The organism is Paraburkholderia bannensis (assembly GCF_014200455.1).
GTDB lineage: Bacteria > Pseudomonadota > Gammaproteobacteria > Burkholderiales > Burkholderiaceae > Paraburkholderia > Paraburkholderia bannensis_A.
Genome location: NZ_JACHBW010000020.1, coordinates 1 through 115,343, shown reverse-complemented (window position 1 = coordinate 115,343; position 115,343 = coordinate 1). Strand labels below are relative to the sequence as shown.

Sequence of the window (115,343 nt, the reverse complement as noted above, 5' to 3'; positions counted from 1 at the left end):
ATGCGTGAGCGGCAGCGCCGGGATGTTGCCTCGCCCGACGCTGCCGCGGCTCAACGTGGCTCAACGCGCTTCGCGCTGCACCGCCACGCACTTGATCTCCACCAGCAGGCCGGGCCGCGCGAGTTCGGACACGCCGAGCGCCGTCCACGCGCAGGTGCCGCGCGGAAACACCCGGTCTTTCACCTCCCGAAACACCGCCATGTGCTCACTCATCTGCACGTGATACGTCGTCATGTCGACAACGTCATCGAAGCTGCAGCCGGCTTCTTCCAGCACGATGCGCAGGTTCTCCCAGCAGGCGAGGAATTGCGCTTCGGGATCGGCGATCACATCAAGCCCGGGCGTGCGCCCGACCTGTCCCGCGCAATAAACCGTCGCACCCACTTTCACGGCCGGCACATAGCCTGCGCGTTCGACGATGCTCTGCATCTGCTGCGGAACGATGAATTCGCGCTCGGTCATACGTGCTCCTTTTCGATTTGAAGTTCGCGCGAACGTGCGCGCGAACCTGCACGAAACGCCAGCGCGGCGGCGACGCATCCCAGCAGCGCGCAATAGCGATAATCGGCGGCCAGGCTCCGATGATCGACGACCACGCCGCCCACCACTGAACCCAGCGCAATCGCCACTTGCGTCGCCAGCGTGAAGAGCGCGGCGGCGGCTTCGCTCTCGCCGCCCGGCACACGCCGATGCCAGACGTTCAGGCACAGCGGCAGCGCGCCCCATGCGATGCCCCAGATCATCACGCCCGCGAGTACGGTCAGGCGCGCATGGTCCAGCGAAGGCAGAACGGCCAGCGTCACGGCGAGCAGCAGGATATTGCCGAGCATCGCCGCGCCGAGCTTGCGACCCACATAACGCCCGGCCGCGAAATTCGCGACCAGCGCGCAGAAGCCATAGGCAAGCAGCACCCCTGTGCCGGTATCGCCGGAAATGCCTGCCTGAAGCAGCAGCGGCATTAAATAGGTGTACGCGCCGAAGTGCGTGATAAACACCAGCAGCGTGAGCGCGAGACTCAATTGCGCCTCGCGTTGCCGTGCGAAGTCGGCGAAGCCCGCAAGACGCAATCTGGATTGCGCGGGCATCGGCGGAAGCACGACGATCTGTGCGATCAACGCGACACTCGCCAGCACGCCCGCGCCGATGAACGCGCCGCGCCAGCTGAAAAAGCCCGCGAGCAAGGTGCCGAAGGGCAGCCCCACGATCATCGCGAGCGCCGCACCGCCGAAGATCGTCCCCGCTGCGTGATGCACATGTTCCGGAGCGACGAGTCGTCCGGCCACGGCCAGACCCAGCGACCAGAACGCGCCGAGACTCGCGCCAACCATCGCGCGGCTCACCAGCAGCAGCGCGAAACTGTTTGCAAAGGCCGCGAGCAGGCACGCCGCAAGCAACATCACGCAGAGGCCGATCAAGACACGCCGCCGGTCGATGCGTCCAGCGGCCATCATCACGCCGGGCGCGGCCACCGCCGCGAACAGTGCGGGCGAGGTCATCATCAACCCGGCCTGGCCGTCCGAAATGTTGAAGGTGTGCGCCACCTCGGGCAGCACGCCCACAGGCAGGAATTCGGTGGTGACGCTGGCGAATGAGCCCAGTGCGAGCGACCAGACGGCCGCCCAATGTTCTTTATTGCAAGTGTTCGATTGCTTCGCGCGCGAAGCCTGCGCGCATTCGATATCCGACATCAGGAGTGATCAGCTAAAGGCTGCGGCAGGCATGCAAATGCTAAGCGCCGCAAGGGCGCGCCCACTGAGGAAACGGGAAAAGCTGCCTGTGTGCCGCGAGGGACAGATTTGAAAAAACCTCAAGCCTCGATTGTACAGCCAGCTTTCATCCGGGTTTCGATGGAGGGCAGGCAGGACAGGCGGGAGCGCTCAAGCTGCGAGCCACGCCTCGCCTTGCTGCTTCATCCATCGCGATGATCCATTTTCCAGACTGATCGATCAATCGCAGATCGCAGCGGGCGATCTGGATGCGCGTCTCATGCACGAGGTCAAGGGCGCGTGTGACGGCACCGCGCACGATATGCGCACGCCGCTCGCGCGGCTGCGAGCGCATCTCGCGCGCGTGCTACTGGAACGTCTTGAGGGCGAGCACGCACATCTGGTCGACCAGGCCACGCGTGGCGTCAACGATGTGTTGGTCGCTTCTCCGCCATGCTGCGTATTTCGGATATCGAAGCAATGCGGCGGTGCGCGGGATTTGGCGATGTCGCGCTCGACAAGCTGTGCGCGGAAGTCGCCGATCTCTATCAACCGCTGGCCGCCGAAAAGCACATCGATCTCACGCTGCAACTGGAGCGCGTAGTAAGCATGGTGAAAGTTGCGCGAAAGGAAATTGTGCGCCCATATATATGACCCTAAAGCGAACGAGGATTATTGCCGTTATTGAAGGCATCGCAACGACTATCCGGCGTTCGCCGGCCCCCGCAGCATGCGCAATTTAACGGTTCGGGCCAGCCTGCTGGCGGTCCTCGTGGTTTTCTCGACGATGATTTTGCTGGGCGGCCTCGTCGGCATCGTTGCGCTTCATAGCGCCAATAGCAACACCCAGGGGCTGCGCGAGATGGCGCGCCAGACCATCCTGGTCAACGACGCGTACAAGGACACCGCACGCACGCGCTCGGCGCTGATGCGCGCCTACACCGCGCTGAAGGAACGCAACGACACGGCCGGGCGCGATTCCGCGCTCAAGAGCGCGCAGCGCACGCTCGATCTCTCCGCGAGCGAGACGCAGTCGTTCGAGAAGGCCGCGCCGTTCGACGGCATGGATACGGGGCTCAAGGCACAACTCGTCGATTCGTCGGGGCAACTGGCGGCGAATCTCGCGCGGGCGCGAGACGCGCTCGCAAACGGCGATACCTCGGCCTACGCCACGCTCAACGACAGCGCGATCACCACCTCGGGTCAGGTCTATTCGGCGAACGTCGAGAAGTTCCAGCAGCTTGCCAACCAGCTTTCCGAAGCGGCGCTTGCCAGCGGCAATACGCAATATCAGTGGATCGTCGGCATGGTGGTGCTGGGCGTGAGCCTCGCGCTCGCACTGATCGTGGCGACCCATTTCGCGCTGCGCCGCGTGGTGTCCGCGCCGCTCGCACAGGCCGCCGACGTGCTCGATCGCATCGCCTCGAACGATCTCACCGTGCGCGTGCCGCCCGCGAGCGGCAATGAAATCGGCCTGCTGTTCGCGGCCATGCATCGCATGCAGTCGGGCCTCACACAAACGGTCTCGGGCGTGCGCGACAGCTGCGAGGCGATTCACACGGCCGCGCGCGAAATCGCCGCCGGCAATCTCGATCTGTCGAGCCGCACCGAGGAGCAATCGGCGTCGCTCGAAGAGACCGCGGCGAGCATGGAGCAACTTACGTCCACGGTGCGCCAGAATGCCGAGCACGCACGCGAGGCCAGCACGCTCGCAGGCGGCGCAGCCGATCTCGCGCAGCAGGGCGGCGATGTCGTGAGTCGCGCCGTGCGCACGATGGCCGACATCAGCGCCAGCTCGAAGAAGATCGCGGAAATCACGGGCATGATCGACAGCATCGCGTTCCAGACCAATATTCTCGCGCTCAACGCGGCGGTGGAATCAGCGCGCGCGGGCGAGCAGGGCCGCGGCTTTGCCGTAGTGGCGGGCGAAGTGCGGACGCTCGCGCAGCGTAGCGCGGGTGCGGCGCGCGAGATCAAGGATCTGATCGGGCAGTCGATCGAGCACGTAGCAAGCGGCAACGCGCTCGTCACGCAGGCGGGCAATACGATGGGTGAGATCGTGGGCGCGGTGCGTAATGTCGCGACGCTGATGGGCGAAATCACCACGGCCACGGCCGAGCAAAGCGATGGCATCGAGCAGGTCGGCCATGCGGTGAGCCAGATGGATCAGGTCACGCAGCAGAACGCTGCGTTGGTCGAAGAGGCGGCGGCCGCTGCCAGTGCGCTGGAAGCGCAGTCGCAGCGCATGCGCGAGGCGGTGTCGGTGTTCCGTCTCGCGCATGCATAAGCGCTTTAAAGCCGCTTTGAAGTCCTGCTGAATTTCACTGCGGAATCACGAAGAGCATGGCCGCGAACACGGCATAGAGCCAGCCCACGTGCGTGAGCTGGCGGCTCTTGACCTGCGGCGCGCGGAACGACCACTGCAGGAACAGGATCGCGATCATCGTCATGACGGCGGCGAGGATCGAAGGCGACGCCAGATGCCACGGCGTGAAGAACAGGCCGAAGGCGGTGGGAATGGTCGCCTGGATCATCATCGCGCCGCTGATGTTCGCCAGCGCCAGACGCTCCTTGCCCTGACGCACCCAGATGATCGCGTTCATGATTTCGGGCAGCTCGGTGGCGATCGGGCTGAAGAGCAGCGCGCTCAACTGCGCGCTCAGGCCAAGCCACGGTCCCACGGCGCTGATCTGCTGCACGAACAGGTGCGAAGCGAAGAAGATCACCACCAGCGCGCCGAGCGTCTGCGCAAGAATCCACACCATCGCGGGATTCGCATCGTGCGGGCGCAGCTTGAGCGGTTCCAGATCCTCGCCTTCCACGGCCTGGCCGTCACCGTCGTCGCTCAATTCCTTCCAGCAATAGAACCCATAGGCCGCGAGAAACGCGATGCCGAGCAGAGGCTTGAAGTGGAACACCACCAGGCCCAGGCCGATCTTCGCGACGAAGATCGCGAGGAACCACAACTGGTCGCGGCGCAGGCGGCGCGTATCGGCGTCGACGGTGCCGGCGCGTGCGCGGCCCGCGCGGGCCGCGGTCGCGAGCAGGGCGACGCCCACCACCGCATAAGCGACGGTGCTCAGCGCAAGCGGGCCGCCAATCGCCGCGCCGATGCCGATTTCCTTGTGCGCGGCATCGCCGCCGAATGCAACCGCCACGAGCGTGACGACGCTTTCAGGCAAGGCCGTACCAAAGGCGGCGAGAATCGTGCCGGTGGCGGTCTGCGTGATATTGAGTTTCTGCCCGAGCCATTCGACGCCATTGACGAAGGTCTCGCAGGACAGATAGATGATGCCGGCAGCGGCAATGAGCAGGGCGAACGTCCAGATCATGACGCACGCTCCACTGAGTGGAAGCGGGAATTGAGGGACATTGTTTTAGTGACATTCCACGGGCCGGACGGATGGACCAATGACGCAATCCCCCCGCCCAGCCCGGGTGTAAGGGATGACGTCATAGGTCTCGTCAGGCCGAAGAACGGCTGCCGGCGCCATGGCAAAACTGCCAATTATGTTGACGACGGCGCCCCGCACATTGCGCGCAAGGCAGACTACTCCCCTAAGACCCGCGCATTATAGCGTAGGAAAACGGCGCTGCCGAATTTTTGCGGCCCACCGCGCCTGCCCGCTCCCGCATGGCGCACGCGTCCCATGAAAAACGCGTATGCGCCGTGTGCGGCGGCATGCGCGTCGAACATGGCGCGCCAATCTGCGCGCGCCGCGTCGTGCCTCGTATCTGAAGCGTGTGAAGCGCGATTTTTCTTCCGATCAATCAGAAGTGGTGGCGAACGCCGATCATCGCCATCGCCTGCTTGTTCGTGGTGGCGTCGTTGCCGAAGTCGCCGAACGAGGCCGTGGCGTTCACGAGCGCGCCCGTATCGGCGTCGATCGTGCGGCCCGAAGCCTTCTGGTAGCCCGCTAGCACGTAAATGTCGGTGCGCTTCGAGAGGAAGTAGTCGCCGCCCAGCGTGAACTGGTTGTAGCTGGCGTTCACACCGTTGCCGCTACCCTTGGTGTAGTTGTAGCCGAAGCCCAGCAACGTCATCGGCGTGACCTGGTAGTTCAGGAAGAACTGTCCCGTGTTGAACTTCGTGTCGCTGTTCGAACCGTACGCGCTGGTGTAGTTGGCGTAGTCGACGTTGCTGTAGCTCAAGCCCGCCTGGAAGGGACCGTAGTTGTAGTTGCCCACGGCGCGGATGATCTGCAGCGAGTTGGCCGACACGAAGCCGCCCGAGATCGCCGACGAATCGACGTTGACGCTGGTGTTCGGATTCAGGCCGTCGAACGAGGCATTCGTGCCGCTGTTGCTGTTGGCCTTGAAGTAGCCCGCGCCGAAGCCGAACGGACCGTGGTTGTACGCCGCCGCGATGGCCCACGTCTGGCCCGCGCCCATGCTGCCTGCTTCGCCGCCGAACGCGTACATTGCGCTGACCTGCAGGCCGGCCCAGTTCGGGCTCGTGTACTTCACCGAATTGTTGGTGCGGTAGCTGTTGTCGTAGTTGTCGATGTCGCCCGGCGTGGCGAAGGCGGAGCCGAAGTTGACGTCGTCGGTCATCGGCTGGAGCAGATCGATCAGCGGATCGTACTGACGACCCAGCGTCACCGTGCCGCCCGTGGTCGAGCTCAGGCCCACCATCGCGGTACGGCCGAACATGCGGCTGCCCTGGCCTTGCTTGCCGTTATCGATGTTGAAACCGCTTTCGAGCTTGAAGATCGCCGACAGGCCGCTGCCGAGATCTTCCGTGCCCTTCAAGCCCCACAGGTTGGGCGAGACATTGCCCGACATCATCTGGAACGTGTTGCCTGAACCGTTCTTGCCTGCCTGATTGCCGAAGAAAGCAACCGAGGTGTCCAGCGCGCCATAGAGCGTGACGCTGCTTTGTGCATGAGCGACGGATGCGAACGAAGCCAGTGTGGCCGCGAGAGCGAGAGCGTTTTTTTTCATTGATGGAGATTCATTAAAAAGTTGCGTGAGAGAGCATTCGCTTCATGAAATCGAATCACGGTGACGGAGGCACGCCAGCCGGTTCAGGGGGCGATTATGCGTAACGCTCTTTGTGAACGAATTCAAAAATCTGAAAGACTGAGTTTCAAAATACTCGGTGCGATGTAGCTCCCGTCCAGACAGCGCTGCAAGCGCGTCGCCCGCGAAGGTGTTGTTTTTTTACGGCTATTCGGGGCGCGACTTGGTGCCTCAGTATGTGCATCGCGAAGACGATCAGGACGCCTGAGTGAATCGGAGTTTATCGAAGCGTAGGCCGCGCATGAGTACGCTCTTAAACATTTCTTCACTTTCCTGCAGATATTCGCGCAGGTTCGCGCCTCTATCCTTGCCGCATGAATTGATTGACGGCACCGGCCACGCGGCTGGAAAGGAGCTTGAAGTGAAGAAAAGTTGGAACGGCGCGCTGGTTGTCCTGCTGGTGTCCATGTCGACGCTGGCGCACGCAAGCGGTACGCCGGGCGACCCACATGCCGTGGAAACACCGGCGACGTCGGCGGTAACCGCGCCCGCAAGCGCACCTGCGCCCGCCTGGAATAACGACGGCAACGCGCACATCACGCGTGCCGAGGTCTATCACGAGATGGTGCAGGCGCAGAACGACGGCGAGTTCAAGACGCTCAACAGCACGCTTTACGCGCATCACTGACGCATCGTAGCTGCGTCTTAGAACGCAACCGTCATGCCGGCATGGCCGCGCGACGTGACGGGCATTCGTAGCGCGGCCAATCATCCGGGTTTCGATCACATGAAATCACGCATTGTCATTTACATCGTGCGCGCGGCGCTATGCGCCGTGGCGACGGCGGCCATATCGGGCTGCGCCAACCTGCACCCGCAGCCGAACGGTCCTGGCGACTGCGTCGGCCCGCCGGACTACTGCGTGCCGTTCTTCGGTTCGTGATGTCTGGCGCGGGCCGCGCAGGCGGCTCACCGAGCGACGGCAGGCGGCGCGGACTGTTCGATTGCGTCTTGCTTCGCTGCTTGCCGCACGTGAGTCAAATCGACGATCTCGCCGGATTTGCCGTCAGTCGAGGGCAACGCAGGCACCGTATCGTCCTTCATGAGCCAGTTGTCCGACTTGTACGTCTTCGAGCGCGCCTGCATATAGCCGTAGCGATCGGATGCAATCGCCTGCAACATCGCGCCGTCCTTCACGATCACGGGCCGCAGGAAAACAAGCAGATCTTTTTTCTGGCGGCTTTTCGTTTCGTGCCTGAACAATGCGCCGATGACTGGAATCTTCGAAATCCACGGCGTGCGCGTATTGCCATTCGTATAGCTGTCGCTGATCAGCCCGCCCAGCGCGATGATCTGGCCGTCGTCAGCGAGAATGGTGGTCTGCAACGAGCGTTTGTCGATGGTGAAGCCGCCGGACTGGGTCGAGGTATCGCTCTCGACGCTCGAATCTTCAGAATAGACCTGCATCGTGATGGTGCCGCCTTCGTTGATCTGCGGCTTGACGTTCAGGATGATGCCAACGTCCGTGCGGCTATAGGTATTGAAGGCGTTCGCTGCGCTCGAACTCGACGAACTGGTGGAGTAAGAGCCCGACTCGATCGGCACGTTGCTGCCAACCAGAATGCGCGCTTCGTGATTGTCGAGCGTGACGAGGCTCGGCGTGGATAGCACATTCACATCGGAATTCGTTTGCAGCGCGCGCAATAGCCCCTTGGTGCCGAGAATATTCCCGAATCCGGCGACCACGCCGACGTCCGTAGTAGTTTCGGCGAGCGATTCGAGACCCGAGGTCGTCATCCATTCGATACCGAACTCGCCGTCTTTTTCGGAGTTGACCTCCATGATCAGCGATTCGATATAGACCTGCACCTTGCGCTGATCGAGTCGCGCGATCACGGTGCTGAGATTGCGGAATACGGGTTCCGGCGCGGTGATGATCAGTGAATTCGTCGAGGTGTCCGCGACGATCTCACCTGCACCCTTGTCGTCCTGATCGCCGCCGCCCTGCGCTTGCCCCGAAGCGCTGCTCGCGGAAGAACTTGAGCCGGACGATGTGGCGCTTTTGGTCGACGAGCTATCGGAACCGCTCGGCAAGGGCGGCAGCGAGCCGTTGCTGTTGGGCAAGCCAGACGCGCTTTGCGAACTGGCGCCAAGAACGGCGCTGGCGAGCGAGTCGCTGTTGCCGCTCGATTGCCCCAGAATCCCGCGCAATGTCCGGGCGAGTTCGGTGGCGTCCGCGTTGCGCAAGGTGACGATATGGATATTGCCGGGCGCGCGGGTGGGCGTATCGAGCTTGATGATGAGCGACTGCGCTTCGTCCAGTCGCGCCGCGCTGCTCGAACGCAGAATGATGGCGTTGCTGCGCGTATCCGCGGTGGCGACTACTTTCTGCGTGGGGTCGCTATTGCCGATGCTGTTCAAGTCCAGCACTTTGGCCGCCTGCTGGGCGACGTCGGTTGCATCCGCGAAATTCAGTTGCACGACCGCGATATGCGGTGCGGAGGCGGCTTCCATCCCGGCGATAACCGCCGCGATCCTTTGCACGTTGTCTGCGTAGTCGGTGACGACCAGCGTGTTGTTGCTGGCGTTTGCCGTGACCGTGTTATTGGGCGAAATAAGCTGGCGCAGCACCGGTTGAAGCGTGGCGGCCGATTCGCGATGGAGCTGAAACACCTGCGTGATGATCTGATCGCCCTTTGCGACAGGCTGATTGCCAACGTAGGTGGGCACCCCCTGATTCTTGGCGTCGACTTCAGGCACTACCTTGAGAATGCCGTGATCCTGAAGCAATGAAAACCCGCGCATGCGCAGGGCCGATTGCAAGGTCTTGAGCGCTTCGTCTTCGGGCACGGGCTCGGCGGAAACCAGGTCGATCTGGCCTTTCACGCGCGGGTCCACGATGATGGTTTTGCCCGTCGCTTCGCCAATCGCATGGGCCACGGCGCCGATGTCCGCATGCGCGAAGTTCATCACGACCGAAGCCGCGGCAATGCGTGCATAAGAGGCGAGCAGCGCGCCAACGGCCAGAATGGCGGTCTTTCTGGTCGGGCGCGGGAGCGGAACCGGACCCGGAACCGACGTTCCACGTTGAGATTGATTCATTGTTGCGTTGGCTGTGCGGGACGACATATCTCGCCGAAAGGCGATAGGGGCGCGCGGGTATCGCTGCCGGGAAAACCGGCAGTCAGAGGAATCGCTATGCTTGAGCGCTAGATGGACATGCTGGATTGATCGACTCAATGCGCTGATTTCGCTCAAGCGTCGCAGTCTATTTTTTCAACAAGACGTACAAGTGACGATCAACGAGTCCTGGATTAACAAATCTTGCAAAGCCGGATTCGTTTCGCTTTATCAATCATTGCGGTAGTGCGTCGAGCGGGATAGGAATGGTAATGAAACGCGCGCGGCGAAAGACGTATTGCGCCCGGTCGGCGTCATCCGCCCGCCGGCCGCAGCGCGTGGTTTTTCTGCTTGAGGCCTCCAGTTAATGGCAGTCCGGCGGCGGTCCATCGGGTGGTGGGCCGTACGGATGTTGCGGCGGCACGGACCCGCTCATGGGCGGCGGCGCATGATCTCCAGACGGCGCATGCGAAGGCGGCGGCCCCGGCGGCGGATCGCCGCAAGGCGGGCGAGCAGGCTTGCCCGAAGCGGTATCGGGACCGCCATCGTACTGCTGGGCGAGCGCCCCTGCCGAGGCGCAGCCCAGCAGAACGAGCGCGATAATGGCCTTGAATTTCACGTTTTTCTCCATCGGCTTCCGGCCGGTCCGGTCGTTGTGCGTCTGTGCAATCGCGGCGCATACGCTTGATATCAGTGGTCATGGAAGTATTGCGCAAATATATGAATTTTTTTGGTTTCCAATTATTGTTTCGTTATGCGAATAACAAAATAAAGCCATGCAAGATTTTGAAATAAAAAAGGAAAGGTGCTGAAATGTGCCCAATGTTACGACGTCACATTGCGATTGCATGATTCCGACGCCGGAGAAAAGCGAAGCAATGGCAACACAAAAACATCTACGTCAAAAGAAGGGGATTGTGATGCGTCGTACCGTCTGGACAGCCATAGCACTGGCTGCCACTGCAAACTGGCTAGCCGCTTGCGGCAGCAACACCACTAGCACGGTCAGCGCGCAGGATGCGCTCACCACTGCCACGCCGATCAAGCACCTTGTGGTGATTTACGGCGAAAACGAGTCGTTCGATCATTACTTCGGGACCTATCCGAATGCGGACAATCCGTCCGGCGAGCCTGCCTTCACGGCGGCTTCGGACACGCCGAGCGTCAACGGCCTGACGACCGCGCTGCTCACCGCCAACCCGAATTCCACCAACGCCACCAACCTCTCGATCTCGGGCATCACGGCGGCTTATCTCGAACCGTTCCGGATCGACCGCGCGCAGGCCAACACCGCTTCGCAGAACCATAACTACAGCCCGGAACAAGAGGCTGAAGACAATGGCGCGATGGACGAGTTCGCCTATTACACGGGTAAGGCCACCACCACGGGCTCCGGCGTGTTCGACACGAAGGGCATGGTGATGGGCTATTTCGACGGCAACACCGTCACGGCGATGTGGAATTACGCGCAGCACTTCGCCATGAACGACAACGCCTATACGGGCACGTTCGGTCCGTCCACGCCGGGCGCGCTGGAAGTGATCTCCGGCCAGACCAATGGCGTCACCCTCACGACCGGCACCAGCACCAACAGCACGACCATTTCCAGCGGCACCTCGCCGAGTACCCAGGCGATTGCGGACGGTGCGGACGGCTTCTCGCTGATCGGCGACCTGGACCCCACCAACGACGCGTGCACGATCTCGAACGACAGCACCAGCACCGTCACGGCGGCCATGAGTTCGTCGAACAGGAACATCGGCGATCTGTTGAATTCGGCGGGCATTACGTGGGGCGGCTTCATGGGCGGCTTCAACCTGGCGACGACCAACGCGAACGGCACGACGGGCTGCAAGCGCAGCACCTATTCGTCGGTGCTGAATTCGAGCGTGGTTGACTACGTGCCGCACCACGCATGGTTCCAGTACTACACGACGACGTCGAACCCGGCGCATACGCGTCCGACTTCGACGGCCTACATCGGCTATACCGAGCCGAAGGACAGCACGTCGACGCCGGTTCATCACCAGTACGACATCAACGACTTCTATACGGCGGTGAAGGCGGGCAACTTCCCGTCCGTGAGCTTCCTGAAGGCGCCTGCGGTACAGGATGCCCACCCGGGCAATTCAGACCCGCTCGACGAGCAGTCATTCGTCACCAATGTGGTGAACTTCCTGGAAGAGCAGCCCGACTGGAAGAACACGGCGGTCATCATTGCCTATGACGATTCAGACGGCTGGTACGACCACCAGTACATCACGCCGACGAGCGCCTCGTACTCGACCAACGATTACCTCAACGGCACGAGCACCTGCGGTACGGGCACGGCGCCGATCGGCGTCACCGGCTCGCCTGTCAATGGTCGTTGCGGCCCGGGCACGCGCACGCCGTTCATCGTGATCTCGCCGTGGGCGAAGAGCAATTACGTGGACAGCACGGCCATCACGCAGGCCTCGATTACGCGCTTCATCGAGGATAACTGGCTGGGCGGCACGCGTATCGGCAGCGGCTCGTTCGATGCGTCGGCGGGCAGCATTCTGAACATGTTCAACTTCAGCGGCAGCGGCAATAACTCCGTGTTGTACCTCGATTCGAGCCTCGGGACCAAACTGTCATCGGCGCCAGCCATATCGGTCACCAACTAGCGGCACTGGGGTTCTCGTCTGCTCGATTCGTCTGCTTGATTCGTCTGATCGATGCGTGCTTGCGAGGCCCCCTCCGAACCGAAGTCTTGCCGACGAGCCAGCGTCACGCGCTGGCTCGATTTGTCGTTGGGTTCCGCGCTAATTTCTTGCTGTCGTCACCATGAACTCTCGTTTGAATGCTGTTGCGTCGTCCACGAACACGGACGGTAGGCCTTCCGCCGGGCGGGCACGGTATCGCCTGGTGCTCTGGGGAGCGCTTGCCGCTCTGCTGATATTCGCCGCATGCGGCGCTTATGCCTTTAGCCATCCGGAGCGCATGCCGCAGGCTGTCGGCGAAATGCTCGAAGATCGGTTTGGCGTCAACCCGCATCCGGTGCATTTGATGAAACCGCAGAGCGCGCCGCTGAGTTTGCTGGCGCAGATCGGCAAGCAGATTTTCTACGATCAGTCGCTGTCCGCTTCGGGTAGGCAGTCCTGCGCGTCATGCCATAGCCCGCAGCATTCATACGGTCCGCCGAATGCGCTTTCGGTGCAGTTGGGCGGCGCGCATGGGACGCAACAGGGCTATCGTCCGCCGCCCTCGCTCGCCTATCTTTATCGCCAGGCCAATTTCAGCATTGGCCCCGACGCGCCCGATATGGACGTCGCGCCGCCGAGCCTGACGGATGCCGCACAACAGGCGCAAGGCGTGACACGCGCGCAAAAGAATGCGGGCGTCGCGCCCGCAGCGCCCGCAATGGTGCCGCAAGGTGGCCTGTTCTGGGATGGCCGCGCCGATACCTTGCAGGCGCAAGCCATGGGGCCGCTGTTCAATCCGGTGGAAATGGCCAACACGAGCGAGGCCGAAGTTGCGCATAAGCTTGAGCGCGGCGGCTATCTGGAGAAGCTGCGCAAACTGTTCGGGCCGGCCGTAAAGTCGGGTTCGGCCATGCTGGTGGACGAGGCGATGTCCGCCGTCAGCCGCTATCAGATCGAGGATGCCTCTTTTCACGCGTTCGACAGCAAGTACGATGACTGGCTCGAAGGCAAGGCGCGTTTGAGTCAGGCGGAATTGCGCGGTCTGCGTCTGTTCAATGACCAGGACAAGGCGAACTGCGCGGGCTGCCACTTGAGCCAGCCGGGCCGCGACGGCCTGCCGCCGCTCTTTACCGATACGCAGTACGAAGCCCTGGGTGTGCCGCGCAATACGCAACTGGCGCAGAACAAGGACCCGAGGTTCTACGACATGGGCCTTTGCGGACCGTATCGCCAGGATCTGGCGAGCCAGACGCAATATTGCGGCATGTTCCTTACGCCGACGCTGCGCAATGTCGCGAACCGCCAGGTGTTTTTTCATAACGGCGTCTATCACGACCTCAAGCACGTGATGGACTTCTACAACTTGCGCGATATCGCACCGGAGAGGATCTATCCGCGCGATGCATCCGGCAAGCCGCAAAAGTACAACGATCTACCCGCGAGATACGCCGCGAATATCGATGTGGCCGATGCGCCATTCGACCGCAAGTTCGGCGATAAGCCTGCGATGTCGGAGCAGGATATCGACGACATCATCGCGTTCCTGAAGACCTTGAATGACGGCTACCCTCAGTAAGCACAACTCGCGCGGCTTCACGATGATCGAGGTGCTGGTTGCGCTGGCGATCATCGCCGTTGCGCTGGCGGCGTCGATGCGGGCGCTGGGCAATCTCGCGACGAGCGAAGCGCAATTGCATCAGCGCCTGCTGGCGGGCTGGAGCGCGGACAACGTGCTGGCGCAATTGCGTCTGGCGCATACGTGGCCCGCGCCCGGCGTGACGCAGTTCGATTGTTCGCAAGGCAATCTCGCTCTGCTGTGCACGCAAAGCGTGAGTTCGACGCCCAACCCCTTGTTCAGGCGCGTGCAGATATCGGTCACGACGCCTGGTCACAAGGGCAATCTGGCGCAACTCATGACCATGTTCGACGATGAAATCAACCGTTCGCTATAAACGCTTCATTGAGCGCGGCGGCGTGAGCCGTGCATATGCAGGTTCGCGCGGATTCACCTTGCTGGAACTGCTGGTGGCGGTGGCGATCCTCGCGATGGTGGCGGTGCTGTCGTGGCGCGGCCTGGACGCGATCGCGCGCGGCCGCGATTCGATCTCGCGTTCGATGGCCGATGAGCGCGTCTTTGCTGAACTGTTCGACCAGATGCGCATCGATTCGCGCCTGGCCGTCTCCGACGACGAAACCGGCGGCAGTGCAATTGCCGCGGATTCTTCCGGACTGCAGATCGTGCGTACCTGGCCGGCCGTATCGGGGCAGGCACCGCGTCTCGAAGTCGTGCGCTATCACGTTGCCGATGGCCGCGTGATCCGCTACGCGTCGCCGCCCATCGGCAATTTCAGCCAGCTTCGCCGCATGCTGCGCCAAGGCGAAGATGCCGCGTGGAGTGCGGTGCCGCTCATGGACGGCGTGAGTGCGATCCAGGTGCGCATGTATGTGCCGCAGACAGGCTGGACGACGCAGATGGACGACGTGCGCAGCGCCATTTCCAGCAACGACAACAACCTGACGATCCCGCAGCTTGCCGCCATGCCGCTGCCGCGCGCGGTGACGGGACTGCAGGTGAGCATCAGCGCGCCAACGCTCAGGCGGCCCATCAATCGCGCGTTTCTGGTGGGGGAGTGATGAGGCGTACACGAATCAGGGCACGCGCCACGCGACGCGAGGGCGGCGCGGCGATCATCACCGCGCTGCTGGTGATGGCGCTGTCTGCGATTCTGGTGTCGGGCATCCTCTGGCGCGAACAGGTGCAGGTGCGGCGCGTCGAGAACCAGCGCCTGCTCGGCCAGGCGCAATGGGTCGCGCGCGGCGCGCTCGACTGGACCCGGCTCGTACTGCACTCGGAAGCTGATACCTTGCCTTCGGTCACGTATCTGGGCGGCTTGTGGAGTACGCCGGTCGCACGCACGCGCTTGAGCGATTTTATCGGCGCGATCAGCGATGACAGCACGCAGGTTGGATCGACATGGCTGAGCGGGACAGTCGAGGACGCCCAGTCGCGTTTCAATCTGCGTAGCCTCGTGTCGAATCCCTCGCCTGGCGTGCTGGAGGTGAATGTCACGCAATTGCAGACGTTTCAGCGCTTGCTGCAAGTGGTTGGCGTCGACGGGCAACTGGCGGGCAAGACGGCGCTGTACGTGCGCGCGGGACTGTCGCATTCGGCTACGCGTTTCGAAAACGCAGGGACGTCGAGTATGTCGAGTACGTCGACCACGACAGGGGCGTCGGCGCAGGAAGACGGCGCAAACTCTACGGATAACCCAGGCCTTGAAGAGATCGACGACTCAAACAGCAAGGCGGCCTCGCTGCTGATGACCGATACCGACGCGCTGCTCGACATTCCCGGCTATACGCCGGCGGCGCTCGCGCGATTGCGCCCGTTCATCACGGTGCTGCCGAACGCGACGCCGGTCAACATGAATACCGCAAGCGCGGAGGTGCTCACCGCCATGATTCCGCAGATGACGCTGGCTAAGGCGCAGGCGTTCGTGGCGCGTCGTCAGACAGTTTTCTTCCGCAATATGAGCGACGTCTCGCTGGCGCTTCAGGCAGCGGACGTAGACGGTGTGACGCTGGATTCGTCGCTGTACGACGTCAATACCAGCTATTTCCTGATTCACGGCGGCGTGCAGCACGACCGCGCCGAAGTGGACCGCACCACGCTGGTGTGGCGCGATCCGTTGACTCACGCCACGCGCGTGGTGCGTGTGCAGGATCAGCCATAGCGCGGATCGATCGCGCAAAACGCATCGGACACGCCAAGCATCGCAGGGAGAAAGGCGCGGCAAGCCGCTGAATGCTCGCCGGCACCCGTCAGCACATGGGCGCCATGTCGCTATGCTAACCTTGCGCAGCTTTGTGTTTCGCCATCCCGTATCGAGATCCACGACCAGGAAGAGAGCCCGATGAGAAAGCACGAGAAGTTGCGCATAAAACCACGCCATGCGCTGCGGGGCGCGCTGCGCGCCCTGACCGCCACGATGCTGTTCGCATCCGGCATGCAGGCGGCACAGGTGGCGCAGGCCGCGCCTACCGAAATCCAGTTCTGGCACGCGATGGAATCGGAACTGGGCGAGCGCGTGAATGAGATCGCCCAGCAGTTCAACGCCTCGCAAAGCGAGTACAAGATCGTGCCGGTTTTCAAGGGCACCTATGACCAGACGCTTGCAGCCGGCATTGCTGCTTATCGCAGCGGCGATGCGCCCGCCATCCTTCAGGTGTACGAAGTGGGCACGGCAACCCTGATGCAGGCGAAGAAGGCTGTCGTTCCCGTCTACGACGTGATGAAGAACGCGGGCGTGCCGTTCGACGAAAAAGCCTTCGTGCCGACCATCGCGAGTTTTTACGGCGACGCCAGGACGGGTCATCTTGTCTCGATGCCCTTCAATAGCTCCACGCCGCTGCTTTACTTCAATCGCGATGCCTTCAGGAAGGCCGGCCTGAATCCCGACGCCCCGCCGAAAACCTGGCCCGAAGTCGCCGCCGATGCCGCGAAGCTCAAGGCCGCGGGTCTGGCTTGCGGCTTCACGACGGGCTGGCAGGGCTGGATCCAGATCGAGAATTACAGCGCCTGGCAGGCCGCGCCGATTGCCACGCGCAATAACGGTTTCGATGGCGCGGACGCCGAACTGGAAATCAACAAGCCCGTGCAGGTCGCGCATATCGCCTTCCTCCAGAAGATGGCGAAGGACGGCACGTTCACCTATGTGGGGCGCAAGGACGAGGCGACGGCCAAATTCTATAGCGGCGATTGCGGGATCATGATGGGCTCGTCGGGCGCGTTTGCGAATGTGCAGAAGTACGCAAAATTCCAGTTCGGCACCGGCATGATGCCGTACGACCCGAGCGTGAAGGGTGCGCCGCAGAATGCCATCATCGGCGGGGCGAGCCTGTGGGTGCTGGCGGGCAAGAATCCCGAGGTCTACAAGGGCGTCGCGAAGTTTCTTGCGTATCTGAGTTCGCCCGCCGTGGCCGCGAAATGGCACGAGGATACGGGTTATCTGCCTGTGACGACCGCCGCCTACGATCTCGCGCGCAAGCAGGGCTTCTACGCCGCGCATCCGGGCGCGGATACGGCCACCAGACAGATGCTCAACAAGTCGCCGCTACCGTATACCAAGGGCCTGCGTCTGGGCAACATGCCGCAGATTCGCACGGTGGTGGATGAGGAACTGGAGCAGGTCTGGACGGGCAGCAAGACGCCGCAACAGGCGCTCGATTCGGCCAACTCGCGCGGTAATGAATTGCTGAGGCGCTTCGAGAAGCAGGGCGGCTAGGCACGGCTGCAACACGGCACAAAATCGATCGCGGCGCGATGTCCTTTGGTGGACCTCGCGCCGTTTTTTTATCGGCTGAAAGGCTTGTCTAGAACCACGCGTCCTGCATGTCGAGCGTGGTGCGATCGAGCGAGGTGAGCAGATCGAACTGCGCGGAGGTTTTCGGCAATTCCCACGCGAAAAAGTACCTTGCCGCTGCCAGCTTGCCGCGATAGAAGCCGGCATCGTCGCCCTGTGCGTGCTTGAGCGCCGCGCGTGCAGACAGCGCCTGTTCGAGCCAGATCCACGCCACCACCACATGACCGAACGCTTCCAGGTACACCGAAGCATTCGCGAGCGTCACGTTCGGATCGCCCGCCGCCCACAGCGCGCGCGTGACTGCCTGCAGCCGTTCAAGCGCCGCTTCCAGCGCGCGTGCATGGGCCGCGTCCTGCGCGTCGCCGTTTGAACGTGCGCGGTCGAGCGTCGCCTGCACGCGTTGCGCGAACAGCTTGAGCGCCGCGCCGTCCTTGATCGTCACCTTGCGGCCCAGCAGATCGAGGCCCTGAATGCCGTGCGTGCCTTCATGGATCGGATTGAGCCGATTGTCGCGATAGAACTGTTCGACGTTGTATTCGCGCGTGTAGCCATAGCCGCCGTGTACCTGAATGGCGAGGTCGTTGGCGGCGAGGCACCATTGCGACGGCCAGCTTTTGGCGATCGGCGTGAGCAGATCGAGCAGCAGCGTAAGCGGTTCGCGCGCGGCATCGTCGTCGATGGCGCGGGCTTCGTCCACGAGCTTCGCGCACCAGAGCGTGAGCGCGAGCGCGCCTTCCACATAGCTCTTTTGCGCGAGCAGCATGCGGCGCACGTCGGCATGTTCGACCAGCTTGATCTGCGGCGATGCCGGGTCCTTGCCCGCCGCGCCCATGCCGCGCCCCTGCGGACGATTGCGCGCGTAATCGAGCGCATGCAGATAGCCGGTGTAGCCGAGCATCGTCGCGCCCAGACCCACGCCGATGCGCGCCTCGTTCATCATATGGAACATGTAGGCGAGACCTTTGTGCGGCTCGCCCACCAGATAGCCGATCGCGCCAGCGCGGCCGCCCGGCGCGTACTTCGTGCCTTCGCCGAAATTGAGCAGGCAGTTGGTGGTGCCGCGATACCCCATCTTGTGATTGAGGCCCGCGAGCACCACGTCGTTGTGCTCGCCGCGCGTGCCGTCTTCGTTGACGAGATACTTCGGCACCACGAAGAGCGAGATGCCCTTCACGCCAGGAATCAGCTTGCCGTCCGGGCCCGGAATCTTCGCCAGCACCAGATGCACGATGTTTTCCGACAGCTCGTGCTCGCCGCCCGAAATCCACATCTTGTTGCCGCGCAGACGATACTGCGCGCCCAGCGCCGATTCGCCTTCGAAATCGGCGCGCGTGGCCACATCGGAGAGCGACGAACCCGCCTGCGGCTCCGAAAGACACATCGTGCCGAAGTAGCGCCCTTCCAGTTCGGGCTTCACGAAGGTCTCGATCTGCTTCTCGCTGCCGTGTGCGAGCAGCAGGTTGGCATTGCCGATGGTCAGAAATGGATAGGCGCTCGATCCCACGTTGGCGGCCTTGAACCAGGCAAAGCCGGCTTTCTCGACCACCAGCGGCAGTTGCATGCCGCCGTATTCGTAGTCCTGACCCGCCGCCATCAGCCCGGCTTCGCAGAAGGCCTTTAAGGCGGTCTTGACTTCGGGGATGATGGTGACGGTCTCGCCATCGAAATGCGGTTCGTGCTGATCGTTCTTCTTGTTGTGCGGCGCGAACAGGTCGGTGGCGATCTTCTCGCAGGTGTCCAGCGCGGCGTCGAAGGTCTCGCGCGAATGATCCGCGTAACGCGCGATGCGCGTGAGACGCTCGACGTCGAGCCATTCGTAGAGCAGGAAATTCAGGTCACGGCGGGAGAAGATCAGCGACATGGCAGGCGGTCTCGCGAAGAAGGTGACGAGTGAGAGCGCCAGCCTACACGAAAATAGAACGGTCGTGCTATTGGGATTTTACTGAGCCAGGCGATACGATCGCACCCTGAAACCATCGCGTGCGCCAGGCTGGCGTAGACTGACCGGCGCGTACATCCCGCACTCTCACTTAAAGACCAGGAGTATTTGCATGAGCCAACCCGCGCTGATCGTTATCGACCTGCAGAACGACTACTTCCCCGGCGGCGCGTTCGAACTCTGGAACGCCGACGCCACGCTCGCCGTGGTCGAGCGCGCCATCGGCCGTGCGCAGGCGAAGGGCATCCCGGTGATCCACGTCCAGCACGTCGCCGACGCCGCCAAGGGCAATGCGCCGTTCTTCAATGCGGGCACCGTGGGCGTGGAAACGCATGCGCGCATCCAGGCGGCCGCGCCCGATGCACCCGTGGTCATCAAGCAGTTCGCGGACGCCTTCGAGCGCACCACGCTGCACGACACCTTGCAGGGCCTGGGCGTCGATGAACTGATCCTGTGCGGGATGATGACGCAGAACTGCGTGACGCATACGGCGCTGTCCCGGCGCGCCGACGACTACAAGAAAGTCACCGTGCTCAGCGATGCCTGCACCACGGTCAGCCAGATGATCCACGCGATCGCGCTGAGCGCGCTGGCCACCCGCGTGACGCTCGCTCCGTCTGACGCGGTGATCTGATAGCGCTTCGTCGTGCGGTTATTTCGCTCGTTCGCTCGTTTGTTTGCTCATTTGATCGCTCACTTCGCCAGGTAACGGTCGAAGAACGCCAGCGCCTCGTTAGCCGTTAGCGCATGGACGGCGTCCCGGTCCACGCCCGGGCCGTCCTTGCAGATGCGCGCGAGACGCACGGCGGCGCCTGGCAAACAGACGTCGAGGAACGTGTAGTGCGAAGCGCCTGGCACCATCGTCAGGCTCGCTTGCGGCAGGAAACCCGCGATGCGGCGCACGTTGGTGTCCGGCGGCACGGTGATATCGGCGGTGCCCGCGAGCAGGGCAACGGGAATCGATACGGCTTTGAAGGCGTCGGCGTCGAAAGCTTCGCCCAGCGCGGGTGCAATCGCGAACACGGCCCGCACGCGGGCATCGCGGTACGAATCGCCGGAGCGTGCGAACGAGGCGCGCATTTCAGGCGTGGGCGGCGGGTGCGGCACGCTTGCGCCGCTTGCGCCACTTGCGCCACTCCCATCGCTTGCCGTGCCGGCCAGGCGTTTGGCTTCCGGAGGATGGCAGATCGCATCGGCCTGCGGTGAACGGCAGAACGCCTCCAGCGCATCGACGTCCGTGCGTGCGCCCGCGAGTTCCAGCACCGTATAGCCGCCCAGCGAAAACCCCGCCGCGCCAATGCGCGTCTGATCGATATGCGGCCCAAACTGCGGATCAGCGAGCAGAGCGTCGAGCACATTGCTCAGATCGCTCGCGCGTTCCCACCAAAGCAGAAAGCCCTCGCGCGTGAGCGGTTCGAGTTCGTTATTGCCCGGATGATTGACAGCCGCGACGATGTAGCCGTGCGCGGCGAGGGCGCTGGCGAGCCAGTCCTGGTCGTTGGCGCTGCCGCCCGTGCCGTGCGACAGCAGCACGAGGGCAAAGCGCGTGTGCGCATCACCGGCCAGCGCAGCGTCGCTGGCGACGGGCTGGCCGCGGAATATCGGGTCGCCGGGCCGGCCAATCTCGCGCGGCGTTTCGGGCGTGCCGGGCGCGACGGGATACCAGATCTGGGTGAGCAGTCGCGCGGTGGCCGCGCCGCGCCAGTTGCGCTCGACCGCGGGATGAACGACGCGCGAACTCAGGCCCACGTGCCAGGGCGCGTGATCGCCGGGTTCATCGGCATGGACGCCAGGCAGTAGCCCGGCGAGCAACGCGGCGATGCAGAGCGTGCGCCCCACGCGCCGCAGGAAGCCCGCTAGAGAGAGGGTCGTTCCAGACATAGCAAGAACACGCGCCATGCTCGCACTCCCGGCATCGGATTGATACGGAGCCCGATTCTATTCAAGAAGGCAAAACCGCATACGAAAACAGCACCGGCGCTTGGCGGCTTCTAGCGCGAATCAGCAAAAACCCGCGCAATTTGCCGAAATGTTCGCGTCAAACGTTTGCAAATACTCGAATAAAAAAGGGCTTTATAAAGTTATGCGGCATAGCTGCCGTAAACTGGCAAATGGTCTGCGTGCGCGTCACGCGAGATCTGCCCGTTCCGATTTCCCCGTTTCGACATTGGCTCACGCTTCGGCTCGATAGCGCGGCGCGGCGGCGTTGCGTCGTGACATCGTCGCGCCCTGCGTCCGAAGCCGGCGGGCCGCCCTGAAGGTCGGCTGCAAAAAGTACCGCAGCAAAAGAAGTCGCTAATAAATCCAGGCTTTAAGGAGGCCTTCCCGTGATCAACGTGTTGGGCTGCATCGTCAACAGGCACAATCCGTGGCTCGTTATCGTGGCCGTGCTGATCTGCGGCGCGGGCTCGTGGGTGACGGCGCGCCTCGTGCGGCGTGCGTTCGCCACGCACGGCATGCAGCGCGCGGGCTGGCAGTTCCTCGCGGCCACCACGGCGGCGGTCGCGATCTGGTGCACGCACTTCGTGGCGATGCTCGGCTATGAACCGGGCGTGCCCGTGACTTTCGATCCGGTGTTGACCATCGTTTCGCTGCTTATCGCGCTGGTCGGCAGTTTCCTCGGCATCTTCGTGGCGTGCAGCGGCTGGACGCGCGCCACGCCCGCGATCGGCGGCGCGCTGGTCGGGCTGGCGATCGCGCTGATGCACTACACCGGCATGACGGCCTATCGCGTCGAAGGCATCGTGATGTGGAACCGGCCGTACCTGGTGGTGTCGATCGTGTTCTCGGTGGTGTTCGGCGCACTCGCGTTCGATCAGGCTGCGCGCAAGCCGGGCGCGGCAAATATCGGCGGCAGCGTGATCGGTACGCGCGCCCAGGTGGCCACGGTTGCGGGGCTGCTTGCCACCGCCATCGCCACGCTGCACTTCATCGGCATGTGCGCGTTCGGGATCGAACCGCTCGCCATCGATTCGCATGTCGCCAACCCTGCCGCGCTTGAGGCGCTGGCGCTGGCGGTGGCGGGCATGGCCTTCATCATCGCGGGTGCCGGCCTCGTGAGCTATCTGCTGGACGACAGCGTGCGCGCCGAATCGGTCGAGCATCTGCGCACCATGGCGCTTTCCGACATGCTCACCGGCCTGCCGAACCGGGCGGGCTTCAACGAACGTCTCGACACCGAAGTCGCCCGCACCGCGGCGCACGGCGGCAAGCTGGCGCTGGTGGGCATCGACCTGAACCGCTTCAAGGACATCAACGATCTGCGCGGCCACCACGCGGGCGACGAGGTGCTGCGCATCCTGGCGCTGCGTTTCAAGAGCCTCGTGCGCGAGGACGAATTCGTCGCGCGCGTGGGCGGCGACGAATTCGTGGCGCTGCGCCGCTTCTCGCAACGCGAAACGCTCGACGACTTCCTGAACCGGCTGGAGACGGCGCTGTTCCGCCCGATCCGCTATGACGACTGGGAAGTGAATTCCGGCGCCAGCATGGGCGTCGCGATCTATCCGGACGACGCCACCAGCAAGACCGTGCTGATCAATAACGCCGATCTCGCGATGTATCGCGCGAAGGCGGATCTTACGCGCTCGGTGTGCTTCTACGAACCGAAGATGGACGAGACGGCGCGTGCGCGCCGCTCGCTGGCGGCCGACCTGCGCGACGCGCTTTCGCGCGGACAGTTGAGCGTGCACTACCAGGTGCAGACCTCGATCGCGAGCGGCGAAATCTGCGGCTACGAAGCGCTGCTGCGCTGGGAGCATCCGCGCCAGGGCTTTATTTCACCGGGTGTGTTCATTCCACTGGCCGAAGAAAACGGGCTGATTCTCGCGATCGGCGCCTGGGTGCTGCGCGAAGCCTGCTCGCGCGCCGTCACGTGGCAGCCGCCGTGCAAGGTGGCCGTCAATCTTTCGGCGGTGCAGTTCGCGCACGCGGATCTGCCCTCGCTGGTGGCCGAGGTGCTGGAGCAAACCGGGTTGCCGCCTTCGCGCCTCGAACTCGAACTGACCGAATCGACCATCTTCGCCGACCGCGAGCGCTCGCTCGAAACGCTTCAGCGCATCAAGGCGCTGGGCGTGAGTCTCGCGCTCGACGACTTCGGCACGGGTTATTCGTCGCTCGATACGCTGCGCTCGTTCCCGTTCGACAAGATCAAGCTCGATCAGTCGTTCGTGAGCGAAGCCGAATCGAGCCGCCAGGCAACGGCGATCATTCGCGCGGTGCTGGCGCTGGGCAAGAGTCTGGGGATTCCGGTGCTGGCCGAAGGCATCGAGACGCAGGATCAGTTCGATCTGCTCGCGGGCGAAGGCTGCGATGAGGTGCAGGGCTTTCTGCTGGGCCGCCCGGTGCCGCTCGCGCAACTGGTGGCCAGCGGCAAGCTGAGCCTGTCGGGGTCGCCGGTGTCGGCGGCGGCTGCGGCTGCGTTCGCCGCGGGTGAAGTGGGCTGAGGAGAGGTGAGCGCACGGGGCGTTGCCGCGCTGCTGGCGGCGGCCGGCGCTACGGTCTGGTCGACCAGGCGTGCTCGGGCACGTGCAGACGCATTCAGGCCGTCGCCAGCGCCCACGGGCGCGTTTCCGCGTAGTGCGCGGCGCCGCTCATGCTGCCCAGCGATGTCTCCACGCGGCGCACGAGCGACATCAGACGCGGGGCGATATCGTCGATCAGCTGGTTGCCATTGAGGTTGAACACGGCTATCGAACAGCTGAACACCCAGTACTCGTCGTCGATGGGCGAGGCCAGCGGAATCGCTACCGAGTGAATCTCGCGCTGCATGTCGCCATACGACACCGTGCAGCCGATCTCGCGTAACTGCTGCTGTGCCTGCGCGATGCGTTGCGCGAGCAACTCGCCCTTGGCGCGATCGAGCGCAAGCGTGTTCTGCAGATATTGCTCGCGCGCCGCGGGCGGCACGGCCCACAGATACGCGCGGCCCGCTGCCGTGCGCGACAGCGAGACCCGCGTGCCGATCTCCGCGCGATACACCGAACTACCCGCGCCCTGGATGACCTCCGCGTACGCCAGGTTCATGCGATGGCCCACCGCGAGCTTCACCTGGCCCTGGCAGTAATCGGCCAGCTCCTGCATCATCGGCCGCGCGATCTGGCGCACCGTCATGCGGCCGAGCGCGGGCGCGGCGAGGCTCAGCATCTCCGTGCCCAGCACATACTTCGAAATGCGCTCGGAGTGGCGCAGCAGGCCGAATTCGCAGAGCGTGTTGATCAGGCGCAGGGCGGTGGGCTTGGGCAAGCCGGTGCGCTCCACCAGTTCGCGCGCGGACAGCTCCGACGCCCCCATAGAGAAGCACTGCAGAATCCGGATGCCCCGCGCGAGCGCGCTGACGAGCGTGTTTTCGCTGGATGAATCGGCCGCCTCGTCGGCGCGGGCAGCGCTCTCGCGGTCGCGGGCGAGTGGGTCTTTCATGTCGGATTCCTTCTTCGGGATGAGGACGGTACTAGGGGTTAACACGGTGTACCGGGCAGCAAAGCCGGCATTCTAGCCTTGACCTTTGCGCTAGAACAATTTTTTTAAGACGACAGGCTCATTTTTTCGAAAGCGCGACGCTTTGCCGCTATCCGAACCGTATGCGTTGTGGATGGATTTCGCGAAATCCGGATTTTGGGGATCGAACGACCGCGTAGGAGATTGACGCAGATCATCGCAGTCCTGCATCATCGACGACATGAACCTGCACCACATCGCACGCACGACTACGACTACCACGGCCGCCTCTGGCGGGTCGTGAGGTCGATACGCGAGCACGGTTCGGTCGTTTCATTCGTATCTGCCGCAAGGCCCCGCCGGTAACGGACGGGGCCTTGCCGTTTCTCCTGTCCGCGCCGGCGCCAAAGCGGGCATCACCGTCGTCATGAAAGGAGAAACGCCATGCAAGCCAGCGCTTCAAGCCGCCGCGCGCTGTTGATCGTCGATATGCAGGTTGGGCTGTTCAACGGCAATCCGCCGCCCTACGAGGGTGCGCGCGTGCTCGCCAATATCAACATGCTGATCGCCCGCGCACGCGCAGCGGGTGCGCCGATCTATGCCGCGCGCCACACCGGCCCGGCCGGTTCGCCCATCGCGCCCGATAGTGAATTGACGAAGCTGGTGAGTGGACTCGATGTGGACGACGCGCGCGATACCGTCTTTGTGAAAACGCGGCCCAATTGCTTCATCGGCACGGAACTCCGGCAATGGCTAGCCGAAGACGACGTGGGCGAACTGGCGATCGTGGGCATGAAGACGCAATATTGCGTCGATACGACCTGCCGCGCGGTGTTCGATCTGGGTTTGCGCGCGGTGCTGATCGAGGACGCGCACACCACGGTCGATACGCCCGATCTCCATGCGCGCGAGATCATTGCCCATCACAACCGTACGTTGAATGGGCCGTTTGTGGCGTTGGCGCAAAGCGCAGCGTACGAGTTCTGACACGCAGAGGGCCGGCCACGGTCACGCCCTCGCCGCGACGATCTCTTCGCGGCGCACGAAGCGCGAAGTCGACGAGATCGACTTTCCGATCCGCAACGCCTGGTAGTCCTGCACATGGGCGGATGTGCCGATATGAAGCGACAGGCGCATCGAGCCTCGTGTATTCCTGCAACTTTGTCGACCTGCATCAATAGGCCGGCGCGCTACGCTTGCGCTTGGGACGCTTAACTGGAATTTTTAGCCGTTTTTTCCCATAAAGGTGTACCCATGTTCCGATTCCACAACGTGATCCGCGCTGCCGGCCTGTCTGCATTTGCCGCTATGGCGCTCGCATCGTCCGCGCAGGCCGCCGACGCGCCCGCATCGACACTCCCGGCAGACGCGATCGCCGTCGTCAACGGCGTGACCGTCCCGAAGAGTCAACTCGATGCCGTGGTGCGCGAGGTATCGGCGAAAACCGGCCAGCCCGACTCGCTGCAGATGCGTCAGGCTCTCAAGGAAGAACTGATCGCGCGCGAGGTATTGCGCCAGGCTGCCGTAAAGGCCCACTACGACACGAAGCCGGAAGTGCAGCAGGCGACGAGCGCCGATGCCAGGGTCGGCACGCAAATCCAGTTGTATCTGAAGGACAACCTCCATGCTGACCAGGTGAGCGACGATCAGGTGAAGGCGCGCTACGAGGCGCTCGTCGCGTCGCTCGGCAAGAACGAATTCCAGCCGCGCGTCATCGCGGTGACGGACGAAACGACGGCGAAGCAGGTGCTCGCCAAAGCGAAGTCGGGTCAGGCGTTCGACGCGCTCGCCAGGCAATACAGCGTCGCGCCGACCAAGACCGACGGCGGACTGATGCCGTGGGTCAGCTATCCGGTGCCGGTAGCCGAGGGCAAGACCCAGGGCGTGCCTTTGCCGCTGGCGCAGACCATTGCGCAATTGCCGGTTGGCGGTATCTCGCCGCAACCGGTTCATCTCGGCAACGTCTGGGTGATCGTCAAGCTCGACGCGAAGCGCCCGCCGCAGATCCCGCCGTACGATCAGGCCAAAGAGACGGTGAAGCAGCAGTTACAGGCGATGGCCTTGCAGAAGGCGGCGGCGCAGTTCACCGCGGAGCAGATGAAGAACGCGACGATCCAGCAGTAATGATCGTGCCGGGCCGCCCGTTGCGAGCGGCAATCCGAGCCTCAAGCAGCGCGAGCAAGAAACGACAAAGCCCAGGGCAAGCCCCTGGGCTTTGTCGTCAGTCGATGCCTCGATGGCTCAAAGCCTCAGTGTCGCCACCTCGTCGAGCGCATCGAAAATCCCCACCACGTCGTTATCCACCACGCAGCGCTGATCGCGCGTATGCGTGCCGACCACAACCTCATCCCAGAAGGACTCCGATCCATACTGCAAACGTTGCGCATGCAACCGTCGCGTGAAGAGCTGAAGATCGACCTTCTCAGCGTTGCACATCTTGCTCATCAGCCCATGTGCGCCATTGGCCACCAGCGGAGCCGCCCGGCTTGCGCGCGCCTTGGCGATGGCGCTGGCAATGCGTTGCTCGCCGCTGCGATGCGCCGCGCAGCCTTGTTCGGCGGCCACACGCGTCGCAGCCACATGCCCCGCCATCACGCTCAACTGGCGCTCCAGCGCGAGGAAGGTGCTGCAGGTACGGCTGGCGGGCGCGTGCCCGTTCACATAGGCCGTGCTGATGTCGAGCACGCGCTGCATTGCGCCAGCCATGGTGGCGGCGGTGACGATGGCGCCCAGTTCCGCAATGCCGCGCGCGGGCAGCGGCTGCGCCGTGCGCGTGTCGAAGCGCACCGTGGCGTCGAGGCCGTCGCCGTGCTTTTCCACGCAGGCCGATTTGAGCGCCACGAGCCAGGTGCCGGTGGACGTTTCCACCACCACGGCGTCGGCGACCTGGCCGTAGGGCACGAAGGCCGCCCGCTGCGTGGCGTCGGCGATCGCCAAAGCGATGGGGCCGCGCGGCGCGCTCACGTGGGCGGCCGCGAGCAGATGCCGCGCGATCATGGTGTGCGCGGCGGGCAGCGGCAGCGCGTGCTGGCCGAACGCGAACAACACGCCCGCGGCCTGCGCGAGCGGCAGATCGGCGCCGCCCTGGTTTTGCGGCACGAGCGCGTCGAGCAGGCCGAGCGCTTCGAGCTGCCGCCAGAGTTCGCGTCCGGCGCGGCGGTCCTGGGTCAGTTCCACGCCGCGCACGAATTGCGGGGTGCAAATATCGGCGAGTACGGTTTGCGCCGATGTCGTCAGCATGTCGTCCATGTTGGTATGTCTCTCCCTAGGTGGCGTCATGCGAGCGCTCGATAGTGCGCGTGTTGCGCGGTCGTCATGAGTCGTCCTCCTGATGCATTCCTGAGTCTCTTTATATGGGCGTTTTCTTGCGCGCCGCGCGTAGCGCCGTTTTTAGATCGTTCTGATTCTAGAAGCGCGCACCAGGTGAGGCAACCCGAAAAAAACCCGACAAAACCCCCTCAAATCGATTTACGAGGCGCGCGACGCCTTGATTCAAAAAGGGAAAACGCGCGCAACGCCCCTGTCTTCGGGGTATACGCGAGGGCCAGGCGAGTTCGTCCGGGTTTTGTTCCGCCTGAGGAATGAGTCCATTGCGGAATAAGAAACAGCAAGAAATAAGCACGGGACCTGCGCCTGGATCCGCTCAGGTCGTTGCGTGCGCAAACAGTTTGCTCAACCAGGCGTTCGGGCTGGCCGAACACTTCTCGCGAGCGATAGATCCCCGAATATTTTCCGGTTCGCAAACTGAGACGCATGGTCAAGCACCCCCTGTGAACGCGGTTATTGTCACAGGAAGAAAGGGAGCGGTCATCGGCGCTGAGAAACGTTGCAAGGCGTGCCGATCAATCATTGCGCTGCGGCACGGGTCCGGGGGAATAACGGCCCACGCATGTGCTTCTAATCCGCACGATCCGCCGGACAATCCGGACAGGCACGCTGCGGCAGATAAAAAGCGAGCAAATAATGAGTGCCATACCAAAACCCGATGCTCCACGGTCCGGCGGTCTGTTGCCGGCCCTGCTGGCGGACGCCGAACTCGACCACGTCGAGCGCATGGTGCAGTACATGAGTCGCGCACAGGCGGGCCGCGCGCCGCGCGGCATCGACGGCGAATACTGGAAGAAACGCTTGCGCGCGCTGGAGGCGACTCACGATCTCGTCGCCACGCAGCGCCGCCGCGTCGCCTCGCTGTTCGAGCTGCTGGAGGGAGCGGGTCAGGTGTGCGGATCGACGGCGCCGCGCAGCGCGTTTGCGTCGTAACGTCGATTCGCGTCGCGGGCCTCGCCCGGTCCGGTGACGCGGAACGTGGCCGGATCGGCGCCGGCAATCTCGATCAGCCTCGGGAAGTCGATCAGGTAGACCTTGCGCGCATCGCGCGCGTAGTCGTCGCCCATGAATTCGAGCGACGGCAGATCCACGCGCCGCGCCGAAATCGGGCGGCGCCCTGCGAACAGCTTGTCGCCGGCGCGCAGGAATCCCGCGCGAGGAACCGTCAGTTGGTCGTGCGGCACGTCGACGACGAGCGGCGTGCCGTGATAGAACACCCGCGCTCCATCCCACGCGTAGCTGCCGTGAACGTACAGTCGCGCCGCATGCACGCCTTTCTTCTCCACGCCCAGATAGAAAGCGCGGCTGCCGTCGCATGCCCAACCCTCGTCGAGCACGCCAAACGTGTCGGGCGAAACGCGGCGCAGCGGCGTCGGCGTCTGATAGTGATTGGGCGAGTAGAACACCGTCGCGCCATCGGTGAAATAGTGCGTGCCCAGTTCGCGTAGCGCGGTGATCGGCTGACCGGAAATGCGTTCGAGGCGGGCGTTGTGATCGCTGTAGCGGTGCAGCCAGTGGATGCCGAAGGCGTCGCCGCATGCCGTGCCGCGCGCCTCCCGGCCGGATCCGTAGCGGAAGGTGTGGGTGGCGAAGCTCGCCGGGTCGAGGCCGGCCAGGCGCAGGCCGTCATAGATCACCGCCGGAGCATCCGTGCGTTTGCGCAGGCGATGCCACCAGTAGTCCTGAAGATGCGGGCGCGTCATGAAAAACGCATTCCATTCCTCGATCTGGCGATGTTCGAGCGCGGTCATGCGTTTGCCGTGGTTGATCGGCCCGACCCGGTCCGTGAAGCGCAGCCTGCCATCGAGCGGTCCGCTCACAAAGCTCTCGCGGTCGATTTCCGTGGGCTTGCCGTAGTAATAGACGCGCCGCGCATCGACGGCATAGCCGCCTTCGAAGCCGGCTGCGCTTGCGCCAGCCGAGCCGGCGATGCGCCGACCGTTCATGTAGAGCGATTCCTGATCGACGGCGTAGTACTCGTGCGGGCGCAACTGCGTGAACAGCGTGCCATCGTCGCGTTCGTACCAGCGCTCGAAGTCGAGCGGGCGGAACGCGTGCGGGCTGCGCGTGCGGATCGTGCGGTTGGTGATGAAATACGCCTGGTGCGCGTCGCGCGCATAACGCTCGTTGAGGACCGCGAAAGTGGCGATATCGGCGTCCTCGATGCGGTAGTAATACTCGCGCGCGATGGCCGCACCCTGTTGCGCCTGCACGATCACATGCACGCCGTCGGTGAACCAGCGACCCCGGATGCAGCGGAAATCCTGTGGACGTTCGATGGGCAGCGGCGTGTCCTCTTTGGTCCAGAGCGGCAGATTGCGCCACAGACACACCACGGCGTTGCCGCGGATCACATAGCCGGGATGGTTGGTGGGTCTGGGTGTGTGGTCTCGGTCGTGATTGGCGGGGTTCATCGTGGCCTGCGGGATGGGTACGGGCAGCGCCAGGACAAGCAGCGCCAGCGCAAGCAACGCCGCGGCAGCGCCGCGAGCCTGATTTCGTCTGACTAATCATATCGGCTTCGACGGTTCGAGCCTTCGCAGGCGTGCGCCGTCGCGTCCACTCGCTCAGCGAATCGTCCCAATTTTGATCGGTTCAATCAATCCGATGAGCGAATTGCGCAATTCCCACTGCGCGTTTACACTTCGCCATGATCGTTTCAATCAAGTTAGTGAGCAAACCGATCAAAAACCCCAGAGCGGTCACACCGGTTCACGGCGTGCGCCGGTCGGATCATCATTGAGGAGACTCCCATGGCTCAGATTCCCATCAAGCGCGCGATCGAGCGCGTTCCCGGCGGCATGATGATCGTGCCGCTGCTGGCCGGTTCGCTGATCGCGACCTTCCTGCCCGGCCTGCCGAAGTTCTTCGGCTCGTTCACGAACGCACTCTTTACCGGCGCGTTGCCGATCCTCGCGGTGTTCTACGTCTGCATGGGCGCGAGCATCGACGTGAAGGCGACGCCGTATCTGCTCAAGAAAGGCGGCGCGCTGTTCGCGACCAAGGTGGGCGCGGCCATCGTGGTGGGGATTCTGATGGGCCATCTGATCGGCGAGCAGCCGATCGCTTCCGGCTTGTTCGCGGGCCTTTCCACGCTGGCCGTGGTCGCCGCCATGAACGACACCAACGGCGGCCTCTATATGGCGCTGATGGGCCAGTACGGTCGCTCGGAGGATGTGGGCGCGTACACCATCATGTCGCTGGAGTCGGGCCCGTTCCTCACCATGGTGACGATGGGCGTGGCGGGGCTTTCGGCGTTTCCGTGGCAGACGCTGGTGGGCAGCATCCTGCCGCTGTGCGCGGGCATGCTGCTGGGTAATCTGGACCGCGAGATGCGCGCCTTTCTCGCGCGCGCGGTGCCGGTGATGATTCCGTTTTTCGCACTGGCGCTGGGCGCGGGCCTCGATCTGCACAAGGTCTGGCAGGCGGGTTTGCTGGGGATCGGTCTGGGTATCGCGGTGGTGATCGTCACGGGCATTCCGCTTTATTTCGCCGATCGCGTGACGGGCGGCACGGGCGTTGCCGGTGTGGCGGCAGCCAACACCGCCGGAAATGCGGCGGCTGTGCCGGCGCTGGTCGCTGCGGCCAATCCGGTCTACGAACACGCGGCGCAGAGTGCGACGCTGCTGTTGGCGGCCTGCGTGGTGGTGACGGCGATTGCTTCGCCGGTGCTCACGGCGTGGGTGGCGAAGCGGGCGCAGGCACGCGACGCAAAACGCGATGCGAACCGCGACGCGCAAAGTACGCAAAGCACGCAGCGCACCGCGCAATCCTGCGAAGGCAAGAGGCTCGCCCCATGAAGCTGCTGATCATCGCCGACGATCTTTCGGGCGCTGCCGATTGCGCGATCGGCTTCGCGAACGCGGGCCATCGCACGGTGGTGACGCTCGACGCGTCGGGTGCGCAGGCGGATGCGACGCCACACGACGCCGACGTGATCGCCGCCGACACCGACACGCGCCGCCTCACGCCCGCCGACGCCGCCGGGCGCACTGCGCAGGCGTACGCCGCGCTCGGTCGCGCACGCCGTCTCTACAAGAAGATCGATTCGACGCTGCGCGGCAACTGGGCCGCCGAAGTGTCGGCCTTGCAGGCGCGCGCCGGATTGGCGATCGTCGCGCCCGCGTTTCCGGCTACCGGCCGCACGGTGCGCGAAGGCGCGCTGCTCGTGCATGGCGTGCCGCTCGAACGCACCGACACCTGGCAACTCGAACACGCGGGCCGCAACGCCGATATGGCCGTGATGCTGGCGGGTGCGGGCCTCAAGAGCGAGCGCTTCAACGCGGCGCTGCTGCACAACGAACCGCGTTCGCTCGCGCGCCGTGTCGCGCTGATCGAGGCGGAAGGCCCGGAAGGCGCGCAGGCGCTGATCGTCGATGCAGTGTGCAGCGAAGATCTGCGCGCGCTGGCCCGAGCGACGCTCGAACTCAACAGCGCTTTCTTCTGGGTCGGTTCGGGCGGGCTCGCGCGCGAACTCGCGACGCTCGATGCGCCGCGCGCCGATGTAATTGCCGCGGCTGAAACCGATGACCGAGGCGCGAGCGCGCCTGGCCCGGTTCTCGTGCTGGTGGGCAGCCTTTCCGCGGTGGGCGAGCGTCAATGCGCCGTGCTGCGCCAGCGCGTGGGACTGGCCGAACTCGTCGTGCCGCCCGAAGTGCTGCGCGCCGGTCAGGCTCACGCGCAATGGACGCAATGGAGCGCACAAATCGGCGCGCTGCTCGGCACCCAGCAACAACCTGCCGATCTGCTGCTGCGGATCGGCCGCGACGACGCGTTCGATCCCGCCGAAGGGGCGCAACTTTCGGCGATGCTGGCCGCGCTGGTTGCGCCGCATTTCGCGCGGCTCGGCGGCCTGATCGCGACGGGCGGCGAAACCGCGCGTGCGATGCTCGACGCGGCAGGCATTCGCAGCCTGCGCCTGATCGCCGAAATCGAGGCGGGCGTGGCCGTGGCGCGTCCGCATGCACAAAAGCATTCGCATGACACGCCGCATTGGCCCGCCGTCGTCACCAAGGCGGGCGCGTTCGGCACCGACGACGCGCTCCATGCCGCGTGGCGGCGCCTGCGCAACGTCGATGAAAGTCGTGGCCCGGATCGCCGCGCGGAACACAACCCGAAATAAGCGCGTCCGGCGCGCGAGGTCTCGCAACTCGGGATCAAGGCGCGCGCCGACGCCAGTTCAGCACTTTTGAGGAATCTATGAGCACCTATATCCCCGTCATCGGCATCACGATGGGCGACGCCGCCGGCGTCGGCCCCGAGGTGGTCGCGAAGAGTCTGACGCATGCCAGCGTCTACGCGCAATGCCGCCCCGTGGTGATCGGCGATGCGCGGCGGCTGGAACGCGCCATCGCCATCTGCGGGCTGCAGCTTGCGGTGCGCCGCGTGAACGATCCGTCCGAAGCGCGCTACGAGCAGGGCACCCTCGACGTGATCGACCTGAACCTGATCCCCGACGATCTGCCCTTTGGCCAACTGTCGGCGCTCGCGGGCGACGCGGCCTATCAGTACATCGCGCGCGCGGTCGAACTCGCGCAGGGCAAGCAGATCGACGCCATCTGCACGGCGCCGCTCAACAAGGAAGCGCTGCACGCGGGCGGCCACAAGTACCCGGGCCACACGGAAATGCTCGCGCACCTCACGGGCGTGGACGAAGTCTCGATGATGCTGGTCGCGCCGCAACTGCGCGTGATCCACGTGACGACGCACATCGGCATCATCGACGCGATCCGCAAGATCGAGCCGGGCCTCGTGCAGCGCACGATCGAGCGCGGCAACGCCACGCTGGTGAAGGCGGGGATTGCGAAGCCGCGCATCGGCGTGTGCGGCATCAATCCGCATGCGGGCGAGAACGGCCTGTTCGGCTATGGCGAAGAGGAAGAGAAGATCATTCCGGCGGTCAAGCTGCTGCAGGAGCGCGGCCTCGACGTGACCGGCCCGCTGCCCGCCGACACCTTGTTCTTCCGCGCGGGCCGTGGCGACTTCGACCTCGTAGTGGCGATGTATCACGACCAGGGCCACGGCCCCGTGAAGGTGCTGGGCCTTGAAGCGGGCGTGAACGTGACCGTGGGTCTCGAAGTGATCCGCACCTCGGTCGATCACGGCACGGCGTTCGATATCGCGGGTAAGGGCGTGGTGGACGAAGGCAGCATGCTCGAAGCGCTGCGCCAGGGCGCGGAACTGGCCACCCGCCGCTAAAAGAGGATGGCGCAGGACCGGGCGTGTCATCGTGTAAGATCGCCGGTTCCGCTCAGCCCCATTTTCTGCTCGACCTAAAGTAATGAAAGCGTCCGACCGTCACCGCGCCATCCTCGAACTCGTGCAGACGCGCGAGGCCAACGTCGAACAGTTGACGGAGGCGCTAGGCGTGTCGGAAGCCACCATCCGCCGCGATCTGGCCGTGCTGCACAAGCAGCGCCGCCTCGTGCGCACTTACGGCGGCGCGACCGCGCTGGTCGGCGTGCACGAGCCGGAAGCCTCGCTCGAAGAGCGCAAGGCCGCGCAGCGCGAACAGAAGGAACTGATCGCGCTGGCGGCGGCGGCTCATGTGCGCGACGGCGACACCGTCATGCTCGATGGCGGCACCACCTGCGCGGCGCTCGCGCGCCACCTGCTCACGCGCAGCGATCTCCATGTCGTCACCAACAATCTGCTGGCCGTGACCACGCTCGCCAACGCGCCGGGCATCGAAGTCACGCTGCTGGGCGGCGATCTGCGCAGTTCCAGCATGAGCACGCTCGGGCCGCTTGCCGAACTGCTGCTCTCGCGCGTGAGCGTGGACACCGCATTCCTGGGCGCGGACGGCGTGGTGGCGGAATTCGGCCTGTGCGAGGCGAGCGCGCAGCAGGCGTCGCTCAAGGACTGCATGATCCGGCGCGCGGCGCAGGTGATCGTGCTGGCGGATTCGGACAAGCTCGGCCGCGCGCGCCAGCAGCACTGGACGCCGCTGGAACGCGACTGGCGGCTGATTACGTCGGCGAGCGCGAGCAAGGAGGCGCTGGAGCCGTTCCGCGCATTGCAGCGCGTCGAGGTCGAACTGGCGGGTTAAGGCGTCGCCTCGTCTGGTTCCCCATTCGGGCGCGGCGCTGGCTCTACAAGCGGATGCGCTTTAGCGCGACAATCATGGCTTCCTCACCCGCGCACCGCATCGTGGAGCCGCCATGTACGTCCCCGCCCATTTCGACGAATCCCGCCCCGAAGTCCTGCACGCGCTGATTACGCAGCATCCGTTCGGCACGCTGGTCACGCATGGCGCGAGCGGGCTGGACGCCAATCACCTTCCCTTCGAACTCCTTGCGAATGACGGTGCGCCGGGTGTGCCGGGCATGCCGGGCGCCTTGGGCACGCTGCACGCGCACGTCGCGCGCGCCAATCCGCTCTGGCAGGACGTCAAGGATGGCGACGAAGTGCTCGCTATTTTCCGCGCCGGCGACGCCTACATTTCACCCACCTGGTATCCCGGCAAGCATGAGACGCACCGCCAGGTGCCCACGTGGAACTACGTGGTAGTGCATGCGCATGGCCATATCCGCATTCGCGACGACGATAAATTCGTGCGCGGCGTGGTCGCGCGCCTCACGCGCACGCACGAAGCGGATGAGCCGAAGCCGTGGAAAATGGGCGATGCGCCGCCGGACTATCTCGACACCATGCTCAAAGCCATCGTCGGGCTGGAGATCGAGATCACGCGCCTCGTGGGCAAGCGCAAGTTGGGACAGAACAAGGAAGCGCGCGACATTCGCGGCGCGGGCGAAGCGCTCGTCGCGCGCGGCGAGGACACGATAGGCCGCCAGATGCTCGATCATCTCGCGGGCCTTGAAAACAAGCCCTGAATCGCGCGTGTGGTGCTTAAAGCACCAGCCGCGAATGGCCGATCCCGCCACCCTTTTCCACGCGGATCTGGGTGGCGATGCGCTCCTTCAGCCCCTCGACGTGACTGATCACGCCGATCATCTTGCCGCTCGCGTTGAGCGTATCGAGCGCGTCCAGCGCGATTTCGAGCGTATCGCCGTCGAGCGTGCCAAAGCCTTCGTCGAGGAACAGCGAATCGATCGAGGTCTTGTGGCTCACGAGATCCGATAGCGCGAGCGCCAGCGCAAGGCTCACCAGGAAGCTCTCGCCGCCCGAGAGCGTGCGCGTGTCGCGTGTGGCGTCCGCCTGCCAGCCGTCGACGATCTCCAGTTCCAGTTCGCCCGTCGATTTGCGGCGCAACAGATAGCGCGCGTGCAGGCGATCCAGATGCCGGTTCGCGAGCGCGAGCAGATGGTCGAGCGTAAGGCCTTGGGCGAAGCGGCGGAACTTGTCGCCCTTCGCGGAGCCGATCAGCGAATCGAGCCGTTGCCACAGATCGGCGTCCTGCGATTGCGCTTCGATCTGCTCGAACAATGCGCGCTGGCTGTCGCGCTGCTGCGCGTCGCGCGCGAGCAAGCCGCGCTGGTGTCCCAGACGCTCGCTGAGTGCCGCGTTTTGCTGTTCGAGTGTATCGAGTTGCGTCTCCAGCGCTTCGAGCGTTGTTTCGGCCTGCACAGGCGGTTCCACCGCTTGCAGGTTTGCCAGCTTGTTGCGCGCGCCCTGCAGCAATGCGGCGGCGGTCTGCTTTTCCTGTTCGCGTTGCTGCTTGAGGGTTTGCAGGTGCTTGCGTTGATCGCCTGGCAGCAGGGCTTCGAGGAAGCGCGCTTGATCGGCGAACGGGCTGTGTTCAAGGGCCGCCTGCCACGCCTTCGCGGCTTCGTCGAGCGTCGTGCGTTGTTGTGCGAGCGTGCGTTCGAGATGCGTGAGTTGGCCATCGAGCGCGGCCAGTTGGCGTGTCAAGTGCTCCGCAAGCGTGGCGCTGGCGTCGAAGCTTTCCGGCGAGGCGTCGCCATCTGCGTCGCCGTCATCGTCATAAAATAAGGACGCCGTAAGATTGTCGCGCACGCTGGCGGCCGCCGCGGTTTCCACGCCGATGCTGGCGCAGCGTTCCCGCCAGGTTTGCCACTGCGTGCGCGCGCTTTCGCACAGGCTGCGCTGGCGCACCAGATCTTGCCCGAGCGCCTGCAAACGTTGCTGCGTCTGCTGCCATTGACGCCATTCGGCGCTGCGCGAGGCAAGCCAATCTGAGGTGTCATCGGGAAGCGCGTCGAGCGCGTAGCCGCCGCAACGCAGTGCGTCGAGCAGGCGGGCGGATTCGTCGTCGTGCGCCGCTTGCAGGGCAGCGCGTTCGCGGGCGATCTCCTCGCCGCGTTCCTGCAGGCTTTTGAGCGATTGATCGAGCAATTCGGCGCGGGCGCGTGCGGCGTGCAGCGCGTCGGCGCAACGCGTGTTGGCTTCGCGCGCGCGGGTGAGGGCGGCTTCGGCTTCTTCAACCGAGTCGAGTTGCTGCTTCAACCGTTGCGCTTTCTGGTTGGCGGATTCGCGCGCGGACGCGAGCGCATCGGCGTGTTGCCATGCGTGCGCGTCGAACGATTGCGCCGCAAGCGCCGTGACGAGCGCGTCCCACTCCGCGCGATTCTGCGTGACGCGCGCAACCAGCTTTTCTTGCTGCGAGCGCTGTTGCGCGAGCGTTGCACGCAGCGCCGACAAAGCCTGCTCCGTTGCGCTCAAGCGCTGTGCGCAAGTCTGCAATTCCACGCGTGCTGCCTGCAGCGCTGCCTGCGTCGCGGATTCATCGAGCGCGCGATAAGCCTCGATCGCGGGATGGTCGTGCGAGCCGCACAAAGGACACGCCTCGCCGGGCTGCAACTGTTCGCGATGCTGTGCGAGGCTGCGAATCATCTGCTCCTGTTCGAGCAACTTCTGCTTGTCCTCGACGCGCGCCTGGAACTGCGCGTGCGATAGCTGAAGCGTTTGCGATTCTGCCGCCTTGATGTCGATATCGCTTTGCGTACGCGTCAATGCGCTCGCGAGCGTTTGCTCTTCATCGGCGAGCGCCCGCCTGCGTTCGGCCACCGTTTCCAGTTGCTGCCAGCGCGTGAATGTCACTTGATCCGCGTGCCACGCGTCGCGCAACTGCGCGAGCGTTTGTCCGGCAAGACGCGTCGCTTGCGCTTGTTGGAGGCTTTGCAGCGCGGTATCCGATTCGATCTTCGCGCGCCCGGCGGCAGCCAGCAGCGCGGCGTGCTGCTCGCGCTGCGCACGCTGCTCGTTCTGCTGCCGTTCCAGTTCGCCAAGCTGTTTGAGGCGCGCGCCGAGGTCCGCTGCCATGCGTTTGCGCAGTTCGAACTGCTGACGCCACGCGCCAACGCGCTCGCCAAGCTGCGCGAGATGGCTATTCGACGCGCACCAGGTTTCGACGCTGCGCTGTTGAGCTTCGAGTTTCGCGAGTTGCGTATCGCCGTCACGCACGATGCGCGAGGCGAGCGAAGCCGTCGTGGCGTATTGCGCGCGTTGCGACGCCACGCGCTCAGCGCGTTCACGGCGCAACGCCGTGAGTTCGGCCTCCGACTGACGACAGGCCGCGTCGGCTTGCTGCATGGCGAGATGCGCGGGGCGCAGCGCTTCGGCGGGCTCGCTCGCGGCAAGTCGCGCCAGTTCGGGCGCGGCGGCTTCGAGCGCGGCGTTGGCTGCGGCTTCGCGCGCCAGCGCGGTTTGCGCATCGGCTTGCGCCTGAGCGAGATCGCGCCGCCATTGCCGTTGCGAATGCAACGTTTTGGTCTGCGCGTTGCCCGCGTTCAACTGATCGGTCAGCGCGACGATATCCTGTTCGATGGCGGCGCGTTGCGCGGCATCGAGCAGTTCCATGCCTTCGGCTTTTGCGCGCAATTGTTTGAGTGCATCGCGCGCCTCGCCTGCGCGCTCGAACACACGGCGCGAGATTTCGCCGTAAATTTCCGTGCCGGTCAGCTCTTCGAGCAGTTCCGCGCGATCGTTCGCCGTGGCGTTGAGGAAGGCTGCAAAGCCGCCCTGCGCGAGCAGCATCGAGCGGGTGAAGCGCGGAAAATCCAGGCGCGTGATCTCCGTTACACGGCGCAGCTTCTCGCTGATATGCGTGGTGATGATCGTGCCGTCAGCGCTCGCGAGTTCGACCCTGGGCTGCTGTAACGCGCCATCGACCTTGTCGCGCGCGCGGCGCTGGCTCCAGAACGCGCGAAACACCTCGCCCTTGACCTCGAACACCACTTCGGCCAGACAGTCCGCCGTATGGCGCGTCATGATGTCGTTCGCAGACGCCGACAGCGTCTTCAGCCGTGGCGTCTCGTGATAGAGCGCGAGGCAGATCGCATCGAGCAGCGTCGATTTGCCCGCGCCGGTCGGGCCGGTGATGGCAAACAGACCGTTGTCGGAAAACGGCGGCCTGGTGAAATCGATATGCCACTCGCCCTTGAGCGAGTTGAGATTCTTCAGGCGCAGGCTGCGGATCTTCATGCCTCGCCCTCCACGGTGGACGCGACAATGGACCGGTAGCGCGCGGTGAGCGCGTCGCGCACATCATCGTCGAGTGTTTCGTGGGCGAGACGGCGTGCGAACACATCGAGCGGATCGAGTTCGTCGAGCGTGACGCCCGCATCGGCCGACAACTGCGCCACGTTATTGCCGCGTTCGCGGCGAATGCGCAACACTTCCAAGGGCAGACCTTCGGTGAGCGTCTGGATGCGTGCGGGCAGATCGGCCAGATAGTCGTCTTCGGCCACGGTGACTTCGATCCACACGGGGCGCGCGGCGCTGGCATCCTTTGCGGCGTGCGCGAACGCATAGGGCAGCGTCTTGAGATTGCCCTTGAGGGCAACGAGCGGCTGGAACACCGGCACTGGCAGCGGCGTGACCGATTCGAGGCCCGCTGCGCCCAGTTCGACCAACAGCATTTCCTTTTGCTGCGTGGCTTCGTCGAAGCTAAGCGCAATCGGCGAACCGCTGTAGCGGATATGCGCAAGTCCGCCGACTTTCTGCGGACGATGAATATGACCCAGCGCGATGTAGTCGACCGGCGGAAATGCGCTAGTGGGAAATGCTTCGAGCGCGCCGACATAAATCTCGCGTACCGATTCGCTTGCGCTCGCGCCCACCGTCGTGAGATGGCCGGTGGCGATCAGCGGCACGCCATGGCCGAGTTCGGCTTCGAGCGTCTTGCGCTGCGCATCGGCGGCGGCGAATACCGCTTGATAATAGGCCTGGATCGCAAGTTGCAGGGTTTGCTGCTTCTGCTGCGCGCTTTGGCCGTACTCGCTTTGCATCACGTCGCGCGCGCGAATGAAGGGCACGGCGCAGACCACGCAACCAGGTTTCGCCTGCGCCCCCGACGCACGTAGCGGCAGCACGCGCACCTGCGCCTCGGGCGCGTCGGCGTGCGGCACGACGCGCGCTGAAAGCCGCTCAAGCAAGGCGCTGCTTTCGCGCAGCGTCGCCACTGAATCGTGGTTGCCGCCGAGCAGCAGCAGGGCCACCCCGGCCGCGTGCAAACGCACCACGAGATCGCTGTAGAGCTCGCGCGCGTAGCTGGGCGGCGTGCCGGTATCGAAGATATCGCCGGCGATCAGCACGGCATCGACGGCGTGCTCGTCGACCTGGGCCACGAGCCAGTCGATCAGTTGCCGATGCTCGGCCTGACGGCTCTTGCCCATGAAGTTCTGGCCCAAGTGCCAGTCGGAGGTGTGGAGAATACGCATGAGGGGTGAGGCGGAGTTCGTTCTGATGAATGGCGCGGCGCGCGCGAGTGCTGCGATTGTAGTGCAGGGCGGAATTCGCCGAGGACTCGCCCACGGCGCGATGACGTAACGGTCTGCGCGGCATGGGCGGCGAGCGTCGACGCCGCGTCGCTGTTCGTGTCGTCCATCACCATGATGGAAATCGAAACGGGCATCCTGCAGATCGAGCGCCGCGATCCCGTGCAGGGTGCGGCCCTGCGCCAGTGGTTCGAGCGACAGGTCATGCCGGAATTCGCCGCGCGCACGTTGCCGGTCGACACGCCGGTTGCACTACGTTGCGCCCGCCTGCACGTGCCAGATCGACGATCCGAACGTGACGCGCTCATCGCCGCGACCGCACTCGTCCATGGCATGACGATCGTGACACGCAACGTCGATGACTTCGCGCCCACCGGCGTCGAGATCGTCAATCCATGGTTGTTCAGCGGCTGATTGCGGGCGTTGCGCCCGGCCCCTCCGTCCCCTCCATCCGCGCCTCCCGCCGCACCGCCTGAGGCGCAATGCCGAAGCCACGCACGAAAGCCTCGCGCAGATGGCGGCGGTCGCGAAAGCCAGTTTCCCTGGCGATCACGTCGAGCGGGTGGCGGCTTTGCTCGATCATCAAGCGCGCCGCCTCCAGCCGCAGCCCTTCGATGGCTTTGGCGGGCGATTGCCCGGTTTCAAGCGTGAAAACGCGGCTGAACTGGCGCGGGCTCAGATGCACGCGCCCGGCCAGTTCCTCGACCGTCAGCGTGCTGTGCAGGTTCTGGCGCGCATAGTTGAGCGCGTTCTGGATGCGGTCCGACTTCGGCGCGAGATCGAGCATCTCCGAGTGCTGCGATTGCCCGCCCGCGCGACGCTGATGCATCACCAGCTTATGCGCCACGGAGCGCGCGATTGCCGCGCCCAGATCCTTTTCCACCATCGCGAGCGCCAGATCGAGCCCGGCCGTCATGCCCGCCGAAGTCCAGATCGGCCCGTCGACGATATAGATTCGGTCATCTTCCACGCGAATACCCGGATAGCGCTTCTGCATCTCGCGCCCATAGAACCAGTGCGTGGTCGCGCGCCGCTGCTCCAGCAGGCCCGCCGCGGCCAGCACGAAGCCGCCCGTGCAGATGCCGGCGATACGCCGCGCGCGCGGCGCGGTCTTGCGCAGGAAGGCCAGGATCTTTGGCGGCGGCGGATCGATGAGCGGGTCGTTCACGCCCGCGACGATCCACGTATCGATTTCGATGCGCCCGCGCAGCGCGCGCGAGCCAACGGGGATGTTCAGCGAGGAGCGCACCTCGCCGCCCTCCGGCGAAAAGGTTTCGAGCCTGTAGTACGCCTCGCCAGCGCTCAGGTTTGCGTACTCGAACACCGATTGCGATGCGAGTGTCATGATCTGAAAGCCTTCGCTCAGCAAAAAACCGATCCGGTGCATGTCCGTTCTCCGCTCATCCGATGTCCGGAATCATACCTAAATACGTCATTTGCGTCGCGCGCCGCAATCGCCAGAATGCACTCACGGCAGCACGCTTTTCCTCTACCCGAAAACCCTAAAACGGAGTTGCATCATGGCACAGGCACATGCAGGTACAGCCCTCATCACCGGCGCATCGTCGGGCATCGGCGCGGTCTACGCGCAACGTCTCGCCCAGCGCGGCTACGATCTCATCCTCGTGGCCCGCAACCGCGAGCGCCTGATCGCGCTGGCCGATCGCATCACCAACGAAACGCATCGCAGCGTCGAGATTATCGACGCCGATCTGAACGATCGCGTCGATCTCGCCCGCGTGGAAGACAAGCTCAAAGAAGACGCGAGCATCACGCTGCTGGTCAACAATGCGGGCGTGGGCACCCACAAGCCCTTGCTGGAAAGCGATGTGGATGCGATGTCGCGCCTGATCGACCTGAACGTCGGCGCGCTGACGCGTCTGACCTACGCCGCGGTGCCGGGCTTCGTGGCGCGCGGCAAGGGCGCGGTCATCAATATCTCGTCGATCGTGGCGATTTCGCCGGAGACGCTCAACGGCGTGTATGGCGGCAGCAAGGCCTTCGTGCTGGCCTTCAGCCAGTCGCTGCATCACGAACTGGCCGGCAAGGGCGTGCAGGTGCAGGCCGTGTTGCCCGGCGCCACCGCCACGGAATTCTGGCAAACCGGCGGCCTGCCGCTCGAACATCTGCCGCAGGAAATCGTCATGTCGGCGCATGCGATGGTAGACGCGGCGCTCAAGGGCTTCGAACGCGGCGAACTCGTGACGATTCCGTCGCTGCATGCCGGCGAGGAATGGGACGCCTTTGAGCGCGCCCGCCGCACGATGGCGCCGCATCTGTCGAGCAACACCCCCGCTAGCCGTTATACGGCCGCTTGAACCGTGCGATCTGAATATCGTGGCGGTATGTGATTCGATTGATCAGGATATCGAATCATGAGGCTTGGCTAAAACACGGTATTCATCATGGGCGGTACGTCGGGCATCGGCGGCGCGCCATCCCAGGGCGGCGCGTCGCCGAATGCGCCGGCGAGATGATCGATAAAGGCGCGCAGCTTGAGCGGCACGTGACGCGCGCTCGGATAGACGGCCTGTATCGTCAGTTCGGGCGCGCGGCAGGCGGGCAGCAGTGCGACCAGTTCGCCGCGCGCCAGCGCTTCGCCGAACACGAAGGTTGGCCCGTAAGCAATACCGGCACCCGCGAGCGCGGCGCTCAGCAACATCTGCATATTGTTGGCGCGCAGGCGGCAGGGCCCGCCGATCACATGCGCGCGCTCCTGCGCGTCGATCACGGTCCAGTCGCCCGCCGACACCGCTTCACCGAAGGCCAGCCGCGCGGCGTCGCGCAAGTCGTCGGGGCTGCGCGGCGTGCCGTGCTGTTCGAGCCACGACGGCGCGGCGCACAGCACCATGCGGCACGGCGCGATGCGTCGCGCGACCAGGCCGGAGTCGGGCAGACGGCCGATGCGGATCGCCACGTCGGCCTGGAGTTCGAGCAGGTCGGCGTAACGGTCGCTCAGCACGGCCTCGACGTTGACGTGCGGATGCGCCGCCATATAGCTGGCGATGGCGCCGCCCAGATGCAACGCGCCGAACGTGACGGGCGCGGCGACGCGCAGCAGGCCGCGCGCCACGCTCTGCGAAGCTCCGGCTTCGCGGTTGGCTTCGTCGAAGGCTTCCAGAATGCGCTTGCAACGCTCGTAGTAGGCGTGCCCGGCGTCGGTCAGGCTCAGGCGGCGCGTGGTGCGCTGGAGCAGGCGCACGTTGAGATCGGTTTCCAGTGCGCTCACGTACTTGCCCGCCATCGCAGGCGACAGCCCAAAGCGCCGCGCGGCGGCGGCGAAGCTGCCTTCCTCGATGGCGGCCACGAAGACGCCGATGCAGGTGAAGCGGTCCATGAGCGGGTCTCCCGTCGCGTGATTCGATCACAATATTATCGACTGAAGCTCGTGAATCGCCAATTATCGAATTCAGTGCGCGGATCTACGATGTGTTCACGGTTTCATCATTCAGACGCCAGGGAGCGCAACCATGAACATCGAAACGAACGGCATCCGCATTCACGCGGTCGAGGCGGGGCAGGGCACGCAGACGCTGGTGTTCCTGCATTACTGGGGCGGCTCGGCGCGCACCTGGCGTTACGTGACCGACGCGCTCGCCCGCGCGTATCGCACCATCGCCATCGACCATCGCGGCTGGGGCGATTCGGATGCGCCGCCGCAGGGCTACACGATCGCCGATCTCGCCGACGATGCGCAGGGCGCGATCGAAGCGCTGGGACTCGAACGCTATGTGCTGGTCGGGCATTCGATGGGGGGCAAGGTCGCGCAACTGCTGGCGTCGCGTCGCCCGCGCGGGCTGCAAGGGCTGGTGCTGGTGGCGCCTTCGCCGCCCTCGCCGATGGACTTGCCCGACGAGGCGCGCGCGGCCATGCTGCACGCCTACGACACGCGCGAGTCGGTGAGTGCCGTGCTCGATCATGTGTTGTGCGGCAGCCCGCTTGCGCCGGAGCAGCGCGAACAGGTGCTCGAAGACAGTCTGCGCGGCGCGCCGCAAGCCAAGGCCGCCTGGCCGAACGTGGCGATGCGCGAGGACATCAGCGCACAGGTCGCCGCCATCGCCGTCCCCGTGCTGGTGATCGCGGGCGAACGGGATCAGGTGGATCGAGTCGAGACGCTCAAGGCGCAATTGCTGCCGCGAATCGCCGGCGCGCAGCTCGAAGTGTTGGCGGGCGTGGGGCATTTGTCGCCACTGGAAGCGCCGGCGGAACTGGCGCGCTTGATTCGCCGCTTCGTTGGCGCACTCGGCTCGCCCATGGCGGATACGCCCGAAGCCGTACCTGTGGCGTTCGACGCGGCGTTCAACGCGGGCGACGCCGATGCCCTGCTCGCGCTGTTCACCGACAACGCCACGATGCGCATGACCAGCGGCGCGATCGTCGAAAACGACCGCGCGACGCTGCGTGATCAGCTTTCCGCATTGCTGAAGACGGGCGCGACAATCAAGAATACCGTGCGCCGCATACTCGGCAGCGAAGATATCGCGCTTGTCCTGATGGACTGGACGCTCACCATCCCTGGCGCGGAAGGCGGCGCGCACACCGAATCGGGCACTGCCACCCAGGTGCTGGCGCGCGGCGCGGACGGCCTCTGGCGGCTGCGCATTTCTAACCCGGCCGGCCTCGCCTGAATTCTGTTCCATAGGTGGGGGCTGCGCTTCGCGTTATCATTGCCCCCATCACCGAATGGTCCAACAGATTCACGCAGGTTCCAGCCGCCCATGGCCACCAAAAATACGACTGGCGCGCGCCGTAGCGCGGCGCCTGGCAAGCGCGAAGCGCTGCCTGCCGAGGCGACGCAACCCGCCCAGGCGGAAATCGACACCGACGACGAGAGCAGCGGCGCTTCCACCTATCTCGTGCCGGGGCTCGAACGCGGCTTGCGCATTCTGGCCGAATTCTCGGCGCGCGAGCCGGTGCTGGGCGCGCCCGAACTGTCGCGGCGCATCGGCATTCCGCGCACCACGACTTTTCGTCTGCTGCAGACGCTCGAAGCACTGGGCTTCATCGAACGCGCCAATGGCGATCGGCAGTACCGGCTGAGCGTGGCGGTGCTGCGTCTGGGCTTCGAATACCTGAGTTCGCTGGAACTGACCGACTTCGGCACGCCGGTGCTGGAGCGCCTGCGCGACGCGACCGGCCTGAGCACGCATCTGCTGATTCGCGACCAGCGCGACGTGGTGTTCGTGGCCAAGGCGCAGACGCGCGAGCCGATGTTCAGCTCCGTGAAGGTTCATGTGGGCACGCGCCTGCCCGCGCACGCGACCGTGCACGGCCAGGTGCTGATGGGCGATCTCTCGCTCATGGAACTGCGCGCGCTCTATCCCGAGAAGCAACTGGAACGCTATACCGAGCGCACGCCCGCCACCGTCGCCGATCTGTACGCGCGCGTGCGCGAGTTTGCGCAACAGGGCTACGCGCTCAGCGAGGCATCGTTCGAAACCGGCATTTCGGTGGTGAGCGCGCCGGTATGCGACCAGTCAGGGCGCATCGTGGCCGCGTTGACCGCAACGGTGCCGCGTTCGGATCTCGGCGACGTCGAACGCGGCCCGCTGGTATCCGCCGTCTGCGCGGCGGCGATGGATCTGTCCGCCTGCCTGAACTACCGACCGCTGCCGGGCGACCCGACCGCGGCCCAGGCCGTGCACGCCGCGCAACGGCGCAGCCTCCACGGCGCCTGACATCGAGCCTCGGGCGCCAGGCGTCAGATGTCCAACATCAGAACGAGTGATGGATGCCGGTGAGCACGATGGTCTGGTTGCGTCCGCTCGACACGCCCGCCGTGAAGAACGCCGCCTTCGCGTCCGAATTGGCATGCTCGTACAGCGCGTTCACATAGAGCTGGGTGCTCTTCGAGAGCGCATACACGTCGCCGATCATCAGCTGGCTCCAGCGGCGGCCCGATAGCGTCGTGGTGGCCGCGCCGCCGACGATGCTGTTGGCGGTTGTCACCTGGTAGTTCGCGCCCGCGTCGTAGCTCTGGAACGTGTCCGAATAACCGTTCGATTCCAGCCTGGTGCGCGTATACAAGCCGTGCACCATCACCTTGCCGAACGTATACGACGCGCCGACGCCCATGTTCTCCACCTTGCTCGCTACATAGGTCGCGGCGGCCTGCCCCTGGAAGGTGGTGAGGCCCGTGGTCGACATCGACACGGAGCGGTCGTGTTCGTTCGACCACGTCGCGCCGGCCTTGAACGGACCGTTCGCATAGCCAAGCGAAAAGCTCATCGTGCGTCCGGTCGAAAAGTTCGACGTATTGCCAAGACCCAGCATCGCCCCGGCGGTGAAGCCGTAGAACTCAGGAGAACGATACTTCACCGAGTTGTCGTAGGGCACCACGCCGGTATCGGCGAGCTCGTCGATATTGCCCGGGTGGAACGCGTACCAGCTCGCCGCCAGATAAGCGGTGCTGAACGGATCGAGCACGTCGAACGAGAACGGCGTCTGATGCCCGAACGTAAGCGTGCCGAACTGATCCGAGCTCAAACCCACATACGCCTGACGATTGAACAGGGTATTGGCCTTCGCCATCGCGCCCGTGTTCGTATAGAAACCGTTCTCCAGCTGGAAGACCGCCTTCAGGCCGCCGCCCAGATCCTCGCGGCCGCGCAGGCCCCAGCGGTCGGGCTGCATATTGCCCTGTTCTTCCATCCACTTCGAATGGCCGCCTACGTTGCTGACGTAGGCCACGCCTGCATCCAGGCTGCCGTATAGCGTGACGCTGCTTTGCGCCCATGCAGACGAGACGGCGCAGATGCCCGTCAACCCCGCGGCAATGAAGTGCTTCAACTTTGGACTCCTGATCGTATGACGAAAGGCCGGACGCGAAATCCGGCTCAGCTAACCCCTCACCTTTGACACTACCCACGGTCCGGCGCGCTTCTGCCGTGCATCCGACAAATCCTGGCCTGGCGCGCTTCGTATTCCGTGCTTTCTACCCGCATCGCATCTATTTGTTCCATATATGGATAGATGTGCTGCCTATGGAAAGTATAGTGATTCCTGTGGGACGCCAAAATACTTTTCTGGGACGGTAGTTGCCCCAGGTGCGGGATTGAGCGTGGGCTGCGATTACGCGCGTAACGCCTTGCCGCACAAGCGTTTCGGCAACTTCGCCAAGACCCGCTGCGACTCCATTCAAGCCCTTTTCAGGATTCGCTCGGTGTTTTCCCCAGGGCTATCGGATTTTTATTTTGTCCATGCGAAACGACTTCTATAATGACCATACATAAACTAATGTTCCGTATGTGGAACACGGTTGATCGGGAAAGGTGAGAAATGGCTGAAGAATGGCGCTGCGCCGGGCATGCCGGCGATCTGTCCGATGACGCACCGATCGAGTTCAAGCTCGATGGCACGGAGATCGGCATCTACAAGGTGGGCGATGAGGTCTATGCGCTCGAAAACGTGTGCCCGCATGCGTACGCGCTGTTGACGCAAGGTTTCGTCGACGAGGGCACGGTCGAATGTCCGCTGCACGAAGCCGTGTTCGACATCAAGACCGGCCAGTGCATCAAGGGCCCCGGTGGCCGGGCGCTCAAGCAATACGCCGTGCGCCTCGCCGGCGAAGAAATCCAGATCAAGGTGGAATGACATGCGAGAAATCCCCGTGAATTTCAATCCGATGCTCAAGCCGTGGCTTGCGCCCCAGCCGAACAACGTCGCCGGCAAGGGCGTGATCGAGCAGCCGGGCCAGCAGGAAAACATGGTCTGGCAGAACCGCAAGGCCGAGCCGACGCAATACGAAAACGACCTCGGCGACGCACTGGAACAGGTGTTCGAAGCGGGTGCGGTCGAACTCGACGACGTGGTGGCGGGCCTGAACCGCATCGGCTTGCGCACGCCGGAAGGCACGCCGTGGAACGCCGAGCGCCTCGCCGCCGAATTCCGTCTGCTCGCCGATTAAGCGGCGCACGCACACCCCGAACACGGAGCCCCCCACATGACCTCCCCCACATCAGAAGCATCAGCAGTTGGCGCAAATGTTGGCGCTAACGTCGGCACGAACGACCCGATCCGTGCCTATCTCGACCGCGGCATCAAGAACTACTGGTATCCGGTAGCACCGAGCTGGCAGGTGGGCGACGCGCCCATCGGCATCACGCGTCTTGGCGAACAGATCGTGCTGTGGCGCGACAAGGAAGGCCTGGTCCATGCGCTCGAAGACCGCTGCCCGCACCGCGGCGCGCGTCTGTCGCTGGGCTGGAACCTTGGCAAGAGCGTGGCGTGCTGGTATCACGGCATCGAAATCGACGGCAGCGGCACCGTGCAAAGCGTGCCGGCTGTTTCCTCGTGCCCGCTCGAAGGCCAGAAGTGCGTGAAGTCGTACCCGGCGCAGGAACATGCGGGCGCGATCTTCCTCTGGTTCGGCGATGACGCGCACAAGGAACCCGCGCCGCTGCAGCTGCCCGAGGAACTGGTGGGCGAGGAATACGCAAGCTTCCTGTGCATGTCGAACTGGAAGTGCAATTACCAGTACGCAATCGACAACGTCATGGACCCGATGCACGGCGCGTATCTGCACGCCACCTCGCACTCGATGGCCGACGGCGACAAGCAGGCCGAGATGCGTGTGCGCAAAACCGACACCGGCCTCATGTTCGAGAAGATCGGTCAGCGCGACGTGAACTTCGACTGGGTGGAGCTGGGCGAAACCGGCTGCCTGTGGATGCGCCTGGCGATTCCGTACAAGAAGAAGTTCGGCCCTGGCGGCAACTTCGGCATCATTGGCTTCGCTGTGCCGGTCGATGAAAACAACTGCCAGGTTTACTTCTGGCGTACCCGCAAGGTGCAGGGCTGGCAGCGCGACGCATGGCGCTTCATGTACCGCAACCGCCTGGAAGGTCTGCATTGGGCCGTGCTGGAACAGGACCGCTACGTCCTCGAAAGCATGGCGCCGAACGCGCGCGATCAGGAATTCCTCTATCAGCACGACGTGGGCATGACGCGGGTTCGCCGTCTGTTCCGCCAACGCGCGCAGCAGCATATGACGGACCTCGAAGCATTCCGCGTGCAGCAAGCCGCCACTACGCAAGGCGAGCATAGCCATGCATGACGTGAATACGTCCACGCAAGGCGCGCTCGCAGGCCGGCGCGTGATCGTCACGGGCGGCGCGCGCGGCCTGGGCGCGGCGTTCGTGAACACGCTCGCGAAGAGCGGCGCACGCGTCGTGTTCGGCGACGTGCTGCACGATGCGGGCGAAGCGCTGGCGCGCTCGCTGGTCTCGGAAGGTCATGACGTGGCGTTCCTCGCGCTCGATCTGGCTCAGCCCGAAAGCATTGACGCATTCGTGGCCGCCGCCGCGCAACGCATGGGCGGCGTGGACGCGCTCATCAACAACGCGGCCATCACCAACTCGGGCGGCAAGTTCGCCAACGAAATCGCCGTCTCGACATGGGACGCGGTGATGGACGTGAACGTGCGCGGCACGTGGCTGATGTGCACGGCAGCGCAGCCCTGGCTGCGCGAGTCGGGACGCGGGGCGATTGTGAATATTGCTTCGGACACCGCACTATGGGGCGCGCCAAAACTGCTCGCCTATGTGGCCAGCAAGGGCGCCGTGATTGCGATGACGCATTCGCTCGCGCGTGAGTTCGGCGGCGACAACATCACCGTCAACGCGATCGCGCCGGGGCTGACCGAAGTGGAAGCCACCGCCTATGTGCCCGCCGAGCGTCACGCGTATTACCTTGAAGGCCGCGCGTTGCAGCGCGCCCAGCTGCCCGAGGACGTGACGGGCCCCGTGCTGTTCCTGTTGACCGACGCCGCGCGTTTCGTGACCGGGCAGCTGCTGCCGGTGAACGGCGGCTTTGTGATGAATTGACCCGTTCGAATCGAACGTTCGAAAGCTGTAAAGGAGAAAGCAATGGCCGATGCCGATATCGATCGCAAGTCGTGGGACCGTCCCGCCGACGCGAGCTTTGATGACTGGATGAACAGCCGCGTGGCGCGCTATGAAACGCGCCGCTACGACTGGGACGCCCTGAAGTTCCAGGCCGACTACGACCCGAAGTACCGCCGCGCGCAGATGCGCTACGTGGGCACGGGCGGCACGGGCGTGGCGAAGGACAGCAACACGGTGCCTTCGGGCGGCTTCACGTTCTCGACGATGGTGATTCCGGCCGGCAATATCGGCCCGAGCCATATCCATATGGACGTGGAAGAAATCTTCTTCGTGCTGCGCGGCAAGATGAAGGTGATCTGCGAGAAAGACGGCGAGACGTGGGAAGCCGTGCTGGGCGAACGCGATCTGATCTCGGTGCCGCCGGGCGTCTATCGCACGGAAATCAACATCGGCGAGGAAGACGCGCTGATGTGCGTGATGCTGGGTTCGCCCAAGCCCGTCACGCCGACGTATCCGCCGGATTCGCCGCTCGCGAAGATCAAGCGCGATCTTCAGAAGTAAGCATCACTAAGCAGAACATCCACAAAGCCAGCCTGAAACCCAAGTCATGAACGAAGCGATCGACATTCACGCCTCATCAGCCGCCACGCTCGACACGCGGCTCGCGCGCTTTGCGCTGCGCGAAGTGCGAGCGGGCGAGGCGTGCGTGAGCTATCGCGAGGCAGCGGCGCAAGAAGCGAACGGCAATGAGGCGCTGCCGCTCGTGCTGCTGCATGGCATTGGCTCCGGCGCGGCTTCGTGGGTGCAGCAATTCGAAGCATTGGGTCAAGCGCGCCGCGTGCTCGCCTGGGATGCGCCGGGATATGGGGCGTCCACGCCGGTGGCGAGCGCGTCGCCCGTCGCCGCCGACTATGCACGCGTGCTGCTCGACTGGTTCGACGCGGTTGGCGTCGCGCGCTGCGTGCTGGTGGGGCATTCGCTCGGCGCGATTATCGCGGGCGCTTTCGCAGCGGCGCATCCGCAACGCGTGAGCGCGCTGCTGCTGATTTCGCCAGCGGACGGCTACGGCGCAGCGGACCCGCAAGCGCGCGCCGAAAAGCGCGATGCGCGCCTGGCGATGCTCGCCGAACTCGGCCCGCAAGGTCTCGCGGAAAAACGCAGCGCCAATATGCTCTCGCCGCATGCGAGCGATGAGGCACGCGCCTGGGTGCGCTGGAACATGGCGCGCGTGATCCCACACGGTTACGCCCAGGCCACGCATCTGCTCGCCAATGCCGACCTCGCCGCCGATCTCGCGCAATGCGCGGCTCGCGTGCCGATGGCGGTGGCCGTGGGCGCGCAAGACACCATCACGCCGCCCGCCGCCTGCGAGCGTCTCGCGCAAATCGCGCAAGCGCCGTTCGCAACAATCGCGCGTGCGGGACACGCGGGCTATATCGAACAGCCCGAAGCCTATAACGCGCTGATCGATACGTTCTGCCGTCAACATCAGCCCATTCAGCAATCTCAGGGAATCATCCAGAAATGACAGCCGACCTCGCCAGCGCGTCCCCCGACGCCGACGAAGACCGCAGCGATACGAACTATCGCGTGCCCGGTCTGGAACGGGGCCTGCGCATCCTGACCGAATTTTCGCCGCGCGAGCCCGTGCTCGATGCGCCCGAACTGTCGCGCCGCCTGGGCATTCCGCGCACGACGGTGTTCCGTCTGCTGCAAACGCTCGAATCACTGGGCTTTCTGGAACGCGCCGACCGTGACCGTAATTACCGCCTCGGCGTGGCCGTGCTGCGCCTTGGCTTCGAATATCTCAGTTCGCTGGAACTGACCGATCTGGGGCTGCCACTGATCGAGACGCTACGCGATGCTACTGGCCTGACCTCGCATATCGTGATCCGCGATGGCCGCGACATCGTGTTCGTCGCCAAGGCGCAAAGCCATGCGCCCATCTTCAGCTCCGTGAAGGTGAATGTGGGCACGCGCTTGCCCGCGCACGCCACCACCCACGGCCAGGTGCTGATGGGCGACCTCACGCTGGACGATCTGCGCGCGCTGTATCCGGAAGCGCATCTGGAGCGCTACACGCCTTCCACGCCGGATACGGTCGAAGAACTGTATATGCGCATTCGCGAAGACGCCGATCGAGGCTACGCCGTGAGCGAATCGTCGTTCGAGCGTGGCATTTCGGTGGTGTCCGCGCCGGTGCGCAACGAAACGGGCCGTATCGCAGCGGTTGTGACCACAACGATTCCGCGCCCGGGCATCGAATCGTCGCTGCTCGACAGCGGCCTGATCGACAAGGTCCGTCACGCCGCCGATGAACTCTCGAAGCGCCTGAACTACCGGCCCGGCATGCAGGTTGCAAATCACGCTGTTGGCAAGAAAACGTCGTATATGAAGGCATTGGGGATCAAATGATTCGAATCGATTTGACCGGCCAGGTGGCGGTGGTGACGGGCGGCTCGTCCGGCATCGGCCTCGCGAGCGCCGAACTCTTTCTGCAGGCGGGCGCAAGCGTCGCGATCTGCGGCCGCGACAGCGACCGCCTCGCACGCGCCGAGCGCCAACTGCGCGAACGTCATCCGCAGGCGCAACTGCTGGCCGCGCGCTGCGACGTGCTGGACGCGAACGATGTCGCCGCATTCGCCGCCGCCGTCGAACAGCGCTTCGGCCGCGTTGACATGCTGCTGAACAACGCCGGCCAAGGCCGCGTCTCCACCTTCGCCGATACCACCGACGAAGCCTGGCGCGAGGAACTCGACCTCAAGTATTTCAGCATCATCCGTCCCACGCGCGCCTTTCTGCCGATGCTGCGTAGCACTGCAAAACAAGGACAAAACGCCGCGATCGTGTGTGTGAATTCGCTGCTTGCCTTGCAGCCCGAGCCGCATATGGTCGCGACTTCGTCGGCGCGCGCCGGCGTGCTCAGTCTCATCAAGTCGCTCGCGGTGGAACTCGCGCCCGAGAAGATCCGCGTGAACTCGATCCTGATCGGCATCGTGGAGTCGGGCCAATGGCGCCGCCGCTACGAAGCCGACGCCGCTGCTCAGGCCGCCGGTCAAAGCTGGCAGCAATGGACCGGCGAGCTCGCACGCAAGAAGCACATTCCGCTGGGTCGCTTCGGTCTTCCCGAAGAAGCGGCGCAGGCGCTGTTTTATCTGGCCACGTCCCTGTCGTCCTATACGACGGGCAGTCATATCGATGTATCTGGAGGCGTTGCACGTCATGTCTAAGCAAACCACCGTCGGCGAACTGATCGCCGCGTTCCTCGAACAATGTGGAGTCCAAACCGCCTTTGGTGTGATTTCGATCCACAACATGCCGATCCTCGACGCCATTGGCGTGCGCGGCAAGATCCGCTATGTGGGCGCGCGCGGCGAAGCCGGCGCGCTCAATATGGCGGACGGCCTGGCGCGTGTGTCGGGCGGCCTCGGCGTGGCGTTCACGAGCACGGGCACGGCGGCGGGCAACGCTGCGGGTGCGATGGTCGAAGCCCTCACGGCAGGCACGGCGCTGCTGCACATCACCGGCCAGATCGAGACCGAATACCTCGATCAGGATCTCGCGTATATCCACGAAGCACCTGACCAGCTGAGCATGCTGTCGTCGATCTCGAAGGCCGCGTTCCGCGTGCGTTCGGTCGAAACCGCACTGCCGACCATCCGTGAAGCCGTGCGCGTTGCGCAGACCGCGCCTAGTGGCCCGGTGAGCGTGGAAATTCCCATCGACATCCAGGCGGCGCTGACCGACTGGCCCGCCGATCTGGCCGCGCCGCATCTCACCACGCTCACGCACGACGAAGCGCGCGTCGAACAACTCGCGAATGAACTCGCCAAGGCGAAGCGTCCGCTGCTGTGGCTGGGCGGCGGCACGCGTCACGCACGCGCGGCGGTCGAGCGTCTGGTCGCGCTGGGCTTTGGCGTGGTGACGAGCGTGCAGGGCCGAGGCGTGCTGCCGGAAGATCATCCGGCCACGCTGGGCGCCTTCAACGTGAGCCCGTCGGTCGAGCGCTTCTACAAGACCTGCGATGCGATGCTGGTGGTGGGCTCGCGTCTGCGCGGCAACGAAACGCTCAAGTACAAGCTCGGTCTGCCGCAACCGCTCTATCGCGTGGACGCCGATGCGCTCGCCGACAACCGTGGCTATCGCAACGCACTGTTCGTGCATGGCGATGCCGCGCGCGTCCTCGATGCACTCGCCACGCGCCTTGAAAACAGGCTTAAAGTCGATCCGGAATTTGCTGCCGATCTGGCTGCCGCACGCGATACGGCGGTCGAAGAAACGGCCAAGGGTCTCGGCCCGTATCGCCGTCTGGTGGAAGCGCTGCAACGTGCCGTGGGCCGCGACTACAACTGGGTGCGCGATGTCACGATCTCGAACAGCACCTGGGGCAACCGCCTGCTGAAGATCTTCACGCCGCGTGCGGGCGTGCACGCACTGGGCGGCGGCATCGGCCAGGGCATGCAGATGGCCATCGGCGCGGCGCTGGCGAATTCCGCAGCCAAGACCGTGTGCCTGGTGGGCGACGGCGGCCTGATGGTCAACGTGGGCGAACTCGCGACGGCGGTGCAGGAAAAGGCCAACGTCATGATCGTGCTGATGAACGACCAGTGCTATGGCGTGATCCGCAACATTCAGGACGCGCAGTATGGCGGGCGCCGCATGTTCGTCGATCTGCACCAGCCGGAGTTCTCGCAGTTCTGCGCGAGCCTGGGTCTGAAGCACTATCGCCTCTCGTCGCTCGACAACGCCGATGCGGTGATCAGCGAAGGCATGGCGTTCGAGGGCCCGGTGCTGCTCGAAGTGGACATGAAGGCCGTGGGCAGCTTCGAAGCCGTATTTGCAGGCCCGCCGGTGCGCAAAGAGGAGCCGGAACATGCGTAACGGCTACGGCGGACAAGCAGCACACGCGCAGCATGCTCCGATCGACATCGCGATGATCGGCTTCGGCGCGATCGGCCAGACCGTGTATCGCGCGGTGGCAGCGGACCCGCTTGTGCACGTCTCGCACGTGATCGTGCCCGAACACCATGCTGACGAAGTGCGCAAGCAGGTAGACAGCTCGGTTGAAGTGGTGTCGTCCGTGAGTCTGTTGTCGTCGAAGCCGCAGTTCGCGCTGGAATGTGCGGGCCACGCGGCGCTCGTCGATCATGTCGTGCCGCTGCTGCAAAGCGGCACCGATTGCGCGGTCGCCTCGATAGGCGCGCTGTCCGACCTCGATCTGCTCGAACGTCTGTCGCTCGCGGCCGACGAGGGCGACGCCACGCTCACGCTGCTTTCGGGTGCCATCGGCGGTATCGATGCGCTGTCCGCGGCCAGGCTCGGCGGTCTGGACGAAGTGTTGTACACGGGCCGCAAGCCGCCGCTGGGCTGGCTCGATACGCCTGCGGAAAAGGTCTGCGATCTGCGCACACTCGCCAAAGAGCAGGTGATCTTCGAAGGCAGCGCGCGCGAAGCGGCGCGCCTGTTTCCGAAGAACGCGAACGTGGCGGCGACGATTGCGCTCGCGGGTCTGGGTCTCGATCAGACCACGGTGCGCCTGATTGCCGACCCGGCAGTCGAGCGCAACGTGCATCGCATCGTGGCGCGTGGCGCGTTTGGCGAAATGTCGCTGGAAATGTGCGGCAAACCGCTGCCGGACAACCCCAAGACCTCGGCGCTTACCGCGTACAGCGCGATTCGCGCGCTGCGTAATCGTGCGGCGCGCTGCGTGATCTGATCCTTAAAACAAGCGTTTTTTGTCGTGATGGAATGCGATGCGTGGGCGCGATGCATATCGTGAACCGCATCGCAGCACTGGAAACAGAGAGACCTCTGATATGACTCCCTTCGATACGAGCCTCGTCCCGAACGGCGATATTTTGATCGGCGGCGAATGGCGCCAGGGCCGCGCCGCGCCTTTCGCGAGCCTTTATCCGGCTGACCAGTCGCTCAACATGGAGGTCTCGACGGCCAGCGCCGAAGACGCCGCCGAAGCGGTCGAAAAAGCGCACGCCGCCTGGAAGCAGGGTGAATGGGCCACGATGAAGCCGCATCTGCGCGCGCTCGTGCTCTATCGCATCGCCGACCTCATCATGCAGCGTCACGAAGCGCTCGCGCAATTGCAGCGCCGCGACAACGGCAAGCCCATCAAGGAAACGCGCGTGCTGGTGGCAAGCGCCGCCAATACGTTCCGCTATTTCGCGGCCTGTCTGGAAACCATGGACGAAGAAGTCACGCCTTCGCGCGGCGACTATCTGACCATGAGCGTATACGAGCCGATTGGCGTGATCGCCGCGATCACGCCGTGGAATTCGCCCATCGCATCGGATGCGCAAAAGCTCGCGCCCGCACTGGCCGCCGGTAACGCCGTGGTGCTCAAGCCCGCCGAAGTCACGCCGCTGGTTTCGCTGGCACTCGCACGCATCTGTGAAGAAGCGGGCGTGCCCAAGGGCATCGTGAGCGTGCTGCCCGGCAAGGGTTCGGTGATCGGCGACGTGCTGGTGCGCCATCCGCTGGTCAGGAAAGTGTCGTTCACGGGCGGCACCGAAGTGGGCCGCGGCATCGCGCGCATCGCGGCGGACAAGCTCATGCCCGTCTCGCTCGAACTGGGCGGCAAGTCGCCGACGATGGTGTTCGAAGACGCGGATATCGATCATGCAGTGAACGGCGTGCTGTACGGCATTTTCAGCTCGTCGGGCGAAGCGTGCATCGCGGGTTCGCGCCTCTTTGTGCAGCGTTCGATTTACGACACGTTCATGAAGCGTCTCGTGGAAGGCGCGCGCAAGCTGCGCGTGGGCGATCCGTCCAGCGAAAACACGCAGATGGGTCCGCTCATCACCGCGAAGCATCGCGAATCGGTCGAGCGTTATGTGGCCATCGGCCTTGAAGAAGGCGGCCGTTTGCTGTGCGGCGGTGAGCGCCCGGTGGGCGACCAGCGCGAACACGGCTTCTTCTATCAGCCGACGATTCTCGAAGGTCTGAAGAATAGCGCGCGCATCTGCCAGGAAGAAATTTTCGGACCGGTGCTGGTGGCGATGCCCTTCGACGACGAAGCCGCCCTGATCGAAGAAGCCAACGACAGCGTCTTCGGTCTGGCCGCCGGCATCTGGACGCGCGACTACAAGCGCGCGTGGCGCGTGGCGCGCAAGCTCGAAGCCGGCACGGTCTGGATCAACACGTACAAGCTGTTCTCGATTTCCACGCCGTTCTCGGGCTGGAAGGAAAGCGGCATGGGCCGCGAGAAAGGCCGGCTTGGCATTCGCGAATATATGCAGCAAAAGAGCCTCTACTGGGGCTTGAACGACGCGCCGCTGCCCTGGGCCAACGCCTGAACGCACGCGCACGGAGCAAGAAACATGACGATTCTCGGCATCGAACAGATTACCTACGGCGTGACGGATCTCAACACCTGCCGTCGCTTTTTCGCCGATTGGGGCATGAAGGAGACCGCGCACGACGAAACGCGCGCGCGCTTTGAAACACTCAACGGCTGCACCGTGCTGGTGGCGGATGCGAACGACGCATCGCTGCCTGCTGCCTTCGAAGCAGGCCCCACGCTGCGCGAAGTGGTCTGGGGCGTGGCCACGCGCGAAGCACTCGACGCGCTGCGTGAGCGCCTGAAAGGCCAGCCCGGCTATCACGTCGATGAAACCGGCGTGGGTTGTTTCGACCCCGCAGGCATGGCGATTCGCGTGGAAGTCACGCGCAAGCGCGAGATCGACGTGCAGGGTTCACCGTCGAATGTGTGGGGCCAGACGTTGCGCGTCGATACGCCTTCGCCCATCTACGAGCGTGCGGAACCGGTCGAAGTGGGCCATGTGGTGTTCTTCACCAACTGCCTCGCGGAACAGGAAAAGTTCTATCACGAGCTGTTGGGCTTCGAAACTTCGGATCGCTATCCAAATCGCGGCGCCTTCATGCGCTGCGCGCCGCACGGCGGTCATCACGACCTGTTCCTGCTCGCGCTGCCCGACGGCAAGAAGGGCCTCAATCACGTGGCCTTCACGGTGCGCGATATTCATGAGGTGTTCGGCGGCGGTCTGCATATCAGCCGTTGCGGCTGGACCACGCAGCTTGGGCCGGGTCGCCATCCGGTGTCGTCGGCCTACTTCTGGTACTTCAAGAATCCGGCGGGCGGTCTGATCGAGTATTACGCCGACGAAGACCAGCTCACGCCCGAGTGGGAGCCGCGCGAATTCGAACCGGGCCCGACCGTGTTTGCGGAATGGGCCATCGATGGCGGTCTGGACGGCAATACCCGCCGCCAGAAGAACGCCGAAGCGCCCAAGGGCAAGTTCATGACGGAGCGTAAATCATGAGCGAATCGATTCAAACCGGCGCGGTGGACGCGCCGCGCACCGTCGTCGTGATCGGCGGCGGCCAGGCCGCGGGCTGGGTCGTCAAGACGCTGCGCCAGGAAGGCTACGCGGGCCGCCTCGTAATGATCGCCGACGAAGCGCATCTGCCTTATGAGCGTCCGCCGCTTTCGAAGGCCGTGCTCGCCGGCGAAGCCGATATCGAAACGGTTCGCATCGCGAGGCCCGATGAATTCGCATCCCTGAATATCGAGGCATGGCAGCCCGATTGCGCCATCGCCATCGACCGCGCCAATCGCACGGTGACAACGCGCTTGGGCCGCGCCGTGAAATACGACCGTCTCGTGATCGCCACGGGCGGCGCGGCGCGCAAGCTGCCGGACAGCATCGCGAAGAGCGCGCACGTCACGTATCTGCGCACGCTCGACGAAGCGATCACGCTGGGCGAGCGCCTGCGTCGCAGCCAGCGCGTGCTGGTGGTGGGCGGCGGCTGGATCGGCCTGGAAGTGGCGGCGACGGCGCGCAAGCTGGGCGTCGAAGCCACGGTGATCGAAGGCGCGCCGCGTCTGTGCGCGCGTTCGCTGCCCAATGAAGTGTCGCGGTTCCTGCTCGATCTGCATCGCGGCAATGGCGTGGATATCCGCCTGAATGTGCAGCTCGTTTCGCTGGACGATCACGGCGACGGCGTGCGTGCGACCTTCGCGGACGGCAGCACGCTGGACGCGGATTTCGCGGTGGCTGGCATCGGTCTCGCGCCGCACACGGCGATTGCCGAGGCGGCAGGACTGGACGTGCAGGACGGCATCGTCGTCGACGAATTTGGCCAGACTTCGGATTCCGATATTTTTGCCTGCGGCGACGTGGCGAATCATCCCAACGCATGGCTCAAGCGCCGCGTGCGACTGGAATCGTGGGCCAACGCGCAGAACCAGGCAATCGCGGCAGCGAAAGCCGTGCTGGGCGTGAAGACGCCATATGCGGAAATTCCGTGGTTCTGGTCCGATCAGTACGACGTGAATCTGCAGATTCTCGGCGAGATTCCGGCGGACGTCACACCGGCGCTGCGCGGTAACCTCGAAGAAAAGCGCGCGACGCTGTTCTTCGTGGAAGACGGGCATCTGCGCGGCGTCATCGCCATCAATTCGGCGCGCGATCTGAAGCTCGCGCGCAAGTGGATGAACCAGGGCCGCGCGGTGGATATCGCGGCACTCGTCGATACCAGCAAGGCGCTCGCGTAGCGTCACCATCAGTGATACCGACATACGGGACGGGACCACAGGCATGAGAACCCTCGATACACCTTTCGGCCATAGCGGCGCTGCTGCTGCGCTCGACGAGACGCCGGTGAGCGAACCGCTCACACGCGGCTCGATCATCGCGCGCCTCGAACGGCTGCCGACCAACGCCATGCAGGTGCGCGCGCGTATCCTGATCGGCCTTGCCACGTTCTTCGACGGCTTCGACGTGATCGCCATCGCCGCGACCCTGCCGATCCTGATCCAGAAGTGGCAGCTCACGCCGTGGGAGATCGGCTTTCTGATCGCCTCCGGATCGGTCGGTCAGTTGTTCGGCGCGTTCCTGTTTCCGTGGCTTGCGGAACGTCATGGCCGCGTGCGCGCGATTGCGTGGAGCTCGGGCATTATCGGCGTGACCAGCATTGCCTGCGGGTTTGCGCCCAGCTTCGCGGTGTTCGCGGCGCTGCGCGTGATTCAGGGCTTTGGTCTGGGCGGCGAATTGCCGGTGGCCGCGACCTATATCAACGAGGTCAGCCGCGCGCATGGCCGAGGACGCTTCGTTCTCCTCTACGAGATCGTGTTCCCGATCGGCCTGCTCGCCTCGAATGCGCTGGGCGCCTTCATCGTGCCGCGCTTTGGCTGGCAGGCGATGTACTTCATCGGCGGCATGCCGCTGGTGCTGTTCTTCGTGCTGCGCAAGCTGGTGCCGGAATCGCCGCGCTGGCTGGCCGAACGCGAACGTCTGGCCGATGCCGAAGCGGCGGTGCACGCTTTCGAGCGTACCGCCAAGGGACCGCTGCCGCCTGTCACGAACGCCGCCGAGTTTGACGCGATGGCGAAGCGTCATCCGAAGCGCAGCTTGAAGGATCTGTTTGGCCCGGCCTATCTCAAGCGCACGATTGCGGTGGCGATGCTGTGGATGACCTGCGGCTTCATTCAGTACGGTCTTTCGACGTGGCTGCCGACGATCTATCGCGCCATCTATCACGCGCCGCTGCAGCTGGCGTTGAATCTGGCGGTGGCGGCTTCCGTGCTGGGCGTGGTGGGTTCGCTCACCTGCGCGCTGCTGGTGGACAAGGTGGGCCGCAAGCCCATCATCAATGTGTCGTTTCTATTGTGCGCGGTGTCGCTGGCGCTGGCGGGCGTGTGCCATTCGATGTCGGTCTATGTGGTGGCGACGCTTTGCGCCTTGGCACTCGGTTTGCTGGCTAGCGGCTTTATCACCGCCTACGTCTATACGCCGGAGCTGTACCCCACGAGCATCCGCGCCATGGGTTGCGGCATGGGCGGCGCGTGGCTGAAGGTGGCGGCGATTTTCGCGCCCACGATTGTGTCGAAGACGATGATCGGCGGCCATCTGGATGTGGCGTTCTACATCCTCGCCGCGGTGCCGTTCCTCGCGGCCATTGCGGTGCATTTCCTCGGCATCGAAACCAAGGGCAAAGTGTTGGAGCAACTTGAAGCGTAATAGCGCGTCTTCGGTAAAACGCCAAAACGCGGCGGCCGGGAAACTGGCCGCCGCGCTCAAACGAGCTTGCAAGTCGGTCATGCGATGGTGGCGAAACGCGCCAATCTGCGCTTGAACCGTGACGAATTCCGCGTCCACGCCCTCGATGGGAATGGAGCCGTTGCGGATCGCCGACGTCTGCGGATGCTCGGCGATGGCAATTGCGAGCCGTGCTTTCTGAGTCAACATCCTCTCTTTGTTTGAATGAGCCGTCGCGGGTGGGCGCGCCGGCGCCTGTATTTTTTGCAGTTTATGAAGGGAATGGGAGCGCAAGGCACGGAGTGTACGGCGCGCATCGGGGGGCTAGACTGACCGCATTGTGTTGATCGATGAAAATGACGGGAGCCCGCAATGGCCGCAACTGCTGAAACGAGCGATAGCGAAACTGCCGCGCGCTGCGACGCGATCTGGGCCAATGCGGCGGCGTCGCTCGAACGCGACGGCTATGCGGTGTTGCCCGCGCTGCTTACGCCCGACCAGTGCACTAAACTCGCCGATATTTATCCGCAGGACGCGCGTTTTCGTTCGCGTGTCGTGATGGCGCGGCATAACTTCGGGCGCGGCGAGTATAAATATTTTGCCTATCCGTTGCCGCCCTTTATCGACCGGCTGCGCCATGCGCTGTATCGGCGCCTCGCGCCGATTGCCAATCGCTGGAACCGGCAACTGGGTGTTGACGTTCAATATCCCGCTGATTTGAAAGCGTTTCTGGCGCACTGCCGTGCAGCCGGTCAGACAAGGCCCACTCCGCTCATGCTGCGTTATGGCCCAGGCGACTACAACTGCCTGCACCAGGACCTGTACGGCGAACATGTGTTCCCGCTTCAGGTGGCGATCGTGCTTTCCGCGCCCGAAGTGGATTTCACGGGCGGCGAATTCGTCATGACCGGAACGCGCAGCAGCGGCCAGTACGCCGACGTCGTGCCTTTGATGCAGGGCGATGCGGTGGTGTTCGCCGTCAACGAACGGCCCGAAGTGGCGGGCCGCGCGCGCAAGGTCACGATGCGTCATGGCGTGAGCGTCGTGCGCAGCGGTACGCGGTACACGCTCGGCATGATCTTTCACGACGCGCGCGAGCCGTCCGCATCGGCATGAAGAACGACAACATGCTTGAGAGTTTCGATTTGCAGAGGATTTCGGCGCAACTCGATGCAGAGGCCTATGCGGTGTTGCCGGGTTGCTTTGACGCCGACGAAGCGCGCGCGATGGCGAACCTGCTCGATGCGGGGCGCGTCAAGCGCGGCCCCGATGGCGGCGAGTTCCACTACTTCGACGAAGCCATGCCGCCGCGATTGAACGCCTGGTGTGATGCTTCATATCGGTGGCTTGTGCCATTGGCTAACCGATGGAACACGCTTGCAGGAATCGATCGCACCTTTCCCCCGGAATTCGAGGCGTTTCTCGAAGCGAACCGCGGCGCCGGGCAGCATCGCCAGCAATCGCATCTTTGCCGCTTGCGCGAAGGCGATCGGCTGGGTCTGCATCGTCATGACGAAGGCGAATGGACATTTCCGTTTCAGCTTGTCGCGTTGCTCAGCGAGCCGAAGCGCGCCTTCACGGGCGGCGAGTTCGTCATGACGGAGCAGCGCCCGCGTATGCAGTCGCGACCGATGGTGGTACCTCTGCAATACGGCGATATAGCGATTATCGCGAGCGCGCAACGGCCCGTGCAGGGCGCACATGGTTACTATCGGGGCCACCTCAAGCACGCGATCAGCCGCGTGCGCAGTGGCGAGCGCATTGGCCTGGAATGGGTTTTTCATCAAACACAATAACGCGCCCAGGTCCGCTGCCATCTGAACCGCCGCGAGGATTACTGGCGAAGGCAATGGCGACTCGTTCGAACTACGTAGAAAGCGGTCCAGACGGGCGGCTCGCATTTCCAGCGCGCCCGGATACAATCGGCGATCCGCCCGATTTATTCCAACTACGATTCAGGAGACTGGCATGGCCTCACTGGAGAGTGCGTCCTCCCCGCGCGCCGCCGACCGTGCATCAAATCAGGCCATCGACAAAGGCGCGATTTCCACGCGCCTCGACCGCCTGCCCGCCACGGGCGCGATCTGGAAGCTCGTCTTGCTCCTGAGCCTGGGCTTTTTCTTCGAACTCTACGATCTGCTTTACACGGGCTATGTCGCGCCCGGCCTCGTCAAGAGCGGCATCCTCACACCCACCACGCCGGGCCTGTTCGGCACCTCGGGGATCGCGGGGTTTATCGCCGCGCTCTTTAGCGGGCTGTTCGTCGGCACGATTGCCTGCGGGTTTCTCGCCGACCGCTTTGGCCGCCGCGCGATCTTTACGTGGTCGATGCTCTGGTATGTGGTCGCCAATACCGTGATGGCGTTTCAGGACAGCGCGGCGGGGCTGAACTTCTGGCGCTTCGTGTCGGGCATGGGTATCGGCGTGGAACTGGTGACGATCGGCACGTATCTGTCCGAACTCGCGCCCAGGCATCTGCGCGGCCGCGCGTTCGCCGTGTGCCAGACGATCGGCTTCACCGCCGTGCCGGTGGCCGCGTATCTATCGTATCTGCTGGTGCCGCACGCGCCCTATGGGCTGGATGGCTGGCGCTGGGTCGTGCTGCTGGGCGGCGTGAGCGCGCTGTTCGTGTGGTACTTCCGGCGCAATCTGCCGGAAAGCCCGCGCTGGCTCGCCGGGCAGGGACGTCTGGACGAAGCGCACGCGGTGCTCAGCCGCCTTGAAGCCACGGTCGAGCGTCAATACGGCCGCGCGTTGCCCGCTCCGGCCGCGGCAGAACCCGTGATGCCGAAGTCCGGTTTCGCCGCTATGTGGAAGCCGCCGTACCGCAAGCGCACGATCATGCTGGTGCTGTTCCATATCTTCCAGACCATCGGCTTTTTTGGCTTCGCCAACTGGGTGCCCACATTGCTCGTCAAACAGGGCATCACCGTCACGTCGAGCCTGCTCTATACGACCGTGATCGGGCTGGCGGCGCCGCTCGGGCCGCTGCTCGGCTATGCCATTGCGGATCGTTTCGAGCGCAAGCATGTGATCGTCTGCATGGCCGCGCTCAATATCGTCGCCGGGCTGTTGTTCAGTCAGGTGCGATCGGCGGGCGCAATCGTCACGCTTGGCGTGCTGCTGACGCTGGCGAGCAACATTATCTCGTTCAGCTATCACACCTATCAGCAGGAGCTTTATCCCACCGCGATCCGCGCGCGCGCCGTGGGCTTTGTCTATTCGTGGAGCCGGCTGTCGGCGGTGTTCAGCTCGTTCGTGATCGCGTCTACGCTGCGCGAATTCGGCGTGACCGGCGTGTTCGTGTTCATCGCGGGCGCGATGTCGCTGGTGATCGTCGCAATTGGCCTGATGGGGCCGCGCACGCTCGGCAAATCGCTGGAGAGCATTTCGCACTAGCGCACGCGGCGGGCGCGTCAGTTATCGACGCGCTGCTGGAGTTGCGCCGGATAGCGCTCGCCCACCACCTTGATGGCGGCGAGCGCCGCTTCGATAGACGCGAGTTCCGCCGGGGTCAGAGAAACCGCCTCGGCGGCGACGTTTTCTTCGAGCCGGGCAAGCTTCGTCGTCCCAGGAATCGGCACGATCCACGGTTTCTGGGCGAGCAGCCAGGCGATCGCGATCTGCGCGCGCGTCGTGCCTTTTTTGTTTGCAATCGTGCCGAGCACGTCGACGAGTTGCGCATTGGCCTTGCGGTTTTCTTCCGAGAAACGCGGCACGACGTTGCGGAAATCGCTTTGATCGAAAGTTGTGTTCGCGTCGATTGCGCCGGTCAGGAAGCCTTTTCCGAGCGGACTGAACGGCACGAAGCCAATCCCCAGTTCTTCGAGTGTCGCGAACACCTTCTGCTCGGGTTCACGCCACCAGAGCGAGTATTCGCTTTGCAGCGCCGCCACCGGCTGAACCGCGTGGGCGCGGCGGATGGTCTGCGCGCCCGCTTCGGACAGGCCAAAATGCTTGACCTTGCCTTCGGCGATCAGGTCCTTGACGGCGCCCGCCACGTCCTCGATCGGCACGTTCGGGTCGACGCGATGCTGGTAAAACAGGTCGATCCGGTCGGTCTTCAGGCGTTTGAGCGATGCTTCGGCCACCGCGCGAATGCGCTCGGGGCGGCTGTCCACGCCGGCTTTGGAGTCGCCGTCCTTGAAGCCGAATTTGGTTGCGATGACAACCTGATCGCGAAAGGGTGCGAGCGACTCGCCTAGAAGCTCTTCATTGGCGAACGGGCCATAGGCTTCCGCGCTATCGAAGAACGTGACGCCCAGTTCAAAGGCCCTGCGAATGAGTTCGACCCCCGCGGCCGTCTCCGTCGCCGGTCCATAGCCGAAGCTCAGACCCATGCAGCCCAGACCGATTGCGGAGACTTCAAGCCCACTATTGCCGAGTTGACGCGCCTTCATGCTTGCTCCTGTCAGTTTCTCAGGAGATCAAGTGTATTTTCTGCAGAAGGCCTCAACAATGGGGCTAAATCGGCATGAGCTAATGAGCCAGATTCATCAATGCGCTGGCGGGCCGTGGAAATGCGCTCAACCGGCCTGAAGCTGTTCAGCCTTCACCGTGGCGAGTCGCGTGCCCGCAAACGGGTCGTCGCGCCAATCGACGCTGGCGCGTTTGTCCGCCTGGGGCGCTTCGGCCCGGCGTACGGAAAAGTGATCGAGGGATTGTCCGGCGCTCATCGCCTGCACCACCCATTGCGGCGCGGCGCCTTCGCCGTCCCAGCTATTGCCAAAAGCGTCGCGATACTTGACCGCCTGGAGGCGGCGTTGATCTTCGGCGAGGGAGGCGGCAATGGCTTCGGGCGTGATACCGAATTCGGCCATTCTGCGTTGCAGATAGGCCACGATGCTGTCTCGCTTTCTTTCATCCATCCTGGTTGGCTCCACTCGGCAAGGTGTGATTGATCGAGCCGGTGCAAATCGTGTGCCGCCAGGATAGCACAGCGGACAGGGATGTCCGCTCTATTGTGCGCATGGGCAAAGTGTTAGCCGGGAAGTTGATGGGCCCGGTCGGCAGCGTGTTGCGCGGCGCGTTCTTCGGCCTGCTTCTTCGCCATGTGATGGCCGACGATGCAGCCGCCGACCGCGCCCACGACTGCATGGTGGCCCGCGTAGTGGCCAGCCACGCCGCCCACGACCGCGCCCTTCATGCAACCCGCGGCGTTTGCGCTGCCGGCTGCCGCCAGACCGAGAGCGGCGGCAGCAACGAAAAGACTCATGCGGTGATTCAGTTTCATAATATTTGTCTGCTGGAAAATTCAATCAATTCGATGTAAATCCGATCTGGATTCATTCAACCGTGGCCCGGTTCAATAACCCCAGCCACGGTCGTGCCATTCATGCTCGTGCCGTTCGTGCTCGCGCCATTCATGTTCGTGGCGTTCGTGTTCGCGCCATTCGTGCTCCCGCCACTGGCGCGCGCGCCAGTCGTCGTCGCCGCGCCAGGCCATCTCGACGGGCGGCGGCTCAGGAGCATAGGCTACCGGCGGCGGTGGAGCAATATATACCGGCGCAGGCTCCGCGTAGGTCACGCCCGGCACCACCACACCCAGTGCGACGTCCACATGCGCGCTGGCGGCCGTGGAAGCCACCAGTGCTGCCGCGCCCAGTACCACGCCCAGTATCGTCTTGTTCATTTCGCTGTTCCTCCGCACTTTCCATGCGTCCTGTTATGCACGGTTCGGAGTGTAGGCGGGACATGCTCGCACAGGTGCAACCGGAATGCCAGATTGGTAACAGCAATTTAACAGCAGCTTAAGCCGTGCTTAAATTCGGCTCAAAAGCCGTTCCGGTGCGCTTACTGATAGTCGGTGAACTTCGACACTGGCGTGCTGCTGTCCGGCAGCGGCGAGTAGCCCGGCACGTTGTCCTTGAACTGGTCTAGCAGGCCGTTATCGACCTTCGACAGCCCCTTGAGCTGCAACTGCATCAGCACGCGGCTGCCGGTGCTCGGCACCGTCGTGCTGGTTTCGTTGGTGTATTTCTCGAACGCGATGCCCAGCGACCAGCAATCGGCGTCGTACTGGAAGCCCAGCAGGCCGGCGATCAGGCGGTGCAGGTGCATGTCGTAGTTCACGCGCGCGACGCTGGAAAGGCGGCGGCTGAGCGGCCATTGCCCGGAGACGATGAACTGGCTGACTGGTTCGGTATCGTCGGTGGAGTCGGTCGCATCGCGGCGCGTGTAGCGCCAGGCTACGTTGACGACTTCGCCGGTGGCGGGCGCCCACGAAAAGCCCGTGCTCGTATGCGAGAAATATGAATTCGACTCGTTGTATTCGATGGCCTGTTCGGCCTTGAAATTATTACCAATATTGAGCGAGCCGCCTGCGATGAAGCCGGTGCGCGTGAGGTCGGTCGCGCTGCCGTCCGCGAGCAGCGTCACGCGCGGCGTGGTGAAATTGTATTGCTGCGCGAGCACGAAGCGCGCGGCCTCGGCGCCTGTTGCGGCGTCGATGAAGCGGGTGGTGATGGCCGCCGTCACGCGATTGGCGTCGGCGATACGATCGTTGCCGACAAAACTATTGGTACTGAAAATCTCCGCGAGACCAAAATCGCTTTGTGCGGTATCGAATAACGGCGCGAAATTCTGGTTGCGGTACGGCGTATAGACGTAGAACAGCCGCGGTTCGAGCGTCTGGAGATACGAGTGGCCGAACAGCGTGACGTTGCGTTCGAACGTCATGCCGGAGTCCAGACTCAACGTCGGCACGTTGACCGAGAAATTGCGCGGCTGGCCCGCGATCGGATCGCTGCCAAGCGTCGAAAGATCGTAGGCCGCGAAATGCCACTGCACCTTGGGCGTGATGTACCACGACGGCCGCACGATCGGCATCGAGACGTACGGGTTGAAAACGAAGCGGTTGCCCTGCGCGACGGTGCTATCCGACAGGGTGAAGCGAGACGCGTCGGCTTGCGCGCCAAAGTCCAACCCGCCCACGTTGTAGCGCGCGTAGTTCACGTTGATCTGCGGTTCGCGGTTATAGACCGAATTGCCCGAATACGACTGCCAGTGCTGCTCGCGCAACAGCACCGACCACGGCCCGTTTGCGTAACGCAGGCCCGCTTCCTGATCGTAAAGCGTGGTCGAGCCCAGCAGCGTTTGACCCGCTGAAATCAGATCCGTGTTGACGTTGCCGTCCGACACGCGGTTGTAATTCACATAGGCCGAAAACCCGGAGCCGATCTGCCAGTCCTGCTTGATCGAAAGCGAATAGCGCTGGGTTTTCGTGAGCGCATCGTGCGGCAGGATCAGTCCGGAAATTTCACCGCTGTAGTTGCTGCCCAGGTAGCGATAGTCCGCGCTGATAAGTTCGCCGCGACGGCTGATGATGCGCGGCGTCAGCGTGAGGTCGTAGTTGGGTGCGAGGTTGACATAGAACGGCGTTGCGAGATCGAAGCCGCCGGTGGAGCTGAACGAGAAGGTTGGCGGCAGCAGGCCGCTGCGACGATCGCTCGACAGCGGGAACGACAGCCACGGGCTGGCGAATAGCGGAAAGCCCTGAAAAAACAGCACCGCATTGTGCGCGACGCCGGTATCGGTGCCGCTGTCCATGTCGAAGCGCGAGGCGCGCATATACCACGCCGGTTCTCCGTCGCACTGGCAGGTGGAGTAAGTGCCGTCGTGGATCACGGTGCGTTCGTTGTCGAGCATGTCCGCGCGCGCCGCTGAACCCCAGCCGCCATTGGTCACGAAATGATATTTCGGCGTACTGATGTAGCCTTGCGATGCCTCCACGCGCATATGCGCATAGGGGCCGAAGAAAGTCGCGCCGTTGTCGGTCAGGCTCACATGGCCATAGGCGTCGGCGGTATCGCTGTCCTCGAAATAATGCAGATGGTCGCCTTTGATGACCGAGTCGTAGCGGCGCAATTCGGCCTTGCCGTGCAGCGCGAAGTCGGTGTCGGCGGTGCCCGTCATGGATTCGGCAAGCGCGGCGGTGGCGCCTTTCTGGCCCGCTTGCAGCGGGTGCTCCTGCAATTGCGGATCGACACGCAAGGCCCAGTCGTCGCCGGACGAGTCGGGCAACGAGTCGGGCAACGAGGCGGGCTGTGCCGCCGCGCCCGCGAGCTGTGCGAGCGCCATCGGCGGCGCGAATCCGGGCACGACGAGCAACAGGGAAATCAGCGGTTTCAGACGAAAGCCGCGCACTACGTCACGCAGGATCAAGATGGGCGATGTCAGCAGGGGATTGCGGAAGAACCGGGGAGTGCACGTCTGGGCTCAGGCGCGCAGGCATGCGCTCACGCGCGGGCGCGCCGTTGCGCCATCTCATTGCAGCCATGTGGCGCGCGCGGCAAGCGCGCTCTCGTGATCGGCGGCGGATTCGAGCGCTTCGACGATGCCGGGGATCTGCTCGCACGGCACCGTAAACGCCAGGCTAGCGGTGCGCGAGAGCCGGAAGCGGATCACCAGCTGGCGCGTGCCGTCGAGCCTGCCGATCTCGCAGCCGCGCGCCTGCATGAGCGTAAACGACGGCGTGGGGCTGTTGTCGATGCGCTGGATTTTCTCCATCGCGTTGGGCAACGCCACCAGCAGGTCGTTGAAAACCGAGCGGTGCAGCGCCGCCGTGGCATCGCCGTCGTGGATCAGCAGGAATTCGCCGTCCGCGCTCAGATCGGCCGAGCTGATCTGGCGCACGATCGCCGTCACGCCCTCAGCCATGCGCGGGCGCTCCGGCGTGCGTGGCGTGTGCGAGGCGCTCGCAAGAAAAGAAACGGTGCGTGAGCAAGACAGGCCTCGGGCGGATTGCGATGGCGTCACCATAGACGAAACGCGCCTTTCATTGGGTTACTGCACTTGCGGTTCTTATTAACGGATCTTTCGGGCGCGTTGCGCCGCAAGTCCGTTTTCATGTCTTTTGCCGAAGCACGCGCGAACGTTGCCCGTTCGCCGCGTGTGGGCAGCGTTATTCGCTGTAACTTAAGGGTAACCGCCTGAAATTTTCCGCGCGCTAAGCTGCCGCCGATCTTGTTTAACTGGCCTGTTTAAGTGAGCGGACGTCAAACGGTGGTTGAATGCCAACTGTCGCGGAAGGTCGCTCCGTCTGGAATCATCATGCGACTTTTGCAGCCGGCCTCTCGCGTGGCCGTGGTTTTGTCTCCCGCGCTGGGCGACTCCCTGTTGATGATGATCGTCGTGCGCAATCTGCGCGCGAGCGGCGTTGCCGTGACCGCGTTTGGCAGAAATGCCATCATGCTCGCGGCCTGGTTTCCGGATCTCGATCTCCAGCCTGAACTCACGCGCGACACCGCCCGGGCGATCCTGCCGCGCTACCAGCGCGTGATCGCGATGCGCCGCGACGGCCCGATTGCCGATCCCACCTTGCCGTTGCCCGAAGTCGTGGTGCTCGAACCGGCCTGCCGCGCGCGTTCATCGAAATCGATGGCCGAGCGTCTGATGCAGTTTTGCCACGACGAACTCGGGCTGACACAAGCCGGCAAGAGCAATGGCATGACCGCGCCGGGCGCGCTCCAGCATCGCCGCCATCTTCACCGCATCGCCATCCACCCGACTGCGAGCACGCGCGACAAATGCTGGCTGCCGTCCCGTTTCGTGCGCCTCGCGCTCAGGCTGCGCAAGCTTGGCTTCGATCCGCAATTCGTGGTCGCGCCGCAGGAGCGCGACGCCTGGACGTTCGTGCAGGCGCATGGGATCGGGTTGCCGGAGCTGGGGTCGATTGAGAACGTCGCGGCGTGGCTGTACGAATCGGGCTGGTTTATCGGCAACGATTCGGGCATTGGCCATCTCGCTTCGTGCCTGGACGTGCCGACGCTGTCGCTCTTCATGCGCCGCGGTCTCGCGCGAACGTGGCAACCGGGCTGGGGCGCGGGGCGTGTGGTGATTGGCGGCTATCTGCCGACCGCGCGTCTGCGCGAGCGTTACTGGAAGTACACGCTTTCGGTGGCGCGTGTGGCGCGCGCGTTCGAGCGGCTCAGGAACCAGCAGCAGGAGGCGCTCGCGTGACGCAGTCGTTCGCCAACCGGCCCCGGCGCGTGGCCGTGATCACGTCGAACGCGCTGGGCGACACGCTGTTGCTGATGGTGATCGTGCGCAATCTGCTGGACCATGAACGGGATGTCGTCGTTTTTGGCCGCGCCGCCTGGGCGTTGCGCGGCTGGTTTCGTGATGTCGATATCCGCGAGATACCCGCTGAGGACCGTCTGTGCGCAGAACTCGCGCCGTTCGACATCGTCTTGCAGATGCACGACCATCAACCGGTGCGCAATCTGCCGGCATTCCATCCGAACGTGCGCATACTGGACCCGCTGACGACCGATATCTGGAACCGGCCGATGGTCACCCGCTTCACGGACTTCTGCCGCGCGGAATTCGCTCTGGACGAGGTCGGCACCCACAACGGCCTGATGCCGCGCGTGGGCTTGCAGCACCGCAAAAACACGCGGCGCGTGGTGATTCATCCCGAAGCGAGCACCTCCGACAAGCGCTGGCTGCCGCATCGCTTTCTGCGCCTGGCGCGCCATCTCGAACGCTGGGGCTACGAAGTGGCCTTCGTCATGGCGCCGGAAGAGCTTGCACGCTGGGATACGCTGCTGCTCAGCCGCTTCGCAGTCCATACGTTCTCGAACCTGGACGGGCTGGCGGCCTGGCTGTACGAGTCGGGCTGGTTTATCGGCAACGATTCCGGCGTTGGGCATCTGGCCGCGAATCTGGGCATTCCCACCCTGAGCCTGTTCCGGCGTCGCGCCGTGGCGCAGCGCTGGCGTCCGGCCTGGGGCAACGCGCAAGTGGTGTTGCCGTGGCAGTGGCTGCCGGGCGCGTCGCTCAAGGAGCGCTTCTGGCGGGAGACGTTGACCTGCTCGCGCGTGTTGTCCGCTTTCGCGCGCATGACCGAAGTGTAGCGGCGCGCTGTTGTTCTCGCTGTTGTTCTCGCTGTTGTCCTGCATCGCGCCGGCATTCGACATGCCGGCGCGCGAGATGCTCCCTCAAAGCCGCTTCATTCCCCGATCGGTTCCATCTCCAGCCGATAACCCACCCCATAGATCGAGCGGATCATGTCCTGATCCGGGCGCACCGCCTGGATCTTGCGACGCAGATTTTTGACGTGCGAATCGATCGTGCGATCGGCCACTACGCGATGATCTTCATAGAGCGCGCGCAGCAGATAATCGCGCGCGTAGATGCGGCCCGCGCCTGCATGCAGCAGTGCAAGCAGGCGGAATTCGATTGGCGTGAGATGCAGGTCCTTGCCGTCCAGACGCGCTGCGTGATGCGGCACGTCGATCGAGAACGGTGTGGGCACGGCGCCTTCGGCTTCCTGATGCGCGCGCGCGAGCAACTCCGCGCGGCGCAGGATTGCCTTCACGCGCGCCACCACTTCGCGCGGACTGAACGGCTTGCAGACGTAGTCGTCCGCGCCGAGTTCGAGACCGAGCAGGCGGTCGATTTCGTCCACGCGCGCGGTGATGATCATCACCGGAACGGCCGAAAACGAGCGTAATTCACGGCATATTTCGAGCCCGCTGCGCCCCGGCAGCATCAGGTCTAACAGCACCATCGAGGGCGCATGTTCGCGCACATAGGGCACGACTTCCCGTCCGTTGGCCAGGATCGTGGTGGTGAAATCTTCCTTGGCCAGATAGTCGGCAAGCAGCGCCGCGAGCTTGGGCTCGTCTTCGACGATCAGGATGGAAGGCCGTGTGGTCGGGTCAATCATTGTTGGTGTAGGCGAGGAAGTTGGACGAGGACGCGCAGGCCTCCGAGCGGCGAGCGCGATGCCTCGATAGTGCCGCCGTGCGTCTCCACGATGCGCTTGCACAACGCAAGACCGAGCCCCGCGCCGCCGCTTTGACGGCTGCGGGAAGGGTCGACGCGGAAGAAGCGGTCGAACAGATGCGGAAGCAGCGGGGCGGGCACAGGCGGGAAGGAATCCTGAACATCCACATAAAGGGCATGGTCGTCTTCCGAGATGCTGACGTGCACCTGTCCGCCGGCATTGGTGTAGCGCAGCGCATTTTCAAGCAGGTTTTTCCACAGTTGCGTGAGCCGGTACGGATCGCCCGAGAGCGTGGCGCGGCCGACGCCGGATTCGAATTCGAGCGTGATCTGCTTGGCGGCCAGACGCTCGCGGAACGCATCGCACGACGCCTCGACGATGGGCGTGAGATCGAGCGGCACTTTTTCGAACGAGAGTTGCCCGATATCGGCGAGCGACAGTTCGTAGAGATCGTCGATCAACTGGCTGAGCATGGCGACTTCGGCCTGCAGCGAAGCGATGGTTGCCGCATCAGGCCGGCGCACGCCGTCCTCGATGGCTTCGAGTTCGCCGCGCAGCACCGAAAGCGGCGTGCGCAATTCGTGCGATACGTCAGCGATAAAGTCGCGCCGGTCGCCCTCGGCCTTCTCCAGCGACGCGGCGAGGCGGTTGAAATCGCTCGCCAGCATCTGCAGTTCGTCGCGGCCTTTGGCGGGTATGCGCGTGGCGTAGTCGCCGCCCGCAAGGCGGTGCGTGGCGGTGACGATGCGCTTGATCGGCGTGAGCAGCGTGCGCGCGAGGACGATCGCCATGGCAGCCGAGAGCAACGCGGTAAAACCCACGATGATCCAGGTCGCCTGCATCTGGCGGTCCTTGAAGCGGATCTCGGCCTGATTGATGAGCGCGGCGGGGCCTGCCACCGCGATGTAGCCCACGATCTGCCCTTTGACCTTGAGCGGATGGCGCTCCGCGTCGGGGGGCGGAGGCGGCCCCGCTTTGGTGACGAGGTCCATGTGCGCGTCATAGAGCGAGAAAGGCGCGTGGGGGGGGCGCGCGCGACCGGGCGTATTGGGCCCGAAGAAAGCGGCCTTGCCGTTGTTGCCTTGCGGGGCGATGGCGTCATTCGGTCCTGTTGCTCCAAACGGCGCATTCGCGCCGCTCAAACCAAACGGGCCACCGGGGTCAGCCGGGCCACCGGGGCCATTCGAGCCATTCGGTCCATTCGGTCCATTCGGTCCAGGGCCGTTGAGGCCAAATCCGCCGGGCATGTCCGGTGGATTTGCGTTGTCGGGGCCGGGCGGCATGCCGGGGGGCGCCGCGCCGTCGAAGGGCGGCGGCCCTAGCCTCTGGTTGCGCATGAAATCCCAGTTGCCGTGCTGGGCGTAGGCCGTCTCAAGCTCGTGTTTGAGCGCCGCGACCTCGGATGCGGCCTGCTCCTGCATGAAATCCACGAAGCCGAATTCGAAACTCGCCCGGATCGCCGCGCCCATGGCGACCGCCGCAATGACGCATGCGGAGAGGATCGCGAGGAAAAGTTTGAACGTGATGCTGGCTTTCATGAAGCGTTCAGCCGGATGGGAATGATGTGATGAAATCAAGCGTTATTTTCACCCGAAGCAGCCCGTAAGGGTCTTATGCACAGTACGAATTCACATTTTCTCCAGTTTTCACGTCCTTTTCCTGCACGGTTGTTCCGTATCATCCGTCGCAAATCGAATCGTCCTCACTACATCTTGTGTACAGGGACGATCGATGGCCTGCAATCACCTGGCGAGGGACAGATCGATGGATATTCACGTGCTTGTTGTCGAGCCTGATCAGGTATCGCGGGACAACCTGCGCAGCTACCTGCAGCGCCAGCAGATCGCGATGTCGGTTCTGTATGGCGTGCAAGGACTGGAGCAGCGCCTCTCGCGCGAGATGCCGTCGCTGATCGTTCTTCGCCATGAAGCCTGCGAGATCGACGGCATCGGTGCGTTGCGCAACCTGCGCGAAGCGGGCTATGCGGTGCCTGTCATCATCGTGAGTCGCTCCAACGATGTGGCCGACAAGGTGCTGGCGTTCGAACTGGGCGCCAACGACTTCCTGGTCGATCCGTACGATCCGCGTGAATTGCTCGCGCGTATGCGTCACGCGCTGCGTTGCAAGATCGACTTGCCGAATTCGCCGGCAAAGGAAGCGCGCTACGCGTTCGACAGTTTTGAAATCGATGCGGTCGGCAATCAGCTATTCAAGAATGGCGCGCGTATTTCGGCGCCGCCGCTGGCGCTGGCCGTGCTGACCGTGTTTGCCGCGAACCGTATGCGCCCGCTCTCGCGCGAGCGCATTCTGAGCCTGCTCGACCGCAATTCGAAGCTGCATGCACGCAGCCTGGACGTGGTGGTGTTCCGCCTGCGCAAGCTGCTGGGCCTCTCGCCCTGCGGGCGTCAGTACATCCAGACGCGCTACCGCGATGGTTACGTCTTTTGCCCGGACGATGCTTTCATGAATCTGTCCGGCGCCGCTTCCGAAGACAATCAGGTAATGGATTGTGAGCTGGAAAGCTCTGCATTACTAAGCGCTTGATGCCGTAAAGGCCGTGGGTAGGGTTCGAACCAGCGACATTCGACGGGAAACGCCGCGAGGCGAGGAAAGGCGATGTAACGCGGCGTAAACCAGGGCGGTCGGGATTCTGCAAGCATACGAGTCGCTTCGTCGCGGGCCGCTGGTGCGAGGTTGACCTGCTGAGCCGCGTTCGCGCGAAACACACTATTTGAAGAAGAGTCCGAACATGAAGAAATTGATCGCCCTCGCGGGTGTAGTTGCGCTGGCGACAGCGTTGAGCGGTTGCTGCCTGATGCCGTTTTGCGGGCCTGGTTGGGGGCCTGGCGGTGGCGGTCCTGGTGGCGGTCATGGCGGTGGCCCTGGCCCCGGCGGTCCCGGCGGCCCGCAAGGCGCCGTGATCGTTCCGCATGCGTCGTCGCTGGCCTGATTCTTCCCGCACGCTGCGGCCGGCTTTGGTCGCAGTTAATGCAGCAAATGCAGCAAGCGTCGTGGCGAGCCTGCCCGTATTGCCCGACGTGGAATTCATCGCCCTTGCAGCGAAGCGCTTGAGCCGTCCGGCGCAAGCGCTCCTGCCACTCCTGCACGAAAGCGACCTGCGCGGTTCGTGGATCGGCGAATGAGGCGCGTCCGGCGACCTTCAACGATTTAAGACTTTTCGGATACACATTTATCTTCCACAAGATCATTCTAGCGAGTGTGGGCGGCGACCTCCGCTGCCTGGACGACCTGGAGTGAACGATGCGAGAGGCAGGATTGGCGTGTGAGGCGGCTCTGATCGGGGCCGCGTCATGACGGACGGGCAATGGCAGATGCTGGACATGCGCGGCCCTGCGCTGCCCGAACGGAAAACGCTGGCCTCCTACGGGCGCGAACGCGACGAGGCCGTGCTGACGCCGCGCCGTATCGTCGGTCGGGAAGGCATCGGGCAACTCTTCGAATACCGCGTGGAAGCCAGTGCGCGCGCAAGCATCGCGCCAGGCTTCTTCGACGAAGACGAGCGCACGAAGATCGATCTCGACCGTATCGCGGGCTCGCCCATCTGGCTAACGATCGATCTGGAACGGCCAGACAAGGTGATCGTCAAACACGGCAGCAGAAGCATCATCACAAGCAGCACGGGCGCCGGCACGCGGCATATCAACGGGATTGTCGAGTCGGCGCGCGTGTTGAGTAACGACGGGCTCCAGATCGTTTACGAGTTCGTGGTGCGGCCATCATTCTGGCTTGCCGCTTTAAAGCAGGATTCGCGCTTTTTTAGTGGCTCGATCGCCCAGATCATGAAAGACGTCATTCGACGCTATGGCCAGATTGAATGGCGCGTCGATACTTCGCGTTATCCGCAGCGCGACTATATCCGCCAGGCCTGGGAAACGGACTGGCATTTCTTTTTGCGGCTGTGCGAGGAATGGGGTTTCATCGTCTGGTTCGAGCATCGCGAGCGCGAACACATCCTCGTCATTGCCGATAATGCCGCGGCTTATCGAAAGCATGAGCGTGCCTATGAAACCCTGCGCTATCACTCTGGCGGCGGGCATATCGACGAAGAGCACATCACCGGATTGACGCTTGCCAGCACGCTCACGCCGGGCGTCGTCACCGTGCAGGATCATAGTTATATCCAGCCGCATTTGAACCGTTATTCGGGTCCGTTTCGCGCACAATACCGCGATCCTCGAAATACTGCGAACGCCGAACAGGAAGTCTTTACGCGCGCCGATTTCGCGCTACCGAAAACGCGCCACGACGCACCCTATGACGAAAGCGAGTGGAGCGAAACCGCGCGCGAATTCGCACGCATCAAGCTGGAGGCGATGCGCGCGCAGGGACTATGCGCGCAGGCCAAGGGTGCGCTACGGGGAATAGAAGCGGGCAAAACGCTCACGGTGACACACCATCCGCATCAAGCGGCGAATGGCGAATACCTTGTGACTGGCTGCGAGATGGACATTTGCGCGACCGGCACGACATCGAGTTCCACGCGCGAATATGCTGTCACGACATCTTTTGAAATGCGCCCGCTGCGCGAACCGTATCGTATGCCGCAAATCACGCCGCGTCCGACGATCGGCGGATTTGAATATGCGGTGATCGTCGGCCCTGAGAACGCGGAGATGTTCGTCGATGAGTATAACCGCGCGCTGGTGCAATTCGATTGGGATCGTACAGGCCAATACGACGGCAAATCGGCGATCTGGATCCGGCTGGCGACTCAGTGGCAGGGCAACGGCATGGGCACCGTTACGCACGCTCGATGCGGCGATCAGGTATTGGTCGGCTATGTGCACGCAGACCCGGACAGGCCGGTTATCGTCGGCTTCGCCGTGGACGAGAATAACCGGCCGCCCTGGAAAATGCCTGTCAATCATGCGCTCAGCGGCATGGTGAGCAAGAGCCTGGGACCCGGTACGCAAACCAACTATCTGGCGCTGGACGACACGCAGGGACAGATGCAGGCGCAGTTGGCCAGCGATCATGGCAAGTCGAGTCTGAGCCTCGGCTATATCACGCGGATCGACGGCAATGTAGGGCGACAGGATGCGCGTGGGGAAGGTTTCGAGTTGCGCACCGACCAGCACGGCGGCATTCGTGCGGCGCTGGGTTTGTTGCTGACAACATGGGGACGCAAGTTAGCGGCAGGCAAAGTCAAGGAGATGGGCGAGACCATCGGCCAATTGACCGCTGCGCGCGAGCTGCACGCGAGTTGCGTGGCGCAGGCGCAGCGCCATGACGCGATACAGGCGCATGCCAATCAGTCGGAACTGCTCAGTGCGATCAAGGATAACAATACGAAATTGAAGGGTGCATTGGCGGATGGCCAGAACGGCTTTCCTGAATTCGAGCAACCGGATATCGCGCTATCCAGCGCGGCCAATTTGCATACGGCTTCGGCGGGCGACACGCATTTGGCGAGCGAACGCCATTCGGCGCTGACAGCACGCGGTCATGTTTCGATTGCAGCCGGAAAATCGTTCTTCGCATCGGTGCGTGAAATACTGGCCTTCTATGCGCAAAAGGCGGTGACGATCATCACGCCGGGGCCGGTGCATCTCCAGTCGCGCAACGCTTCAATGACGCAATTGGCCGAGGGCGATCTGTCGATCACCAGCACGAACGGCATCGTGCGCATAGCGGGGAAAAATGGCGTCGATATTCTGTGCGATGGAACCTTGCTGCGGCTTCGCCCGGAGGGCTTGACGGGCTATACCGGCGGGGATTTTCTGGTGCATGCGGCGAATCACGCAACAAGCGATCCACAGCCGATGCCGGTGGATGATCCGGTGTCGCCGGATAAGCCCGGTAAGTTTGCTGCCCATCATGTGCTCGTGGAGGAGGGCGGCGGGTTTGCGGTGGCCAATCAGCCGTTTCGACAGACTTTGGACGGTCACGTGTCCACTGGCGTGACGAACGAAATGGGTGAGTTTCCACTCGTCACCAGTAATGCGACTGCGTTTGGGGTAATCGAGTTGTTGTCCCAAAGCGCACCTGGAGATGTGATTGGACGGATTCAAACGGCTGTGTTTGAAGACACCGCCGCCACCGCTGCTTCCTCGGTCAATCCGCCTTCCATGCCTAAGCGTCGGACAAAGATTGGCGGGGAGGAAGTGAGAACGCCAGACACGGAGTCGACTTCGCACGGCAGGAAGCCCACTTACATCACGTGCGATCCTTTGAATTTTGGGCTGCGCTCGTATCGGTTTCTGAACGGCACGAAGCAAGAGGATGTCTCGCCCGCAACCGATCGGCGGATGAATATTGAGTATCCGGTGGCGAAGGCTTATACGGAGTCTATACGAGCAAATCTGAAAGCGATTGATTGGGTTGATCTGGCCACGCGATCCACTGATGAGATGAGGAAAATTATCGTCCCTGCGATCAAAATTCCAATTTGTACCGCGCTTGGAGCGGGAGTATTTGGAATGCCGAAATCCGGCAACGAATGGCAGGCAATGCCATTGATTAAATTCGTAGATTCGAATAATTTCATTGAATATGGTTTGAAGTCAAGCTATGCCGCATGTTTTAATTCTTTGAATTGGACTATTGCGATCAATAAATTTGAAGTGGATCGAGTTGCAAAAAGCGATCCGCCAGACGGCAGAAAAGGGGCATTGTGTGGTCTGGCGAATACAATTTATCACGAGGCACGGCATTGCCAGCAAAAATTCTGGATGATTGCTTTATGGTCTACATACAATGCTGACTACGAGGGATTGAGAAATCTGGAAAATTACTATCGAGCCACCGTTCACAACGAAATTTATTTACTTGCCAGCGGTACACAATTTCCGGGTGATGAGCTTGTACGCGTTGGCGTTCATCGAATGCTCATATTTGACTACTATTGGGCAATTCGGAATGTGCCGCAGTCTGAAACGGAGTTTAGAAAAGATCTGGCGTCGGCAGAAGAGCAGGTCTGCGCATTGCTTAATATTACTCCGGAAATGGCAAGAAAGCGTGCCGACATGACAATCGGGTACAAGAGTCAGCTCCATGAAGAAGATGCGTACACTTGTGGTGATATTGTCGATAGGTATTGGAATCACGAAGACTATTTCCCCAATCCCGGTGCTTGCCGGACAGAGTATCAAGAAACAATCAAGGTCATCGGTGGAAATGGGAGCGACTAAAAGTTTGACGAATGCGCAAAAGAAGGATTTATTTGTCATGCTTGATTGTGCAATGAAAATATTTCGCGGTGATAGTCAATTTGTCTATGACGAGATCGGTTTTGGAGACTTGAAAGATATTTATTCGATGCCGGGCGCGTACTGGAAGCAGTATCATTACTATTCTAGCGCTCTTCCTATGATGAATATTCAGGTTGTGACGGAGCCTGATCCTACGAATTTTAGTGATGATTGGGCTTTAGTTCCTCTTGTTCCAGTTTCTTTTTACCTGCAATTTTATTCTTCAGTCTACGGCGTCGATCGGCGAGAGTTGGAGGGGCATCTCGCTTTGGAGGCGTACTGGATAGATGGCGAAGGCGGGAGGCACGAAGGGAACAGCCTGCCTTCGTTTCCCCCTCTTCTGCGACAACACGTATACCGCTATCGCGCAAAGGAGCAAGCCACAAGCAGCCGCTTTCCCGTAGACGTTGACTTTTTCTATTTTGAACCCAAAGATGGTGACGAGAATCGTGAGCCGAGTCTGTATGCGATCAAGATCACACGGAGTTATCCCTACATCACGCCTGAAATGCGCAAAAAGAAGCGTGAAGAAGAACAACAGAAAAAGCCTGACTAAATTTTGGAGGGATTTGGTATTGATGGGAGGTAAGTTTGTGCGCTACTCAATACAACTCCGGGGTAGCAAGACAGCGCGCTATGACAATTGGGTACAAGAGTCAACTTCATGAAGAAGGCGCGTACACTTGCGGCGATATTGTTGATAGGTATTGGAATCACGAAGACTATTTCCCCAATCCAGGTGCTTGCCGAACAGAATATCAGGAAGCCCTCCGGGCAATCGGCGGGGAATCAGTTGAATAGAAGCCTTACGGGCGAGCAACGGCAAGTTATGTTGCAAATGCTTGATAAAATAATGGCTGTGCTTCGTGATGACCAGCCATTCATCTTCGACAAGGTCGGTTTTGGTAAGGTGGGACGGATTGATTCGTGGGAAGATGATTCTGGTAAAACATATTCTTATAATGCTGACTCGTTGCCGGATGCGAATATTCTGTTTTCAACAAAATCAGACCCCGAGAATTACGACGATGATCGGCGTACGGTGACCGCTGTTCCCGAATCTTTCTACTTTGAATTTTTTTCTTCGCACAGCGGTTTGGATCGGCAGACTTTGGAAAAACATCTGGCGCTCGAAACTTATTGGATAGATGCCGTCGGCGAAAAGCACAACGGAAATCGCCTGATGCCGCTCCCTCCTGCGCTTTGGCAGCGTGTATATCGCTATCGCGCAAAGGAGCAAGCCACAAGCCACTTTCCGGTAGATGTAGAGCTTTTCTATTTTGAACCCAAAGACGGTGACGGGAATCGTGAGCCCCGTCTGGATGCTATCAGGATCACACGGAGCTATCCCTACCTCACACCCGAAATGCGCAAAAAGAGGCGCGAAGAAGAACAGCAAAAAAAGCACGACTAAATCTTGAATGAATTTGGAATTGGTCGATATCAGGTTTGCGTTCTACTCGATACAACTCCGGAGCTAGCTGGAAGCCTATCGATATGTCGATTGGATACAAAAGTCAGCTACATGAGGAAGATGCGTATACATGCGGTGATGTTGTGGATCGCTATTGGAACCATGAAGACTATTTCCCCAATCCCGGTGCATGCCGAACCGAGTATGGCGATACCATCAGGGCGATCGGAGAAGGTGGCAATGGATAGTCATATTTCAAACGAGCAGCGAAAAACGTTCTACGCGATGTTGGATCAAGTCATGGAGATTTTTCGCGACAATAAATCATTTTCTAAAAATGAATCTGCGTTTGGAGTGATGGCAAAGATGGAATCATCGTTTGATGATTCTGGAAGGCAATATTTATATAAGTGCGAATCAATCCCATCCGCATCAATTGAATTTATCACAGTCTCAGATCCCCTCAATTTTTCTGATGATAGGTCACAGGTTCCTGTTGTGCCGCAGTCGTTCAGAATCATGTTCCGTCATTTGGTCTACGGTCTTGATCGTGCCGAGTTGGAGCGACGGCTGTCTCTAGAGTCGTACTGGGTCGATTCGAACGGTGTGAAACATGACGGAAACAGTTTGCAGTCGTTTCCGCCATCCCTTCAATTGCATGTGTATCGATATCGCGCAAAGCAGCTGGTAGGAAGTCGCTTTCCGGTAGACGTAGAACTAAGTTTTTTTGATCCGAGAAGCGAAGACATTAACAAAGAGCCCATCCTGAACGCAATCACGGTGGTGCGCTCATATCCCTACCTCACACCCGAAATGCGCAAAAAGAAGCGCGAAGAAGAACAACAAAAAATGCGCGATTAAATTTTTGAAGGGATTTGCTATTGATGAGAGGCAAGTTTGTGCGCTAATCAATACAACTTCGGAGATAGCGGGAAAGTGTACCGATATGAAATTTAGATATAAGAATAAAAATCATGAAGAAGACGCGTACGCTCGTTGTGATATTGTCGATTGCTATTGGAATCGCGAAGTCGATTTCCCCAATCCCGGCGCATGCCGGACAGAATACCAAGACACAATCTAGATTATTGGTGGAAGGGAAAATGGTTGGAAGCCTGACTGGCGTGCAAAAAGAAAAACTCTTTGTAATATTGGGAGTCGCAATGGGGATTTTTCGTGGTGATAGGCCATTGAACCCTGATGCATCCCATTTTGGGGATTTGCAGGATGTAGAGTCGAGACCGGACGCATACTGGAAGCTGTATACGTACCAACCAAGATTAATCCCAAACGCAACAATTCAGATTGAAACGACTCCTGATCCCTTGAATATCACGGACGACAGAGCTTCGGCTCCCGTTGTTCCACATTCTTTTGACCTGTATTTTTTCTCAATGATTGACGGTATCGATCGGCATGAGTTAGAAAACCTGCTGTCCCTGGAGAATTACTGGATAGATGGCGAAGGCGGAAGGCACGAAGGGAATAGCTTGCCTTCGTTTCCCCCTCTTCTGCGTCAACACGTATACCGCTATCGCGCAAAGGAGCAAGTCACAAGCCGCTTTCCCGTAGACGTTGAGTTTTTCTATTTTGAACCCAAAGACGGTGACGTGAATCGCGAGCCCCGTCTGGACGCGATCAGGATCACACGGAGTTATCCCTACCTCACACCCGAAATGCGCAAAAAGAAGCGCGAAGAACAACAACAAAAAGAGCGCGACCCGACCCAATGAACGCGAAACCGCCGGGCGCGCCAGCCAGCGCCTGCGCGCCCGAAAATCTCACGTTCACGCCCCGCGAAGTTCTTACTGCCCCGCAGCGTTCTTGACAGCGCATTGCGCCACGACCTTTTCCCCGTCACTGAAATCAAACGTCACTGGAATCGTCGATCCCACGGTGAGCGGCTTTTTCGCTTCCTCGAACATGACGTGATAGCCACCCGGCGCGAAGGCCAGCGTGCCGTTGGCGGGCACGGTCGCCTTGTCGACCATGACCATTTTCGATGCGCTGCCGTTGCTGATCGATTGATGCAGCATGGCCATGCCGAAGGCGTCGGTGCTGACTTCCGTGAGATCGACGGGTTTGGCGCTCGTGTTCGCGAGCTTGAAATAGCCGCCCGAGGGCACGCTGCCCGGCATCGAGCGGACCCAGCAGTCGGACACTTTTATCGCGCTGGGCGGCGCGGCGAGGGCAGGGAGCGCCGCGATGGCGAGCGGCATGGCAAGGGCGACGTTACGGAAGGCGTGGAAGGGGCGATGCATTGTCGTTCTCCTGATCAAAATGGGAATCATAGATAGGACCGACACAGCGAAGCGCGCGGGCGCGGGCCGAAGCCGCAAAACGGCGCAACAACGCAACGCGATAAATCGCGCTATGTCAGGCGTAGAGAGCGGAACTGACCGGCGGGGCGCGTGGCCGCCCCGAAGGGAAAGCGGCAACGGGTACATGCTGCGCGGCAGGCAGCGCGTCGGCCTGCGCTACCGTGATCGCGACGAGCGCGAGCGCGGCGGCGGGCGGGGCCGGCATGGCGGGCTGATGGGCAAGCCAGGAGCAATACCCGCAGGCGGCGAGGCGATCGGTGTGGAGATGAGATGAGGAAGCCGGTTCTTGCGCCGCCGTTGCCGAGCACAGAATGCTGGCGGTGTCGGGCGTCGCCGCGTGGGCGGCCGCCATCAACTGGCTGGCGACCGGCACGACCACGACGAGCCACATGGCGAGCAGGGCAAGCCATACGGAAAAGCGTCGACGGGCGGCGGCGGAAAAAGGCATCCGCGCATCGTAACGCACGAGCGGCAAATCGTCAGGCAAAGACGCCAGCGAACCTAGCGCACTGGCGAGACGTTTCGTCGCAGCCACACGACGGATCAGTGCTGCGGCGCTTCGTCTTCCACTACCCGGTTGCGCGTGGAATGTTGCAGCACGATACGGGCCGTCAGGCCGCTGGGACGCCGGTTGATCAGCGTCAGTTCTCCGCCGTGGGCGCGTACGATATCGCGCACGATCGCGAGTCCCAGCCCGACGCTGCCAGGCTGTCCGCCGCGCGAAGGATCGAGGCGCACGAACGGTTCGAGCACGTCGCGCAGCCGTGTTTCGGGAATGCCGGGGCCGTCGTCGCTCACGTCGATCAGGATCGTTTCCGCGCGTACCGATGCCACCACCACCACGGTCTCGCCAAAACGCAGCGCATTGTCGATCAGGTTCGCCAGCACGCGCTGCATGCCGTCGGGCCGGCAGAAGCAGCGGATCTGGCGCGGGCCTTCATAGCGGATCACCGCGCCCGCTTCCTCGTATTCGTCGCAGATCGTCGCGATCAGGGCGCTCAGATCGAGCCATTCCTTGTTTTCGTCGCCGCTGCCCGAACTCAGAAACGCCAGCGCCGACGACACCATCGTCTGCATCAGGTCGATGTCCTTGCGCAGCTTGTCGCGCACGCTCTCACTTTCGTTGGTGTCGAGTTGCAGGCGCATGCGCGTGAGCGGCGTGCGCAGGTCGTGGCTCACCGCCGCGAGCATGCGCGTGCGGTTGTGCAGCGAATGCGTGATGCGTTCCTGCATCAGATTGAACGCATGCGCGGCGCGGCGAATTTCCAGCGGGCCTTCTTCCTCGATGGGCGCGAGCGCGATGTCGCGGCCAAAGGCCTCGGCCTTGTCGGCCAGGCGCCGCAGCGGACGGATCACGCGCGACACCGCCCACGCCGACATCGCCGCCACGCCCACGCACATGAAGATCAGCGCACCGACAAAGGGAAAGGTGAGGCGCGGCGGCTCGGGGCCGATGCGTTGCGTGCGCGCTTCGAGCACCGTCGTGTCGTCCGGATGCAGGCGCACCAGCACCTGAATCGTGGCGTTCGGTTCGCGCGCGTCGCACGAATGCACGCTGACCGTCGCGCCGATGTCGCGCAATTCGGCGCGCAGCGAGCGTTGCAGTTCGCCGTTGTCGAGCGTGTAGACCGTGCAGCGCGCGGGCATGGCCGTTACATTCAGCCTGACGTTGGGCGATTGCAGCGCCAGCGCCGTTTTTGCGCGCGCGTCGGCGGGCGTTTGCGCGAGCAGGCGCGCGATATTGGCGATGCGGTAGGTGGGCGGCCACGGCCACGGCGGCGTGGGCGGTCCGCCCGGATAGAACAGCAGCACGATGAACAGGCCGAACGTGATGACCGATGAGCACGCAATGATGGCGAGAATCTGCCCGAGCGTGGTGGAGAAGAAGTCGGAAAAGAATCGGCGCATCACGCGTGCATCACTCGAAGACGACATCGGGCTGGAAGGCGTAGCCGTCCGCGCGCACCGTGCGGATGGTTTCCTCGAGCGGATCGTCGCCGCTCAGCTTGCGGCGCAGGCGGCTCACCAGCAGGTCGATGGAGCGCGTGGCGATCGGAAAATTCTTGCCGCGCGTGAGTGCGATCAGCGCTTCGCGCGACAGCACCTGGCGCGCCTGGCGGCAGAACACCAGCAGCAGATCTGTTTCCGCTCCCGTGAGCGGAATGCGCAGACCCGCGGGAGAGCGCACGAAACGGCGGTACGGATAGAACGTGTGGCCCGAAAACGCGATCACGAGTTCGGCGCCAGGGTCGCGTGCGGCATCGGCGGTCGCGTGGGCAGCGCTGGCGGGCGCACCGCTGGGCGGACGCCGCAGCGCCGAGCGGATGCGCGCCAGCAACTCGCGCAGATCGAAGGGTTTGGAGACGTAGTCGTCCGCGCCCAGTTCGAGGCCGATGACTTTGTCGGTGGTTTCGACCAGTGCGGTCAGCATGATGATGCGCGGCCCGCCCGAGGCGCGCAGGCGTCGGCACAACTCCAGCCCGTCCATGCCCGGCAGCATCACGTCGAGCAGCACCAGTTCCACGCTGTCCTGCGCGAGCAGCGCAAGCGCCTGTTCGGCGCTGCCGGCCACGCGCGTGCGATAGCCCTTGCCGCCCAGAAACTGGGCAAGCGGCGCGCTGATGTCCGGATCGTCTTCAACGATGAGAATGGAGGCGTTGTTCAAGGCTGGCGGGTTGACGGAAAGCAGCTTTCATTGTCCGACAATTCCTTGGGAATCGGGCTGCATATCGTGTGTCAATCTGGATATATTGTGTTGATTCCATTAAGAATCAACAAGATAAGCGCGTCTTACCGTATCGTTCGCGGCTTCATTCACGTATCGCGAACGGCATGGACAAGCGCGTAGAGCTACCCAAAATTCCTGATGAAACCCCTGCGAACGAGCCGCATGCGCCCGATGAAAAAGGCCGCGTGCGGCCTCGTCGCGTCCTGCCGTGGGTGCTGCTGGCCGTGGCGGCGGGCGCGATTGCGCTGTTCGCGTTGCGTCCGCATGGCGCGCCCTCAGGCGGCCCGGCGGGCTTCCCGGGCGGCCCCGGCGGTCCTCCGGGCGCGCCGGGTGCAATGGGTGGTGGCCAGGCGCAGGCGGTTGGCGTGGCCGCCGCCGCGACGGGCGATGTGCCCGTGCGCTTGAGCTCGCTTGGCACCGTCACGTCGCTGGCGACCGTCACCGTGAAGTCGCAGATCAGCGGCTATCTACAGTCGATCAACTTCCGCGAAGGCCAGCACGTCAAGAAGGGCGATGTGCTCGCGCAGGTCGATCCACGCCAGTACCAGGTGGCGCTCAAGCAATATCAGGGACAGGTGGTCAAGGACAAGGCGCTGCTCGATAACGCGCGCCTCGACCTCGCGCGCTACCAGCGGCTGGCGAAGACCGATTCGGTTGCGCAGCAGACGCTCGATACCGCCGAGGCCACCGTGCGCGAATACGAAGGCACCGTGCTCACGGACGAGGCGCAGGTGGACGCGCAGCAACTCAACCTCACGTACTGCCGCATCGTCTCGCCGGTGGATGGGCGCGTGGGTCTGCGTCAGGTCGATGTCGGCAATTACGTGACGGCGTCCGATACGGACGGCGTGGTGGTCGTGACCGAAACCGATCCGATCTCCGTCGTCTTCACGCTGCCCGAAGACGATCTGCGCCGCCTGAACCAGCGTCTTGCGAGCGGCGCGCGCCTTCAAGTGGTCGCCTACGACCGCGCGGGCGAGGAAAAGCTCGCGGACGGCGTGCTCGATACCGTCGACAACCAGATCGACACCACCACCGGCACCGTGAAGCTGCGCGCGCTTTTCAAGAACGCCGACGGCGCGTTGTTCCCCAACCAGTTCGTCAATATCTCGCTGCTGCTCGACACCTTGCACGGCGCGGTGACGATTCCCTCCGAAGCGGTGCAGACGGGCACGCCCGGCACCTTCGTCTATCGCGTCAACGACAACCAGACGGTGTCGTTGCGCAAGATCCGCACGGGCGCGGCCGCCGACGGCCATACCGCCGTGCTGGCCGGACTGGCGGTGGGCGATCGCGTAGTGATCGATGGCGCGGATCACCTGAGCGATGGTTCGAAGATTCGCTTGCCCAACCCGAGCGTGGATGAAACAGCCGCTCAACGCCCCGCACGCGCGAAGGCCAGCCCGCAGTCATGAACCCGTCGCGCCTCTTCATTCTGCGGCCCGTCGCCACCACCTTGCTGATGGCGGCGCTGCTCGTCGTCGGCCTGGTGGCGTGGCGTTTCCTGCCGCTTTCCGCGCTGCCTTCGGTCGAATACACGACGATCCAGGTGCAGACCTTCTACCCCGGCGCGAGCCCGGACGTGATGACGTCCGCCGTCACCGCGCCGCTCGAACAGCAGCTGGGCGAAATGGCGGGCCTCAAGCAGATGGCCTCGCATTCGTCGGCGGGTGCATCGGTCATCACGCTGCAATTCGACCTGACCGTGTCGATGGACGTGGCCGAGCAGGAAGTGCAGGCCGCCATCAACGCGGCCGACAGCCTGCTGCCCAGCGACCTGCCCGCGCCGCCCGTCTACGCCAAGGTCAATCCCGCTGACGCGCCCATCCTCACGCTCGCCGTCACCTCGCCGACGATGCCGCTGACGGACGTGCAGGCGCTCACCAATACGCGCATCGCGCAGAAGATTTCGCAGATGTCGGGCGTGGGCCTTGTCACGCTCTCGGGCGGCCACAAGCCGGCGGTGCGCGTGCGTCCGAACATTCGCGCGCTCGCAGCCTACGGCCTGAACGTGGACGACCTGCGCACCACGCTCACCAACGTCAACACCAACGCGCCCAAAGGTTCGCTCGACGGTCCGCATCGCGCATGGACCATCGATTCGAACGATCAGATCGAAGATCCTCAGCAGTACCTGGATACCGTGATTGCGTATCGCAGCGGCCGCCCCGTGCGTCTGCGCGATGTCGCCGACGTGGTGGCAGGCGCGGAGAATTCGCAGCTTGCGGCGTGGAGCAACGACACGCCCGCGATCCTGCTCAACGTGCAGCGCCAGCCCGGCGCGAACGTCATCAAGGTCGCCGATTCGATCAAGGCGATGCTGCCCGCGCTCACGCGCGATCTGCCTTCGTCCGTGCATGTGGCGCTGCTCACGGACCGCACGACCACCATCCGCGCCTCTGTGAAGGACGTGCAGTTCGAACTGGCGCTCGCGGTCGCGCTGGTCGTGATGGTGATCTTCGTGTTCCTGCGCAACGTGCCCGCGACGCTGATCCCGAGTCTTTCCGTGCCACTCTCGCTGGTGGGCACCTTTGCGGTGATGTACCTGTATGGCTTCAGCCTCGACAATCTCTCGCTGATGGCGCTGACCATCGCCACGGGCTTCGTGGTGGACGACGCCATCGTCGTGATCGAGAACATCAGCCGCCACGTGGAAGCGGGCATGAAGCCGCTGGACGCCGCGCTCAAGGGCTCGCGCGAGATCGGCTTCACGATTATTTCGCTCACGGTTTCGCTGCTGGCGGTGCTGATTCCGCTGCTGTTCATGGGCGATGTGATCGGGCGGCTTTTCTACGAGTTCGCGGTGACGCTCGCGGTGGCGATCGTGATTTCCGCGCTGGTCTCGCTCACGCTGGTGCCGATGCTGTGCGCTCGATTGCTGCGCCCCACGCTTCACGAAAACAAGCCCAAGCCCAAAGGCCGCGACTGGTTCGGCCCGGTCATGAAGCAGTACGACCGCGCGCTGAGCTTCGCGCTCGATCATGAAAAAGCCACGCTGGTGGTGGCGGTAGGCACGTTCGCGCTCACGGCGGCGCTCTACGTGCTGATCCCCAAAGGCTTTTTCCCGACCCAGGATACGGGCGTGATCCAGGGCATCACCGAAGCCTCGCAATCGATCTCGTTCGAGCGCATGAGCGCGCTGCAAACCCGGCTTGCCGATGCCGTGCTCAAGGATCCCGATGTGGTGAGCCTGTCTTCGGCGGTGGGCGTGGACGGCAGCAACATGACGCTCAATATGGGCCGCATGCAGATCAACCTGAAGCCGAAGGACGAACGCAGCGCCTCGGCCAGCGAGATCATTCGCCGCCTGCAAAGCGAAACCGCCAACGTGGCCGGCATCGCGCTGCATATGCAGCCGGTGCAGGACCTGAGCGTGGATACGCAGGTGAGCGCGACGCAGTATCAGTTCATGCTCGACAACCCGTCGATGGACACGCTCAGCGAATGGACGCCGAAACTCATCGCCGAATTGCGCAGGCAGCCAGAACTCGCCGATGTGACGAGCGATCTGCAGGACGCGGGCCTCGCCGCCACGGTGCAGGTCGATCGCGCCACGGCGGCGCGCTTCGGCATCACGCTCGCCACCATCGACAATGCGCTCTACGATAACTTCGGACAACGCATCGTGAGCACCATCTTCACGCAGTCGGACCAGAAGCGCGTGATCATGGAAATCGATCCGAAGCTCGCGCGTGGTCTGACTGCGTTCGACTCGATCTATCTGCCGTCGTCCACCGCAACCGATGGACAGGTGCCGCTGTCGGCCGTCGCGCGCATCGTCGAAAGCAGGAAGCCGATCCAGATTTCGCACCTCGGCCAGTTCCCGGCCACGACAATTTCGTTCAACCTTGCGAAGAACGCGTCGCTCGGCGCGGCGGTGAAGGCCGTCAAGCGCGCTCAGGCCGCCGTGGCGCTGCCGGATAGCTTCGAAACGCGCTTCCAGGGCGCGACGGAAGCGTTCCAGTCGTCGCTCTCCAGTGAACTGTATCTGGTGCTGGCCGCCGTGCTGGTGATGTACGTGGTGCTGGGCGTGCTCTACGAGAGCTTCGTGCATCCGCTCACGATACTCTCGACGCTGCCTTCGGCGGGCGTGGGCGCACTGCTCGCGATGGTGATCACGGGCGCGGATCTCGACATCATCGGCGTGATCGGCATTGTGCTGCTGATCGGCATCGTCAAGAAGAACGCGATCATGATGATCGACTTCGCGCTGTCCGCTGAGCGCGACGAAGGCCTCACGCCGCGCGAAGCGATTCATCGTGCGTGCCTGTTGCGCCTGCGCCCGATTCTGATGACGACGATGGCCGCGCTGATTGCCGCCGTGCCGCTCGCGCTGGGTACAGGCAGCGGTTCCGAATTGCGTCACCCGCTGGGGATCGCGATGATCGGCGGCCTGGTGTTCAGTCAGGCGCTCACGCTCTTCACCACGCCCGCTGTCTATCTGGCGATGGAGCGCATGGCGGCGTGGCTGCGCGCGCGCGGCTGGACGCTGAACGACGCGCAGCGGGGCGCATCATGAACCTGAGCGCGATTTTCATTCGCCGCCCGGTCGCGACGATCTTGATGACGATTGCGATTGCCGTGGCCGGCGCGCTGGCGTTCGGCCATCTGCCGGTCGCGCCGCTGCCCGCGGTGGATTTTCCGACCATCCGCGTGCAGGCGCAGATGTCGGGCGCAAGCCCCGAGACGATGGCGGCCACGGTGGCCGCGCCGCTCGAACGCCACCTGGGCCAGATCGCCGACGTCACGGAAATGACCTCGCAGAGCAGCGTGGGCTCGACCGACGTGATCCTGCAGTTTGGCCTTGACCGCGATATCAACGGCGCGGCGCGCGATGTGCAGGCGGCGATCAACGCGGCGCGCGCGGACTTGCCGAGTGCGCTCAAATCGAACCCGACCTACCGCAAGTTCAATCCCGCCGACGCGCCGATTCTGATCGTTTCGCTCACCTCGAAGACGCTCACGCCGGGCCAGCTCTACGACAGCGCGGCGACCGTGCTGCAACAGCGGCTCATGCAGATCGACGGCATCGGCAATGTCGATCTCAACGGCAGTTCGCTGCCGGCCGTGCGCGTCGAACTGAACGCGGGCGCGCTCTTCAAATACGGCATCGGCCTGGAGGACGTGCGTGCGGCGCTCTCCGCCGCCAATGCGGATAGCGCAAAGGGCATGGTCAGCGACGGCAAGTTGCGCTGGCAACTTTACGCCAACGATCAGGCCGAACGCGCCGACGAATATCGCAATCTGGTGGTGGCGTGGCGCAACAGCCGCCCGGTGTTTCTGCGCGACGTGGCGCAGGTGAACGACTCGGTCGAGAGCCTGCGCAACGTGGGCTACGTGAACGGCAAGCCCGCTGTGATGCTGTGGATCTTCAAGCAGCCGGGCGGCAATATCGTCGACGTGGTGGACCGCGTGAAAGCCGTGCTGCCGCAATTGCAGGCCGCGCTGCCGCCGGGCACCGAAGTCACGCTCTCCGACGACCGCAGCAGCACGATTCGCGCTTCGCTCTCGCATACCGAGCGCACGCTCGTCATCGCCGTGGTGCTGGTCGTGCTGGTGGTGCTCGCGTTCCTGCGCAACGTGCGCGCGACGCTGATTCCCGCCGTGACCGTGCCCGTGTCGATCCTCGGCACCTTTGGCGCGATGAAGCTGTTCGGCTACAGCCTCGACAATCTCTCGCTGATGGCGCTCACGATTGCGACCGGCTTCGTGGTGGACGACGCCATCGTCGTGCTGGAGAACATCGAGCGGCATCGCGAACGCGGTGCGTCGCGTTTCGAGGCCGCATTCGCAGGGGCAAAAGAGGTGAGCTTCACGGTCATCTCGATGAGCGTGTCGCTGATTGCCGTGTTCCTGCCGATCCTGCTGATGGGCGGCCTGGTGGGACGCATCTTCCGCGAATTCGCCATCGTGCTGTCGATTTCGATCGCGGTATCCATGGTGCTGGCGCTCACCACCACGCCCACGCTTTGCGCGCTGCTGTTGCGTGGCGCGCATGATGGTTCAGCGAAGCCGCGTAAGGACAATCGCTTTACGCGTCTATGCGCGTGCGTGAACGACACGCTGGGCCGCTACTTCGATGCGGCGGAGCGCATGTACGCCCGCACGTTGGGCGCGGCGTTGCGTCATCCGGCGTTGGTGCTGACCACCTTGATCGCCACGGTTGCGCTCAATGTCGTGCTCTACACCGTAGTGCCCAAGAGTCTCTTTCCGCAGCAGGACAGCGGCCTGATGGGCGGCGGCATGATGGCCGACCAGAGCATTTCCTTCCAGGCGATGAGCGAGAAGGTCAAGCAGGTGCTTGCCATCGTCAAGGCCGATCCCGCCGTGCAAACGGTGGTGGGCTTCACGGGCGGGCACGGTACCAATCAGGCATTTACGAGCGTGACGCTCAAACCGCTCGAAGAACGCACGGATTCCGCCTTCACGGTGATGGCGCGTTTGCGCCAGAAGCTCGCCGCGATTCCTGGCGCGCAGCTGATGATGTTTCCGCGCCAGGACCTGATGGTAGGCGGACGTCAGAGCTTCGCGCAGTTTCAGTACACGCTGCAAGGCGACGACACCGCGCAGGTCCAGCAATGGGCCACGCGTCTGACCGAGGCGCTCAAGCGCGTGCCCGCGCTCGCCGATGTCAGTTCCGATCAGCAGAATGGCGGCCTTTCCGCCAAGGTCGTGGTCGATCGCGCCACGGCGATGCGCTTTGGCCTCACGCCCGACACCATCGACGCCACGCTCTATGACGCTTTTGGCGAGCGCGAAGTGTCGACCATCTACAAGGCGCAGAACCAGTATCACGTGGTGATGGAGATCGCGCCTAAGTGGTTGCAGGACCCGTCCTCGCTCAACGATATTTATGTGAGTACGTCGGGCGCGTCGGCAAGCGGGACGTCGTCGACCAATGCAGTTTCAGGCACGGTAACGTCTACTTCGTCATCCTCATCGTCGTCTTCCAGCAGCACGTCCAGTGCGAGCACCAACGCCGCCACCAATTCGATCGCCACCAGCACGGGCGGCAGCGTGTCCACCGGGCAGGCCGTCAGCACGTCGAGCAGCACGATGGTGCCGCTCTCAGCGTTCTCGAAGCTTGTCCAGGCGAATACGCCAGTCTCGGTCAATCACCAGGGCCAGGCCGTGGCCGCGACGATCTCGTTCAATCTCGCGCAGGGCTACCCGCTCGCCGAGGCCACCGCCGCCGTCGATCAGGCCGTGAAAGACCTCAATATGCCGAATTCGGTGCACGGCGCATTCGCGGGCACGGCCGGCAGCGCGCTCGCGGCGGCATCGGCGATGCCCTTGCTGATTGGCGCGGCGCTGCTGGCGGTTTATGCGGTGCTGGGCATCCTGTACGAGAGCTACGTGCATCCGCTCACGATTCTCTCGACGCTGCCATCGGCGGGCGTGGGCGCGGTGATCGCATTGCTCGCGACCAATACCGAGTTTTCTGTGATCGCGCTGATTGGCGTGTTTCTGCTGATCGGCATCGTCAAGAAGAACGCGATCATGATGGTCGATTTCGCACTCGACGCGCAGCGCACCCTGAATCTCGCACCCGCCGAGGCGATTCGCGCGGCCTGCGTAATGCGCTTTCGCCCGATCATGATGACGACCTGCGCGGCCTTGTTCGGCGCGGTGCCGCTCGTGCTCGATCAAGGCATGGGCGCGGAACTGCGCCGCCCGCTGGGCATCGCCATCATCGGCGGGTTGGTGGTGAGCCAGTTGCTCACGCTTTATACGACGCCCGTCGTCTACCTCTATCTCGATCGCCTGCGCCATCGCGCGCGCGCCCTCTGGCAACGTGTGATGCCCGGTACATCGGGTTCCTCAGACGGCGCAATGACGGATTCCTAATGATGAAGCTTTTTCCTGTTCGAATCAGCACGACGCTGTGCACCACGATTGCCCTGGGCACGACCCTGCTGGCCCTGCAAGGCTGCACGGTTGGCCCTGAATACCGGCGTCCCGACGTCGTCACGCCCGTGGCCTTCAAGGAAGCGCCGCAAGGCTGGAAGAACGCCGCGCCCGCCGACGGCAATGCGCGCGGGGAATGGTGGAGCGTGTATCACGATCCCGTGCTCGATTCGCTGGTGCCGCAAGTGGCGATCAACAACCAGAACCTGAAGGCCTACGAGGCCGCATATCGTCAGGCGCTGGCGGTCGTGCGCGAAGCGCGTGCGAATCTCTCGCCCACCGTTTCGGTCGCGCCGGGCGTCACGCGTGCGCGTAGCAGCGGCGCGACGGCGACCACCGGTTCGCTCGAAGCGAGCGCGTCCTGGGATCTCGATCTGTGGGGCAAGGTGCGCCGCCAGATCGAAAGCGACAAGGCCAGCGCACAGGCCAGCGCCGCGCAGCTTGCTGACCTCACGCTATCGGCCCAGGAATCGCTGGTCTCGGACTATTTTTCGATGCGCTATCAGGACTCGCTCACGCGCCTGTTGAACGACACCGTGAAGGCCTATCAGCGCAGCCTCGATATCACGCGCAACCAGTACGAAGCGGGCGTGGCCTCGCGCTCGGACGTGGTGAGCGCGCAGACCACGCTGGCGACGACGAAGGCGTCCGCTATCGCCGCCGAGGAATTGCGCGACCAGTACGAACACGCGATTGCGCTGCTGATCGGCAGGCCGCCATCGGCGCTGGCGATCGCGCCCGCGGAACTCGCGCAGGACGTCCCCGATGTGCCGCTCGTGGTGCCTTCGGCGCTGCTCGAACGCCGCCCCGATATCGCCGAAGCGGAGCGCACGATGGCGCAGGAAAGCGCGTTGATTGGCGTGGCGGTGGCGGCGTACTATCCGACGATTTCGCTGTCCGGCGCCGCGGGATTCTCGGGCGCTGCGCCATTGTTGACGGCGGCCAACGCCTTGTGGTCGCTGGCGGCCAGCGGCAGCGAAACGCTGATCGACGGCGGCTCGCGCTCGGCTGCGGTGGATTCGGCGCGCGCAACTTACGACCAGAGCGTCGCCAACTATCGTCAGACCGTGCTCACGGCGTTCCACGATGTCGAAGACGAACTCTCGAATCTGCGCGTGCTGGGCGACCAGGCCGTAGCCGAGGACGACGCGGTGAAACTCGCGCGCCAATCGGTGCGGATTGCGCTGGACGAATACGAAGCGGGAACGGTTGCGTACACAACGGTCGTCACCGCGCAGGCCACTGCGCTCTCGAACGAGCAGACGGCCTTGCAGGTGCGCTCCAATCGCCTGATCGCGAGCGCGAGCCTCATCAAGGCGCTGGGCGGCGGCTGGGATGCCTCGCGGCTGCAGGACACCAGGCAGGCACAGCGTTGAGACTCGATATGCAAGCCGTGCCGGTGCGCACGAACGTAGCCGCCATGATGAAAACCCATACGCAGCGCATCCTGCTGGTCGACGCCGACGAGGCGCTGTGCGAATTGCTGACGCGCTTTCTGGGCGATGCCGGTTATCGCGTTTCGGTGCTGCACCGCGCCGCGCAACTGGCCGTGGATATCCGCTCGGCGATGCCCGATCTCGTGGTGATGGAGCGCCGCTTCGCGGACTTCGATGGCTTTACCGCGCTCAAGCAATTGCGCGGGCACGGCGACGCAACGCCGGTGATCGTGATGTCGTCGCTGGCGGATGCGATCGATCGGGTGATCGGCCTGGAACTGGGCGCGGACGACTATCTGGCCAAGCCGTTCGTGCCATCCGAATTGCTGGCGCGAATCCGTGCGGTGCTGCGGCGCACGCTGGCCGGAACGCAGGCCGATGCGCCCATCACGCCGGGTTACGCGCAGTACAAACAGCCCGACGTGTGCTTTGGTCCCTATCGCATGGTGTATGCGTCGCGCACGGTGCTGCGCGATGGCGTGCCGCAATGCCTTACGGAAAGTCAGTTCGCGCTGCTGGCGGTGTTCGCGCAGCGGCCGATGGCGACGCTCTCGCGCAACCGTATCGCGGCGCTGCTGCAAGGCGGCATTCGTGAGAGCAGTGTCAACGTGGCGATTGCGCGGCTGCGCGAGATGCTGCCTTGCGATCCCGCGCAGCCGCACTGGATTCGCACCGTGCGCGGGGAGGGCTATCGCTTCGTTCCCGACCCGGCGCATACGATGAGCGTAGTGGGATCGTCGTTTGATCCGGAAAGCTGACTGTGTCAGGCCCTCACTGCAGGGCGCTCACTCGCCAGATACGAGGCAATCGCGCCAGCGTCCATTGGACGGGAGCAATAGTAGCCCTGCACCAGCGTGGCACCGAGACTGGCGACCGTCTGCAACTCCGTCGCCGTTTCAACGCCTTCTATGACGCATTCCAGCATCATCTGCCGGCTGAGACTAAGCAAGGTGCGCACGACGGTGAATGCCGTGGTGCCTTCCTTGAGGCCGCTAACGAAGGTGCGATCGATTTTCAGGCGGCTCAGCGGCAGCTTGCAAAGATACGAGAGACTCGAATAGCCGGTGCCGAAATCGTCGACGGACAGACCGCAACCCAGGCTGCGGAATTCCTCGGCGGCATTGCGCACCTGCTCGAAATCCTGCGCCATTGCGGTTTCGGTAATTTCGAAATCCAGCCGCGCCGGGTCGATGCCGCTTTCCAGAATGCGCTGCGCAAGACCTTCCACGACGCGCTCATCGGCGAAATCGTGCGCGGAGAGATTGAAGGACAGGCCGATGCGCGCAGGCCATTGCGTGGCGCACGCCAATGCCTTGCTGAACAGCACGAGCGTCATATCGTTGATGATGCCGCTGCGTTCGGCGGCGGGAATGAACTCGCCTGGCGCGACGGTGCCCAGCGTTGCGCTATGCCAGCGCGCCAGGGCTTCGAAGCCGACCGTGCGCGATTCGTCCAGCGAAACGATGGGCTGGAACGCAACCGATAGTTCGTTATCCAGATCAGGCGAGCGCAACGCCTGGGCGATCTGCGATTCGCGGATGATCGCGTTGCGATGCGCTTGCGAAAAAACGGTGACCGAACCGCGAGCGCGCCGTTTGCCCTCGTACAGCGCGTAATCGGCGGCTTCGAATAGATCGGCCTTGTTGCGCGAACTGTGCGGATAAGTCGAAAAGCCGATGGTCGCGCCCAGCCGCACCGAACTGTCGCCGATGATCACGGGATCGCGGAATACATCGGCAATATCGCGTCCAAACAGCGCAAGGCGGCTATCCGAGCAGTCTCCCGTCACCACCAGGCCGAACTCGTCGCCGCCCAGTCGCGCCAGCACCGTTGCGCTCATGCATGCCGCCGCAAGACGCGCCGACGCTTCCGCCAACACCTGATCGCCGGCAGAATGGCCGTGAATATCGTTGACCGATTTGAAACCATCGAGATCGACCAGACCCACCGCAAGCCGGTGGCCGCGCGCCGCGGCGTTTTCGAAATGCAGGTCGAGCGCGTCGAAAAACGCGCGGCGGTTGGGCAGGTTGGTGAGGCTGTCGATATTGGCCAGCCGGCGGTTTTCGCTTTGCGTCGCGACCAGATCGGCGAAATTGCGGAAATGCGTGAACGAAACGATCAGCATCGCCACCGACACGAGCGAGGTGTCGATCGCCACCGCCTGAAACACATCGTTGCCCGAGACCAGAAACGTCGTGACGAGCGCGCCATTGACGATGGCCGTCACGGTGAAGGCGGCCGAAAGCACATGCATCAGGCAGAAGATCACGCCGATGACCGTGATGGCCATGTAGAACGCGACATGAAGCTTGAATGCCTCGTCGCCGTGCGGCATCAGCGATAACGACCAGGTCGTGAAGACGATCGAGAACAGCCACGCTAGCCTGCGCGTGCTGCGCAGCACCGAGGCAGCCTGATGTGCGCTCACCTGCGTGCGTGCCAGCCGCAGCCAGGAAAAAATGCGAATCAGGCAAAAAGCGGTGAGCAGCAGGGGGCAGGTGACGCCTTGCCAATAGGGGAAATTGACCTCATGCGGCAGCACGATGCCCCATGTGTTGACGATCAGGAGTCCATACATCATGGGCAGCTGATAGATCATGATGCGCAGTTGCGCGAGCTTCAAGGCGGCGCTGTCGCTCGCTGCCGAACGACTTTGTATGGCGCCCCAATATTGAATCAAAAGGTCGAGCATTATCTTGCGCGCAACCGCGCATTGCTGCGCGTATGAGAGGGCATGGCTCGGGTCATTCCTCGAGTCATTTCTCGTTAACGACGCGTTGCGCTTTTTCTGGAGTCGAAGTGATCCAGATGGTTAGTATTGGTCAGATTCGCGGGCCCGTTGGGTGGATGTAAGGATGACCGCTTGCGCGGCGGAAGGCTGGATTACTCGAGCTTTTCGGCCGTTTCTTTCTTCTGGACCGGCGGGCTCGCCCGTGCCGACTTCGAGATCATCGCGTCGCGCTATGCGCATGGATATCGCGCGGGAAAATAACGCTGCCGCAAGGCGACGACGCATTGGCGCGCGCCAGACGCGATCGTGCATCCCCTTGAACGCATAAAAAAAGCGCCGCAGAGGGCATAACCCTCTGCGGCGCTTTTCACATCGATGCGTGCGACTTACACCTGCACCGTATCAGCCACTTCCTTGAAATCTTCGATCTTGTCGAAGTTCATGTACTGATAGATCTTGTCGCCGTTGGCGTTGAGTACGCCCATGTCGGCCATGTACTCTTCCTTGGTCGGGATGCGGCCGAGGCGCGAGCAGATCGCCGCCAGTTCCGCCGAGCCAAGGTACACGTTGGTGTTCTTGCCCAGACGGTTCGGGAAGTTACGCGTGGACGTGGACATCACGGTCGCGCCTTCGCGCACCTGTGCCTGGTTACCCATGCACAGCGAGCAGCCCGGCATTTCGGTACGCGCGCCCGCCGTGCCGAACACGCCGTAGTGGCCTTCTTCGGTCAACTGCTTCTGGTCCATCTTGGTCGGCGGCGCGACCCACAGCTTGACCGGAATGTCGCGCTTGCCTTCGAGCAGCTTCGAGGCCGCACGGAAGTGACCGATGTTGGTCATGCACGAACCGATGAACACTTCGTCGATCTTGGCGCCAGCCACGTCCGACAGCGTCTTCACGTCGTCCGGATCGTTCGGGCAGGCCACGATCGGCTCGTGGATCTCGGCCAGATCGATTTCGATGACGGCAGCGTATTCCGCGTCTGCATCCGGTTGCAGCAGTTGCGGGTCGGCCAGCCACGCTTCCATCGCCTTGATACGGCGCTGCAGGCTGCGCGGGTCTTGATAGCCTTGCGCGATCATCCACTTCAGCAGCGTGATGTTGCTGTTGAGGTATTCGATGATCGGTTCCTTGTTCAGGTGCACCGTGCAACCGGCTGCCGAACGCTCTGCCGATGCATCCGACAGTTCGAACGCTTGCTCGACCTTCAGATCGGGCAGGCCTTCGATTTCCAGAATGCGGCCCGAGAAGATGTTCTTCTTGCCTTGCTTGGCGACGGTGAGCGTGCCTTGCTTGATGGCCCACAGCGGGATGGCGTTGACGAGGTCGCGCAGCGTGACGCCCGGCTGCATCTTGCCCTTGAAGCGCACCAGCACCGATTCCGGCATGTCCAGCGGCATCGTGCCGGTGGCGGCCGCGAAGGCGACCAGACCCGAACCTGCCGGGAAGCTGATGCCGATCGGGAAACGCGTGTGCGAGTCGCCGCCGGTGCCGACGGTGTCGGGCAGCAGCATGCGGTTGAGCCACGAATGGATCACGCCGTCGCCCGGACGCAGCGCGATACCGCCGCGCGTGCTGATGAAGTTCGGCAGCGTCTGGTGCGTCTTGACGTCAACCGGCTTCGGATACGCTGCCGTGTGGCAGAACGATTGCATGACGAGGTCCGACGAGAAGCCCAGGCACGCCAGGTCCTTCAGTTCGTCGCGCGTCATCGGGCCGGTGGTGTCCTGCGAGCCAACCGAGGTCATCTTCGGCTCGCAGTACGTGCCCGGGCGCACGCCCTGGCCTTCCGGCAGACCGCATGCACGGCCAACCATCTTCTGCGCCAGCGAGAAACCCTTGCCGCTGTCGACCGGGTTCTGCGGCAGGCGGAACAGCGTCGACGGAGCCAGGCCCAGCGCTTCACGCGCCTTGGCGGTCAGGCCGCGGCCGATGATGAGGGGAATACGGCCACCGGCGCGCACTTCGTCGAACAGCACGTCGGACTTGACCTGGAAGGTCGAGATGACTTCGCCGTTCTTGAGTGCCTTACCTTCGTACGGGCGCAGTTCGACCACGTCGCCCATGTTCATTTGCGACACGTCGAGTTCGATCGGCAGCGCGCCGGCGTCTTCCATCGTGTTGTAGAAGATCGGAGCGATCTTGCCGCCAAGGCACACGCCGCCAAAGCGCTTGTTCGGGATGAAGGGGATGTCTTCGCCCGTGAACCACAGCACCGAGTTCGTTGCCGACTTGCGCGAGGAGCCCGTGCCGACCACGTCGCCCACGTAGGCGACCAGGTGGCCCTTTTCCTTCAGCGATTCGATGAACTTGACCGGGCCGCGCTTGCCGTCTTCTTCGGGCGTGATGCCAGGACGTGCGTTCTTGAGCATCGCGAGCGCGTGCAGCGGGATGTCCGGGCGGGTGGTGGCGTCCGGTGCCGGCGAGAGGTCGTCGGTGTTGGTTTCGCCCGTGACCTTGAAGACCGTGATGGTCAGGCTTTGCGGGACTTCCGGACGGCTCGTGAACCATTCGGCGTCGGCCCAGCTTTGCAGCACGGCCTTTGCATTCGCGTTGCCCTTGTCGGCCAGTTCCTTGACGTCATGGAACTGATCGAACATCAGCAGGGTTTTCTTGAGCGATTCTGCGGCGACCGTGCCGACTTCGGCGTCAGCCAGCAGTTCGATCAGCGGGGCGATGTTGTAGCCGCCCAGCATCGTGCCGAGGAGTTCGGTGGCGCGAGCGCGCGAGATCAGCGCGCAGGCGGTTTCGCCCTTGGCCACAGCGGCCAGGAAGCCAGCCTTCACGCGAGCGGCTTCGTCCACGCCAGCCGGCACGCGGTGGGTGATCAGGTCGACGAGGGTCTGCTCTTCGCCAGCGGGCGGGTTCGTCAGCAGTTCAACCAGCTCGGCGGTCTGTTGGGCCGACAGCGGCAGGGGGGGAATGCCAAGCGCGGCGCGCTGGGCTACATGAGCACGGTAATTTTCAAGCATGGGGGGACCTGCTGGTATTGCGTTTCAGGGGAAGGCTTTCCATGGACTACTGCAGCCACGATTCTAATTGACAAGCGTCTCCAGCGTCAAATGTCTTATGTCTTATATAAGAGTTGAGCGCCGCGGGTGCACCCCAGCAAGACGGGGCAGCATTCTCCATCCCTCAAATGTTCCGCTCATGGAACGAAAAATCGTATCTGAACGATTGGCCCCGCGGATCGGAGAAGTGAAGATCTTAAAATACTCAATAAATACAATTATTTAACCGAAATTTCCGCCGTTCATATCGTTTCGAAAGTCAAAAAGTCGAAAGAGACGATCGGCAACTTTTTTGGGTCTTCGCGCCATTGCCGGGCTTTTTGTCCAGGCCAAGAATGCATCCCATAGCCGACGGTGCTGGCACCACGCGGCGAGGCGATTCGAGAGGAGACAGCGCATGCAATTCACACTAAACGGCCAGCCATTCGATTTCGATGGCGATCCGGACACGCCGCTGCTGTGGGTGATCCGCGAGACGGCGGGACTCGGCGGCACGAAGTACGGCTGCGGCATTGGCGCGTGCGGCGCCTGCACCGTGCATCTGGAAGGCGAAGCCACGCGTTCGTGCGTGCTGCCAGTGTCGGCGGTCGCGGGACGCAACATCACGACGATCGAAGGCCTGTCGCCCAACACCGCGCATCCGGTGCAGCAGGCGTGGATCGCGAAAGACGTGCCGCAATGCGGCTATTGCCAGTCGGGCATGGTGATGGCCGTGGCCGCGCTGCTCAAGCAGCACCCCCATCCCACCGATGCGCAGATCGATCAGGGCGTGACGAACCTGTGCCGCTGCGCGACCTATCACCGTATCCGCGAGGCCGTTCATGCTGCCGCAGACCACTGAACGCGCAGGGCGTCGCGATTTTCTGAAGGCGGGTCTCGCGCTGGCGGGCAGTTTCGTTCTGCCGCTGTCGTTGAGCACGTATGTGGAAGCCGCGCCGGACGGCTCGGCGTATCGCGAGATCAACGACTGGGTGCGGGTCGATCCGGATGGCCGCACCATCATCGGTCTCTCGCAGGCCGAAGTTGGGCAGGGCGTCTACACGGGCCTGCCGCAGATTCTCGCCGACGAGATGGACGCCGACTGGCGGCGCGTGAGCGTGGAATTCGTCACGGGCCGCGACGCCTATCGCATCAGCGCGGCCAATGAGCATCCGCAGCAGTTCGTGGGCGCCTCGATGTCGGTGACGATGTTTCATGCGCGTTTGCGCGTGGCCGGCGCGCAGGCGCGCCAGGTCTTTCTCGAAGCGGGCGCGCGACGGCTTGGCGTGCGGCCCACGCAATGCGCGACGAAAAGCGGGCGGGTGGTTCATCTACAGACGGGCCGCTCGTTCAGCTACGGCGAATTGCTCGCCGATGCGGCGAACTTGCCGCTCGATCCGCAGCCGCGTTTGAAGGCCGAATCGGCGCGTGCGCTGATCGGCCAGCCTTTGCACAAGCTCGACGTGCCGGCCAAGGTCAACGGCAGCGCCGTGTTCGGCATCGACGTGAAGGTGCCAGGCATGCTCGCGGGCTTCGTGAAGATGGCGCCCACGCTCAACGGCAAGCCGGTGGCGGTGCGCAATCGCAATGCGGTGCGCGCGCTCGCGGGCGTGGTCGACGTGGTGATGGCGAAGGACGCCGTGATCGTCGTCGCTGATACGTACTGGCAGGCGAAAAAGGCCGCCGACACGCTCGATGTGCAATGGCAGGACGCCGCGCCGCCTGCCGACAGCGCGACCATCCGCGCGCAGAACAAGGCCGCGCTGATGGCGCGGCAGGCGGCGGTGGCCACGCGCATCGGCGACGCGCCCGCGCAGTTCGACATCGCAGCGAAAGTGGTCGAAGCCGATTACCACACGCCCTATATCGTTCACGCGACGATGGAGCCGGTGAACGCCACCGTGCATGTGCGCGAGCACGAGCTCGAAGTGTGGGGGCCGATCCAGGGGCAGGACAAGGTGCGCTGGACGCTCGGCGGCATCTTCAAACTGCCGCCCGAAAAAGTGATGGTGAACACCACGTTTCTGGGCGGCAGTTTCGGGCGCAAATATGTGCCCGATTTCGTGATCCATGCAGCGGTGGCGTCGAAGGCCGTGGGGCGTCCGGTCAAGGTGATCCGTTCGCGCGAGGACGATATTCGCCACGGCTTCTATCGCCCGGCCGCATCGGCGCGCATGCGTGCGGTGCTGGGCGCCAACGGTTATCCCACCGCGATGCATCTGCGCGTGGTGGGGCAGTCGCTCTACTGGTCGATCAAGCGCGATTACTTCGAAAAAGCGGGCGGCTGGGACGAGACCATGCTCGACGGTCTCTACGATCTGGGTTATGCGGTGCCGAACCTTCTGGTCGATTCCGTGAGCGTCGATCAGCACATTCCCGTGAGCTTCATGCGCAGCGTGGGCAGCACGTCCAGCGTGTTCTTTCTCGAAAGCTTCGTGAACGAAATGGCGCACGCCGCGCGCATCGATGCGCTTGAATATCGGCGCACGCTGCTGCGCGGCGATCCGCTTGCGGTGCGCGTGCTCGAACGCACGGCGGCGCGCGCGGGCTGGTCGCGCAAGCCGGCGGCGGGCGTGCATCGGGGCCTCGCGTATTGCCTGTACACGGGACGCGGCGGCGCGTTTACGACTTACGTCGCCACCGTTGTCGAATTACGCATGGTGGATGGGCGCGCGAAGCTCGAACGCATCGTTTGCGGCATCGATTGCGGGCGCGCCGTCAATCCGATGCTGATCCGCGAAATGGTGGAAGGCGGCATTGGCTTCGCGCTCACCAATACGTTCAAGAGCGAAATCACCTTCAAGGACGGCGCGGTCGAACAACAGAATTTCTCCGACTATCCGCTGCTGTCTCTCGCGCAGATGCCGAAGATCGAAGTCGAGATCGTCGAGAGCGAGCGAACGCCGCAAGGTTGCGGCGAGGTGGCGCTGCCGCCGGTCGCGCCAGCCGTGGCCGCCGCGCTTTTCGAGGCGACAGGCACGCGGCTGCGCACGATGCCGCTCGAACAGGAACTCGCTTGAAGCGCTTTATTTCCCCACAAAAACAGGAATCCAACGTGATCCAACTTCGTCATCTGCTGATCTCTCTCGCCGTGTCGACTGGCGTTGCGGCTAGCGCCAGCGTGTTCGCCGAGCCCGCGGTGGACGCCGCGCGCGCCCGTCAGATCGCCACGCAGCACGCGTGCTTTGGCTGCCATGCAATCGATAAAAAACTTGTTGGCCCCGCGTATCGTGATGTGGCTGTGCGATACAACGGCAAGCCGAACGCCGTGACGACGCTGGTTGCGCATATCCAGAACGGCAGTTCCGGCGTCTGGGGCGCGGTGCCGATGCCCGCCAACGCGATCAGCCAGAGCGACGCGCAAACCGTTGTGCAGTGGGTTCTGGCGGGCAGCAAGACCGATTGAGCCGACTGAGTCGCTCCCGCAGTACCGTGCCAGATCTTGAATCAGGACCTGCACGCATTCCAATAAATCAGCACGACTGAATAATGGTTCGGAGATGGCAATGAAAAAAACTCTCGTGGCGGCAACGCTGGCGGTGGCATCGGCGCTGGCCTGGGGACAAAGCAGCGTGACGCTCTACGGTATCGTCGATACGGGCATCGAGTACTACAACAATGCCGCCAAGGGCGGATCGTTCGTGGGCATGCCGACGTTGACGGGCGAAGTGCCCTCGCGTTTCGGTCTGAAGGGCGAGGAGGATCTGGGCGGCGGTTACAAAACCTTCTTCGTGCTGGAAAGCGGCTTCGCGCCCGGCAACGGGACGCTCAATTATGGCGGCCGCCTGTTCGGGCGGCAGGCCAACGTGGGCGTGAGCAGCGCATTCGGTACGCTCACCCTGGGCCGGCAGATGAATATGTCGATGTATGCGCTCTTCAACGCGGACGTGATCGGCCCGTCGATCCATTCGATGGCGAGTTTCGACAGTTATCTGCCCAACGCGCGCAGCGACAATGCCGTGGGCTATATCGGCAAATTCCACGGCGTCACGCTGGGCGGCACGTATAGCTTCGGGCGCGATGCGGCGGGACCGGCCGGTCCCTCGGCGACCAATTGCGCGGGCCAGTTGCCGGGCGACGCCGTGGCCTGCCGCCAGTACACCATGATGCTGGCCTACGACAGTGCGTGGGGCGGCGCTGCGGCATCCTACGACGTGATGTACGGCGGCCCCGGCGCATCGGCTCCGCTCGTGAGCAGTGCGAACGTGGATAAGCGCACCATTGTCGATGCGTATGTGAAGTATGGTCCGGCGAAGCTGGGCGGCGGCTGGATCCGTCGCAATACCTCGGCGGCGGCACATGCGCAGTCCGATATTTTCTTTCTCGGCGCAACCTGGTACGTGGTGCCCACTTTCTCGCTCGACGCGCAGACCGTGCGCTACATCCTGCGTGAGCATTCGAATTCGACCCTGCTTATCGCGCGCGCGAATTATTTCATCTCGAAGCGCACCACGCTTTATGCTTCGCTGGGATACATGATGAATAGCGCGCAGGCGGCGAATGCGGTGGCGGCGGCGGGCACGGTCGCAACGGGCGCCAGCCAGCTCGGTGCGATGATGGGCATCCAGCAGCGCTTTTGATAGCCGCACGCAAACTGCGCTGAAACTGCGCTACAACCGCAAGCCGCGCCCCACACAACAAGAAGGAGACGACGAAATGGCGATGGACCTCCTGAGCGCCGCGCTGGCTGACCTGCGCGCGGACGCCGTGGTGACGGGGCACTTTTCGCTCAACGCACCGTGGGCGATCGCCAAACCGGCCGTGGAGGGCGCGGCGTTCAGAACCGGCTTCGGCGGGCCGTTTTATATCGCGGTGGACGGGATGGAGCCATTGCGGGTCGAGGTGGGCGATTTCGTGCTGCTGCCGCATGGTCACGCACACGTATTGAGTTCTGCGCCGGGTGTGGAGCCTCTGCCTTTCGACGATCTCGTCGCGCGCGCGGGCATCAGTGCGCGCTTCGACACGCCGTTGCGACTGAGCGTGGGTGCGGCAGGCAGCGGCCCAGCGAGCGAGTTGTACACGGGCATCATTTTTTATCGCGAGGCCGCGCGTAATCCGCTTTTTTCCGTGCTGCCGCCGCTGATTCACGTACGCGCCAGCGATCCGGCGGTCGGCCCCCGGCTGGCGGATACGCTGATGGCATTCATCCGCGAATCGATGGCGTGCCAGCCCGGCTGGGCCGTGGCGGCGGCGCGCCTCGCCGATGTGCTGTTCGTGCAATTGTTGCGCGCGCATCTATCTTCGGCGATCAGTCATACGGGCTGGCTGCGCGGTCTCATGGATCCGCAGATTGGCCGCGCGATTGCGCAGTTGCATCGTTATCCGGAACGCGAATGGACCGTCGAATCGCTCGCGGCCACTGCGGGCATGTCGCGTTCGCGTTTTAGCGCGCGCTTCGTCGAACTGGTCGAGGAAACGCCCATCGGCCATCTCACCGCCTATCGCATGTATGTGGCGAGCGGCGCGCTGCGCGACTCGCGGCGGCGTTTGATCGAAATTGCCACGAGCGTGGGCTATGCATCGGAGAAGGCGTTCATCCGCGCATTCCGGCGCTGGTCGGGCATGGCGCCCAAGCAATACGCGCGCAGCGTGAAGGATCCGTACGAGGCGCCGAAGCCCGCAAGCGCCGGGCGTGGCGAACTTACGGCGCGGGCGCAGGCATGAACTTGAACGAGGGTGTCGGCACGAATTTATCGGCGGTTTCGCCCGAGAACATCTGCCCCGATTCGATCGTAAGTTTCAGCACCGGCGCGCCCGGTTTGAGATCGAGCTTGCGCATCGACACCCAGAAGGTATCGGGCCGTGTGGCCGAATCGAAATAGTAGACGAGGTCGGTCTGATCAGCCACGGTGCGCCAGATCGTCGAGGAAAGATTGGGCGTTTCGGGCGTGCGGATGCCCAGCGGCACGCTCACTGAGCGCATCAGGCTCATCACGCTCGCAACCTGCTGATACGCGCCGTTCTGTTGCGGCACGCCGGCCATGTAGTTGGGATCGGGACTCTTCGGAATCGCATCGAGCAGGAAGGACGCGCGCACGAAACGGTCGGCGGCGCGATTGGTGCCCGGCAGGAAGCTCAGGCCGCCGATGCCTTTCCAGTACGTATCGAGCGCGAGCTGTTCGCTGTAGATCGGCGAATTCGTCATGATGCGGTAAGCCTTGCTGTGATGGATCACGAGCTTGCCGTCGAGATATTCGAGGATCGCGGAGTCGCCGCTCGCATCGGACAGCGAGAGGTGGATCGTGACGGGCTTGCCGTTTGGCAGCGGCGGCGCAATGATCTGGAACGGCTCCTTGCCCAGCGCCTGCACGGCTTCGTCAACGTTCGCGTAATTGTCGAGCGCGTACTGCGCCCACAGGCTGATCGCCATGGGCGCGCGTTTCGGGTCGGGCTTGCCGTAATCGGTTTCGGAGAGATACAGCGCATTGGCAACGAGGCCGCGCTCGTTCATGCCGTCCACGCTGCCGATGTCATAACCCGACACCACCACGCTGCCGTATTTCGCGCGCCAGCGCGGAGACTTCGGCCCGGCGTTGCCGTCGCGCTCTATCCCGGCGGGAAAGACCCAGAGATTCGAACGCATGTCCTCGGACCAGTCCATGGTGCGTCCCGTGATGACGAGACCGCTATCGCCCACATAGAGCGTGCGCGTGCAGGACAGTGCCAGGGAGGTCGTGAACAGCGCGGCGCAGGCGAGGACGCCCGCACAGACGCTGGCGAGGCGGGACAGGGATCGTGACATGTTGCGCGCTCCGTAAAGCGTTCGAAGCCGGTCCGGACAGGCGATCGAACCGATGGCGAGAGGGATGCAGCAGGACGCTGCGATCATGCCACGGAAGGCGCGAACGACGACGCGGCAGTGCCCGCGCAGCCTTAGCGTGCGTGTGTGCGGCGAGGCTTTTTGGCGGCGCTGGAATGCGCGGCTTGAGCGGCAGGCGGTGCGATGGCCGCGTTGAGGTCTTCGAGCCAGGCGAGGCCATCGGCGTAGGCGAGGAACTGGCGCAGATAGCCCGGGGAAAGATCGCGCATGAGAAAGAGCGCGCGATGCACGAGGCTGCTCGAATTGAGCGGCCCGGCGTTTTTGGGCACCTGGTCGAGCGATTGCTGCACTTGCTGGTCGGCGCTGACCTTCTGCCAGACCTCGCGGAAATAATCCAGCAATGCGCTGGGTGCGCCGTCGCGTGCTTCGCGCGACATTGCATCGATCAACGCAGCGAAAGCGTTGTTTGCTGACGTGTCTTGAGCGGTCAGCGAGGCATTGCTGCGCGCTTCGCCGTGTGCATCGCTGCGTGCTTCGACCCGCTGGGCATAGGCCGCGAGACGTGTTTCGATACGTGCATCGAGCACGTTGCGCGCCGCGCCCGTTAGCGCCTGGGCACGCTTTTCCAGTGCGTCGAGCGTCGCGAAGCCCACCGGGTCGAGGCGATCCGCGCCTTGCGCGCGCCAGGCGTCGAGCGTTACGCGCGCCTCACTCACGTCGCTCGCATGATCGGCGCCAGGCAGATTCGATGCCTGCACAACGTTTTGCACGCGGTCATTCATGAGCGTTCTGTGTGGCGTCTTGATGCTTCGCAGCGGCGTTGCTCATGCTCGACGAGCGCGGCACGGGCGCGATTTCCACCCGGCGATTCTTCGCGCGCCCGGCTTCATCGGCGTTCGAACTCACCGGTTGCTCCGACCCGAAAGCCGCCGCAAACACGGACGCCGCAGGCACGCCCGCATCGATGAACGCGCGCGTGACGGTCAGCGCCCGCTCGGCGGACAGCTCCCAGTTGTCGGCGAAGCGGCGATTGCCTGCGTGGACCTGCTGGTCGTCGGCGAAACCGCTCACCATGAGGATTTCGTCGCGATCGCGCAGATAGGCCGTAAGCGGGCCTGCCAGGCTCTTGAGCAGGTCGCGCCCTGCGGGCTGCAACTGGTCGGAGTTCAGCGCGAACAGCACGCTGCCGCTGATGCCGATGCGGCCGTTCACGAGCGTCACGCGACCCGCCGCGAGCGGACCGGCCAGCGCCTGCTCCAGCGTCTGGCGCCGCTGCGCTTCGAGCTGGCGCGCCTTGACCTCGTGCGCGAGGCGCGAGGACGCTTCCATCTGCATGCCGATCACGCCGACGAGGATCAGCACGAACGCGCCCAGCAGCGCCGCCATCAGGTCGCCGAACGCCGCCCAGACTGGCGCGGTGGGCTCCACGCCGCCGTCGATTTCGTCGTTCATGCGGCTTCGCTTCCGGCCAGACGTTGCAGGCTATCGACGATCTGCTTTTGCGACAGCAGGCTCAGATCGACCACTTCGCGCGCCTGGGCGACGTAGTAGGCGAGCTGGTCGTCGCTGCGCGCAAGCGACTTGTCGAGCGCGGCTTCGATGCGTTCGAGCTGCGCCATCAGCTTGTCGTTGGACGCGCCGAAATGCTGAACGGCCACGCCGAAGGCATCGCCCAGACTCGACATTTCGACGGCGCTGCCCGTAACCTGGGCCGCGACGCCTTCGAGTGTCTGCGCACCGGCTTGGACCTGCTGGTCGAAGCGCGCGCCCACGCGTTCGAGCAGGCCCGCCGACGTATCGACGAGCGCGCCGATGGCCGCGCGTTGCTCGGTGCTGGCGTGATTCACGGCGTCGAGCAGCGTGGTGACGGTGGCGAGCAGGCGCCCGCGTTCTTCCAGCATGGCGGTGTCCTGCACCATGCTTTCGTGGAGTTTCTGGCGCAGCTCGCCAACGACTTCGGCGGCCACGCGTGGCGCTTCCGATGCCGCTTCAACGAGGCGCGCGATTTCGGCGATGGTGCCGTTGGCGTGCGTTTCGGTTTGCGCCGCGATGGCGCTGGCGGTTTGCGTGAGTGCTGCGCAGATGGCCTGCTGGCGCTCGGCGGCCTGCGTGCTGGCGGCTTGCCAGGCGTTGGCGTTGGTTTCTGCGGCGCGGGCGATCTCTTCGATCGTGCCCTTCGCGTGGGCTTGCGTTTGCGCGGAAATGGCGTTGGCGGTTTGCGCGAGTGCGTCGCAAATGGCTTGCTGACGTTCTGCGGCCTGGGTGCTGGCGGCTTGCCAGGCGTTGGCGTTCGCTTCGGCCGCACGCGCGATTTCTTCAATCGTGCCCCTGGCGTGGGCCGCCGTTTGCGTCGAAATGGTGTTGGCCGTTTGCGCCAGCGCTTCGGTGACGGCCTGCTGACGCTCCGCTGCCTGCGTGCTGGCGGCTTGCCAGGCGATTGCGTTCGCTTCGGCGGCGCGTGCGATTTCGGCGATGGTGTCGCTGGCGTGCGCTTCGGTTTGCATCGAAATCGCCGTGGCGGTTTGCGCGAGCGCGTCGCAGATCGCTTGCTGGCGCTCAGCCGCTTGCGTGCTGGCGGCTTGCCAGGCCATTGCGTTGGCTTCAGCGGCGCGCGCGATTTCGGCGATGGTGCCGCTGGCGTGCGCTTCGGTTTGCATCGAAATCGCCGTGGCGGTTTGCGCGAGTGCGTCGCAGATCGCTTGCTGGCGCTCAGCCGCTTGCGTGCTGGCCGCTTGCCAGGCCGTCGACGAAGCCTCGGCGACGCGCGTGATTTCGGCGATGGTGCTGTTGGTATGTGCCTCGGCCTGCGCGGCGATCGTGCCGGCGGTGCTCGCGAGCGTCTCGCAAACGTCCTGCTGACGCTGCGCGGCCTGCGTGCTCGCGGCCTGCCACGCGGCGGCCGCCGTTTCCGTGGCGCGGGCGATCTCGGCGAGCGTGCTGTTCGCGTGCGCCTCGGTGCGCGCGACGATCTCGTCCGCGGTCTTCGCGAGCGTCGTGCAGATCGTCTGCTGCTGGTCGGCGGCCTGGGCGCCCGCTGCGTGCCATTCGTCGCGCAGCGAGGTGCTGATGGCGTCGAGCGAGTCGCGCCAGATCGCGAGGCGCGTCTCGTCGCGCGCCGCGAGTTGCGTTTGCAGATCGGCTTGCGCCTCGCCCACGGTGCGCACGAGTGCGGCCGCATGCTGCTCGAAGCTCGCGGTGGCGGCGGCCAGTGCCTGCTGGTTATCGCCAGCGAGCTTTTCGCCGGCCTGTTCCTGACGCGCGAGCGCGTCCTGCCACGCCTGCGCAACGCCCGCCGCCGAAGCCGCGAGGCGCGCATCGACGTCGCGCACCAGATGGGCCGAACGCGTTTCGAAGGTGGCGCTGAAGCGCTCAAGCGCGCCCTGAAGATCGTCGGCGAGCGCTTCGCCCGCGCGGCGCTGCTCGTCGAGCGCGGCGTTCCAGATTCCGGCCACGCGCGTGGCATTGGCTTCGAAGCCCGAGGTGAGCCCGGCGAGCTGACGCTCCACCGCCTGGGTCAGCGTCCCGTGCAGGGCTGCGCTTTCGCGCGCGAGACCTGCCATCGTCGCTTCGACGACCGGCGCGAAGGCCGCGCCGGCCGCGCGTGCGCTTTCAGCGGCGCTGGCCTTGAGCGATTCGCCCACCGTGGCGGCGAGGCGCGCATAAGTCGCTTCGGCGTTGCCGAGGAAGGCTTGCTGGCTGGCGATCTGCCGCTCGCCCATCGACGCGCTCTGGCGCTCGATGGCCGTCATCATCGACTGCAGACGCTCGGCCAGCAGCGGCAGCGCTTCGGCCTGACGCTGCATCAGCGCGAAGCTCGCCTCGCGCTGATGCGCGTGCGAGAACGGGCGCAGCGTGGTGGCGACCTGCGCGTCGAGGCGCTGGGCGGCTTCGATGCGTTCGCGGCGGCACAGCGCCGACAGCAGACCCAGCATCGCCGAACTGGCCACGCCCGCGATCGAGGTGCCGAAGGCGAAGCCCAGACCGCGGATCGGACCGGCGAGCGCGGTGCGGATGCCGTCGAGATCGCTCGCGCCGTCGAGCGCAATGCCGGTGCCGCGCAGCGTGGTCACCATGCCGAGCAGGGTACCGAGCATGCCCAGCAGCACCAGCATGCCGACCAGGTAGGGCGTGAGCGCCGGACCGGGCAGCGCCGCGCGCTCGCCTTCGACGCGCGCGCGCACGGCGCTGCGCAGCGACGGATGCAGGCGATCGAGCCAGGCCTGAAGCGTGGCGGGCGCGGCGGCCGACGGGGCGGCCAGCGCATCCACTGCCTGCGCGAGGCTGCCGGTGGCCTGCCGGTAGCGACGCAATTCGAGCGCGCCGGCTAGATAACAGGCGCCGATCAGCAGCGTGACGGCCAGCGCGAGCGGATTGGAGCCGACATAGGCGGCGCCGATCCAGCAAACCGCGAGCAGGCCGGCGATGAAAACAACGAGATCGATGCGAAGTCTGGACATAGTGTCTGCGTTAGCGGGTGCGAAGGGCGGCGAGCAGCCCTTCGACCGGTTGGAACCGAACATCGAGTTCGGCGAGCAACAGGCTCTGCATATCTTTTCGGAACGTGGTGAGCCACGCACCGCTTGTACTGTCTTTGCTGTCTGTTTGCGCTTGTGCCGCGCCGTCTTGCTGGGCTTGCGCAACGGCTTCGGCCGCCTGCGCGGCTTTGCGCAGACGCTCGAAATACTTGCCCAGCAGGCCGGGCACCGTGCCCAGCAACGTGCGTTCGCGCGCGGCAAGCGAGCGCTCCATCACCGCGTCGAGCGCAGCCAGCTTCGCCATCGCCGACGACTGGGCCGCGAGCCGGTTGCGCAAAAGCGTACGCAGGTCGCCGATATCGGCTTCCATCTTCTGCTGCAGCGCGAGATAGCTCTGGCGGAACAGCGTGTAATCGGCAGGCATTTCCGGCAGGTCCGGCACCGGCTGCGTCCGGGCGTGGCGCGCATGACTGGCGTTGTGGCGCGGCGGCGCGAGCACGCCGTCGGTGACGATGGCTCTGGACAGCGCCGAGCGCAGACTCAAGCAGCGCTGCGCCTCGTCGTCGCCGTCAGCGCGCACGGGGTTGCCCGCCAGGCCGCCTACGGCGGGCGCAGGGGCGCTTAGCACCGTCGAGAGCGCGATCGCGTCCGTCCAGCCGAGCCATTGGCTCAGGCGGTCGGCAAGCGGCTGCTGCGAAGCCTGCGCGTCGGTTTCAGCGATGCGCGCAAGCAGTCGAACGAGGGCCGGACCGGTCAGGGCCGTCCGCTGCGGGGGATGGACCATACCACAAGAGATAAAAAAGGCAGCAGTTTACACGGCGCGGCGGCCTGCATCGGGGTTTTGTGGGCGGAAGGGGAGATTTAAAAAAAGGGCGTGGCGGGCGCCAGGGCCGGGAGCGATGCGAATGCCTTGTCGGCATTGAGCATTGTGAGGCTCCTGATTGGCGGATCGGGAAAACCCGAGGTCTGGTGTTTTCCGTCGATTGTTGCGGACCAGTCGGCGCTTCGCAATGTAGTTACTTCTTATCTTCCGTTGGCTAAAAGCGACGATTTGATGCGTATCGGATGGGATTCCTAAGACGATTCTTAATGAGAATAAGGATTGACCTTCCTTGACACATTTCATTTTCCTACACGGGAAAAATCCGAAAAATAAAAATCTCCTGGGTGGCGTGATGAATCGCAGTTACAGGCTGGTCTTTAATCGCGCGCGCAATATGCTGGTCGCCGTCGAAGAAACGGCAACAGCAGCAGGCAAGACGGGGGAAACACGGGCAAGGTCGGCGGCGTGTCGGCCATTGGCGTCGGCGGCGACCTGACGGCAACAGGCGCAAACATCAATCTGGCGGGCGGCGGCACACTGGCAGCAAACGGCAATGTGAACCTGCAAGCCGCCAGGTCAACGTCGACGGTCGACAGCAACAGTTCGGGCAGCGACGGACACGGGAGCTATTCGGAATCGTCGCACCGCTCGGACGATACGCTGACTGCAACCACGCTCAATGCAGGCAATTCGCTGACCGTGGCATCGGGCAAGGACATCAACGTCACGGGTAGCGCAATCAGTCTCGACATGGGGACCGCGACGCTTGCCGCAGCGGGCAACGTCAACATCGGCGCGGCA

At 63.5% G+C, this 115,343-nt stretch carries 98 protein-coding genes, 3 pseudogenes and 1 riboswitch (1 of these 102 running past the window's edge); of the genes and pseudogenes, 64 read left to right on the top strand and 37 right to left on the bottom strand.

Annotation, left to right across the window (positions count from 1 at the left end; translation table 11 throughout):
• A protein-coding gene (locus F4827_RS28235) for an MIP/aquaporin family protein (RefSeq protein WP_183729662.1) crosses the window boundary here: on the top strand, position 1 shows a 1-nt sliver of it. It extends 716 nt beyond the left edge of the window; a 1-nt sliver of its 717-nt coding sequence is all that appears in the window; the start codon falls outside the window, past its left edge; only part of the stop codon is in view: it crosses the left edge, with 1 base visible at position 1.
• A gap of 59 nt (positions 2-60) precedes the next feature.
• Here the strand turns inward: F4827_RS28235 and F4827_RS28230 are convergent, their stop codons facing one another.
• Both F4827_RS28230 and F4827_RS28225 read right to left on the bottom strand, forming a co-directional pair.
• Positions 61-462 (bottom strand): RidA family protein, encoded by a 402-nt coding sequence (locus F4827_RS28230; protein WP_183729658.1) that lies wholly within the window; start codon positions 460-462, stop codon positions 61-63.
• On the bottom strand, positions 459-1,688 hold the full coding sequence (locus F4827_RS28225; protein WP_183729655.1) for an MFS transporter: 1,230 nt from the start codon (positions 1,686-1,688) through the stop codon (positions 459-461). The genes F4827_RS28230 and F4827_RS28225 overlap by 4 nt, the downstream gene beginning before the upstream one ends.
• Before the next feature lie 471 nt (positions 1,689-2,159).
• On the opposite strand from F4827_RS28225, the gene F4827_RS28220 reads away from it, so the two are divergent.
• On the top strand, positions 2,160-2,360 hold the full coding sequence (locus tag F4827_RS28220) for a hypothetical protein (RefSeq protein ID WP_183729652.1): 201 nt from the start codon (positions 2,160-2,162) through the stop codon (positions 2,358-2,360).
• Positions 2,361-2,436: 76 nt separating this feature from the next.
• On the top strand, positions 2,437-3,993 hold the full coding sequence (locus F4827_RS28215) for a methyl-accepting chemotaxis protein (protein WP_183729649.1): 1,557 nt from the start codon (positions 2,437-2,439) through the stop codon (positions 3,991-3,993).
• 34 nt (positions 3,994-4,027) lie between these two features.
• Here F4827_RS28215 and F4827_RS28210 read toward each other — a convergent pair whose 3' ends face one another.
• Positions 4,028-5,038, bottom strand: a complete 1,011-nt coding sequence (locus tag F4827_RS28210) for a sodium:calcium antiporter (RefSeq protein WP_183729646.1) — start codon at positions 5,036-5,038, stop codon at positions 4,028-4,030.
• Positions 5,039-5,088: 50 nt separating this feature from the next.
• A riboswitch (yybP-ykoY riboswitch) is annotated at positions 5,089-5,290 on the bottom strand.
• 187 nt (positions 5,291-5,477) lie between these two features.
• Entirely contained in the window at positions 5,478-6,650 is a 1,173-nt protein-coding gene (locus tag F4827_RS28205) for a porin (RefSeq protein ID WP_183729643.1), read from the bottom strand.
• Positions 6,651-7,089: 439 nt separating this feature from the next.
• Between F4827_RS28205 and F4827_RS28200 the strand changes: the two genes are divergently transcribed.
• Both F4827_RS28200 and F4827_RS28195 read left to right on the top strand, forming a co-directional pair.
• Positions 7,090-7,356, top strand: coding sequence for a DUF4148 domain-containing protein (locus tag F4827_RS28200; RefSeq protein WP_183729640.1), 267 nt, complete (start codon positions 7,090-7,092; stop codon positions 7,354-7,356).
• A 33-nt stretch (positions 7,357-7,389) separates the two neighbouring features.
• Positions 7,390-7,611, top strand: coding sequence for a hypothetical protein (locus F4827_RS28195; protein WP_183729789.1), 222 nt, complete (start codon positions 7,390-7,392; stop codon positions 7,609-7,611).
• A gap of 26 nt (positions 7,612-7,637) precedes the next feature.
• Here the strand turns inward: F4827_RS28195 and F4827_RS28190 are convergent, their stop codons facing one another.
• Together F4827_RS28190 and F4827_RS28185 are read right to left on the bottom strand one after the other, a co-directional pair.
• Positions 7,638-9,770, bottom strand: a complete 2,133-nt coding sequence (locus F4827_RS28190; RefSeq protein ID WP_183729637.1) for a secretin N-terminal domain-containing protein — start codon at positions 9,768-9,770, stop codon at positions 7,638-7,640.
• Between the two features lie 382 nt (positions 9,771-10,152).
• Complete coding sequence (locus F4827_RS28185) at positions 10,153-10,407, bottom strand: hypothetical protein (protein WP_183729634.1); 255 nt, start codon at positions 10,405-10,407, stop codon at positions 10,153-10,155.
• Positions 10,408-10,708: 301 nt separating this feature from the next.
• On the opposite strand from F4827_RS28185, the gene F4827_RS28180 reads away from it, so the two are divergent.
• The 6 genes from F4827_RS28180 (at position 10,709) to ugpB (ending at position 17,739) form a co-directional block, all read left to right on the top strand.
• Positions 10,709-12,436 carry a phospholipase C gene (locus F4827_RS28180; protein WP_183729631.1) on the top strand — a complete coding sequence of 576 codons (1,728 nt, stop codon included), beginning with the start codon at positions 10,709-10,711 and terminating at the stop codon, positions 12,434-12,436.
• A gap of 160 nt (positions 12,437-12,596) precedes the next feature.
• Positions 12,597-14,030 (top strand): cytochrome-c peroxidase, encoded by a 1,434-nt coding sequence (locus F4827_RS28175; protein WP_183729628.1) that lies wholly within the window; start codon positions 12,597-12,599, stop codon positions 14,028-14,030.
• Positions 14,011-14,406 carry a type II secretion system minor pseudopilin GspI gene (gspI, locus tag F4827_RS28170; RefSeq protein ID WP_183729626.1) on the top strand — a complete coding sequence of 132 codons (396 nt, stop codon included), beginning with the start codon at positions 14,011-14,013 and terminating at the stop codon, positions 14,404-14,406. The genes F4827_RS28175 and gspI overlap by 20 nt, the downstream gene beginning before the upstream one ends.
• Positions 14,384-15,088, top strand: a complete 705-nt coding sequence (locus F4827_RS28165) for a type II secretion system protein J (protein ID WP_183729623.1) — start codon at positions 14,384-14,386, stop codon at positions 15,086-15,088. The genes gspI and F4827_RS28165 overlap by 23 nt, the downstream gene beginning before the upstream one ends.
• Positions 15,088-16,188: a type II secretion system minor pseudopilin GspK gene (gspK, locus tag F4827_RS28160; RefSeq protein WP_183729620.1), complete on the top strand. Its 1,101-nt coding sequence runs from the start codon at positions 15,088-15,090 to the stop codon at positions 16,186-16,188. Before F4827_RS28165 ends, gspK begins: the two co-directional genes overlap by 1 nt.
• A 255-nt stretch (positions 16,189-16,443) precedes the next feature.
• Positions 16,444-17,739, top strand: a complete 1,296-nt coding sequence (ugpB, locus tag F4827_RS28155) for a sn-glycerol-3-phosphate ABC transporter substrate-binding protein UgpB (protein WP_183729783.1) — start codon at positions 16,444-16,446, stop codon at positions 17,737-17,739.
• 88 nt (positions 17,740-17,827) lie between these two features.
• Here the strand turns inward: ugpB and F4827_RS28150 are convergent, their stop codons facing one another.
• Positions 17,828-19,678, bottom strand: a complete 1,851-nt coding sequence (locus tag F4827_RS28150; protein ID WP_183729616.1) for an acyl-CoA dehydrogenase — start codon at positions 19,676-19,678, stop codon at positions 17,828-17,830.
• Between the two features lie 190 nt (positions 19,679-19,868).
• On the opposite strand from F4827_RS28150, the gene F4827_RS28145 reads away from it, so the two are divergent.
• Positions 19,869-20,390 carry a cysteine hydrolase family protein gene (locus tag F4827_RS28145; protein WP_183729613.1) on the top strand — a complete coding sequence of 174 codons (522 nt, stop codon included), beginning with the start codon at positions 19,869-19,871 and terminating at the stop codon, positions 20,388-20,390.
• A gap of 59 nt (positions 20,391-20,449) precedes the next feature.
• On the opposite strand, the gene F4827_RS28140 is transcribed toward F4827_RS28145, so the two are convergent.
• Entirely contained in the window at positions 20,450-21,637 is a 1,188-nt protein-coding gene (locus F4827_RS28140) for a serine aminopeptidase domain-containing protein (protein ID WP_183729609.1), read from the bottom strand.
• A gap of 446 nt (positions 21,638-22,083) precedes the next feature.
• On the opposite strand from F4827_RS28140, the gene F4827_RS28135 reads away from it, so the two are divergent.
• A complete protein-coding gene (locus F4827_RS28135) occupies positions 22,084-24,198 on the top strand; it encodes an EAL domain-containing protein (protein WP_183729606.1) in 2,115 nt (704 codons plus the stop codon).
• A gap of 94 nt (positions 24,199-24,292) precedes the next feature.
• Here F4827_RS28135 and F4827_RS28130 read toward each other — a convergent pair whose 3' ends face one another.
• A complete protein-coding gene (locus F4827_RS28130) occupies positions 24,293-25,171 on the bottom strand; it encodes an IclR family transcriptional regulator (protein ID WP_183729604.1) in 879 nt (292 codons plus the stop codon).
• A gap of 462 nt (positions 25,172-25,633) precedes the next feature.
• Here F4827_RS28130 and F4827_RS28125 point away from each other — a divergent pair, with 462 nt between their 5' ends.
• Positions 25,634-26,176, top strand: a complete 543-nt coding sequence (locus tag F4827_RS28125) for a cysteine hydrolase family protein (RefSeq protein ID WP_183729601.1) — start codon at positions 25,634-25,636, stop codon at positions 26,174-26,176.
• 21 nt (positions 26,177-26,197) lie between these two features.
• Here F4827_RS28125 and F4827_RS35590 read toward each other — a convergent pair whose 3' ends face one another.
• Positions 26,198-26,326 carry a hypothetical protein gene (locus F4827_RS35590; RefSeq protein WP_260175445.1) on the bottom strand — a complete coding sequence of 43 codons (129 nt, stop codon included), beginning with the start codon at positions 26,324-26,326 and terminating at the stop codon, positions 26,198-26,200.
• 117 nt (positions 26,327-26,443) lie between these two features.
• On the opposite strand from F4827_RS35590, the gene F4827_RS28120 reads away from it, so the two are divergent.
• Entirely contained in the window at positions 26,444-27,313 is an 870-nt protein-coding gene (locus F4827_RS28120; RefSeq protein WP_183729598.1) for a peptidyl-prolyl cis-trans isomerase, read from the top strand.
• A gap of 117 nt (positions 27,314-27,430) precedes the next feature.
• On the opposite strand, the gene F4827_RS28115 is transcribed toward F4827_RS28120, so the two are convergent.
• Positions 27,431-28,438 (bottom strand): acyl-CoA dehydrogenase family protein, encoded by a 1,008-nt coding sequence (locus tag F4827_RS28115; RefSeq protein WP_183729595.1) that lies wholly within the window; start codon positions 28,436-28,438, stop codon positions 27,431-27,433.
• A 714-nt stretch (positions 28,439-29,152) separates the two neighbouring features.
• Here F4827_RS28115 and F4827_RS28110 point away from each other — a divergent pair.
• A complete protein-coding gene (locus tag F4827_RS28110; protein WP_183729592.1) occupies positions 29,153-29,449 on the top strand; it encodes a hypothetical protein in 297 nt (98 codons plus the stop codon).
• On the opposite strand, the gene F4827_RS28105 is transcribed toward F4827_RS28110, so the two are convergent.
• Positions 29,404-30,930 (bottom strand): DKNYY domain-containing protein, encoded by a 1,527-nt coding sequence (locus tag F4827_RS28105; RefSeq protein WP_183729589.1) that lies wholly within the window; start codon positions 30,928-30,930, stop codon positions 29,404-29,406. The two genes, F4827_RS28110 and F4827_RS28105, sit on opposite strands and share 46 nt — an antisense overlap.
• Before the next feature lie 339 nt (positions 30,931-31,269).
• On the opposite strand from F4827_RS28105, the gene F4827_RS28100 reads away from it, so the two are divergent.
• From F4827_RS28100 to F4827_RS28080, 5 genes are all read left to right on the top strand, one after another.
• A complete protein-coding gene (locus F4827_RS28100; RefSeq protein ID WP_183729586.1) occupies positions 31,270-32,316 on the top strand; it encodes a 2-keto-3-deoxygluconate permease in 1,047 nt (348 codons plus the stop codon).
• Positions 32,313-33,638: a four-carbon acid sugar kinase family protein gene (locus F4827_RS28095; protein ID WP_183729583.1), complete on the top strand. Its 1,326-nt coding sequence runs from the start codon at positions 32,313-32,315 to the stop codon at positions 33,636-33,638. Before F4827_RS28100 ends, F4827_RS28095 begins: the two co-directional genes overlap by 4 nt.
• A 77-nt stretch (positions 33,639-33,715) precedes the next feature.
• On the top strand, positions 33,716-34,714 hold the full coding sequence (gene pdxA / locus F4827_RS28090; RefSeq protein ID WP_183729580.1) for a 4-hydroxythreonine-4-phosphate dehydrogenase PdxA: 999 nt from the start codon (positions 33,716-33,718) through the stop codon (positions 34,712-34,714).
• 82 nt (positions 34,715-34,796) lie between these two features.
• Complete coding sequence (locus tag F4827_RS28085) at positions 34,797-35,564, top strand: DeoR/GlpR family DNA-binding transcription regulator (RefSeq protein ID WP_183729576.1); 768 nt, start codon at positions 34,797-34,799, stop codon at positions 35,562-35,564.
• 112 nt (positions 35,565-35,676) lie between these two features.
• Entirely contained in the window at positions 35,677-36,348 is a 672-nt protein-coding gene (locus F4827_RS28080; RefSeq protein ID WP_183729573.1) for an FMN-binding negative transcriptional regulator, read from the top strand.
• Between the two features lie 16 nt (positions 36,349-36,364).
• On the opposite strand, the gene F4827_RS28075 is transcribed toward F4827_RS28080, so the two are convergent.
• On the bottom strand, positions 36,365-39,859 hold the full coding sequence (locus tag F4827_RS28075) for an AAA family ATPase (protein WP_183729570.1): 3,495 nt from the start codon (positions 39,857-39,859) through the stop codon (positions 36,365-36,367).
• Complete coding sequence (sbcD, locus tag F4827_RS28070) at positions 39,856-41,097, bottom strand: exonuclease subunit SbcD (protein ID WP_183729566.1); 1,242 nt, start codon at positions 41,095-41,097, stop codon at positions 39,856-39,858. Before sbcD ends, F4827_RS28075 begins: the two co-directional genes overlap by 4 nt.
• Before the next feature lie 117 nt (positions 41,098-41,214).
• Here sbcD and F4827_RS28065 point away from each other — a divergent pair.
• A pseudogene (locus tag F4827_RS28065) lies at positions 41,215-41,568 on the top strand (type II toxin-antitoxin system VapC family toxin); the annotation flags it as partial.
• Here F4827_RS28065 and F4827_RS28060 read toward each other — a convergent pair.
• Entirely contained in the window at positions 41,558-42,541 is a 984-nt protein-coding gene (locus F4827_RS28060; RefSeq protein WP_183729562.1) for a GlxA family transcriptional regulator, read from the bottom strand. The pseudogene F4827_RS28065 and the gene F4827_RS28060 overlap by 11 nt on opposite strands.
• Before the next feature lie 133 nt (positions 42,542-42,674).
• Here F4827_RS28060 and F4827_RS28055 point away from each other — a divergent pair, with 133 nt between their 5' ends.
• Complete coding sequence (locus F4827_RS28055) at positions 42,675-43,472, top strand: SDR family oxidoreductase (protein ID WP_183729559.1); 798 nt, start codon at positions 42,675-42,677, stop codon at positions 43,470-43,472.
• A gap of 68 nt (positions 43,473-43,540) precedes the next feature.
• On the opposite strand, the gene F4827_RS28050 is transcribed toward F4827_RS28055, so the two are convergent.
• A complete protein-coding gene (locus tag F4827_RS28050; protein ID WP_183729556.1) occupies positions 43,541-44,491 on the bottom strand; it encodes a LysR family transcriptional regulator in 951 nt (316 codons plus the stop codon).
• A 133-nt stretch (positions 44,492-44,624) separates the two neighbouring features.
• Between F4827_RS28050 and F4827_RS28045 the strand changes: the two genes are divergently transcribed.
• Both F4827_RS28045 and F4827_RS28040 read left to right on the top strand, forming a co-directional pair.
• Positions 44,625-45,782 carry an alpha/beta fold hydrolase gene (locus F4827_RS28045; protein WP_183729553.1) on the top strand — a complete coding sequence of 386 codons (1,158 nt, stop codon included), beginning with the start codon at positions 44,625-44,627 and terminating at the stop codon, positions 45,780-45,782.
• A 90-nt stretch (positions 45,783-45,872) separates the two neighbouring features.
• Entirely contained in the window at positions 45,873-46,832 is a 960-nt protein-coding gene (locus F4827_RS28040) for an IclR family transcriptional regulator (RefSeq protein WP_183729550.1), read from the top strand.
• A gap of 37 nt (positions 46,833-46,869) precedes the next feature.
• Here F4827_RS28040 and F4827_RS28035 read toward each other — a convergent pair whose 3' ends face one another.
• A complete protein-coding gene (locus F4827_RS28035) occupies positions 46,870-47,943 on the bottom strand; it encodes a porin (protein WP_183729546.1) in 1,074 nt (357 codons plus the stop codon).
• A 489-nt stretch (positions 47,944-48,432) separates the two neighbouring features.
• On the opposite strand from F4827_RS28035, the gene F4827_RS28030 reads away from it, so the two are divergent.
• The 14 genes from F4827_RS28030 to F4827_RS27965 all read left to right on the top strand — a co-directional run bounded on the left by F4827_RS28030 (position 48,433) and on the right by F4827_RS27965 (position 61,996).
• On the top strand, positions 48,433-48,747 hold the full coding sequence (locus tag F4827_RS28030) for a non-heme iron oxygenase ferredoxin subunit (RefSeq protein ID WP_103704358.1): 315 nt from the start codon (positions 48,433-48,435) through the stop codon (positions 48,745-48,747).
• A 1-nt stretch (position 48,748) separates the two neighbouring features.
• Positions 48,749-49,060, top strand: coding sequence for a recombinase-like helix-turn-helix domain-containing protein (locus tag F4827_RS28025; RefSeq protein WP_183729543.1), 312 nt, complete (start codon positions 48,749-48,751; stop codon positions 49,058-49,060).
• A gap of 36 nt (positions 49,061-49,096) precedes the next feature.
• Positions 49,097-50,209, top strand: coding sequence for an aromatic ring-hydroxylating dioxygenase subunit alpha (locus tag F4827_RS28020; RefSeq protein WP_260175444.1), 1,113 nt, complete (start codon positions 49,097-49,099; stop codon positions 50,207-50,209).
• Positions 50,202-50,978 (top strand): SDR family oxidoreductase, encoded by a 777-nt coding sequence (locus tag F4827_RS28015; RefSeq protein WP_183729540.1) that lies wholly within the window; start codon positions 50,202-50,204, stop codon positions 50,976-50,978. Before F4827_RS28020 ends, F4827_RS28015 begins: the two co-directional genes overlap by 8 nt.
• A 42-nt stretch (positions 50,979-51,020) precedes the next feature.
• Entirely contained in the window at positions 51,021-51,560 is a 540-nt protein-coding gene (locus F4827_RS28010; protein ID WP_183729537.1) for a cupin domain-containing protein, read from the top strand.
• 46 nt (positions 51,561-51,606) lie between these two features.
• Positions 51,607-52,527 carry an alpha/beta fold hydrolase gene (locus tag F4827_RS28005; RefSeq protein WP_183729534.1) on the top strand — a complete coding sequence of 307 codons (921 nt, stop codon included), beginning with the start codon at positions 51,607-51,609 and terminating at the stop codon, positions 52,525-52,527.
• Positions 52,524-53,414 (top strand): IclR family transcriptional regulator, encoded by an 891-nt coding sequence (locus tag F4827_RS28000; protein WP_183729531.1) that lies wholly within the window; start codon positions 52,524-52,526, stop codon positions 53,412-53,414. The genes F4827_RS28005 and F4827_RS28000 overlap by 4 nt, the downstream gene beginning before the upstream one ends.
• Positions 53,411-54,229 carry an SDR family oxidoreductase gene (locus tag F4827_RS27995; protein ID WP_183729528.1) on the top strand — a complete coding sequence of 273 codons (819 nt, stop codon included), beginning with the start codon at positions 53,411-53,413 and terminating at the stop codon, positions 54,227-54,229. Before F4827_RS28000 ends, F4827_RS27995 begins: the two co-directional genes overlap by 4 nt.
• Positions 54,222-55,880 (top strand): thiamine pyrophosphate-binding protein, encoded by a 1,659-nt coding sequence (locus F4827_RS27990; protein ID WP_183729525.1) that lies wholly within the window; start codon positions 54,222-54,224, stop codon positions 55,878-55,880. Before F4827_RS27995 ends, F4827_RS27990 begins: the two co-directional genes overlap by 8 nt.
• The gene (locus tag F4827_RS27985) at positions 55,873-56,715 is read left to right on the top strand and encodes an aspartate dehydrogenase (protein WP_183729522.1); all 843 of its coding nucleotides are present in this window, start codon (positions 55,873-55,875) and stop codon (positions 56,713-56,715) included. The genes F4827_RS27990 and F4827_RS27985 overlap by 8 nt, the downstream gene beginning before the upstream one ends.
• 100 nt (positions 56,716-56,815) lie before the next feature.
• Positions 56,816-58,309, top strand: a complete 1,494-nt coding sequence (locus F4827_RS27980) for an aldehyde dehydrogenase (protein ID WP_183729519.1) — start codon at positions 56,816-56,818, stop codon at positions 58,307-58,309.
• A 24-nt stretch (positions 58,310-58,333) separates the two neighbouring features.
• Positions 58,334-59,296 carry a VOC family protein gene (locus tag F4827_RS27975; RefSeq protein WP_183729516.1) on the top strand — a complete coding sequence of 321 codons (963 nt, stop codon included), beginning with the start codon at positions 58,334-58,336 and terminating at the stop codon, positions 59,294-59,296.
• Complete coding sequence (locus F4827_RS27970; protein WP_183729513.1) at positions 59,293-60,531, top strand: NAD(P)/FAD-dependent oxidoreductase; 1,239 nt, start codon at positions 59,293-59,295, stop codon at positions 60,529-60,531. The genes F4827_RS27975 and F4827_RS27970 overlap by 4 nt, the downstream gene beginning before the upstream one ends.
• A gap of 43 nt (positions 60,532-60,574) precedes the next feature.
• A complete protein-coding gene (locus F4827_RS27965; protein WP_183729510.1) occupies positions 60,575-61,996 on the top strand; it encodes an MFS transporter in 1,422 nt (473 codons plus the stop codon).
• 90 nt (positions 61,997-62,086) lie between these two features.
• Here F4827_RS27965 and F4827_RS35895 read toward each other — a convergent pair.
• A pseudogene (locus F4827_RS35895) lies at positions 62,087-62,224 on the bottom strand (ABC transporter substrate-binding protein); the annotation flags it as partial.
• 162 nt (positions 62,225-62,386) lie between these two features.
• Here F4827_RS35895 and F4827_RS27960 point away from each other — a divergent pair.
• From F4827_RS27960 to F4827_RS27950, 3 genes are all read left to right on the top strand, one after another.
• Positions 62,387-63,130: a 2OG-Fe(II) oxygenase gene (locus tag F4827_RS27960; RefSeq protein WP_183729507.1), complete on the top strand. Its 744-nt coding sequence runs from the start codon at positions 62,387-62,389 to the stop codon at positions 63,128-63,130.
• Complete coding sequence (locus F4827_RS27955) at positions 63,127-63,810, top strand: 2OG-Fe(II) oxygenase (protein ID WP_183729504.1); 684 nt, start codon at positions 63,127-63,129, stop codon at positions 63,808-63,810. The genes F4827_RS27960 and F4827_RS27955 overlap by 4 nt, the downstream gene beginning before the upstream one ends.
• Positions 63,811-63,982: 172 nt before the next feature.
• Positions 63,983-65,413 (top strand): MFS transporter, encoded by a 1,431-nt coding sequence (locus tag F4827_RS27950; RefSeq protein WP_183729501.1) that lies wholly within the window; start codon positions 63,983-63,985, stop codon positions 65,411-65,413.
• A 17-nt stretch (positions 65,414-65,430) separates the two neighbouring features.
• Here F4827_RS27950 and F4827_RS27945 read toward each other — a convergent pair whose 3' ends face one another.
• The 6 genes from F4827_RS27945 to F4827_RS27920 form a co-directional block, all read right to left on the bottom strand.
• Positions 65,431-66,414 carry an aldo/keto reductase gene (locus tag F4827_RS27945; protein ID WP_183729498.1) on the bottom strand — a complete coding sequence of 328 codons (984 nt, stop codon included), beginning with the start codon at positions 66,412-66,414 and terminating at the stop codon, positions 65,431-65,433.
• A gap of 126 nt (positions 66,415-66,540) precedes the next feature.
• Positions 66,541-66,882: an H-NS family nucleoid-associated regulatory protein gene (locus tag F4827_RS27940; RefSeq protein WP_183729494.1), complete on the bottom strand. Its 342-nt coding sequence runs from the start codon at positions 66,880-66,882 to the stop codon at positions 66,541-66,543.
• Between the two features lie 113 nt (positions 66,883-66,995).
• Complete coding sequence (locus F4827_RS27935; protein ID WP_409258867.1) at positions 66,996-67,247, bottom strand: hypothetical protein; 252 nt, start codon at positions 67,245-67,247, stop codon at positions 66,996-66,998.
• 72 nt (positions 67,248-67,319) lie between these two features.
• On the bottom strand, positions 67,320-67,646 hold the full coding sequence (locus F4827_RS27930; protein WP_183729489.1) for a hypothetical protein: 327 nt from the start codon (positions 67,644-67,646) through the stop codon (positions 67,320-67,322).
• Positions 67,647-67,807: 161 nt separating this feature from the next.
• Complete coding sequence (locus tag F4827_RS27925; protein WP_260175449.1) at positions 67,808-70,123, bottom strand: LPS-assembly protein LptD; 2,316 nt, start codon at positions 70,121-70,123, stop codon at positions 67,808-67,810.
• A 156-nt stretch (positions 70,124-70,279) separates the two neighbouring features.
• Positions 70,280-70,672, bottom strand: a complete 393-nt coding sequence (locus F4827_RS27920) for a hypothetical protein (protein WP_183729486.1) — start codon at positions 70,670-70,672, stop codon at positions 70,280-70,282.
• 393 nt (positions 70,673-71,065) lie between these two features.
• On the opposite strand from F4827_RS27920, the gene F4827_RS27915 reads away from it, so the two are divergent.
• A complete protein-coding gene (locus tag F4827_RS27915) occupies positions 71,066-71,974 on the top strand; it encodes a glycosyltransferase family 9 protein (protein WP_183729482.1) in 909 nt (302 codons plus the stop codon).
• A complete protein-coding gene (locus F4827_RS27910; RefSeq protein WP_311674553.1) occupies positions 71,971-72,870 on the top strand; it encodes a glycosyltransferase family 9 protein in 900 nt (299 codons plus the stop codon). The genes F4827_RS27915 and F4827_RS27910 overlap by 4 nt, the downstream gene beginning before the upstream one ends.
• Before the next feature lie 95 nt (positions 72,871-72,965).
• Here the strand turns inward: F4827_RS27910 and F4827_RS27905 are convergent, their stop codons facing one another.
• Complete coding sequence (locus F4827_RS27905) at positions 72,966-73,685, bottom strand: response regulator (RefSeq protein ID WP_183729479.1); 720 nt, start codon at positions 73,683-73,685, stop codon at positions 72,966-72,968.
• Positions 73,682-75,283, bottom strand: coding sequence for an ATP-binding protein (locus tag F4827_RS35890; protein WP_183729476.1), 1,602 nt, complete (start codon positions 75,281-75,283; stop codon positions 73,682-73,684). The genes F4827_RS27905 and F4827_RS35890 overlap by 4 nt, the downstream gene beginning before the upstream one ends.
• 226 nt (positions 75,284-75,509) lie before the next feature.
• Here F4827_RS35890 and F4827_RS27895 point away from each other — a divergent pair, with 226 nt between their 5' ends.
• The 8 genes and pseudogenes from F4827_RS27895 to F4827_RS27860 all read left to right on the top strand — a co-directional run bounded on the left by F4827_RS27895 (position 75,510) and on the right by F4827_RS27860 (position 84,103).
• A complete protein-coding gene (locus tag F4827_RS27895) occupies positions 75,510-76,289 on the top strand; it encodes a response regulator (RefSeq protein ID WP_183729473.1) in 780 nt (259 codons plus the stop codon).
• A 205-nt stretch (positions 76,290-76,494) separates the two neighbouring features.
• Positions 76,495-76,695 carry a hypothetical protein gene (locus F4827_RS27890; RefSeq protein ID WP_183729470.1) on the top strand — a complete coding sequence of 67 codons (201 nt, stop codon included), beginning with the start codon at positions 76,495-76,497 and terminating at the stop codon, positions 76,693-76,695.
• 64 nt (positions 76,696-76,759) lie between these two features.
• Positions 76,760-76,888 (top strand): annotated as a pseudogene (locus F4827_RS27885) (LysR family transcriptional regulator); the annotation flags it as partial.
• A gap of 168 nt (positions 76,889-77,056) precedes the next feature.
• A complete protein-coding gene (locus tag F4827_RS27880) occupies positions 77,057-80,896 on the top strand; it encodes a type VI secretion system Vgr family protein (RefSeq protein ID WP_183729467.1) in 3,840 nt (1,279 codons plus the stop codon).
• Positions 80,883-81,512: a hypothetical protein gene (locus F4827_RS27875; protein ID WP_183729464.1), complete on the top strand. Its 630-nt coding sequence runs from the start codon at positions 80,883-80,885 to the stop codon at positions 81,510-81,512. The genes F4827_RS27880 and F4827_RS27875 overlap by 14 nt, the downstream gene beginning before the upstream one ends.
• A gap of 108 nt (positions 81,513-81,620) precedes the next feature.
• Positions 81,621-82,370 (top strand): hypothetical protein, encoded by a 750-nt coding sequence (locus F4827_RS27870; protein WP_183729461.1) that lies wholly within the window; start codon positions 81,621-81,623, stop codon positions 82,368-82,370.
• A gap of 90 nt (positions 82,371-82,460) precedes the next feature.
• On the top strand, positions 82,461-83,231 hold the full coding sequence (locus F4827_RS27865; protein ID WP_184123843.1) for a hypothetical protein: 771 nt from the start codon (positions 82,461-82,463) through the stop codon (positions 83,229-83,231).
• A 113-nt stretch (positions 83,232-83,344) separates the two neighbouring features.
• The gene (locus tag F4827_RS27860; protein WP_183729455.1) at positions 83,345-84,103 is read left to right on the top strand and encodes a hypothetical protein; all 759 of its coding nucleotides are present in this window, start codon (positions 83,345-83,347) and stop codon (positions 84,101-84,103) included.
• A 72-nt stretch (positions 84,104-84,175) separates the two neighbouring features.
• Here F4827_RS27860 and F4827_RS27855 read toward each other — a convergent pair whose 3' ends face one another.
• The 4 genes from F4827_RS27855 to F4827_RS27840 form a co-directional block, all read right to left on the bottom strand.
• Positions 84,176-84,631 carry a copper chaperone PCu(A)C gene (locus F4827_RS27855; protein ID WP_183729453.1) on the bottom strand — a complete coding sequence of 152 codons (456 nt, stop codon included), beginning with the start codon at positions 84,629-84,631 and terminating at the stop codon, positions 84,176-84,178.
• 115 nt (positions 84,632-84,746) lie between these two features.
• Entirely contained in the window at positions 84,747-85,226 is a 480-nt protein-coding gene (locus F4827_RS27850; RefSeq protein ID WP_311674547.1) for a DUF2946 domain-containing protein, read from the bottom strand.
• An 8-nt stretch (positions 85,227-85,234) separates the two neighbouring features.
• Positions 85,235-86,599 carry an ATP-binding protein gene (locus tag F4827_RS27845; RefSeq protein ID WP_183729762.1) on the bottom strand — a complete coding sequence of 455 codons (1,365 nt, stop codon included), beginning with the start codon at positions 86,597-86,599 and terminating at the stop codon, positions 85,235-85,237.
• 10 nt (positions 86,600-86,609) lie between these two features.
• Positions 86,610-87,356 carry a response regulator transcription factor gene (locus F4827_RS27840; protein WP_183729448.1) on the bottom strand — a complete coding sequence of 249 codons (747 nt, stop codon included), beginning with the start codon at positions 87,354-87,356 and terminating at the stop codon, positions 86,610-86,612.
• 167 nt (positions 87,357-87,523) lie between these two features.
• Between F4827_RS27840 and F4827_RS27835 the strand changes: the two genes are divergently transcribed.
• From F4827_RS27835 to F4827_RS27815, 5 genes are read left to right on the top strand one after another with little or no spacing between them, the layout of a single operon-like run.
• Complete coding sequence (locus F4827_RS27835) at positions 87,524-88,834, top strand: MdtA/MuxA family multidrug efflux RND transporter periplasmic adaptor subunit (RefSeq protein ID WP_221303845.1); 1,311 nt, start codon at positions 87,524-87,526, stop codon at positions 88,832-88,834.
• Positions 88,831-91,938 (top strand): multidrug efflux RND transporter permease subunit, encoded by a 3,108-nt coding sequence (locus tag F4827_RS27830; RefSeq protein ID WP_183729445.1) that lies wholly within the window; start codon positions 88,831-88,833, stop codon positions 91,936-91,938. Before F4827_RS27835 ends, F4827_RS27830 begins: the two co-directional genes overlap by 4 nt.
• Positions 91,935-95,267 carry an efflux RND transporter permease subunit gene (locus F4827_RS27825; protein ID WP_183729442.1) on the top strand — a complete coding sequence of 1,111 codons (3,333 nt, stop codon included), beginning with the start codon at positions 91,935-91,937 and terminating at the stop codon, positions 95,265-95,267. The genes F4827_RS27830 and F4827_RS27825 overlap by 4 nt, the downstream gene beginning before the upstream one ends.
• On the top strand, positions 95,267-96,703 hold the full coding sequence (locus F4827_RS27820) for an efflux transporter outer membrane subunit (RefSeq protein ID WP_183729438.1): 1,437 nt from the start codon (positions 95,267-95,269) through the stop codon (positions 96,701-96,703). The genes F4827_RS27825 and F4827_RS27820 overlap by 1 nt, the downstream gene beginning before the upstream one ends.
• Positions 96,700-97,521 (top strand): response regulator, encoded by an 822-nt coding sequence (locus F4827_RS27815; RefSeq protein WP_221303844.1) that lies wholly within the window; start codon positions 96,700-96,702, stop codon positions 97,519-97,521. Before F4827_RS27820 ends, F4827_RS27815 begins: the two co-directional genes overlap by 4 nt.
• Positions 97,522-97,526: 5 nt before the next feature.
• Here F4827_RS27815 and F4827_RS27810 read toward each other — a convergent pair whose 3' ends face one another.
• On the bottom strand, positions 97,527-99,386 hold the full coding sequence (locus F4827_RS27810; protein WP_221303843.1) for a bifunctional diguanylate cyclase/phosphodiesterase: 1,860 nt from the start codon (positions 99,384-99,386) through the stop codon (positions 97,527-97,529).
• A 494-nt stretch (positions 99,387-99,880) separates the two neighbouring features.
• Positions 99,881-102,466: a bifunctional aconitate hydratase 2/2-methylisocitrate dehydratase gene (gene acnB, locus F4827_RS27805; protein ID WP_183729432.1), complete on the bottom strand. Its 2,586-nt coding sequence runs from the start codon at positions 102,464-102,466 to the stop codon at positions 99,881-99,883.
• Positions 102,467-102,902: 436 nt separating this feature from the next.
• Between acnB and F4827_RS27800 the strand changes: the two genes are divergently transcribed.
• From F4827_RS27800 to F4827_RS27780, 5 genes are all read left to right on the top strand, one after another.
• Positions 102,903-103,346: a (2Fe-2S)-binding protein gene (locus F4827_RS27800; RefSeq protein ID WP_183729429.1), complete on the top strand. Its 444-nt coding sequence runs from the start codon at positions 102,903-102,905 to the stop codon at positions 103,344-103,346.
• Positions 103,327-105,504 (top strand): xanthine dehydrogenase family protein molybdopterin-binding subunit, encoded by a 2,178-nt coding sequence (locus F4827_RS27795; protein ID WP_183729426.1) that lies wholly within the window; start codon positions 103,327-103,329, stop codon positions 105,502-105,504. The genes F4827_RS27800 and F4827_RS27795 overlap by 20 nt, the downstream gene beginning before the upstream one ends.
• A 38-nt stretch (positions 105,505-105,542) precedes the next feature.
• Positions 105,543-105,890, top strand: coding sequence for a c-type cytochrome (locus F4827_RS27790; protein ID WP_183729753.1), 348 nt, complete (start codon positions 105,543-105,545; stop codon positions 105,888-105,890).
• A 100-nt stretch (positions 105,891-105,990) separates the two neighbouring features.
• A complete protein-coding gene (locus F4827_RS27785; protein WP_183729423.1) occupies positions 105,991-107,064 on the top strand; it encodes a porin in 1,074 nt (357 codons plus the stop codon).
• Between the two features lie 76 nt (positions 107,065-107,140).
• The gene (locus F4827_RS27780) at positions 107,141-108,148 is read left to right on the top strand and encodes an AraC family transcriptional regulator (RefSeq protein WP_183729420.1); all 1,008 of its coding nucleotides are present in this window, start codon (positions 107,141-107,143) and stop codon (positions 108,146-108,148) included.
• Here F4827_RS27780 and F4827_RS27775 read toward each other — a convergent pair.
• The 5 genes from F4827_RS27775 to F4827_RS27755 all read right to left on the bottom strand — a co-directional run bounded on the left by F4827_RS27775 (position 108,126) and on the right by F4827_RS27755 (position 114,503).
• Positions 108,126-109,226, bottom strand: a complete 1,101-nt coding sequence (locus F4827_RS27775) for a linear amide C-N hydrolase (protein ID WP_183729417.1) — start codon at positions 109,224-109,226, stop codon at positions 108,126-108,128. The two genes, F4827_RS27780 and F4827_RS27775, sit on opposite strands and share 23 nt — an antisense overlap.
• A 131-nt stretch (positions 109,227-109,357) precedes the next feature.
• A complete protein-coding gene (locus tag F4827_RS27770; protein ID WP_183729414.1) occupies positions 109,358-110,026 on the bottom strand; it encodes a DUF2894 domain-containing protein in 669 nt (222 codons plus the stop codon).
• On the bottom strand, positions 110,019-110,696 hold the full coding sequence (locus F4827_RS27765; RefSeq protein WP_183729412.1) for an OmpA family protein: 678 nt from the start codon (positions 110,694-110,696) through the stop codon (positions 110,019-110,021). Before F4827_RS27765 ends, F4827_RS27770 begins: the two co-directional genes overlap by 8 nt.
• Entirely contained in the window at positions 110,693-113,701 is a 3,009-nt protein-coding gene (locus F4827_RS27760; protein WP_183729410.1) for a DUF802 domain-containing protein, read from the bottom strand. The genes F4827_RS27765 and F4827_RS27760 overlap by 4 nt, the downstream gene beginning before the upstream one ends.
• A 10-nt stretch (positions 113,702-113,711) precedes the next feature.
• Positions 113,712-114,503, bottom strand: coding sequence for a DUF3348 domain-containing protein (locus F4827_RS27755; protein WP_183729408.1), 792 nt, complete (start codon positions 114,501-114,503; stop codon positions 113,712-113,714).
• Between the two features lie 391 nt (positions 114,504-114,894).
• On the opposite strand from F4827_RS27755, the gene F4827_RS36035 reads away from it, so the two are divergent.
• Both F4827_RS36035 and F4827_RS27745 read left to right on the top strand, forming a co-directional pair.
• A complete protein-coding gene (locus tag F4827_RS36035; RefSeq protein ID WP_409258868.1) occupies positions 114,895-115,038 on the top strand; it encodes an ESPR domain-containing protein in 144 nt (47 codons plus the stop codon).
• Positions 115,008-115,343: hemagglutinin repeat-containing protein (locus F4827_RS27745; RefSeq protein WP_183729404.1), on the top strand; the 336-nt coding region annotated here is incomplete at its 3' end. The genes F4827_RS36035 and F4827_RS27745, both read left to right, overlap by 31 nt.

Coding starts and splice junctions, on each gene's coding strand:
- F4827_RS28230 (WP_183729658.1), bottom strand. CDS start 462: ATGACCGAGCGCGAATTCATCGTTCCGCAGCAGATGCAGAGCATCGTC.
- F4827_RS28225 (WP_183729655.1), bottom strand. CDS start 1,688: ATGTCGGATATCGAATGCGCGCAGGCTTCGCGCGCGAAGCAATCGAAC.
- F4827_RS28220 (WP_183729652.1), top strand. CDS start 2,160: ATGCTGCGTATTTCGGATATCGAAGCAATGCGGCGGTGCGCGGGATTT.
- F4827_RS28215 (WP_183729649.1), top strand. CDS start 2,437: ATGCGCAATTTAACGGTTCGGGCCAGCCTGCTGGCGGTCCTCGTGGTT.
- F4827_RS28210 (WP_183729646.1), bottom strand. CDS start 5,038: ATGATCTGGACGTTCGCCCTGCTCATTGCCGCTGCCGGCATCATCTAT.
- F4827_RS28205 (WP_183729643.1), bottom strand. CDS start 6,650: ATGAAAAAAAACGCTCTCGCTCTCGCGGCCACACTGGCTTCGTTCGCA.
- F4827_RS28195 (WP_183729789.1), top strand. CDS start 7,390: ATGCCGGCATGGCCGCGCGACGTGACGGGCATTCGTAGCGCGGCCAAT.
- F4827_RS28190 (WP_183729637.1), bottom strand. CDS start 9,770: ATGAATCAATCTCAACGTGGAACGTCGGTTCCGGGTCCGGTTCCGCTC.
- F4827_RS28180 (WP_183729631.1), top strand. CDS start 10,709: ATGCGTCGTACCGTCTGGACAGCCATAGCACTGGCTGCCACTGCAAAC.
- F4827_RS28175 (WP_183729628.1), top strand. CDS start 12,597: ATGAACTCTCGTTTGAATGCTGTTGCGTCGTCCACGAACACGGACGGT.
- gspI (WP_183729626.1), top strand. CDS start 14,011: ATGACGGCTACCCTCAGTAAGCACAACTCGCGCGGCTTCACGATGATC.
- F4827_RS28165 (WP_183729623.1), top strand. CDS start 14,384: ATGAAATCAACCGTTCGCTATAAACGCTTCATTGAGCGCGGCGGCGTG.
- gspK (WP_183729620.1), top strand. CDS start 15,088: ATGAGGCGTACACGAATCAGGGCACGCGCCACGCGACGCGAGGGCGGC.
- ugpB (WP_183729783.1), top strand. CDS start 16,444: ATGCTGTTCGCATCCGGCATGCAGGCGGCACAGGTGGCGCAGGCCGCG.
- F4827_RS28150 (WP_183729616.1), bottom strand. CDS start 19,678: ATGTCGCTGATCTTCTCCCGCCGTGACCTGAATTTCCTGCTCTACGAA.
- F4827_RS28145 (WP_183729613.1), top strand. CDS start 19,869: ATGAGCCAACCCGCGCTGATCGTTATCGACCTGCAGAACGACTACTTC.
- F4827_RS28140 (WP_183729609.1), bottom strand. CDS start 21,637: ATGTCTGGAACGACCCTCTCTCTAGCGGGCTTCCTGCGGCGCGTGGGG.
- F4827_RS28130 (WP_183729604.1), bottom strand. CDS start 25,171: ATGAAAGACCCACTCGCCCGCGACCGCGAGAGCGCTGCCCGCGCCGAC.
- F4827_RS28125 (WP_183729601.1), top strand. CDS start 25,634: ATGCAAGCCAGCGCTTCAAGCCGCCGCGCGCTGTTGATCGTCGATATG.
- F4827_RS35590 (WP_260175445.1), bottom strand. CDS start 26,326: ATGCGCCTGTCGCTTCATATCGGCACATCCGCCCATGTGCAGGACTAC.
- F4827_RS28120 (WP_183729598.1), top strand. CDS start 26,444: ATGTTCCGATTCCACAACGTGATCCGCGCTGCCGGCCTGTCTGCATTT.
- F4827_RS28115 (WP_183729595.1), bottom strand. CDS start 28,438: ATGGACGACATGCTGACGACATCGGCGCAAACCGTACTCGCCGATATT.
- F4827_RS28110 (WP_183729592.1), top strand. CDS start 29,153: ATGAGTGCCATACCAAAACCCGATGCTCCACGGTCCGGCGGTCTGTTG.
- F4827_RS28105 (WP_183729589.1), bottom strand. CDS start 30,930: ATGAACCCCGCCAATCACGACCGAGACCACACACCCAGACCCACCAAC.
- F4827_RS28100 (WP_183729586.1), top strand. CDS start 31,270: ATGGCTCAGATTCCCATCAAGCGCGCGATCGAGCGCGTTCCCGGCGGC.
- F4827_RS28095 (WP_183729583.1), top strand. CDS start 32,313: ATGAAGCTGCTGATCATCGCCGACGATCTTTCGGGCGCTGCCGATTGC.
- pdxA (WP_183729580.1), top strand. CDS start 33,716: ATGAGCACCTATATCCCCGTCATCGGCATCACGATGGGCGACGCCGCC.
- F4827_RS28085 (WP_183729576.1), top strand. CDS start 34,797: ATGAAAGCGTCCGACCGTCACCGCGCCATCCTCGAACTCGTGCAGACG.
- F4827_RS28080 (WP_183729573.1), top strand. CDS start 35,677: ATGTACGTCCCCGCCCATTTCGACGAATCCCGCCCCGAAGTCCTGCAC.
- F4827_RS28075 (WP_183729570.1), bottom strand. CDS start 39,859: ATGAAGATCCGCAGCCTGCGCCTGAAGAATCTCAACTCGCTCAAGGGC.
- sbcD (WP_183729566.1), bottom strand. CDS start 41,097: ATGCGTATTCTCCACACCTCCGACTGGCACTTGGGCCAGAACTTCATG.
- F4827_RS28060 (WP_183729562.1), bottom strand. CDS start 42,541: ATGCACCGGATCGGTTTTTTGCTGAGCGAAGGCTTTCAGATCATGACA.
- F4827_RS28055 (WP_183729559.1), top strand. CDS start 42,675: ATGGCACAGGCACATGCAGGTACAGCCCTCATCACCGGCGCATCGTCG.
- F4827_RS28050 (WP_183729556.1), bottom strand. CDS start 44,491: ATGGACCGCTTCACCTGCATCGGCGTCTTCGTGGCCGCCATCGAGGAA.
- F4827_RS28045 (WP_183729553.1), top strand. CDS start 44,625: ATGAACATCGAAACGAACGGCATCCGCATTCACGCGGTCGAGGCGGGG.
- F4827_RS28040 (WP_183729550.1), top strand. CDS start 45,873: ATGGCCACCAAAAATACGACTGGCGCGCGCCGTAGCGCGGCGCCTGGC.
- F4827_RS28030 (WP_103704358.1), top strand. CDS start 48,433: ATGGCTGAAGAATGGCGCTGCGCCGGGCATGCCGGCGATCTGTCCGAT.
- F4827_RS28025 (WP_183729543.1), top strand. CDS start 48,749: ATGCGAGAAATCCCCGTGAATTTCAATCCGATGCTCAAGCCGTGGCTT.
- F4827_RS28020 (WP_260175444.1), top strand. CDS start 49,097: ATGACCTCCCCCACATCAGAAGCATCAGCAGTTGGCGCAAATGTTGGC.
- F4827_RS28015 (WP_183729540.1), top strand. CDS start 50,202: ATGCATGACGTGAATACGTCCACGCAAGGCGCGCTCGCAGGCCGGCGC.
- F4827_RS28010 (WP_183729537.1), top strand. CDS start 51,021: ATGGCCGATGCCGATATCGATCGCAAGTCGTGGGACCGTCCCGCCGAC.
- F4827_RS28005 (WP_183729534.1), top strand. CDS start 51,607: ATGAACGAAGCGATCGACATTCACGCCTCATCAGCCGCCACGCTCGAC.
- F4827_RS28000 (WP_183729531.1), top strand. CDS start 52,524: ATGACAGCCGACCTCGCCAGCGCGTCCCCCGACGCCGACGAAGACCGC.
- F4827_RS27995 (WP_183729528.1), top strand. CDS start 53,411: ATGATTCGAATCGATTTGACCGGCCAGGTGGCGGTGGTGACGGGCGGC.
- F4827_RS27990 (WP_183729525.1), top strand. CDS start 54,222: ATGTCTAAGCAAACCACCGTCGGCGAACTGATCGCCGCGTTCCTCGAA.
- F4827_RS27985 (WP_183729522.1), top strand. CDS start 55,873: ATGCGTAACGGCTACGGCGGACAAGCAGCACACGCGCAGCATGCTCCG.
- F4827_RS27980 (WP_183729519.1), top strand. CDS start 56,816: ATGACTCCCTTCGATACGAGCCTCGTCCCGAACGGCGATATTTTGATC.
- F4827_RS27975 (WP_183729516.1), top strand. CDS start 58,334: ATGACGATTCTCGGCATCGAACAGATTACCTACGGCGTGACGGATCTC.
- F4827_RS27970 (WP_183729513.1), top strand. CDS start 59,293: ATGAGCGAATCGATTCAAACCGGCGCGGTGGACGCGCCGCGCACCGTC.
- F4827_RS27965 (WP_183729510.1), top strand. CDS start 60,575: ATGAGAACCCTCGATACACCTTTCGGCCATAGCGGCGCTGCTGCTGCG.
- F4827_RS27960 (WP_183729507.1), top strand. CDS start 62,387: ATGGCCGCAACTGCTGAAACGAGCGATAGCGAAACTGCCGCGCGCTGC.
- F4827_RS27955 (WP_183729504.1), top strand. CDS start 63,127: ATGAAGAACGACAACATGCTTGAGAGTTTCGATTTGCAGAGGATTTCG.
- F4827_RS27950 (WP_183729501.1), top strand. CDS start 63,983: ATGGCCTCACTGGAGAGTGCGTCCTCCCCGCGCGCCGCCGACCGTGCA.
- F4827_RS27945 (WP_183729498.1), bottom strand. CDS start 66,414: ATGAAGGCGCGTCAACTCGGCAATAGTGGGCTTGAAGTCTCCGCAATC.
- F4827_RS27940 (WP_183729494.1), bottom strand. CDS start 66,882: ATGGATGAAAGAAAGCGAGACAGCATCGTGGCCTATCTGCAACGCAGA.
- F4827_RS27935 (WP_409258867.1), bottom strand. CDS start 67,247: ATGAAACTGAATCACCGCATGAGTCTTTTCGTTGCTGCCGCCGCTCTC.
- F4827_RS27930 (WP_183729489.1), bottom strand. CDS start 67,646: ATGAACAAGACGATACTGGGCGTGGTACTGGGCGCGGCAGCACTGGTG.
- F4827_RS27920 (WP_183729486.1), bottom strand. CDS start 70,672: ATGGCTGAGGGCGTGACGGCGATCGTGCGCCAGATCAGCTCGGCCGAT.
- F4827_RS27915 (WP_183729482.1), top strand. CDS start 71,066: ATGCGACTTTTGCAGCCGGCCTCTCGCGTGGCCGTGGTTTTGTCTCCC.
- F4827_RS27905 (WP_183729479.1), bottom strand. CDS start 73,685: ATGATTGACCCGACCACACGGCCTTCCATCCTGATCGTCGAAGACGAG.
- F4827_RS35890 (WP_183729476.1), bottom strand. CDS start 75,283: ATGAAAGCCAGCATCACGTTCAAACTTTTCCTCGCGATCCTCTCCGCA.
- F4827_RS27895 (WP_183729473.1), top strand. CDS start 75,510: ATGGATATTCACGTGCTTGTTGTCGAGCCTGATCAGGTATCGCGGGAC.
- F4827_RS27890 (WP_183729470.1), top strand. CDS start 76,495: ATGAAGAAATTGATCGCCCTCGCGGGTGTAGTTGCGCTGGCGACAGCG.
- F4827_RS27880 (WP_183729467.1), top strand. CDS start 77,057: ATGACGGACGGGCAATGGCAGATGCTGGACATGCGCGGCCCTGCGCTG.
- F4827_RS27875 (WP_183729464.1), top strand. CDS start 80,883: ATGGGAGCGACTAAAAGTTTGACGAATGCGCAAAAGAAGGATTTATTT.
- F4827_RS27870 (WP_183729461.1), top strand. CDS start 81,621: ATGAAGAAGGCGCGTACACTTGCGGCGATATTGTTGATAGGTATTGGA.
- F4827_RS27860 (WP_183729455.1), top strand. CDS start 83,345: ATGAAGAAGACGCGTACGCTCGTTGTGATATTGTCGATTGCTATTGGA.
- F4827_RS27855 (WP_183729453.1), bottom strand. CDS start 84,631: ATGCATCGCCCCTTCCACGCCTTCCGTAACGTCGCCCTTGCCATGCCG.
- F4827_RS27845 (WP_183729762.1), bottom strand. CDS start 86,599: ATGCGCCGATTCTTTTCCGACTTCTTCTCCACCACGCTCGGGCAGATT.
- F4827_RS27835 (WP_221303845.1), top strand. CDS start 87,524: ATGGACAAGCGCGTAGAGCTACCCAAAATTCCTGATGAAACCCCTGCG.
- F4827_RS27830 (WP_183729445.1), top strand. CDS start 88,831: ATGAACCCGTCGCGCCTCTTCATTCTGCGGCCCGTCGCCACCACCTTG.
- F4827_RS27825 (WP_183729442.1), top strand. CDS start 91,935: ATGAACCTGAGCGCGATTTTCATTCGCCGCCCGGTCGCGACGATCTTG.
- F4827_RS27820 (WP_183729438.1), top strand. CDS start 95,267: ATGATGAAGCTTTTTCCTGTTCGAATCAGCACGACGCTGTGCACCACG.
- acnB (WP_183729432.1), bottom strand. CDS start 102,466: ATGCTTGAAAATTACCGTGCTCATGTAGCCCAGCGCGCCGCGCTTGGC.
- F4827_RS27800 (WP_183729429.1), top strand. CDS start 102,903: ATGCAATTCACACTAAACGGCCAGCCATTCGATTTCGATGGCGATCCG.
- F4827_RS27795 (WP_183729426.1), top strand. CDS start 103,327: ATGCTGCCGCAGACCACTGAACGCGCAGGGCGTCGCGATTTTCTGAAG.
- F4827_RS27785 (WP_183729423.1), top strand. CDS start 105,991: ATGAAAAAAACTCTCGTGGCGGCAACGCTGGCGGTGGCATCGGCGCTG.
- F4827_RS27780 (WP_183729420.1), top strand. CDS start 107,141: ATGGCGATGGACCTCCTGAGCGCCGCGCTGGCTGACCTGCGCGCGGAC.
- F4827_RS27775 (WP_183729417.1), bottom strand. CDS start 109,226: ATGTCACGATCCCTGTCCCGCCTCGCCAGCGTCTGTGCGGGCGTCCTC.
- F4827_RS27770 (WP_183729414.1), bottom strand. CDS start 110,026: ATGAATGACCGCGTGCAAAACGTTGTGCAGGCATCGAATCTGCCTGGC.
- F4827_RS27765 (WP_183729412.1), bottom strand. CDS start 110,696: ATGAACGACGAAATCGACGGCGGCGTGGAGCCCACCGCGCCAGTCTGG.
- F4827_RS27760 (WP_183729410.1), bottom strand. CDS start 113,701: ATGTCCAGACTTCGCATCGATCTCGTTGTTTTCATCGCCGGCCTGCTC.
- F4827_RS27755 (WP_183729408.1), bottom strand. CDS start 114,503: ATGGTCCATCCCCCGCAGCGGACGGCCCTGACCGGTCCGGCCCTCGTT.
- F4827_RS36035 (WP_409258868.1), top strand. CDS start 114,895: ATGAATCGCAGTTACAGGCTGGTCTTTAATCGCGCGCGCAATATGCTG.